This window comes from Streptococcus sp. NLN76 (assembly GCF_015686645.1).
GTDB lineage: Bacteria > Bacillota > Bacilli > Lactobacillales > Streptococcaceae > Streptococcus.
This window is the reverse complement of record NZ_JADPMS010000001.1, coordinates 1-104392: the sequence shown is the minus strand read 5'-3', so window position 1 is coordinate 104392 and position 104392 is coordinate 1. Positions and strand designations below refer to the sequence as shown.

Annotated in this window: 97 protein-coding genes, 1 tRNA gene, 1 other RNA gene and 2 pseudogenes; 12 read left to right on the top strand and 89 right to left on the bottom strand. The window is 42.4% G+C overall.

Annotated features, from left to right (window positions below):
- Nucleotides 1-413: 413 nt before the first annotated feature.
- Nucleotides 414-1550: an L-lactate oxidase gene (gene lctO / locus I1A59_RS00500; RefSeq protein ID WP_196090872.1), complete on the bottom strand. Its 1137-nt coding sequence runs from the start codon at nucleotides 1548-1550 to the stop codon at nucleotides 414-416.
- 238 nt (nucleotides 1551-1788) lie between these two features.
- On the opposite strand from lctO, the gene I1A59_RS00495 reads away from it, so the two are divergent.
- Nucleotides 1789-2769 carry an L-lactate dehydrogenase gene (locus I1A59_RS00495; RefSeq protein WP_196090871.1) on the top strand — a complete coding sequence of 327 codons (981 nt, stop codon included), beginning with the start codon at nucleotides 1789-1791 and terminating at the stop codon, nucleotides 2767-2769.
- Between the two features lie 162 nt (nucleotides 2770-2931).
- Here the strand turns inward: I1A59_RS00495 and I1A59_RS00490 are convergent, their stop codons facing one another.
- From I1A59_RS00490 to I1A59_RS00415, 16 genes are all read right to left on the bottom strand, one after another.
- Nucleotides 2932-4002, bottom strand: coding sequence for an ABC transporter substrate-binding protein (locus I1A59_RS00490; RefSeq protein WP_196090870.1), 1071 nt, complete (start codon nucleotides 4000-4002; stop codon nucleotides 2932-2934).
- The gene (locus I1A59_RS00485) at nucleotides 3999-4772 is read right to left on the bottom strand and encodes an ABC transporter permease (protein WP_196090869.1); all 774 of its coding nucleotides are present in this window, start codon (nucleotides 4770-4772) and stop codon (nucleotides 3999-4001) included. The genes I1A59_RS00490 and I1A59_RS00485 overlap by 4 nt, the downstream gene beginning before the upstream one ends.
- Entirely contained in the window at nucleotides 4769-5575 is an 807-nt protein-coding gene (locus I1A59_RS00480; protein WP_196090868.1) for an ABC transporter permease, read from the bottom strand. Before I1A59_RS00480 ends, I1A59_RS00485 begins: the two co-directional genes overlap by 4 nt.
- A complete protein-coding gene (locus I1A59_RS00475; protein ID WP_196090867.1) occupies nucleotides 5556-6713 on the bottom strand; it encodes an ABC transporter ATP-binding protein in 1158 nt (385 codons plus the stop codon). Before I1A59_RS00475 ends, I1A59_RS00480 begins: the two co-directional genes overlap by 20 nt.
- Entirely contained in the window at nucleotides 6710-7615 is a 906-nt protein-coding gene (gene murB, locus I1A59_RS00470; protein ID WP_196090866.1) for a UDP-N-acetylmuramate dehydrogenase, read from the bottom strand. The genes I1A59_RS00475 and murB overlap by 4 nt, the downstream gene beginning before the upstream one ends.
- A gap of 455 nt (nucleotides 7616-8070) precedes the next feature.
- Entirely contained in the window at nucleotides 8071-8658 is a 588-nt protein-coding gene (yihA, locus tag I1A59_RS00465) for a ribosome biogenesis GTP-binding protein YihA/YsxC (protein ID WP_196090865.1), read from the bottom strand.
- 423 nt (nucleotides 8659-9081) lie between these two features.
- Nucleotides 9082-10314, bottom strand: a complete 1233-nt coding sequence (gene clpX, locus I1A59_RS00460; RefSeq protein ID WP_196090864.1) for an ATP-dependent Clp protease ATP-binding subunit ClpX — start codon at nucleotides 10312-10314, stop codon at nucleotides 9082-9084.
- 20 nt (nucleotides 10315-10334) lie between these two features.
- Nucleotides 10335-10505 carry a hypothetical protein gene (locus I1A59_RS00455; RefSeq protein WP_196090863.1) on the bottom strand — a complete coding sequence of 57 codons (171 nt, stop codon included), beginning with the start codon at nucleotides 10503-10505 and terminating at the stop codon, nucleotides 10335-10337.
- 3 nt (nucleotides 10506-10508) lie between these two features.
- A complete protein-coding gene (locus tag I1A59_RS00450; protein ID WP_196090862.1) occupies nucleotides 10509-11009 on the bottom strand; it encodes a dihydrofolate reductase in 501 nt (166 codons plus the stop codon).
- A 65-nt stretch (nucleotides 11010-11074) separates the two neighbouring features.
- Nucleotides 11075-11680, bottom strand: coding sequence for a lysozyme family protein (locus I1A59_RS00445; protein ID WP_196090861.1), 606 nt, complete (start codon nucleotides 11678-11680; stop codon nucleotides 11075-11077).
- Nucleotides 11680-12651 carry a nucleoid-associated protein gene (locus tag I1A59_RS00440; RefSeq protein ID WP_196090860.1) on the bottom strand — a complete coding sequence of 324 codons (972 nt, stop codon included), beginning with the start codon at nucleotides 12649-12651 and terminating at the stop codon, nucleotides 11680-11682. Before I1A59_RS00440 ends, I1A59_RS00445 begins: the two co-directional genes overlap by 1 nt.
- 1 nt (nucleotide 12652) lies before the next feature.
- Complete coding sequence (gene glyA, locus I1A59_RS00435; RefSeq protein ID WP_196090859.1) at nucleotides 12653-13909, bottom strand: serine hydroxymethyltransferase; 1257 nt, start codon at nucleotides 13907-13909, stop codon at nucleotides 12653-12655.
- Nucleotides 13906-14505 (bottom strand): L-threonylcarbamoyladenylate synthase, encoded by a 600-nt coding sequence (locus tag I1A59_RS00430; protein ID WP_196090858.1) that lies wholly within the window; start codon nucleotides 14503-14505, stop codon nucleotides 13906-13908. Before I1A59_RS00430 ends, glyA begins: the two co-directional genes overlap by 4 nt.
- Entirely contained in the window at nucleotides 14486-15331 is an 846-nt protein-coding gene (gene prmC, locus I1A59_RS00425; RefSeq protein WP_196090857.1) for a peptide chain release factor N(5)-glutamine methyltransferase, read from the bottom strand. Before prmC ends, I1A59_RS00430 begins: the two co-directional genes overlap by 20 nt.
- A complete protein-coding gene (gene prfA, locus I1A59_RS00420; protein ID WP_196090856.1) occupies nucleotides 15332-16411 on the bottom strand; it encodes a peptide chain release factor 1 in 1080 nt (359 codons plus the stop codon).
- A gap of 2 nt (nucleotides 16412-16413) precedes the next feature.
- Complete coding sequence (locus tag I1A59_RS00415) at nucleotides 16414-17001, bottom strand: thymidine kinase (protein ID WP_196090873.1); 588 nt, start codon at nucleotides 16999-17001, stop codon at nucleotides 16414-16416.
- 112 nt (nucleotides 17002-17113) lie between these two features.
- Between I1A59_RS00415 and I1A59_RS00410 the strand changes: the two genes are divergently transcribed.
- Nucleotides 17114-17299 carry a 4-oxalocrotonate tautomerase gene (locus I1A59_RS00410; protein ID WP_196090855.1) on the top strand — a complete coding sequence of 62 codons (186 nt, stop codon included), beginning with the start codon at nucleotides 17114-17116 and terminating at the stop codon, nucleotides 17297-17299.
- A gap of 51 nt (nucleotides 17300-17350) precedes the next feature.
- Here the strand turns inward: I1A59_RS00410 and I1A59_RS00405 are convergent, their stop codons facing one another.
- The 18 genes from I1A59_RS00405 to miaA all read right to left on the bottom strand — a co-directional run bounded on the left by I1A59_RS00405 (nucleotide 17351) and on the right by miaA (nucleotide 38854).
- Nucleotides 17351-18706, bottom strand: coding sequence for an MATE family efflux transporter (locus I1A59_RS00405; RefSeq protein WP_196090854.1), 1356 nt, complete (start codon nucleotides 18704-18706; stop codon nucleotides 17351-17353).
- Nucleotides 18707-19096: 390 nt separating this feature from the next.
- On the bottom strand, nucleotides 19097-20080 hold the full coding sequence (gene guaC, locus I1A59_RS00400; RefSeq protein WP_196090853.1) for a GMP reductase: 984 nt from the start codon (nucleotides 20078-20080) through the stop codon (nucleotides 19097-19099).
- A 364-nt stretch (nucleotides 20081-20444) separates the two neighbouring features.
- Nucleotides 20445-21812 (bottom strand): FAD-dependent oxidoreductase, encoded by a 1368-nt coding sequence (locus I1A59_RS00395; RefSeq protein ID WP_196090852.1) that lies wholly within the window; start codon nucleotides 21810-21812, stop codon nucleotides 20445-20447.
- Nucleotides 21813-21922: 110 nt separating this feature from the next.
- Nucleotides 21923-25027, bottom strand: a complete 3105-nt coding sequence (locus I1A59_RS00390) for an SMC family ATPase (protein ID WP_196090851.1) — start codon at nucleotides 25025-25027, stop codon at nucleotides 21923-21925.
- Nucleotides 25024-26184: an exonuclease SbcCD subunit D gene (locus I1A59_RS00385; RefSeq protein ID WP_196090850.1), complete on the bottom strand. Its 1161-nt coding sequence runs from the start codon at nucleotides 26182-26184 to the stop codon at nucleotides 25024-25026. Before I1A59_RS00385 ends, I1A59_RS00390 begins: the two co-directional genes overlap by 4 nt.
- An 85-nt stretch (nucleotides 26185-26269) precedes the next feature.
- Nucleotides 26270-27604, bottom strand: a complete 1335-nt coding sequence (gene brnQ, locus I1A59_RS00380; RefSeq protein ID WP_196090849.1) for a branched-chain amino acid transport system II carrier protein — start codon at nucleotides 27602-27604, stop codon at nucleotides 26270-26272.
- Between the two features lie 88 nt (nucleotides 27605-27692).
- Nucleotides 27693-28589 (bottom strand): alpha/beta fold hydrolase, encoded by an 897-nt coding sequence (locus tag I1A59_RS00375; protein WP_196090848.1) that lies wholly within the window; start codon nucleotides 28587-28589, stop codon nucleotides 27693-27695.
- 18 nt (nucleotides 28590-28607) lie between these two features.
- Nucleotides 28608-29417 carry a ZIP family metal transporter gene (locus I1A59_RS00370; protein ID WP_196090847.1) on the bottom strand — a complete coding sequence of 270 codons (810 nt, stop codon included), beginning with the start codon at nucleotides 29415-29417 and terminating at the stop codon, nucleotides 28608-28610.
- A 10-nt stretch (nucleotides 29418-29427) separates the two neighbouring features.
- Nucleotides 29428-30222 (bottom strand): Nif3-like dinuclear metal center hexameric protein, encoded by a 795-nt coding sequence (locus tag I1A59_RS00365; protein ID WP_196090846.1) that lies wholly within the window; start codon nucleotides 30220-30222, stop codon nucleotides 29428-29430.
- Complete coding sequence (locus I1A59_RS00360; RefSeq protein ID WP_196090845.1) at nucleotides 30212-30889, bottom strand: tRNA (adenine(22)-N(1))-methyltransferase TrmK; 678 nt, start codon at nucleotides 30887-30889, stop codon at nucleotides 30212-30214. The genes I1A59_RS00365 and I1A59_RS00360 overlap by 11 nt, the downstream gene beginning before the upstream one ends.
- Nucleotides 30890-31531 carry an endonuclease III gene (gene nth / locus I1A59_RS00355; protein ID WP_196090844.1) on the bottom strand — a complete coding sequence of 214 codons (642 nt, stop codon included), beginning with the start codon at nucleotides 31529-31531 and terminating at the stop codon, nucleotides 30890-30892.
- Nucleotides 31528-32208 (bottom strand): DnaD domain protein, encoded by a 681-nt coding sequence (locus I1A59_RS00350; RefSeq protein WP_196090843.1) that lies wholly within the window; start codon nucleotides 32206-32208, stop codon nucleotides 31528-31530. Before I1A59_RS00350 ends, nth begins: the two co-directional genes overlap by 4 nt.
- A 121-nt stretch (nucleotides 32209-32329) precedes the next feature.
- Entirely contained in the window at nucleotides 32330-32842 is a 513-nt protein-coding gene (locus tag I1A59_RS00345; protein ID WP_196090842.1) for an adenine phosphoribosyltransferase, read from the bottom strand.
- Between the two features lie 87 nt (nucleotides 32843-32929).
- Nucleotides 32930-35167: a single-stranded-DNA-specific exonuclease RecJ gene (gene recJ / locus I1A59_RS00340; protein WP_196090841.1), complete on the bottom strand. Its 2238-nt coding sequence runs from the start codon at nucleotides 35165-35167 to the stop codon at nucleotides 32930-32932.
- Between the two features lie 14 nt (nucleotides 35168-35181).
- Nucleotides 35182-36111 carry a ribonuclease Z gene (gene rnz, locus I1A59_RS00335; RefSeq protein ID WP_196090840.1) on the bottom strand — a complete coding sequence of 310 codons (930 nt, stop codon included), beginning with the start codon at nucleotides 36109-36111 and terminating at the stop codon, nucleotides 35182-35184.
- Entirely contained in the window at nucleotides 36093-36746 is a 654-nt protein-coding gene (locus I1A59_RS00330; RefSeq protein WP_196090839.1) for a cystathionine beta-lyase, read from the bottom strand. Before I1A59_RS00330 ends, rnz begins: the two co-directional genes overlap by 19 nt.
- Entirely contained in the window at nucleotides 36739-37977 is a 1239-nt protein-coding gene (hflX, locus tag I1A59_RS00325; protein WP_196090838.1) for a GTPase HflX, read from the bottom strand. Before hflX ends, I1A59_RS00330 begins: the two co-directional genes overlap by 8 nt.
- Nucleotides 37970-38854 carry a tRNA (adenosine(37)-N6)-dimethylallyltransferase MiaA gene (gene miaA, locus I1A59_RS00320; RefSeq protein WP_196090837.1) on the bottom strand — a complete coding sequence of 295 codons (885 nt, stop codon included), beginning with the start codon at nucleotides 38852-38854 and terminating at the stop codon, nucleotides 37970-37972. The genes hflX and miaA overlap by 8 nt, the downstream gene beginning before the upstream one ends.
- Before the next feature lie 68 nt (nucleotides 38855-38922).
- Between miaA and I1A59_RS00315 the strand changes: the two genes are divergently transcribed.
- Complete coding sequence (locus tag I1A59_RS00315) at nucleotides 38923-39093, top strand: DUF3042 family protein (protein ID WP_196090836.1); 171 nt, start codon at nucleotides 38923-38925, stop codon at nucleotides 39091-39093.
- 138 nt (nucleotides 39094-39231) lie between these two features.
- The gene (locus I1A59_RS00310; RefSeq protein WP_196090835.1) at nucleotides 39232-40281 is read left to right on the top strand and encodes a zinc-dependent alcohol dehydrogenase family protein; all 1050 of its coding nucleotides are present in this window, start codon (nucleotides 39232-39234) and stop codon (nucleotides 40279-40281) included.
- Between the two features lie 345 nt (nucleotides 40282-40626).
- Here the strand turns inward: I1A59_RS00310 and ssrA are convergent.
- Nucleotides 40627-40974: a transfer-messenger RNA gene (gene ssrA / locus I1A59_RS00305) on the bottom strand.
- Nucleotides 40975-41105: 131 nt separating this feature from the next.
- On the opposite strand from ssrA, the gene I1A59_RS00300 reads away from it, so the two are divergent.
- Nucleotides 41106-41193, top strand: a tRNA-Ser gene (locus tag I1A59_RS00300).
- 70 nt (nucleotides 41194-41263) lie between these two features.
- Here I1A59_RS00300 and nrdG read toward each other — a convergent pair.
- From nrdG to dnaG, 5 genes are all read right to left on the bottom strand, one after another.
- Complete coding sequence (nrdG, locus tag I1A59_RS00295; RefSeq protein ID WP_196090834.1) at nucleotides 41264-41821, bottom strand: anaerobic ribonucleoside-triphosphate reductase activating protein; 558 nt, start codon at nucleotides 41819-41821, stop codon at nucleotides 41264-41266.
- 14 nt (nucleotides 41822-41835) lie between these two features.
- Entirely contained in the window at nucleotides 41836-44001 is a 2166-nt protein-coding gene (gene nrdD, locus I1A59_RS00290) for an anaerobic ribonucleoside-triphosphate reductase (protein WP_196090833.1), read from the bottom strand.
- Nucleotides 44002-44199: 198 nt separating this feature from the next.
- The gene (locus tag I1A59_RS00285) at nucleotides 44200-44529 is read right to left on the bottom strand and encodes a metal-sulfur cluster assembly factor (protein ID WP_196090832.1); all 330 of its coding nucleotides are present in this window, start codon (nucleotides 44527-44529) and stop codon (nucleotides 44200-44202) included.
- A 9-nt stretch (nucleotides 44530-44538) separates the two neighbouring features.
- Nucleotides 44539-45651 (bottom strand): RNA polymerase sigma factor RpoD, encoded by a 1113-nt coding sequence (gene rpoD, locus I1A59_RS00280; protein ID WP_196090831.1) that lies wholly within the window; start codon nucleotides 45649-45651, stop codon nucleotides 44539-44541.
- Between the two features lie 3 nt (nucleotides 45652-45654).
- Nucleotides 45655-47421 carry a DNA primase gene (dnaG, locus tag I1A59_RS00275; protein WP_196090830.1) on the bottom strand — a complete coding sequence of 589 codons (1767 nt, stop codon included), beginning with the start codon at nucleotides 47419-47421 and terminating at the stop codon, nucleotides 45655-45657.
- A 163-nt stretch (nucleotides 47422-47584) separates the two neighbouring features.
- On the opposite strand from dnaG, the gene mscL reads away from it, so the two are divergent.
- A complete protein-coding gene (gene mscL / locus I1A59_RS00270) occupies nucleotides 47585-47959 on the top strand; it encodes a large conductance mechanosensitive channel protein MscL (RefSeq protein WP_196090829.1) in 375 nt (124 codons plus the stop codon).
- A gap of 369 nt (nucleotides 47960-48328) precedes the next feature.
- Here mscL and rpsU read toward each other — a convergent pair whose 3' ends face one another.
- From rpsU to I1A59_RS00215, 11 genes are all read right to left on the bottom strand, one after another.
- On the bottom strand, nucleotides 48329-48505 hold the full coding sequence (gene rpsU / locus I1A59_RS00265; RefSeq protein WP_000048054.1) for a 30S ribosomal protein S21: 177 nt from the start codon (nucleotides 48503-48505) through the stop codon (nucleotides 48329-48331).
- A gap of 69 nt (nucleotides 48506-48574) precedes the next feature.
- On the bottom strand, nucleotides 48575-49315 hold the full coding sequence (gene trmD / locus I1A59_RS00260; protein WP_196090828.1) for a tRNA (guanosine(37)-N1)-methyltransferase TrmD: 741 nt from the start codon (nucleotides 49313-49315) through the stop codon (nucleotides 48575-48577).
- Entirely contained in the window at nucleotides 49305-49823 is a 519-nt protein-coding gene (gene rimM, locus I1A59_RS00255; RefSeq protein ID WP_196090827.1) for a ribosome maturation factor RimM, read from the bottom strand. The genes trmD and rimM overlap by 11 nt, the downstream gene beginning before the upstream one ends.
- An 88-nt stretch (nucleotides 49824-49911) precedes the next feature.
- Entirely contained in the window at nucleotides 49912-50154 is a 243-nt protein-coding gene (locus tag I1A59_RS00250) for a KH domain-containing protein (protein WP_196090826.1), read from the bottom strand.
- A 13-nt stretch (nucleotides 50155-50167) separates the two neighbouring features.
- Nucleotides 50168-50440 carry a 30S ribosomal protein S16 gene (gene rpsP, locus I1A59_RS00245; RefSeq protein ID WP_196090825.1) on the bottom strand — a complete coding sequence of 91 codons (273 nt, stop codon included), beginning with the start codon at nucleotides 50438-50440 and terminating at the stop codon, nucleotides 50168-50170.
- Between the two features lie 113 nt (nucleotides 50441-50553).
- Complete coding sequence (locus I1A59_RS00240; RefSeq protein WP_196090824.1) at nucleotides 50554-52293, bottom strand: hypothetical protein; 1740 nt, start codon at nucleotides 52291-52293, stop codon at nucleotides 50554-50556.
- Nucleotides 52290-53372, bottom strand: a complete 1083-nt coding sequence (locus I1A59_RS00235; protein ID WP_196090823.1) for a carbamoyl phosphate synthase small subunit — start codon at nucleotides 53370-53372, stop codon at nucleotides 52290-52292. Before I1A59_RS00235 ends, I1A59_RS00240 begins: the two co-directional genes overlap by 4 nt.
- A gap of 35 nt (nucleotides 53373-53407) precedes the next feature.
- Entirely contained in the window at nucleotides 53408-54211 is an 804-nt protein-coding gene (locus I1A59_RS00230; RefSeq protein ID WP_196090822.1) for an SDR family NAD(P)-dependent oxidoreductase, read from the bottom strand.
- Nucleotides 54212-54213: 2 nt separating this feature from the next.
- Nucleotides 54214-54735 (bottom strand): bifunctional pyr operon transcriptional regulator/uracil phosphoribosyltransferase PyrR, encoded by a 522-nt coding sequence (pyrR, locus tag I1A59_RS00225; protein ID WP_196090821.1) that lies wholly within the window; start codon nucleotides 54733-54735, stop codon nucleotides 54214-54216.
- Between the two features lie 173 nt (nucleotides 54736-54908).
- A complete protein-coding gene (locus I1A59_RS00220; RefSeq protein ID WP_196090820.1) occupies nucleotides 54909-55544 on the bottom strand; it encodes a Pr6Pr family membrane protein in 636 nt (211 codons plus the stop codon).
- Nucleotides 55544-55876, bottom strand: coding sequence for a zinc ribbon domain-containing protein YjdM (locus I1A59_RS00215; protein WP_196090819.1), 333 nt, complete (start codon nucleotides 55874-55876; stop codon nucleotides 55544-55546). Before I1A59_RS00215 ends, I1A59_RS00220 begins: the two co-directional genes overlap by 1 nt.
- Nucleotides 55877-56024: 148 nt before the next feature.
- On the opposite strand from I1A59_RS00215, the gene I1A59_RS00210 reads away from it, so the two are divergent.
- Both I1A59_RS00210 and I1A59_RS00205 read left to right on the top strand, forming a co-directional pair.
- Nucleotides 56025-56657 (top strand): MBL fold metallo-hydrolase, encoded by a 633-nt coding sequence (locus I1A59_RS00210; protein ID WP_196090818.1) that lies wholly within the window; start codon nucleotides 56025-56027, stop codon nucleotides 56655-56657.
- Between the two features lie 75 nt (nucleotides 56658-56732).
- A complete protein-coding gene (locus I1A59_RS00205) occupies nucleotides 56733-57014 on the top strand; it encodes a helix-turn-helix transcriptional regulator (protein ID WP_196090817.1) in 282 nt (93 codons plus the stop codon).
- Between the two features lie 601 nt (nucleotides 57015-57615).
- Here I1A59_RS00205 and pepV read toward each other — a convergent pair.
- From pepV to I1A59_RS00065, 28 genes and pseudogenes are all read right to left on the bottom strand, one after another.
- Entirely contained in the window at nucleotides 57616-59016 is a 1401-nt protein-coding gene (gene pepV / locus I1A59_RS00200; RefSeq protein WP_196090816.1) for a dipeptidase PepV, read from the bottom strand.
- 83 nt (nucleotides 59017-59099) lie between these two features.
- Nucleotides 59100-60896: an excinuclease ABC subunit UvrC gene (gene uvrC, locus I1A59_RS00195; protein ID WP_196090815.1), complete on the bottom strand. Its 1797-nt coding sequence runs from the start codon at nucleotides 60894-60896 to the stop codon at nucleotides 59100-59102.
- Nucleotides 60897-61028: 132 nt separating this feature from the next.
- Nucleotides 61029-61682, bottom strand: a complete 654-nt coding sequence (phoU, locus tag I1A59_RS00190; protein WP_196090814.1) for a phosphate signaling complex protein PhoU — start codon at nucleotides 61680-61682, stop codon at nucleotides 61029-61031.
- An 8-nt stretch (nucleotides 61683-61690) separates the two neighbouring features.
- Complete coding sequence (pstB, locus tag I1A59_RS00185; RefSeq protein ID WP_196090813.1) at nucleotides 61691-62449, bottom strand: phosphate ABC transporter ATP-binding protein PstB; 759 nt, start codon at nucleotides 62447-62449, stop codon at nucleotides 61691-61693.
- A gap of 9 nt (nucleotides 62450-62458) precedes the next feature.
- Nucleotides 62459-63262: a phosphate ABC transporter ATP-binding protein PstB gene (gene pstB / locus I1A59_RS00180; RefSeq protein WP_196090812.1), complete on the bottom strand. Its 804-nt coding sequence runs from the start codon at nucleotides 63260-63262 to the stop codon at nucleotides 62459-62461.
- A 16-nt stretch (nucleotides 63263-63278) separates the two neighbouring features.
- Nucleotides 63279-64166, bottom strand: a complete 888-nt coding sequence (gene pstA / locus I1A59_RS00175) for a phosphate ABC transporter permease PstA (protein WP_196090811.1) — start codon at nucleotides 64164-64166, stop codon at nucleotides 63279-63281.
- Nucleotides 64156-65091, bottom strand: coding sequence for a phosphate ABC transporter permease subunit PstC (pstC, locus tag I1A59_RS00170; RefSeq protein WP_196090810.1), 936 nt, complete (start codon nucleotides 65089-65091; stop codon nucleotides 64156-64158). Before pstC ends, pstA begins: the two co-directional genes overlap by 11 nt.
- Complete coding sequence (locus tag I1A59_RS00165; RefSeq protein ID WP_196090809.1) at nucleotides 65088-65987, bottom strand: phosphate ABC transporter substrate-binding protein PstS family protein; 900 nt, start codon at nucleotides 65985-65987, stop codon at nucleotides 65088-65090. The genes pstC and I1A59_RS00165 overlap by 4 nt, the downstream gene beginning before the upstream one ends.
- Nucleotides 65988-66118: 131 nt before the next feature.
- Nucleotides 66119-68518, bottom strand: a complete 2400-nt coding sequence (gene pheT / locus I1A59_RS00160; RefSeq protein WP_196090808.1) for a phenylalanine--tRNA ligase subunit beta — start codon at nucleotides 68516-68518, stop codon at nucleotides 66119-66121.
- Between the two features lie 10 nt (nucleotides 68519-68528).
- Nucleotides 68529-69575 carry a phenylalanine--tRNA ligase subunit alpha gene (gene pheS, locus I1A59_RS00155; RefSeq protein ID WP_196090807.1) on the bottom strand — a complete coding sequence of 349 codons (1047 nt, stop codon included), beginning with the start codon at nucleotides 69573-69575 and terminating at the stop codon, nucleotides 68529-68531.
- A gap of 285 nt (nucleotides 69576-69860) precedes the next feature.
- A complete protein-coding gene (locus tag I1A59_RS00150; protein WP_196090806.1) occupies nucleotides 69861-70685 on the bottom strand; it encodes a DNA/RNA non-specific endonuclease in 825 nt (274 codons plus the stop codon).
- A gap of 9 nt (nucleotides 70686-70694) precedes the next feature.
- The gene (locus tag I1A59_RS00145; protein WP_196090805.1) at nucleotides 70695-70877 is read right to left on the bottom strand and encodes a DNA-directed RNA polymerase subunit beta; all 183 of its coding nucleotides are present in this window, start codon (nucleotides 70875-70877) and stop codon (nucleotides 70695-70697) included.
- Nucleotides 70867-72147 (bottom strand): UDP-N-acetylglucosamine 1-carboxyvinyltransferase, encoded by a 1281-nt coding sequence (gene murA / locus I1A59_RS00140; RefSeq protein ID WP_196090804.1) that lies wholly within the window; start codon nucleotides 72145-72147, stop codon nucleotides 70867-70869. The genes I1A59_RS00145 and murA overlap by 11 nt, the downstream gene beginning before the upstream one ends.
- A gap of 65 nt (nucleotides 72148-72212) precedes the next feature.
- The gene (locus I1A59_RS00135; protein ID WP_196090803.1) at nucleotides 72213-72443 is read right to left on the bottom strand and encodes a DUF1146 family protein; all 231 of its coding nucleotides are present in this window, start codon (nucleotides 72441-72443) and stop codon (nucleotides 72213-72215) included.
- A gap of 226 nt (nucleotides 72444-72669) precedes the next feature.
- Nucleotides 72670-73086 carry a F0F1 ATP synthase subunit epsilon gene (locus tag I1A59_RS00130; RefSeq protein ID WP_196090802.1) on the bottom strand — a complete coding sequence of 139 codons (417 nt, stop codon included), beginning with the start codon at nucleotides 73084-73086 and terminating at the stop codon, nucleotides 72670-72672.
- 9 nt (nucleotides 73087-73095) lie between these two features.
- The gene (gene atpD / locus I1A59_RS00125) at nucleotides 73096-74502 is read right to left on the bottom strand and encodes a F0F1 ATP synthase subunit beta (protein ID WP_196090801.1); all 1407 of its coding nucleotides are present in this window, start codon (nucleotides 74500-74502) and stop codon (nucleotides 73096-73098) included.
- A 23-nt stretch (nucleotides 74503-74525) separates the two neighbouring features.
- Entirely contained in the window at nucleotides 74526-75404 is an 879-nt protein-coding gene (locus I1A59_RS00120; RefSeq protein ID WP_196090800.1) for a F0F1 ATP synthase subunit gamma, read from the bottom strand.
- Between the two features lie 14 nt (nucleotides 75405-75418).
- Entirely contained in the window at nucleotides 75419-76924 is a 1506-nt protein-coding gene (gene atpA / locus I1A59_RS00115) for a F0F1 ATP synthase subunit alpha (protein WP_196090799.1), read from the bottom strand.
- Nucleotides 76925-76939: 15 nt separating this feature from the next.
- Entirely contained in the window at nucleotides 76940-77476 is a 537-nt protein-coding gene (locus tag I1A59_RS00110) for a F0F1 ATP synthase subunit delta (protein ID WP_196090798.1), read from the bottom strand.
- Complete coding sequence (gene atpF / locus I1A59_RS00105) at nucleotides 77476-77970, bottom strand: F0F1 ATP synthase subunit B (protein WP_196090797.1); 495 nt, start codon at nucleotides 77968-77970, stop codon at nucleotides 77476-77478. Before atpF ends, I1A59_RS00110 begins: the two co-directional genes overlap by 1 nt.
- Before the next feature lie 15 nt (nucleotides 77971-77985).
- Nucleotides 77986-78705, bottom strand: a complete 720-nt coding sequence (gene atpB, locus I1A59_RS00100) for a F0F1 ATP synthase subunit A (protein ID WP_196090796.1) — start codon at nucleotides 78703-78705, stop codon at nucleotides 77986-77988.
- A gap of 32 nt (nucleotides 78706-78737) precedes the next feature.
- A complete protein-coding gene (locus I1A59_RS00095) occupies nucleotides 78738-78935 on the bottom strand; it encodes a F0F1 ATP synthase subunit C (RefSeq protein ID WP_160332693.1) in 198 nt (65 codons plus the stop codon).
- A gap of 141 nt (nucleotides 78936-79076) precedes the next feature.
- Nucleotides 79077-80504: a glycogen synthase GlgA gene (gene glgA, locus I1A59_RS00090; protein ID WP_196090795.1), complete on the bottom strand. Its 1428-nt coding sequence runs from the start codon at nucleotides 80502-80504 to the stop codon at nucleotides 79077-79079.
- A complete protein-coding gene (gene glgD / locus I1A59_RS00085; RefSeq protein WP_196090794.1) occupies nucleotides 80501-81640 on the bottom strand; it encodes a glucose-1-phosphate adenylyltransferase subunit GlgD in 1140 nt (379 codons plus the stop codon). The genes glgA and glgD overlap by 4 nt, the downstream gene beginning before the upstream one ends.
- The gene (locus I1A59_RS00080; protein WP_196090793.1) at nucleotides 81630-82772 is read right to left on the bottom strand and encodes a glucose-1-phosphate adenylyltransferase; all 1143 of its coding nucleotides are present in this window, start codon (nucleotides 82770-82772) and stop codon (nucleotides 81630-81632) included. The genes glgD and I1A59_RS00080 overlap by 11 nt, the downstream gene beginning before the upstream one ends.
- A gap of 142 nt (nucleotides 82773-82914) precedes the next feature.
- Nucleotides 82915-84774 (bottom strand): annotated as a pseudogene (gene glgB / locus I1A59_RS00075) (1,4-alpha-glucan branching protein GlgB); the annotation flags it as partial.
- Nucleotides 84775-84985: 211 nt separating this feature from the next.
- Entirely contained in the window at nucleotides 84986-86719 is a 1734-nt protein-coding gene (ptsP, locus tag I1A59_RS00070) for a phosphoenolpyruvate--protein phosphotransferase (protein WP_196090791.1), read from the bottom strand.
- 4 nt (nucleotides 86720-86723) lie between these two features.
- Nucleotides 86724-86987 carry a phosphocarrier protein HPr gene (locus I1A59_RS00065; protein ID WP_135035680.1) on the bottom strand — a complete coding sequence of 88 codons (264 nt, stop codon included), beginning with the start codon at nucleotides 86985-86987 and terminating at the stop codon, nucleotides 86724-86726.
- Nucleotides 86988-87294: 307 nt separating this feature from the next.
- Here I1A59_RS00065 and nrdH point away from each other — a divergent pair, with 307 nt between their 5' ends.
- The 3 genes from nrdH to nrdF all read left to right on the top strand — a co-directional run bounded on the left by nrdH (nucleotide 87295) and on the right by nrdF (nucleotide 90969).
- On the top strand, nucleotides 87295-87513 hold the full coding sequence (gene nrdH, locus I1A59_RS00060; protein ID WP_196090790.1) for a glutaredoxin-like protein NrdH: 219 nt from the start codon (nucleotides 87295-87297) through the stop codon (nucleotides 87511-87513).
- A gap of 94 nt (nucleotides 87514-87607) precedes the next feature.
- Nucleotides 87608-89767: a class 1b ribonucleoside-diphosphate reductase subunit alpha gene (gene nrdE, locus I1A59_RS00055; protein WP_196090789.1), complete on the top strand. Its 2160-nt coding sequence runs from the start codon at nucleotides 87608-87610 to the stop codon at nucleotides 89765-89767.
- 242 nt (nucleotides 89768-90009) lie between these two features.
- Nucleotides 90010-90969 (top strand): class 1b ribonucleoside-diphosphate reductase subunit beta, encoded by a 960-nt coding sequence (nrdF, locus tag I1A59_RS00050; protein ID WP_196090788.1) that lies wholly within the window; start codon nucleotides 90010-90012, stop codon nucleotides 90967-90969.
- A gap of 66 nt (nucleotides 90970-91035) precedes the next feature.
- Here nrdF and I1A59_RS00045 read toward each other — a convergent pair whose 3' ends face one another.
- The 8 genes from I1A59_RS00045 to I1A59_RS00010 form a co-directional block, all read right to left on the bottom strand.
- Entirely contained in the window at nucleotides 91036-91749 is a 714-nt protein-coding gene (locus I1A59_RS00045) for a type II CAAX endopeptidase family protein (protein ID WP_196090787.1), read from the bottom strand.
- Between the two features lie 676 nt (nucleotides 91750-92425).
- Nucleotides 92426-95044 (bottom strand): alanine--tRNA ligase, encoded by a 2619-nt coding sequence (gene alaS / locus I1A59_RS00040; RefSeq protein ID WP_196090786.1) that lies wholly within the window; start codon nucleotides 95042-95044, stop codon nucleotides 92426-92428.
- A gap of 236 nt (nucleotides 95045-95280) precedes the next feature.
- Entirely contained in the window at nucleotides 95281-96222 is a 942-nt protein-coding gene (locus tag I1A59_RS00035; protein ID WP_196090785.1) for a peptidylprolyl isomerase, read from the bottom strand.
- A gap of 66 nt (nucleotides 96223-96288) precedes the next feature.
- Nucleotides 96289-97008 (bottom strand): O-methyltransferase, encoded by a 720-nt coding sequence (locus tag I1A59_RS00030; RefSeq protein ID WP_196090784.1) that lies wholly within the window; start codon nucleotides 97006-97008, stop codon nucleotides 96289-96291.
- Nucleotides 97008-98810, bottom strand: coding sequence for an oligoendopeptidase F (pepF, locus tag I1A59_RS00025; protein ID WP_196090783.1), 1803 nt, complete (start codon nucleotides 98808-98810; stop codon nucleotides 97008-97010). The genes I1A59_RS00030 and pepF overlap by 1 nt, the downstream gene beginning before the upstream one ends.
- Nucleotides 98807-99781: a competence protein CoiA family protein gene (locus I1A59_RS00020; RefSeq protein ID WP_196090782.1), complete on the bottom strand. Its 975-nt coding sequence runs from the start codon at nucleotides 99779-99781 to the stop codon at nucleotides 98807-98809. The genes pepF and I1A59_RS00020 overlap by 4 nt, the downstream gene beginning before the upstream one ends.
- 30 nt (nucleotides 99782-99811) lie before the next feature.
- A complete protein-coding gene (locus I1A59_RS00015) occupies nucleotides 99812-100978 on the bottom strand; it encodes an MFS transporter (protein WP_196090781.1) in 1167 nt (388 codons plus the stop codon).
- An 823-nt stretch (nucleotides 100979-101801) separates the two neighbouring features.
- Nucleotides 101802-103166 carry a DUF1958 domain-containing protein gene (locus I1A59_RS00010; RefSeq protein ID WP_196090780.1) on the bottom strand — a complete coding sequence of 455 codons (1365 nt, stop codon included), beginning with the start codon at nucleotides 103164-103166 and terminating at the stop codon, nucleotides 101802-101804.
- A gap of 206 nt (nucleotides 103167-103372) precedes the next feature.
- On the opposite strand from I1A59_RS00010, the gene I1A59_RS00005 reads away from it, so the two are divergent.
- Entirely contained in the window at nucleotides 103373-104002 is a 630-nt protein-coding gene (locus tag I1A59_RS00005) for a TetR/AcrR family transcriptional regulator (RefSeq protein WP_196090779.1), read from the top strand.
- Nucleotides 104003-104126: 124 nt separating this feature from the next.
- On the opposite strand, the pseudogene I1A59_RS09500 reads toward I1A59_RS00005, so the two are convergent.
- Nucleotides 104127-104392, bottom strand: a pseudogene (locus I1A59_RS09500) (hypothetical protein); the annotation flags it as partial.

The window sequence follows — 104392 nt, the reverse complement described above, 5'->3', positions numbered from 1 at the left end:
TAAGAGGCTGTTTTGTAATTTTATTTTCACGCTCAAGGCGTATTCGAGTTATCTCATGACTCTTATTCATCCAGTTTTAGTTACAGGCTCGGCAAAGCCCTAATAAACTTACGGATTTGTATTGCTCATCTTTATTATATACCTAAACTAATTTTCCGTCATGAGTTAGCAGGCGAAGCCTGCTTGGAGTTTTAGTTAGTAAAATCACTAGGACGCAGTGGTTGATTGGTCAAACAGCTAAAAGGCTGTTTGAGGTAGCAGATAGGATTTGCGAAGCAAATTACAATTGTTCGCTTTTATTGAGAGAACATTTCATGTTCTCTTATCCAGATACTCAAAGAGTCAATTCCTGACTCTTTGACCTCCGAAAGTAACCTAATCAACTGTGCGGAGGTGGAACTACGAACTAAATGTTAATACAATTTCAAATCACGGGAATCCACTGGGAAACTTGGGTTGTATGGATTGTGGCGAAGTTTTGTGTTTTTCACATCTTCAATAGTTTGAGCACCTGCTAACTGCATAACTGTTTTTAATTCGTTATTGATATGCTCAAAGACTTGACGAACCCCAACGCTTCCTCCTAGACTAAGTCCATAGATAACTGGACGACCAATTGCTACTAGATCAGCACCTGAAGCTAAAGCTTTAAACACGTGTTGACCACGACGCACACCAGAGTCGAAGACAATTGGCACACGTTTATCAACTGCTTCTGCCACTTCTTGTAGAGAATCAAAGGAAGCTGGACCACCGTCAATTTGTCGACCACCGTGGTTGGTTACCCAAATACCAGATGCACCTGCACCTAGAGAACGTTCTACATCCTCTTTACATTGTGGGCCTTTTACATAAACAGGTAGGCCTGAATATTCCGCAATAAACTCTACATCTCTTGGAGATAGTTTTTGTTTAGCAGACTCATAAACAAAATCCATTGTTTTACCAGCTCCATCTGGTAAATACTCCTCAACGATTGGCATGCCCACTGGGAAAACAAAACCATTTCGCTTGTCTACTTCACGGTTTCCACCAACAGTCGCATCGGCCGTCAAGACAATGGCTTTATACCCTTCGGCTTTCACTCGATCCATGATGTGACGGTTAATGCCATCATCTTTGCTAAAGTAGAATTGGAACCAGTGAGGACTACCATTCAAGGCTTGTGTAATTTCTGGCAAGTCTGTTGTTGAGTAAGAACTGGTTGTAAAGAGAGAACCAAATTCATGCACACCTTTAGCGGTTGCAACTTCACCTTGCTCGTTAGCCAATTTATGAGCTGCAACAGGCGCCATGATAATTGGAGAAGTCAGCTTATCTCCATAGATTTCCACTTCAGTTGAAGGATTCTCAACGTTCATCAAAGTTTGTGGAACAATTAGTTTATGGTTGAATGCACGGATGTTTTCCCTTAAAGTAAAGGTATCCTCAGCACCACTGGCAATATAGCCAAAAGCTGCTTTCGGAATAACCTTTTGAGCCATTGGCTCTAAGTCATAGGTATTAATAAAATCAACAGGTCCTTCTGCATTACTAGTTTTGAAAACCATAGCAAATCCTCCTTGGTTTGAATGAGTATTTATCCTGTTAACCATTCCAACTTGGCTAACCAATAGTATTATACCACCAACTGAATCCGCTTCCAATTTATATGCTCAAATTTCACAAAAAATTATAGTCTAAAGCGTTTACATTTTGTCACCCTATCGACAAAAAGCATTTTAGGTGGTAGAATGAACATTGTGAGAGAGGCAACTCTCTTTAAAAAGAAAAGGAGATGTTTAGATCATGACTGCTACTAAACAACACAAAAAGGTTATCCTTGTTGGTGACGGAGCCGTAGGTTCTTCATACGCATTCGCACTTGTAACACAAGGAATTGCACAAGAATTGGGTATTGTAGATATCTTTAAAGAAAAAACTCAAGGGGATGCAGAAGACTTGAGCCACGCTTTGGCCTTCACTTCACCTAAAAAAATCTACGCCGCTGATTATGCAGATGCACACGATGCTGACCTTGTTGTTTTGACTGCTGGTGCTCCACAAAAACCAGGTGAAACTCGTTTGGACTTGGTTGAGAAAAACTTGCGTATCAACAAAGAAGTTGTTACTCAAATCGTTGACTCAGGATTTAACGGTATTTTCTTGGTTGCTGCTAACCCAGTAGATATCCTTACTTATTCAACTTGGAAATTCTCAGGTTTCCCTAAAGAGCGCGTAATCGGTTCAGGTACTTCTTTGGACTCTGCTCGTTTCCGTCAAGCACTAGCTGAAAAAATCGGTATCGATGCTCGTTCTGTCCATGCCTACATCATGGGTGAGCACGGAGATTCTGAGTTTGCTGTTTGGTCACACGCTAACGTTGCCGGTGTGAAATTGGAACAATGGTTGCAAGATAACCGTGACATCGATGAGCAAGGTCTTGTTGATCTCTTTGTATCTGTTCGTGATGCAGCTTACTCAATCATCGAGAAAAAAGGTGCTACCTTCTACGGTATCGCGGTTGCCCTAGCTCGTATTACTAAGGCTATCTTGGATGATGAAAATGCAGTACTTCCACTTTCAACTTACCAAGATGGTCAATATGGAATTGATGACGTCTTCATCGGTCAACCTGCTATCGTTGGTGCACATGGTATTGTTCGTCCAGTCAACATCCCATTGAACGACCGTGAATTGCAACAAATGCAAGCATCTGCTAAACAATTGAAAGCTATCATTGATGAAGCATTTGCTAAAGAAGAATTTGCGTCAGCAGTTCGTAACTAATCATCAGAACGATCATACCTAGTATGGTCGTTTTTTGACATCTCTTACCTTTCTATTCGAAAACGCCTCAAGAAGAAGAACACAATCCGTCTTCTTGAGGCGTTTCAGCTTGTCTATTAAAAATCCAGTCAAGAATCCCTAACATGATGAGAGTTTCAAAACTCATTTTGGATACATTTTAAATTGTAGAAAGAGATCATTGTAGATTCCCAACCATTTAGGTCCTAGGTTTTGATAGACCTCAAGATTTTGTTTGGCTTCTTCTGATGGATAAAAGGATTGGTCTAATCGCAGTTCATCAGGTAACTCAGCCTGTGCCGTTAGGTTAGGGGTTGAATAGCCGATATATTCGGCATTTTGAAGGGCTACATCTGGCCGTAGCATAAAGTTGATAAATGCGTAAGCAGCCTCACGGTTCTTGACAGTATGCGGAATGACGATATTATCAAACCAGAGATTCGATCCCTCAGGTGGGACAACGTAATGGAGATGCTCGTTTGCATCTAACATTTGACGAGCCTCCCCAGAAAAAGTTACTCCTAGGCCCGCATTGTTCTGAATCATATACGTTTTCATCTCATCTGCCACAATAGCCTTAATATTTGGTGTTAAGCGATAGAGATGTTCTGTCGCCTGCTCCAACTCAGACATTTTTTGACTATTAATCGAAAATCCAAGAGAATTGAGACTTAAGCCCATAACCTCACGCGCACCATCAATTAACATAATTTGATTCCTGTACTCATGTTTCCATAAATCAGTCCAATGCTGAGGCGCATCCTTAATCAGTTGATCATTGTAAACAATACCAAGAGTTCCCCAAAAATATGGAATAGAATAAGTATTTTGAGGGTCAAAGCTCTGATCCAGGAAAGATGGGTCAATGTGTTCAAGTCCCTTAATCTTACTGTGATCTAATTTCTCCAGTAATCCTTCCTGAGTCATTTTCTGAATCATGTACTCACTTGGAATGGCGATATCATAGGTTGTTCCTCCTTGTTTGACCTTGGTATACATAGCTTCGTTGGAATCAAAGGTCTCATACTGAACACGGATTCCCGTTTCTGCTGTGAATTGCTCAATGAGCTCTGGGTCAATGTAATCGCCCCAATTGTAAATCACCAAAGGCCGTTTTTGATCTTGGCTATCTTTGGGTTGAAGTTGCAGAATCATCATTCCTAGGGTTAGAAGAATTAAGCCGATTCCTGCTAAAAAGCTGATTAGCTGCTTCATTGCCCCTCCTCCTTTTGCCTAGAAATAAAATAAAAACCAATGACCAGTAAGATACTGAAAAGAAAGACCAAAGTGGATAGAGCGTTAATCTCTAGGGAAACACCTCGTCTAGCTCGAGAATAGATTTCAACAGCCAATGTCGTAAAGCCATTTCCTGTGACAAAAAAGGTGACCGCAAAGTCATCTAAAGAATAAGTGAAGGCCATGAAATAAGCTGCAATAATAGCTGGAGTTAGATAGGGAAAAAGAATTTCCCGTAATACTTGTCCTTCCGATGCCCCCAAATCATAAGCAGCGTTAATCATATCATCATTCATTTCTTGCAAGCGTGGCAAAACCATCAAAACAACAATGGGAATGGAAAAGGCTATGTGACTAAGGAGAACAGAGATAAACCCCAGTTGAAATCCAATCAACGTAAACAAAATCAAGAAACTAGCACCTGTCATTACATCCGGAGCCACCATTAAGATATTGTTAAATCCAAGGAGGCTACCTTGTAATGGCTTTTTCATTCGATGCAGAAGGATCGCCCCAAAAGTACCGATTGTCGTCGCAATACTAGATGACAAAAAGGCTAAGAAAAAGGTCTGAGCTAAAATGAGGATCAAGCGTTGATCAGAGAACAAAGTTCGAAAATGCTCCCAAGTGAACCCAGTAAAGGCATTCATATCTCCACCCTTATTGAAAGCATATAGAATGAGATAGAAAATAGGAAGATAGAGGAGGGCAAATACAAGAAATAGATAGAGATTTGCTAATTTTTTCATGCGTCTGTCCTCTCTCTCGTCAACCACATCGTCAGTAACATAGCCAAAATCAGAACAACTCCGATGGTCGATCCCATCCCCCAGTTTTCAGTGATGAGGAAATGTTGCTCAATGGCAGTCCCTAGGGTAATAACACGGTTTCCTCCAATCAAACGAGTCAGCATAAAGAGGCTAAGGCTAGGAATAAAGACCGCTTGAACGCCCGAACGAACGCCCTTCATAGACATGGGGAAAATCACCCACCAAAAGGTTTGCCAGCGACTGCCACCAAGGTCATAGGAGGCAGTGATAACAGCCTTATCCAATTCATCCAAAGCATGAAAAATCGGTAAAATCATAAAAGGCAATTCGATGTAGGAACTGACCATCAAAAAAGAAAAATCCGTAAAGAGCAACTGCTGCGGACCAATCCCTACAAAGGTTAAAAATTGATTAACCGCACCATCTTGGCTAAAAATCCCTAGAAAAGCATAGGCTTTTAAGAGAAGATTGATCCAAGTTGGAAGAATAATCAGTAATAACCAAAGCTCCTTGTGCTTAAGCTGGGTTAAAAAATAAGCCATGGGATAGCTGATGGCTAGCGTTAATAAGGTAATCAAACTCGCATACAAAATGGAGTTAAAACCCATCCTCAGATAGGTAGCATTATCAGCTTGAAAAAACGTTCTGAAATTATCCAGTGAAAAGGAACCATCTATTGTAAAGAAAGATTGAAAGACAATCAAGGCTAAGGGAGCTAATACAAAGAGCAAAATCCACAGAATATAGGGGATGGAAAAGAGATTAGTGATTCTTGTCTTCATCTCGCTCCTCCTCAATCGCTTGGATTAGACCAGCCTCTTGTTCATCCATATCAACGTACTCTTCAATACGGGCATCAAACTCTTCCTCAGTTTCATTTAAACGCATGATATGAATATCTTCGGGTTCAAAATCCAATCCGATTACTTCCCCTACGATGGCTTTTCGAGTTGAATGAATCATCCACTCATTCCCAAGCTCATCATAGGCAATAATTTCATAATGAACTCCCCGGAACAATTGAGTATCTACTGTAACCTGTAATTTTCCTTCTTCTGGTAAGGTAATTCGCAAATCTTCAGGTCGGATAACAACTTCAACGGATTCACGAGGACGCATTCCTCCATCAACCGCTTCAAATCGTTGTCCATTAAACTCAACCAGGTAATCTTCAATCATCGTACCTGGAAGAATATTGGATTCGCCAATAAAACTAGCAACAAAATGGTTGATAGGCTCATCATAGATATCTACGGGTGTCCCAGACTGAACAATCTCACCTTCATTCATCACAAAAATCCAGTCACTCATGGCCAAAGCTTCTTCCTGATCATGGGTTACAAACACAAAGGTAATCCCCAAACGCTGTTGCAATTCACGCAGCTCGTACTGCATGTCAGTTCTCAGTTTTAAATCAAGGGCCGATAGAGGTTCGTCCAACAAAACAACTCGAGGTTGATTGATAATGGCGCGTGCAATAGCTACCCGCTGTCGCTGTCCACCGGACAATTTTCGAATTGACCGTTTTTCATAGCCAGACAACTGCACCATTTTTAAAACCTGGCTAACACGTGTAGCGATTTCTTCCTTACCCACCTTGCGAACTTTAAGAGGAAAAGCCACATTGTCAAACACATTCATATGTGGGAATAAGGCGTAAGACTGAAATACCGTATGAACGTCCCGCTGGTTAATGGGAACATCATTCAAACGATGGCCATCCAAAAAAATGTCTCCTGATGAGGGATCTAAGAGTCCGGCAATCATATTCAAAATCGTTGATTTTCCAGAACCAGATGCTCCAAGAAGAGTGTAAAATTTCCCCTCTTCCAGTTCAAAATTAATGTCTTTTAAGACCTGGGTTCCAGTATCCTCATAGACTTTGGATACATGCCGAAATTCAATAATTGGTTGTTTCACTCGTAGTCTCCAATAATTCTAACTTCAGGCTCTAAACGTACACCTGCATGCTTTTCTACCCGTTCAATAACATCCTGGATCAGTTGCTCATAATCCGCAGCCGTCCCATCATACCGATTCACCATAAACCCAGAATGCTTGGTCGATACTTCCACACCACCGATTCGATGTCCCTTCAAATTAGCCTCTGAGATTAATTGACCAGCAAAATATCCAGGAGGGCGTTTAAAAACAGAACCACAACTTGGGTATTCCAAGGGTTGTTTCAATTCCCTTAAATGTGTCAACCGCTTCATTTCCTGTTCAATCAACTGATGGTCCCCAGGCTTCAGAGAAAACTTAGCTGATATCACAATATCTCCAGTCCCTTGAATTGCTGAATGGCGGTACCCAAAGCGCATATCCCGATTTTCTAATGTTTTTAGCTCTCCTTCTTTGGTCAAAATCGTACAAGACTCTAAAACATGACCAATTTCACCGCCATAGGCTCCCGCATTCATGAAAACCGCTCCACCAACGCTTCCTGGAATCCCACAAGCAAATTCAAAACCTGACAGGCTATGGTGCAGGGCAACATGCGTTGTCTGTATCAGATTGGCTCCAGCCTCCGCTTCAATCATGTATCCATCCACTGTAATATGATTCAGATGGTTAAACATAATCACAAAACCACGAACTCCACCATCGCGAATAATGATGTTACTAGAGTTCCCTAACACCATCCAAGGTATCTCTTCTCGATTAGCTAATTTCACAATCCGCAACAATTCATACTTATTACGCGGAAACACCAGATAATCGACAGGTCCACCTACTTTTGTATAGGTAAATTCCTTTAAGGGATAATCAAAGCGAATATCGACTCCCTCAAGTTCTCGTTGAATCATCTCTCTACTTATCATCTTCTCATCCTTTGTTTTAGTCACCTTTCATTATACCATCTTTTCGTCTAAAAATTGACCCCATTGACAAATAGACCAGTAATTTCAAGACATCTAATACTCAATGAAAATAAAAAATTAATCTAGGAAGTGAGCCGCAGACAGCTCGAATTCTCTGGGGGAGGTTTTGAGCTTAAAGATATACTCTTTTAGTTTATCTTTTATTACTGTGTTAGCTCGCCTTGCCATACTTCAGTACTGTCTACGACTCGCTGCCTTGTACTAAAAGTAAACTAAAAGACTATAAAACTTTCGAAGAAAATTTCAAATAAGTACGGCAAAGTTGGCAAAAACTTCGTTTTTTCAACTAGAATCTCAGACAGTCTACTAGACTGTCTGACCTGACAACGGTTAAATTTGATTTTCAAAGCGTATAAAAAGGTAGGGCACTGTACCCCACCTGATCACAAATGATTCTAAATTTTTGCTAGAATGGCATCCCAGGCCTGATCAATGCCATACTTTGTTTCAGATGAAAAAAGAACAAAATCATCATTTGAATCAAAGTCTAGTTTATCTTTAATCATCTTTTCATGTTTATTCCAGCGGCTTTTAGGAATTTTGTCAACCTTGGTAGCCACTAAAATAACCGGAATTTCATAATACTTAAGGAAATCATACATTTGGACATCATCTTGTGAAGGAGCGTGCCTAAAATCAACAAGGCTTACAACGGCTCGAAGATTATCGCGACTTGTTAGGTACTCTTCAATCATTTTTCCCCATTTTTCCCGCTCCTTCTTCGAAACCTTGGCATATCCATAACCAGGGACATCTACAAAACGCAACTGATCGTCGATATTGAAGAAATTTAATAACTGAGTTTTTCCAGGTTTGCTAGAGGTTCGAGCTAGATTTTTACGATTGAGTATCCTATTAATAAAACTGGATTTTCCAACATTGGAGCGACCAGCCATAGCAATTTCAGGGATGTCATCCTGAGGATAGTGACTTTTATTGGTGGCACTCAATAAAAGTTCCGCATTGTGGGTATTTAGTTCCATTAACTTCTCCTTAAAAAAGAGGTTGCGACCAAAGTCTCAACCTTCCTATTTTAGTTAGTATACTCTTTTAGTTTATCTTTCATTACTGTGTTAGCTCGTCTTGCCGTACTTCAGTACTGTCTACGACTCGCTGCCTTGTACTAAAAGTAAACTAAAAGACTATAAAAATATTTTGACCCAGTGGTTGATTGGTGTTTTCGATCTCTTTATTGAGAGAACATTTCATGTTCTCCTATCCAGAAACTCAAAGAGTCAATTTCTGACTCTTTGATCTCTGAAAACAACCTAATCAACAGTGCGAAGGTGGGAGTGAGACGGTTTTTGGGGGAAACCGTTTCAGCTTACAACTTGAAATAAAGACTTGTATCGAACAGTTTTTGTAGAAAACTGTTCTGTCCCACTCTCCCCTCCCTGCTTCCTTTGTTAAGCTGTTTCCAGAATTGGTTTTTCCAAGCCAAGAACAGCTTCTTTGGTAATCCGTACCGTCTTGACATTCTCTTCACTTGGAACTTCAAACATAACATCCATCATGGTTTCTTCAATGATAGAGCGAAGTCCACGAGCTCCTGTCTTACGGTCAATGGCTAAGCGGGCAATTTCTTCCAAGGCTCCATCTTCAAATTCCAAGTCAACATCATCATACGAGAGAAGTGTCTGGTACTGTTTAACCAAGGCATTTCTTGGCTCCTTAAGAATACGGACCAAATCTTGCACCTCAAGTGGCTCTAAAGCCGCAAAGACAGGCAAACGTCCAATCAATTCTGGAATAATACCGAATTTTTGGATATCCTCTGAAACGATTTCTTGCATATAAGAACCATTTTCATCAATTGCCTTGTTGTTGTGACCAAAGCCAATAATCTTTTCTCCTAGACGTTGTTTAACAATCTCTTCAATACCGTCAAAGGCACCTCCAACGATAAAGAGAATATTCTTGGTATCCACTTGAATCATTTCCTGTTGTGGGTGTTTGCGTCCACCTTGAGGTGGTACACTTGCAACAGTTCCCTCAATAATTTTGAGAAGGGCTTGTTGAACGCCTTCTCCGGATACATCACGGGTAATAGAGACATTCTCGCTCTTTTTAGCAATTTTATCAATCTCATCCACATAAATGATTCCCCGCTCAGCGCGTTCAATATTGAAATCAGCTGCTTGGAGTAATTTTAGCAGAATGTTTTCGACGTCTTCTCCGACATATCCAGCTTCAGTCAAGGCAGTCGCATCAGCGATGGCAAAAGGAACATTCAAGCTTTTTGCCAAAGTTTGAGCCAGGAAAGTCTTTCCGGATCCTGTTGGACCAATCATGAGGATATTGGATTTTTGCAACTCAACATCCGTCTCATCATCCCGATTATCGTGGAAATTGATCCGTTTGTAATGGTTATAAACAGCAACTGCTAGAGCGCGCTTGGCCCGATCTTGTCCGATAACATAATGGTTCAAAATAGCTAACAGCTCTTGTGGTTTTGGCACTTCAGAAAGGTCGGCCAACACTTCCTCGGCTAACTCTTCTCGAATAATTTCCTGAGCTAATTCGACACATTCATTACAGATGAATGCATTATTTCCAGCAATGATTTTCTTAACTTCATCTTGATTCTTACCACAAAACGAACAATAAATCATGACTTCATTTGATCTCGATTTCGACATATGTAAATCTAACTCCTAGATTAAAATAAGGTATTATAAATGGCGTGAATCGTGTTCACTAAATTGGTGAAGGCATTCAACATAAAAAATGCAGTTAAGCCATAGCGCCGCTTTTGAAAAGATTGCAAGGCACACAAAACACAAATAACTCCAAGCAAGGCCGTAAAAAGGCCGAATAGATTGCGTTCCATCCTTTATGTGATCCTCCTGTATTTATAGATGGTGAAGGGAAAAGTAGCCGTTTCCTGCTCAATCTGCTCAAACAGCTCAAAGGACTTCCAAGGAAATTCTGCAGGAAAATAAACATCTCCTTCAAAGACCCCCTGAATTTCAGAACAAATCAGCTCATCCAGATACTCTTCAAAGGCACAGAAAATCTCACGGCCACCGATGACATAGAGCTCTAGCTCTTGATGCTGGTACCAGTTCAAAACCTCTTCCACAGATTGAAGGACCAGAACATCCGGATGATCCACCTGATAATTCGGATCTCTCGTCAAAATGAGACTTTTCCGTCCTGGTAACACGCGCTTGCCCATACCTTCAAAGGTGACACGCCCCATGAGCATAGCTTGACCCATTGTAGTCGCTTTAAAATGAGCCAATTCTTCTGGAATTCGCCAGGGGAGATGTCCATCCTGCCCAATCAGTCCCTTCTGGTCTTGAGCCCAAATTGCCTTTATTCTTCTGGTCACAGTTCCACTCCCTTACTCTCCTGTTTTTATTTTATCAAAAGCTAGCTAAAAATGGGGAAATCAAGCTAGCTAAAGCGCTCAAAAAAGCGAATCAAATCCAGATTCAAACGAACTTGATTGGCATAAAAGTAATTTCCACCATTTCGGTAGAGTTCATGTCCATGAAAGATGGAAATTGGGGTCCAGTAAGCGTAGGTCTCGCCACTCATATTTCCAAGACTAGGAGCAACTACATCCCGTGAGTAAGTCTGGGCTAATTCGAGACTCGTTTTCTGTCCATTCTTAGCCACATAATCGATATAGGCTTTCCCAAAATTATAAGCCTGCACAGAGGTCCACTCATCAACTCCCAATTCTTGACCATGTAGGTAATAGCTATTTAGAGTTTTTACCCCATGTTCAATACTTTCTTGGGGGGTTGCCAGTGAGTCAACCTGGCCAGTCAGGCTCTCACTGGCCTGCATAACATCTTGCCCCTGCCCCTTGGTTTCAGTGTAAATAACGGCAAGAACCAGATCAGAATCCAAGGTCGAATTTTCTTTCCTCAAAGCCTCTTCAACTAGCGGCTGGTAAGAACGTACATGGGCAACCGTCTGTGCCGTTTGCCAGCCTTTCCACATTCCCAAAAATACAAGCAAAATCAATAGGAAACTAAATATTCGTTTGATCATTAGAGACTCTCAATCGCATCCACATTTTTGATAAGAATCGAATAGGTTCCATCCTCATTCATGATAAACTCTACTGATTCAGCATCTTCATAAACCGGATTGGGCACAATTAACTGAATTCCATTTGATAGGGAAAGCTTTTGGTTTTCCAATCGTTTAAGTTGTCGCTGGCTATCAATTTCTTGGAATTGAATGGCTTCCGGAACTTCTTCCTTCATCTGGTCAATAAAAGTTAGACGCGCGGTTAAATTATCCTCAAATAAATCATTCGCAATGTCTTCTGGCCGTAATTCCTGTTTGGCCTCCAAGTTTTTATGCAGGGATGACTTTAGTTTTGACTGGAACTGAAAATCATCTGCCTGAAAACTCTCCGCAATTTTTTGCGCAGCTTTTTCCATGGTTTGAATGGATTTTTTAGGTGATGGAGCCAACTCAACTTCTAATAATTTTTCTGAAAAATAGTGAAGGAAACTCCCCTGAGCTTTGATTCGTTTTTCCAGCAAAAAGTACTGGCCAGTCACCCGATTGACAACTAAGCCCTCATCTGGACTGGCTCCAAATCCCGGAAGGTGGTTTTGGGTCAGCTGGATCCGATTCTCTTCTTGCCCCAGATCGGTTAGAGAATCTCTAAGCACTAGACGCAAAAAGGCAAAGTGATTTTGTCCTTCTTTATCAAAATTGACAAACACTAAGTCATTCATTTTCTGATTTTCAGCCTCCTTAAAGGCTTCTAACCAGAGCTGGCTAATGGCAATAGAGCTTTCCCTCAAATCATCTTGGATGTGACTGAAAAAGGTGTTTTCAGATTCGAAAGCACCTTTTTTAGCATCATCTGAGTAAACTTTTTCAATTTTTTTCCTAAGATATTCATCAATACGGGGAGACAATTCTAGGGATTCTTGGGAAAATTGAAGGTCTAAACTTTGAGGAGAAAATTGATGAATAATCGCTTCTTTAATGTAAATATCCATACTAGTCCTTGTATAGTGGGAAGGCGCTTGTTAATTCAGCCACCCCTGCTTTTACTTCTTCTAATTCTTCTGGATTTCCGTTTGCTTTAAGAGTTTTAAGGATTAAGTGGGCAACTTTCCGTGCTTCTTCTTCCTTGAATCCACGAGCTGTAATAGCTGGCGTACCAATTCGAATACCGGATGTTTTAAATGGGGATAACTGCTCATAAGGAATGGAATTCTTATTCAAGGTAATATGAACATCATCCAAGAGTTGCTGAGCAACTTTTCCATTCTCCACAACTTTTGTGACATCTACCAGGAAAAGGTGATTATCAGATCCCCCTGAAATGACACGGAAATCCTCATCTTGAAGAAAGACTTCCACCATGGCTTGCGTATTCTTCAAAACTTGCTGCATGTATTCTTTAAAAGCAGGATCTAGAACTTCTTTAAAAGCAACAGCCTTAGCCGCAATGACATGCTCCAAAGGTCCACCTTGAAGCCCAGGGAATATGGCTGAATTGATTTTCTTAGCCAGCTCTTCATCATTGGTCAAGATGAGACCGCCACGAGGACCACGAAGGGTTTTATGAGTTGTAGAAGTTACAACATGAGCAAACGGAATAGGATTGGGATGGAGACCAGCTGCTACCAATCCTGCAATATGAGCCATGTCCACCATGAGATAGGCATCCACTGCATCCGCAATTTGACGCAGACGTTCAAAATCAAGAATCCGTGAGTAGGCTGAAGCTCCTGCTACAATCAGTTTTGGCTGGTGTTCTTTGGCCAACGCTTCTAACTCATCATAGGAAAGCAATTCTGTTACTGGATCCACATTATAGGCAACAAAATGGTAGGTTTTCCCTGAAAAGCTAACCGGAGAACCATGGGTCAAATGGCCACCAGCAGATAAATCCATTCCAAGAATGGTATCTCCTGGCTGCACTAAAGCCATGTAAGCTGCGGCATTGGCTTGGGAACCAGAATGAGGTTGCACATTGGCATAACCGGCTCCAAAGATTTCTTTAGCCCGTTCAATCGCTAAATTCTCAACCACATCCACGGCTTCGGTCCCACCGTAATAGCGGCGACCTGGATAGCCCTCGGCATATTTATTTGTTAAAAGGGAACCTTGAGCGGCCATCACAGCTTTCGAAACAACATTTTCAGAGGCAATCAATTCAATATTGTCTTCTTGACGCTTTGCTTCTGCATCCATAGCTGCCCAGAGTTCTGGGTCATAGTTCCGGTAATCATTATTTTCAAAAATCATTTTTCCACCTCTTTAAATTCTAACTGGGGAACAACTGCTTTCAAATCTTCCTTAGTAATCACACCTTGCCGTAAGATACAGGCCTGATCTTGGGATAAATCAAGAATAGTGGAATCCACTCCTGTCAGAAACGGATCATCTGCATAACCTGGAACGGGGATCTCCTCTTGAATCTGCTCAAACACTTGACCACTCTCTTGACCACTCAGATTTGCAGAGGGGCCAATCAAAGGCCCTTCTTTTTGGATTAGTTCTAGGGTTAAGGGATGTGCGGGCATCCGAAATCCGACGCTTGGTAAGCCCGAATTAATCCAAAATGGCACAGCATCACTAGCCTTGAGCAAGATAGTCAGTGGCCCAGGCCAAAAATGTTTTGCCAATTCCTCAAAATAAGGGGGAATCTCCCTTGCATAGAGTTTTACTGGATCGATAGTTGCAATATTGAGATTCATGGCTTTATCCCTTGGTCTTTGCTTAAGAGCATAAACCAAATCCACAGCCTCTTGATTTAGAGCCTTTGCAAAAAGCCCATAAACGGTCTCGGTTGGAAGAATGACAGCTCGTCCTGCTTCCAACTCATCCTTTAAGATTTCCATCAACTACCACCATCCGATCCTGTCCAAATTGATCTGCGAGGACTCGTACACGCGCTTGGGGAAAAGCTTCTTGAAAGAGATGTCGCACAACTTCCCCTTGTTTATAGCCAATCTCCAGATAAATTTTTCCATTTGGTTGTAAATAAGCGCCTGATTCTACAGCCAATTTTCTGTATAGGGCTAAGCCACCTTCATCCGCAAAAAGGGCTAAATGTGGTTCCGAGTGAAGAACATTTTGACCAACCTCAGCTTGATCTTCCCAAGCGATATAAGGAGGATTCGAAACTAGGATATCAAAAGATCCTGTCACTTGTTCCAAAAGATTGCTTTCTACCAAGTTTACCTGTTTTTCCAATTCGAGTCTTTGCCGGTTCAACCTTGTGACTTCCAGGGCTTCCTTTGAAATATCCGTTGCCCATACATTCCATGATGGTCGATTCTTTGCTAAGGATAAGGCGATGGCTCCACTACCCGTTCCGATATCTATGACATTTAGACCGTGATCCGGATTTTCATCTAAAATCAAGTCAACCAATTCTTCCGTTTCAGGTCTAGGGATTAGGACCCGCTCATCTACGAGAAATTCATAGCCACAAAAGTCCGTTGAACCAAGTATATACTGGACCGGTTCATGGTCCATCAAGCGCTTATGATAAGACCTCAACTGGGTAAGCACCTCAGCTTCTTCTTCTTTTTGCAAAAAGAAAACAAAATCCGTAAAGGTCAAGTCAAACAGTTTCCGAACCATAAGGTCAAAGGCTTCTGGCTCCTCACCAACATGGGAAAGTTGGTCGTGAAATTCTTGGAATCGTTGGCTATATCTCATCTAATTGTTTAAGGCCTCTAACTTCTGAGTTTGGTCATACAAAACAAGGGCATCCACCACTTCATCCAATTTACCAGATAAAATGCTGTCTAGTTTTTGGAGGGTTAGACCAATACGATGGTCTGTCACTCGATTCTGCGGGAAGTTATAGGTACGAATCCGTTCGGAACGGTCACCTGTACCAATGGTAGACTTACGCTCTGCATCCTGCTCATCTTGCGCAATTTGAGCAAAATGGTCCGCAACGCGGGCACGAATAATTTTCATCGCTTTATCCCGGTTTTTCTGCTGAGTCCGCTCTTCTTGCATTTCCACTTTAATATTGGTTGGCAAGTGTACAATCCGAACAGCCGTCGCAACCTTGTTGACGTTCTGACCACCGGCTCCAGACGCATGGTAAATATCAATCCGCAAATCTTTTGGATCAATATCGTATTCGACCTCTTCAACCTCTGGCATCACAAGCACGGTTGCCGTCGAAGTATGAACTCGTCCTTGACTTTCCGTCACAGGAACCCGTTGAACCCGATGGGCTCCAGATTCATATTTAAGTTTGGAATAGACAGACTGGCCAGATACCATAGCCACAACTTCTTTGAAACCACCGACGCCATTCATGGACGTTTCCATAACTTCAAAACGCCATCCTTGAGTCTCTGCGTATTTCTGATACATGGTCAGGAGATCGCCTGCGAAAAGTGCCGCTTCGTCTCCACCTGCCGCACCACGGATTTCCAAGATAATGTTTTTATCATCATTCGGATCTTTTGGAAGCAACAAGATTTTTAACTTCTCTTCATATTCTTCCTTAGCCTGCTTGGATTCCTTAAGCTCCATTTTAGCCATTTCTTCCAATTCAGCATCACCCGCTGCATCTTTAATCATTTCTTCAGCATCCGTAATGGATTGCAAAATCCGCTTGTATTCCCGATAAGCGGCAACTGTTTCGCGTGTCGAGGCTTCTTCACGGGAAAGTTCCATGAAACGCTTGGTGTCACTAACAACTTGCGGATCACTTAAAAGTTCCCCCAATTCCTCGTAGCGATCCTCTACCGCCTGCAATTGATCATAAATATTCATGCTTAGCTAACTCCTTCTAATTCCGGATTAAAATAGTGCTTTCTACATACCGAGACATAGGTTTCGTTCCCACCAATTTGAATTTGTTCTCCGTCATACATGGGGGATCCATCCTGCATCCGAAGGACCATTGTTGCTTTTTTGGAACAATAGTGACAGATCGTTTTAATCTCTTCAATCTTGTCTGCGAAAAGTAAAAGGTATTTAGATCCTTCAAACAACTCATTTCGGAAATCATTTTTCAAACCAAAGGCCATAACCGGAATGTCTAATTCATCTACTACCCTGGCCAGGGCAAAAACATGATGCCGTTTTAAAAATTGAGCTTCATCAATAAGAACACAATAAAGCTCCTCTTGCTTTTGCTCCTCCTGAATAAATCCAAAAACATCAAAATCATCGTCAATCGCCAAGGCTTCCCGCCGCATCCCAATGCGACTCGAGACCATTCCAACTCCATCTCGTGTATCTACAGCTGAAGTCATAATGAGAACTCGCTTCCCCTGTTCTTCATAATTATGGGCTACTTTGAGAATTTCAATGGTCTTCCCCGAATTCATTGTCCCATACTTAAAATAAAGCTGCGCCATCATTCAACTTTCTAAAAAATTATTTCTCACCTATTATACACGAAATCAGACCAAACTTACAGTCTTTTCCCATGTTACAATATGGTACAATAGATTACGAGGAGGAATCGTTATGCCATTTGTAAAAATTGAACTCTTTGAAGGACGCTCTCTTGAGCAAAAACAAGCCCTTGCTGCGGAGGTAACCGAATCTGTTATGAAACACACAGGGGCTCCAAAGGAAGCCATCCATGTCTTTATTCGAGACCTCCCTGAAGGAACGTATTATCCTCAAGGACAAATGAAAACCAAATCCTAATGAGGATCGAATCCATTACAAAAACGACAGCATTAAACTGTCGTTTTTTTCTTACTCTTGAGAGAGCAGCTTATCCTGTTTTTGAACAGACACCATTCGCCATTGTAAGAGGAGTGCACAAGCCCATAAGCCTATATTAAGTCCAATCCAATAACCATATGGTCCGAAACCAGCAAGAATATCTAAGAGGTAACCCAAAGGAAGGGCGATGATCCAATAGCTAATAATTCCAATAACAAAAGGATAGGTCGTATCCTTATAGCCCCGCAAAATTCCCTGAATTGGTGATACCAAGGCATCAGCAAATTGGAAGAATAGGGCATAAATCAGGAAATGGCTGGTCAGCCTGATAAACTCAGGTTCTTTCCCATAGAGCGCAGCTACCTGATTCCGGAAAACATATAGGAAAATCAGAGTGGCTGCTGCGAACAGGATCGCCATGAGTCGACCAATGCGACTATAAGCTAGAACATCTTCTGATCGTTCTGCGCCTTTTTCATAAGAAATGATAATGGCCATAGACATGGAAACACTCAAAGGAAAGGCATACATCATATTCGAAAAATTCATAGCTGCCTGATGACTGGCAATCACTTCTGAAGAAAAGCGAGCCATAAAAAATCCAACCGCAGCAAAAATAGCAGACTCTGCAAAAACAGCTCCACCAATTGGCAAACCAAGTTTCCAACCTTCGATAAAACCTGGAAGATACAGACCTTGTGGTTTAAAAATACGATAGCCTTTCATCTCAGGATGCCAATACATGACACCTAGAATGACTAATAGTAAAGCCCAGTAGGCCATAGAAGTCCCCAACCCTGCTCCTGCTCCTCCCAATTCAGGGACGGGACCAACGCCATAAATTAACAAATAGTTAAAGAAGGCATTAAAAGGAAGGAGAAGCAACATCAGATACATGGACAATTTTGTTAGTCCCAAGGCATCAAAAAAAGAGCGGAATACACTAAAAAGCAAGAGGGGTAAAATCCCCAAAAGCATAAAGTGCAGATAATCTTTTCCCACCTGCAAAACTTCTGTTTGCAAGCCTAAACTCTCTAACAAAAGGGGGGCACCAAATCCAATAATCAGAAAAAGAAAGGCCGCTAAACAAAGGGACAGATAAATAAACTGCCAAACATCTCTAGCAACCTTCTCCTTTTGCCCTTGGCCTAGATGATAGCCGATAATGGGAACAATAGCCGACAGCACCCCAGTAACTAAGGTAAACATCGGGTGCCAAATACTCGTCGCCATCGCAACCCCAGCCAAATCCAAGGTGCCATACTGCCCTGTCATCATCGTATCAATAAAGGAGGCTGAAAAATTCGCGACTTGGTAAACCAAAATAGGTAAAAAGATTTGAAAAAAGACTTTCACTTTTTCAGAGTTAGAATAGGTTTGATGCATGATTCACCTCCATTCAAAATTTTTCGACTACTCGGAAGAAGTTGAAATCTGAAACACATTTTAATCCAGGAAGTGGCTTAAAATGGATCGGTTCTAAAGCAAGGATAGCTTACCATCAATAAGGCATACAAAACACGAGGTTTGGTGAAAAGGATTCAGACAGTCAGATTTTCAACTGTTAAAGTCTATTCGTTTGCTTTTAGTACAAGGCAGCGAGTCGCAGACAGTACTGAAGTACGGCAAGACGAGCTAACACAGTAATAAAAGATAAACTAAAAGAGTATAAAGGACAAATTAAAAGAGTATTTGAGTATAAGGTCATCACTAGTATACCAAAAACGCTAACCTCTATAAAGGAAAATCCAGGCCAATTCAAGACCTGGATGTTTCTTACAAACTATCTCCATTCCAGATGGAATTTTTTACAATCACATAATCTACTTTTCGGAGACTTTCGAGGTCTCGTCCACCTGCATAAGAGATCGAACTTTGAAGGTCTTCCTGCATTTCTTTGAGGGTTGAAAAAATGGAACCTTTCGCTGGTAACAGGATTTTCTTCCCTTCAACGTTTTTATAATCCCCTTTTTGGAATTGAGAGGCAGAGCCATAGTACTCTTTGAAGGCTTGTCCATTTTCCTCAATCAATTTACCAGGACTCTCGGTATGGCCTGCAAAGAGTGATCCAATCATCACCATGCTGGCACCAAAACGAATAGACTTAGCAATATCACCGTGGGTACGAATTCCACCATCCGCAATAATCGGTTTACGAGCTGCTTTAGCACACCACCGGAGTGCTGCTAATTGCCAGCCACCTGTACCAAATCCAGTTTTGACTTTTGTGATACAAACCTTACCAGGGCCAATTCCCACTTTCGTTGCATCTGCACCTGCATTCTCCAACTCACGCACAGCTTCTGGTGTCCCAACATTTCCAGCAATGACAAAAGTCTCAGGTAGTTCTCTTTTGATATGTTGAATCATTTTGATAACACTGTCCGCATGCCCATGGGCAATGTCAATGGTGATATAGTCTGGGACATTTTCTTTGAGCTGACTCACAAAGTCATACTCATAGTCTTTTACCCCCACAGAAATCGAGGAAATCAGACCTTGCTCTTTCATTTTTTTAATAAAAGGAATACGGGCTGCTTCATCAAAGCGATGCATGATGTAAAAATACCCCTCACGTGCTAGCTTCTCAGCCAGTTCCTCGTCTACAATGGTTTGCATATTGGCTGGTACAACCGGTAGCTTAAATGTATGCTTCCCAAATGTCACCTCTGTATCCGCTTGAGAACGGCTTGAAATAATACACTTATTGGGAATTAATTGAATATCTTCATAATCAAAAATGGGAAACTCGTTTAACATGACGGCACCTCTAACATTATTTACCTGTCAATACTAAGCATAGACAGGTATTCATACTCATTACATTTCAAAATCTGAATGTGTGAATCCTCTTCGCCGAACCCTAAGTCCTGTCTTCATCGGATTGATGGCAAGCGATGCTTGCTTCATCATCTATAAATTTAAATCCAATTCCTGAATTAAAATTCGTTTCATATTTCGAATTGTTTTGAGTATCAAAACCGACCTTTCCGGAAATATTATACAGAATTGTCCGAAAATTGTCAACGATATTGAATCCACATCATCAGAAAGTTCGTTTTTGAAAATTTCTAAAACAGTTGAAAAGACTTGAGAAAATCCCAAGTCTTTTTCAATATCTCTTTTATTCGGCAGTCAATGCAGCCATTGTGATGTAGTTGTATGGCTTGTTAAAGTGTGGCAAGAAGAAGATATCCGTCAAGGCCAACTTATCAATGGTTACATGCTCTTGGATAGCCAAAGAGAACATGTGAATTCCCATAGACATATCTTCTTTCGAAGCCATTTGTGCACCAAGAATTTGACGAGTTGTACGATCGTAAACAATCTTGATCGCCACTTCATAGTTGTTGTGTTTAATGAATTCAGGTTTTTGAAGATCGTTGAAACCTGTTTCAACAGCATCGAAACCAGCTGCTTTAGCTTTTTCAAGAGTCAAACCAGTTGAAACCATCTTAAGATCGTAGATAGAGATACCGTTTGAACCTTGAACACCAATTCCTTCAAGTTCATGACCAGTTGCGTTAAAGGCACCTACGATACCAGAGCGAACTGCATTTGAAGCAAGGGCGATGTAGCTTGGTTTACCAAGAGAGTTGTCATAGATGGTTGCACAGTCACCAATTGCGTACACACCCGGAATGCTTGTTTCTTGTTTCTTATCAACAAGGAAGGCACCGTTTTGGTAAAGTTCGATTTTGCCTGCTCCAAGTTCTGTATTTGGTCGGAAACCAACAGCCAAGACAACCATATCAACATCGAAGGTTTCTTTATCGGTTACGATGCGCTCAACTTTGCCATCTCCTTCAACTGCTTGAACTTTTTGGCCATAAGCCAAACGAATTCCATGATCTTCCAAGTTCTTATTCATCATATCTGATAGTTCGCGGTCATAGTAACCATTCAAGGAAGTTTCAGCAATATCAATCAAGACAACTTCTTTACCAACACGTTCGAAGGCTTCTGCCAACTCAACACCGATATAACCTGCACCAACGACAGCAACTCGTTCAATATCTTTGTTTTCAAGACGTTCAATTACTTCTGCAGAGTTTTGGTACAGTTTTACAAATTGAAGGTTTTCAAGGGTTGCTTTGAACTCGCGAGTTCCTTCGACCAATTCTACTCCTTTAATTGGTGGAATAATTGGTTGGGAACCAGTTGCAAAAATCAATTTCTCATATGATTCAACGTGCTCTTTGTCATCAACAAGGGCCGTTACTTCTTTCTTATCATAGTCTACAGAAAGAACTGGAGATTCCATGTAGATGCGAGCACCTTTAGCTTCAAGAGTTTCTTTATCAGAATAGAAAAGACCTTCTGGACCGTCGATTTGTTTTCCAATCCAAAGTGCCATTCCACAACCGAGGAAGGAAATATTGGAGTTTTGATCAAAAACAACTACTTCGTTCTCATCACCGAAGTTATCCAACATTGTGTTAATACAAGCTGTACCAGCGTGGTTAGCACCAATGACAACAATTTTACTCATAGTTCGAGTCCTACCTTTAATTTTTTTCGATATCAGTATACCACAATCTGACAGCGTTTTCAAATTTTTACCCTTCTACTATTGAAAAAAATCGTGAAAAATTTCAGAGATTATAAGGAAACTTGCTGAACAGAACTGCGGCCAGAACCTCGCTTCTCTAAAAGTATCTGTTTGGAAATTCCCTGTTTCATAACTTCTACGTGAGAGATCAGACCAATCATGCGACCGTTACGACCTAGGCTCTCCAAAACATCCAAGGCAACCAAAAGAGTCTCCTGATCTAGACTTCCAAAACCTTCATCAATAAAGAGGGCTTCTAGTTCTATTCCACCCTTACTTTCTTGAATCACATCAGACGTAGCTAAGGCAAGAGCCATACTTGCGAGAAAACTTTCCCCGCCTGAAAGTGTGGAAACAGGTCTTAACTGACCCACTTCTTGGTCCAGAACATCTAAATCCAATCCCGCGAGACTTCGACCAGAGGATTTTTGGTTTTTGAGAACAAATTGGTAGCGTCCTTGGGAAAAATCATGATAGTAACGGTCATTTGCAACTTCCACAATCTGCTTAAAATAATGCTGCAAGACATAAGCTTTAATGTCTAAACGACTCTCTGTCTGACCACTAAGAACTTGCACCAATTGATCCAACTGGCTAAAGAGTAGATTGCTTTCAACTTGGTTCTGATTCAAATTCTCCAGTTGTTTTTCAATCTCTAGGGCATGATCAATACGGCTCTGCAGCAGAACAAGTGTTTCACTCTTCAATTCTAGTTCAGACTCTAATTGTGCAAGCAAAGCTTGCCTTTTCTGAGGATTCTCGAGTTGAACAGCGTCAGGTTCGTTTGCCTCCAATCGCGTTAGCTCCATTCGCACCTCTTGCAATTGAGCCTCAAATTGTGTCAATCGCCGCCGTAATTCACTCCGTTTAGATATTCCCTGAAGGATTTCCAGAAATTCAGTCCAATCGGCAGCCGGTAAGACCTCTGCCTGTAATTGTTTCATTGCCTTTTTATTCTGAGAACGAGTCTCTTCGTAAGCACGGACCTGTTCAACGAGTTGTTCCTGTTTGGTTTCATAGGCCTGTCTCTGAGCTGTTAATTGCAGTTCTAAGCGCGAAAGATTTTTCTTGCCTAATTGAAGGTTTTTCAATGCTCGTTTTTGCTTTTCGAGCTTCTCTTCAAGTGCTTCAAGACTCTGACTTTCAACTTGTTCCTTCAGCTCACCTAAGGATTGTTCCCATTCCTGCAATTGATGGCGGGCCTGGTCCATGCCCAGTCCAAGCTCTTGAAGTTTAAGCGAATAGGTGTTTTGAAGTGCCAATGCACCCTCTCTTTCTTCTCTTAATCCTTCTGCCCTTTTTGCCTGAATCTCGAGGGTTTCTTGGTAATTTTCAAGGACTTTCGCCAGCTCTTCTAAACTAGATGCTTCGAGTTCTAACTGAGAGGTCAGTTGTTCGAACTGAGACCGATAAGCTACTTCCTCCGTTTTTACCTCATCCATCACTATTGTCAGGTTGCTCTCCAAACTAGCCCGGGATTCTTGCAAATGAGACAGTTCAAGCTGTTTCTCGTGAGAGGCAATTTCTAATTGAAGGAAGTCTTCGTCACTCTCCATCTCCCGATCCACAGGGAGCACACTGATTCTATTCTGGCAAACTGGACACTCGTCACCGACGTGAACTTGCGAGCGGACCATATTCAAAGCCACAGTCAGTCTTTGTTTCTGAAGAGCTTCGAGATCTTGCTCTTGATTGGATCTTGTTAAATCTGAAATTTGGGTTTGAATCTTTTCCAACTGCACATTCAAACTTGCCCATTCCTGTTTTCTATCTTCCAGTTTCTGATTTTGTTGACGAAGCTGATGGTACAGCTGCTGATAGCCCATTAGCTGAGACCAAGAAGCAGACTCCTGATTCAATTCTTGTAGGTTCCTGTCAATCTGAGATAATCCTTCCTGATTCTGCTCAAGCAACTCTTGGTATTCTTTCTGGTCTGCTTGAAGATTTGCAAGTTCAGTTTGCTTATTTGCGATCCGCTGGGTTTGTTGCCGAGCTTCTAGGAGTTTCTGATGCTTCTTTTCCAGATCTATTAGTTGCTGACGAAGTTCTTCTTCATCTACCTGATCAAGTCGCGTTACTTCTGCCCTAAATTCTTTGCTTAAAGTCTCTAAATTCAACTTTTCCTGCTCTAGTTGCTCCTGGGTTCTTGCCAAGACTCCTTTTTGCTTATCCAATTGCTCCTGCCGGTCTAAGAGAATCTGCCCTTCTTCCAATTGATCCAAGAGAGTCAGTTCCTTCTTATCCTCATCATAAGTTGGATAGGAAGCCAATAAATCTCGTTGCAGAATTTGCTGCTCCTTGAGATTCTGCTCCCATTCTAGTCGGCTCTCCCAAGCCCTAAGTTCTGCAGATACTTCCTGAACCTGCGCCTCCAAGGTCTCGATCCTTTGACCTTGAACATTTTTTTCTTGGTCAAAAGATTGAAGAGCCTTTGCCATTGCCTCCTGGATTTGATCTGGTCCCAAAAGGGCTGCCTCTTCTCCCACCACGCTGCGGGCAAGTACGACCATTTCCAAGTCTCTGGCTTCAATCTTCTGGCGGTCTTGTTTCCGTTTTTCTTTTAAAGTTTCAATTAAAAGGTGATAGGAATCGACATCAAAAAGAGTTTGGAGAATTTCCTCCTTCTCCTTGGAGTTGGCTAATAAAAAGCGCTTGAAATTATGCTGAGGTAAGAGTAAAATACGCTGAAACTGGTCCTTGTTCAAGTACAGTAGGTCCTCAATAGCTTGGGTCACCTCCGCAAGCTTGGTGTAACTAGGTCCGACCAAGTGGCCATCTTGAACCTCAGAGAAAAGATGTTGGTCCCGAAAAAGACTATTAAACGGCCTTTCGGAGTCCCAAGTAACTCGTTTGGGAGTCCAAGATCTCTCCACACGGTAGACCCGATTTCGATGGCTGAACTCCAATAGGACACTCGATGGTTCTTTGGGAGAAAAGGACGCAAATTCACTCCGCAAATCGATAAAGCGCTTATCTCCAATCTTAAATTGGGCATTGTTGTAGTAAAGTGCTGTGACCAACAAATCAAAGATGGTTGTTTTCCCAGACCCCGTATCACCTGAGATTAGAAAGAGGCTATCCGCATAATCACGGAAGTCTAGATCTAGATGGGCGTGAGGGCCAATATTTTTGGCTTCTAGGCGAATCGGCTTCATACTTCCTCCTTCCTTTCTAAAAGACTGGCTTCAACCCAGTCTACTTGTTGCTGACTTAATTCATGCCCCGTCTGCTCCTGAAAAAATTGATGGATGATCTCCATGGGAGATTCTAAACGTTCCTGAATCCAGACCTTATTTCTGACTTCCTTCGCTTCTTCTTGGATGCGAATATCTAGAATATCTGGATAAAAGATGGCCAAGGAATCCCTTAAATTGCGAATTCCTTGAGGTTTTTCAGTAAGTCGAATACTGTAGTAGGCAGGCCCTTCAGCCTGAATCTTGGCCACAAAGTTTTTTGCGGTGATATCCTCATAGGTTCCACGAATCAGACGGATGTCCTTGGAACTTGGAAGAGCTTTAAACGTAACCTCCAGCTCTTCAGGCTGCCAATCTAAAATCAGCACTCCTTTTTCTTGCCAATGTTCATCAACTGCAAATTTCAACAAGGAACCCGAGTAACGAATCTTCTCACTTGGACTGGAGAGGTGGGAATGCAGATGCCCTAGAGCAACATAGCTAAAATTGGAAAAAAGACTAGCTGGTAGATGGTTGAGCCCCCCAATCTCAGACTTCCCTTCACTGATTAGCTGATAGTCCTCGTTTCCTTTACCAGCAACATAAAAATGACTAATGAGAATTGGGTTTTTATCCGGCTTGATCAGCGCCTCCATGTCCTTAACCAGTCGTTCCATAGCCTGACTGATAGTCTCCATTTGGCTTTTATTCTCCTCAGAAATCCCATAAAAACGACGGGCATCACTGGGGTGAAAAAAAGGAAGGAGAAAAATTTGAAGGTCCCCAAAATCAATAGGTTCTAAGGCTTGTTCAATTTGGGTGGCCAGATAAAGTTGGCCTTGTTTCATCCAACGAGTTCCAAATTGAAGACGATTGGCACCGTCATGATTGCCGGAAACAATAAAGAGAGGGAGGCCTAATTCCACATTCAATTCATAGAGCATTTGATCCAAGGCCTTGGTTGCAGATACAGGTGGCGTAGACACATCAAACAGATCCCCCGCCAAGAAAATAGCATCGACCTTTTCACTCAGAGCCATATTTTTGAGCTTGTGAAAAACGGACCACTGCTCCTCTAACAAGGAATAGCCATGAAGTTTGCGACCAATATGCCAATCAGCTGTGTGTAAAAATTTCATTCAAAAAACTCCTTCCCGTCCAAACCTCCTTCAAGAATAGCAAAAAAAATCACGGTAAACAAATACTTACCGTGATAATCTAAATTTATAGGTTTTCCATGTCAAAGACTTCGGCTTCCTGCTTATCTGGGAGCACCAAGGCTAGCAGTAAACCAGCAAGGGCAGGTGTTGTCCATGCCATTGAAGCCGCTGCGAATGGCAGACTACTTACAAGATTACTTAAAGCTGTAATACCTAGACTAGATCCGAGAACCTCCGCTACGGAAACCAAGGTCACCAATCCAACTGTCACTTGCATCCCACGTTTTGAAAGTGGTAGGAATTTGTTCACAATCACAATCAAAACTAGGGCAATCGTGATTGGGTAAAGAATCATCAATACAGGTAGTGAGAAAGTAATGATGGTGTTCAAGCCTAGGTTTGCAATCGCAAAACCAATGAAGGTAAAGGCAGTCGCAAAAGTTTTATAAGAATATTGTGGGAAGCGAGAATTAAAGAATTCACCCGTAGCCACAATCAAACCAACTGTTGTTGTGAAGCAGGTCATAGTGATCATGAAGGCCAAGAAAAACTGACCTACAGAACCAAAGACTTGTTGAGTTGCATTCGTTAGAACATAAACCCCTTTATTCACTTCGGCATTGGCCACTACATCTGCTGGAACAGGGAAGGAATTCCCCAACCTTGCAAGTCCGATATAGAGACCACTGAAGGCCAAGGCTACAACCAAACCAACAATCCAGATTGTTGAGATATATTCTTTTTTACTAGAAAACCCTAATTGTTTCAAGGTTTGTACGGCGATTACACTGAAGGCTACAGAAGCCAAAGCATCAAGTGTGTTATAACCCTCCAGGAAACCAGTTCCAAATGCTGCGCTTGCGTAGCCATCAACCGCTGATTGAGGTGCTTGGCTAAAGTTAGCCAGCCCAAGAACAATCAAGAGAACAATGGAGAGGGCAAAAATCGGTGTCAAAATACGACCAACTGAGTCTAAAATTTTGGAAGGATTCAAAGCAATCAGGTACGCAGCTCCAAAGTACAGGACTGTAAAAATAAAGAGTGCTAGACTTGGATTAAACCCATTTAATAAAGGCTCAATTCCAACACTGAAAGCTGTCGTCGCAGTCCGTGGAATCGCGAAGAAAGGACCAATTGCCAGATATAGGGCTACCAAATAAATCGTCGCGAAGACTGGTGAAATTTTCTTGGAAATTTCATAAACATAACCCTTGGGATTTAGAGTTCCAATAATCAGCGTCAGCACAGCTAAACCAACTCCCGAGACAACAAAACCAAAAATTGCGGGCCAAAAATTTTGTCCAGACAAGACTCCAAGAGCCGGTGGGAAAATCAAGTTACCAGCTCCGAAGAAGATCCCGAACAAAAGAAGCCCCGTTAAGGCACCTTTTTTTACCATAAACATCTCCTTTTTCTAAATATGTGCCTTATTATATAGGACTTTAAAAGCTTTGACAATAGTTTACAGAAAATTAAAGTGGTTTTTCTTACTCTGTTTGATTGTCTTGCAAGAATTTAAGAATCGGATAGCTTACAGTCGGAAAATAGTCTCCTGAAAAATCATGACCTGCCCCATCAATAATCTGAACTTGACCATTTTTCAGATAAGGGCGAGCTTTTTCGCTATAGGAAAATGGGACAATCTCATCCTGATTCCCGTGGAGAATTAAAACCGGACCAGGGTACTTGGCCAACTCCTGATAAATGTTGACGGACCAAACATCTAAAAGATAATTGGGGCTAATCTCAATCGAAAACTGATCAAAAATCTTGGTATCCTCTGGAATTTCCTCAAAAGAATCATAGATCTGATGCGGTAACTCACTAATAATAAAGGCTGGATACATCAGAAGTAAACTCTGGATACGCTTGGGTTCCTGACTAGCAACCAGACTGGCAATCAGACCGCCTTGGCTAATACCAAGGATGCTAGTTTGATCCGGTATGATTTCCGACCAATTTTCACTGGCATCTAGTACACTCTTCAGGTCCTCAACTTGACTAGTCACCGTTAACTCCTTGGCATTGCTACTGCTTTGACTTTTGGGGCCACCATGCACAAAGTCAAAGGTATAGACAGCGTAACCACGAGCTGCCAGCAATTCGGCATAAACCCGCCCTTGTCGATAAGAACCATTGAAACCATGGGCAAAAATAACTAAGGGAACCTTTGACTTACTGTCCGGAATATAGAGGCGTCCCTTTAACTTGCGCGCTCCATCCCGGATATCCCGTTCCTCCATTCGATAATTGGTTTTGGGAAGAGTAATGGCAACTTTTTCTTCCTGGACCTGGTTATCTAGCTCTGGTGCTTGAGTTCCCCCTGCCCAAATAAGACTGATGCCAATGACGATTAGGCACAGTAGGAAACCAATTTTTTTCATCTTAGCCTCCTTTTTCTTTTAGCCTAAAGCCACATCTAAAATCATCATTAAAACAAAACCAATCATGAGTCCTAAGGTTGCTTGGTCTGTATGGCCGTTATTTTGAGAATCAGGGATTAACTCTTCGACGACGACAAAGATCATGGCACCCGCTGCAAAAGAAAGAGCATAGGGAAGCAGGGAGGTCATGGCTAAAACAGCTATAGCTCCCAGAAGGGCTCCAATCGGTTCTACGATAGCAGAATTAGCTCCCCAAACAAAAGCCGACCAACGGGAACGTCCTTCTGTCCGAATAGGGACTGCGAGGGCAGCACCTTCGGGAATATTTTGCAGGCCAATCCCTAGAGCTAGACCAATGGCTGAGACTAGAGCTGCTGTATTTCCATCTTGAATGGCTCCAAAGGCAACACCAACGGCTAATCCTTCAGGAAAATTATGAATGGTGATGGCTGAAAAAAGTAGGGCTGTCCGGGATAAACGCTTCTTAGGCTGCAAACCTTCGACTTCTTTTTGACTCAGATGAATATGGGGAATGATCATATCCACTAACCGGAGAAAGAAACCACCTGCTAAAAATCCAATCGCTACGGGTAACCAACTCAGTTTGCCATAAGTCGGCTCCGCAAATTCCAAAGCTGGTGATAAAAGAGACCAAAAAGAAGCGGCAATCATGACCCCAGCGGCAAATCCCATAGTTGTATCTAAGGCCTTACGATTAACATCTTTAAAAAAGAAAACAACAGAGGCACCAAGGGCCGTACAAAACCAGGTAAAGAGACCTGCTCCAAAAGCTAACCAGACTACAGGTTGTTGGGCTAACCATTCCATAAATTACCTCCTAGAGATGGTAAAAAGGGTTGGTGGAAACCCGACTTCCAAGAATGTCCAATTCCCATCCTTCCTCCTGGGACCAACGCTCAAAGAGTGCTGAAACACCGTGTACAAAAAGGATTTCGATATAGTGACCAGGATCGATAGCCCGTAAACCTTGGGATAAGAAGTCTTGAGCATTATGGTAATAGATATCTCCCGTTATCAAAACATCTGCCCCTTTTTCCAAAGCATCCTTGGCAAAAGATTGACCGCTTCCTCCACAGATGGCCACACGGGTAACGGGAGTATCTATGTACCCTGGGTATTCAACTAAACGGACACTGTCCAAATGGAAAGTTTCTTTGACCTTGAGAGCCAAATCTTGAAATTCCATCGACTCAATATCCCCGATCCGTCCAATACCCTGGCCAGGAAGAGTTTCATGCAGAGGTTCTACATGTGTAATTCCAAGCAAGTCACAGAACCAGTCATTCAACCCTCCTTCGACAACATCAATATTGGTATGGGACACATAGACTGCAATATCTGCCTTAATTAAATCCACATAAATCCCATTCATTCCCTGATCATAAACCAAGTTCTTAATGGGACGAAAAATAGGCGCGTGTTTGACAATCAACAGATCCACTTGGTTGGCAATGGCTTCTTGGACAGTTTGCTCACGAATATCCAAGGTGACCATCACCCGTTTCACATCCTTATCTAACGATCCAATCTGCAATCCAACCTGGTCACCTTCCAGTGACAATTCTGGCGGACAAAAGGCCTCATATCGTTTAAGTACATCTCTAACTTTCATCTAACACCTCGTTTATTGCTGCTAATTTTTGAGCTAATTCCAATCTCTCTTCTTCATGCTCGTCAGGAATTTTAACCAGAAGTCCTTCAATTTTTTCAGCCTCTTTCAACCATTTTTTATAAAACACTTCTGATTTATTTTTTAAGAGATAGGGACCAAAGGTTTGATCTTTCCAACTCAATGCCATCTTCCCCGGCTTTGCTACTAGAATCTCATAAATTTTTCCTGCTTCTTCCAAAATCTCTTCGGCTGTAATATGATAGCCATGCTTTTCTAACCAGATTCTTAATTCATTTTCTCGGTTATTAGGTTGAAGGATAAGAGACTGGATTCCCTGTAACTTGGCTTGACCTTGATCCAAAATGGTAGATATCAGTCTACCTCCCATTCCGGCAATAACAATCTCCTCAATTTCATCCTCTGCATTCATGGCATCTAAGCCTGACGCTAGTCGAACCTGGATCTGCTGACTCAAGCCTTCCTTTTGAACATTTTGACAAGCCGACTGGTAAGGGCCTTCCACGACTTCGCCTGCAATGGCAGCGGAGATTTTCCCCCTTTTGATCAAGGCAATGGGCAAATAGGCGTGGTCACTCCCCACATCTAAAATTTTTGCTCCAGAACTAACAAAACTAGACACGAGGTCTAAACGTTTCGATAAGGACATTTATTCCTCCAAATTTTTATAATAATAACAGAGAGACTGAACAGGGCAGGTCTCACATTTAGGTTTTCTGGCAGTACAATGGTAACGACCAAAGAAAATCAAACGGTGATGGGTCGCAATCCAATCTTTTTTAGGGATTTTAGCCATGAGATCTTGTTCAATCTGCTCGACGCTGGCATCCTGGGCCGAGATATTCAGCCGCTTAGCAATCCGACCGACATGGGTATCGACCGCAATAGCTGGAATATGATAAATTTCCCCCAGAACGACATTGGCCGTCTTTCGCCCAACCCCCGGTAAGGATTCTAATTCTTTATGAGTTTTGGGGACTTGGCCATCAAACCGTTCTAAGATTTCCTGCGCTGTGCGAATAATATTTTTGGCTTTGGATTTGTAAAGACCGATATGTCGAATGGTCTCTTCTACCTCCGATAAGGGGGCCTTGGCTAAGTCTTCAATTTCTGGGTACTTGGCCCACAAACCGGGTGTGATTTTATTAACGGATTTATCGGTTGCTTGAGCTGATAAAATGACCGCAATCAACAGTTGAAAGGGCGTCTCATACTCCAATTCCCCACGAGCATTTGGAAACATGTCCGCAATGATATCTAGGATACGCTTTAATTTAACCCGTCCAATCATTCCCCAAACCTCCACAAATTTACGTTGTTTTTAAATTCTTCGCTAGCTGAGATTTTACGTGTTTTCTGTAAATTCCATTCTTCACGACGTCGATTCACCTGTTCCACTGTTTGAATTCCTTCATTCACCCAATTGCGGAGAATTGTTTGCCAATAACGCCAACTGGTCTTTCCATTCAAGACTGATTCTCGAACAGCTTCTTTGATTAACACAACCGAAAAATCTCGTGCCCATTTCTGAAGGTCTTCAATTTCAATAGGATTTAATAAGCGACCGTAAGATTCCTGTATGAAGGTCAAGAGATCTTTAAACTCCTGTGCTTCACTTTGAGGTTCTTGTCCTTTTTTTAAATCGGCCGCCATTTGATCTAGTCGTTCAAACAGAGGCGTTGCATCATAATAGAGCCCTCCTTTTCCTTCTTGGTTGCTGGTCTCTTGGAAGCGAAGAGAACCCGATTGAATCAAACTATTCAAACACCCTCGTATCGTTTCCCTCTCCAAACCTGAACGCTTAACCAATTCATCGATAGAAATACTGGCCCCTTTGGTCACATTTTCTACATAGGCCAACTGCCAAACCAGAAATTCTTCCGCAGACCCAAATAAGTTTCCTAATTGTTCAAAAAGAAAGGCCGGCAGGACTAGCTGTCCCGTCTGGTATATTTGGTAATAAGCCATAATGCTCCTTTACTAGATTTTTTACTACTGAGAATACATTCCTATTCCATACTCTCTATTATACATTTTTTCGATGCGGACGAAAAAAATCTTCTTGAAGTTTCCTTCAAGAAGATCAACATTAATAATGCATGAGAACTTTATAGTCGTAATCACCAATGGCTTCGCGACCATTCAAGTCATCCAATTCGATCAGGAATGCACAGCCTGCAACAATACCACCTAAACGCTCAATCATCTCGATGGTCGCTTTAACAGTCCCACCTGTTGCCAATAAATCATCTACAATGAGGACACGTTGACCTGGTTTAATGGAGTCTGCATGCATGGTAAGAGTGTCAAGTCCATATTCCTTTTCATAATCTGCAGAAATCACTTCGCGTGGAAGTTTTCCAGGCTTACGGACAGGTGCAAAACCAATTCCAAGTTCATAGGCAACTGGACAGCCCACAATAAATCCACGAGCTTCAGGTCCTACAATCATATCAATCTTCTTATCAGTCGCGTATTGAACAATTTCCCGGACGGCGTAAGAATAAGCATTTCCATTCGCCATCAAAGGACTGATGTCACGGAAGGTTACCCCTTCCTGCGGATAATTTTCAATTGTAGCAATATAATCTTTTAAGTTCATAATCGACTTTCTATCAAAATGTTTTACAAACCATTCTACCATACTTCAAGTAGAATAGCTAGAAGTCAGTCACAAATAAATCCAGGCTTATAGAGTCTCCAGCGGAAAATGAAGCAAATAATCATAGATATCTTCTACTGAATCCAAAGCCATTTTTTCTTGGAAATGAGCCAACTCTTTCAAATTCTGATAAATCTGACTCTCCTCGATGGATCGTCTGGCAGCATTCGGATTTTCCTTCAGAATCCCATCTTCAATGGTCACAAATTCCAATTCTTGGAAAATTTGCAACATCTTAATGAGGAGGGGACGTTGGATTTTCAAATAAGTCGCCAGTTCATTTAATTTGTAACGAACATCAAATTCTGGAAACTGCTTGATCGTTTTATACAGCAAGGCAAATTGGTCCCTCGTTCCAACACCCGTAAGATAATAAGCTTCCTTGATGGTGTTTTTGAAATAAAAAACCTGTGGTTGCCGTTCTTGGACAAACCGCGCTAAGGGCTCCACTATTTCCGGAAGTTGGTCTAAGACATATGCCCTTGCTTGCGGAACATTAGCTGGAAAATCCTCCGTAAACTCCAGAACCGGAATAGAATCAGGGAGTGGCAATTTTGCTGAACGAATATTGTAGAGTTGGAGACCGTCAATCCTGGCATCCACCATCATGAGCTGAAGGCTAGTCTGTCCATTCCACTGATTTACAGCCAAGGTTACTAGAAGTTGGAGCTTTTTAGCCTGTGAGAACTCTAAGGCCAAGTTTCCATAGCCAAAACCAACAACCTCAAAGGCAGACTCCCCTTGGGAAATCTTTAGTTTAAGATGGGCATTTCCTTGCCCCATGCTTCTGCTAGCTTCCACTTGAAAATCAGAAATATAAAAAACGGGTTGCCGATTCTCCATTCCAAATGGAGCTAGTTGCTGAAATTGCTCCAGCGTTTTTAGACTTAAATGCTGTAAATCTAAGGTTTCATCCACTTGATAGGCAGGTTTATCCTTTGGATCCAAGCCAAGATTGGCAATGTAATCTTCCAAAACCGCTTTTAAGGCTGGTACCTTCTCTAATGCCAAGGTCATTCCTGCCGCACCAGCATGTCCCCCAAAAGCGACAAATAACTCTCTATGTGGATCCAAAGCTTCAAAAAGATGGATGCGTTCAGGACTGCGTGCAGAACCCTTAGCCTTTTCACCATCACTACTCAGAACAATGACAGGTTGCCCCGTCTCTTCCAACAGTCGACCAGCGACAATCCCTAACACTCCCGGGTTCCAACCTTCATGAACTAGGACTTGTGCCTTGGCCTCAGGATCTAGTTGCGCACGCGCTTCTTCATAAATCGCTTGTACCAGCTCCTTGCGTTCCGTATTTTTGGCATCAATCATCTGGGCTAGCTCATGAGCCACCTCGTCATCAAAGCCCGTTAGAAGCTCCAAGGCTGGATTTGGATCATCTAGACGTCCCAAAGCATTCAAGCGAGGAGCAATCTGAAAACCAACCGTTTCCTCGTTAGCTTCGTCCAGCTTGAGCGAAGCGACTGCAGCCAATTCCTGCAAGCCAATCCGCTGGGTTTGTTGCAAAATCTTCAGACCGTAAGACACTAGAATACGATTTTCACCGACCAAGGGAACCATATCTGCGATGGTCCCGATGGCAACTAGGTCTAAGAAATCTTGCACCACATCCCCGACCAAGGCACAAGCTAGTTTAAAAGCCACTCCAACGCCTGCCAAATGATGAAAAGGATACGGATCTCCAGGTAATTCCGGATGAATAATCGCGTAGGCAGGCGGCAAGACCTCTGGCAGCGCGTGGTGATCCGTTACAATGACATCTACCCCAACCTCATTCGCATACTCCAAGGCTTCGTGACCAGCTACCCCATTATCGACAGTGATAATCAGAGAAATCTTCTGATTTTCGATGAAGTACTTATAGACACTCTTATTGGGACCATACCCATCCGTAAATCGATTCGGGAGGTAAACTTCAACCTCCGCTCCCATTTCCTCCAGAACTTCCTTCATAATGGAAGCACTGGTCATGCCATCAGCATCGTAATCCCCATAAACCAGAATCGCTTCCCCATTCTGAATCGCCTCTTCTATTCGGGCCACAGCTTTTTCCATATCGTGAAAAAGGAAAGGATCGGCAAGATCTTCTAAATTTGGCTTTAGAAAAGCTTCAAGCGCCTCCTTGCTTTGAACCCCACGTTGGTAAAGGAGATCCGCAACGGATTCTTCCAGACCAAACGTTTTGGCTTTCGCGATAAAATCCTGATCTTCTACTTTTGGCCGAAATTGCCAATCGTATTTTGCTTCTATCATTTAGATCCCCTACTCTACAGTGGAATTTCTTCTAAATCTTTGACAACATGGACATTGGGAAAGAGGCTAGCAGCGTCATCCCGCATTTGACTAATGTCTTTTGCCAAAAAGCGTGGGCTAATGTGGTTCAATAAAAGGCGCTTCGCACCGGCTTCCTTAGCGACTTTAGCAGCGTCCATATTGGTGGAGTGGCCATGGTTGCGTGCCAATTTTTCATCCCCTTTGCCATAAGTGGCTTCATGAACCAAGATATCAGCGCCGACTCCCAGGCGGACACTCGCGTTGGTCTTGCGAGTATCACCGAGTATTGTAATCACTTTCCCAGGCCGAGGTGGTGAGAGATAGTCCTTGGCTTTTATCAGACGACCATCTTCCAAAGTAATATCTTCCCCTTTTTTGATTTTTCCAAATAGAGGACCGAAAGGAACCCCTGCTTGCTTCAAAGCTTCGGCATCCAACGTTCCTTCTAAATCCTTTTGAATAACCCGGTAGCCCACACAGAAAATACTGTGATCAAGGGCCTCCGCATAGACTTTAAACTGGTCTGTTTCCATCATCAATCCGAGCTGTTTGGCATCAAATTCATGAAAATGAATACGATAAGGGAGACGTGAGCCGGAAAGACGAAGACTATTTAAAACATAGCTTCGAATCCCCACCGGACCATAGATATCCAGATCTGTTTGTTCTTCGTTGGCTTGAAAAGCCCGACTGGACAAGAAACCAGGCAGACCAAAAATGTGATCGCCATGCAGGTGCGTAATAAAAATTTTGCTGACCTTACGTGGTCGAATGCTGGTATGAAGAATCTGGTTCTGTGTCCCTTCCCCACAATCAAAAAGCCAAACTTCATTGATTTCATCTAAAAGTTTTAGGGCCAAACTGGAAACATTTCGGGCTTTTGAGGGTTGACCCGCACTGGTCCCTAAAAATTGTAATTCCATTCTTTCTCCTCCATTACTACTGTAAGCTGACGTTCCTTGGAACCATACCAGAGGAGAGTTTCAACTTCTTGTTTCATTAATTGTTCAAGTAAATCTTCTTGGCTATAGGAAACCATTTTCTGACTGCCATCATTTAGTATCAACCGATCTGTTAATGACGTCAAGGCCTCTTCACTCCTAATATCCTGTGTCACCTGTGGACGTAAGATGATACGACCTTCAACATGTCCAACTAGGTGGTTTGGAAAAATAGTCGCAATTTCCCAAAGCAATGCAGGTGTTACAGCTGCTTCCATTTGAGGGAATACCTGTCCCAGACCACTTTCATCAAGCAGAGCCAATCCGTAGGCCTTACCAGACAAATTCAAACGAATAAACGGCTTTGTTTCCACAAATGTAGGCTCTTTTTGAAAGAGGTCAAAGGCCCGACTCATTTCTAACAGGTAATCCATAGCCTCTTTAGGACCCTTCTTCTGATATAACTCTGCAAAGTAAGCATTCAAAACACTTGGGGGAGGAGTAATCCAGGCTAGGATCTCGCTATCTGTCTTCCCTTGTAAAACGTGTTCTAGATAGTTGCGATCCAGAGACGTATAGCCTCCCAAACTAATCGCACGTTCAATCCATTTATTCATAAAAGGCTTCTAATTTCCATTTATTTTTTTCCGCAATCCAACCTGAGACAGTTAATCCCTCTTGATCATATTCGCGTTTACCAATCAAGGCTAGTTCTTCTAATTCATGTAACTTGTACTGTTTTGACAGCGGCAAACGAATTTCAAAGGGCTGCCATAAAACCTTCAATTTATTGAGAATGATTTCTTTAAGTTCCTCTTTGGCGGAAGGGGAATAGGCTGAAATGCTGCTAGAAGGGTTGAGGGTCGGTACAAAATCGTCAATTCGATCCAACTTATTATAAAGAGTAATCCGTGGAATCTGATCCATCTCTAATTCCTGCATCAAAGAAAGCACAGTCTCCTCTTCCTGCTCATGATAAGGGTCACTTGCATCAATGACATGGATAAGTAAGTCCACATGTTTGCTTTCTTCCAAGGTTGACTTAAAACTGGCCACTAACTCAGTTGGCAAATCTTGAATAAAGCCAACTGTATCTGTCAGGGTTGCCAGTAAGTTCTGATCAAGATGAATTTTTTTGGTTGTCGCATCCAAGGTCGCAAAAAGCTCATCAGCCTCATACTGGGGACTCTCTCCAAGAATATTCATAATGGTGGACTTGCCCGCATTAGTGTAACCGATCAAACCAATCTGTAAATCCGGACTTTCCAAACGCTTTTGGCGAATTCGGCTCCGATTTTTTTCAACGGCCTTTAACTGGTGTTCAATATCCGTAATTTGGTTCCGTACAGCCCGACGATTTAGTTCTAGTTGACTTTCACCAGGACCTCGGGAGCCAATCCCTCCCCCCTGTCGACTGAGCATAATCCCCTGTCCCACTAAGCGTGGCAATAGGTATTGAAGTTGGGCTAGATGAACCTGCAATTTGCCCTCATAAGATCTGGCTCTTAGGGCAAAAATATCTAGGATCAACTGCATTCGATCAATGACCTTCACTCCCCATTGGGTTTCCAGATAGCTGTTTTGACGAGGAGTCAAACGATTATTTACAATCACACTATCTATTTCTTCTGCTTCAATCCAGTTCTTAATCTCCTCTACCTTACCACTACCAATCAGACTCCTGGCATCAATCCGCTCCCGTTTTTGAACAATTTCTCGTACAACCTTGGCACCAGCCGTTTGGGCAAGGCGAGCCAACTCTTCCATGGACATTAGAAAATGGTCCATTTTAGGTAATTCTACACCGATTAAGAGAACCCGTTCTTGTTCTTTTTCCGTATTAATCATTTAAAAAATCCTCGACCAATTTCTGAATCTCATCTTTAAAGTCTGGTGTCGAAACCAGAAAGAAATTCGGTTTCATGCGATTGCGAAACCAAGTCAACTGCCGCTTGGCAAAATGACGGGTATTCTTCTTCACAGTATCAAGGGCAGATTCTAAGCTGGTTTCTCCTTCAAAATAAGGAAAAAGCTCTTTGTAGCCAATTCCACGAGCTGCTTGAGTTTGCGGATGGTTGTTATAAAGCCAACGAGCTTCCTCTAATAGACCATCCTCAACCATTTCATCAACCCGCTGGTTAATCCGCTGGTACAGGACCTCTCGATCATCATCCAAGGCAATCAAAAGGGCTTCAAAATCCTGTTCCTGATTGACCAAGTCTTGACCAAACTTATCTAACTCCAGCGCTCGGGTGGCACGACGCCGATTGATTTCGCGAATCGAAATCCCCTTCTGATTTACCAGCTCGTACAAAGCTTCCGTTTCTAAAGCTTCAAGTTCTTGTCGATAGGCCAAGAGGGCCGCTTGATCCAACTGTCCTCCTAGATGGTACCCTTCCAGAAGACTTTGTAAATAGAGACCTGTCCCACCTACAATCATCGGTAGGGCACCTCTTTGGGCAATTTCTTCAATCTTGATTGTAGCTTCTTGAACAAAATCAAAAGCCGAATACCCCTGATCGACTTCTCTCACATCCAACAAATGATGGGGAACCAATTCCTGTTCAGCCCGAGTAACCTTGGCAGTTCCGATATCCAGACTACGATAAACCTGTTGACTATCCCCTGAGATAATCTCCCCATTAAATTTCTGAGCCAACTCAATCCCCAGAGCAGACTTTCCGACCGCAGTTGGCCCCATGATAACAATTAACTTGGTTTTCATTTTTTTCCTTGAAAAATTCTTCCATTTTCTGTACCATATATTATAACACAGAAAAAGGAGATAGACTTATGGCAAACAATTTTGGTAAAGGTCTTTTGACTGGAATCCTTGGAACTGCAGCTGCTGTTGCAGGAGCTGTTTACGCAGTCCACAAAACCATCATTGAACCTGAGGAACAAAAAGCAGCTTTCATCGAAGAAAACCGTAAAAAAGCTGCCCGCAAACGCGTATCCCACTAATCCAAAAGAGGCTGGTATTCACAGCCTCTTTTTCTATATTTGCTCACTATACAAATTACAAGTCAGAGCCTCATATCTTTTGAAAAATGATAGCGTTTGCAATATAATGGTACTAAGAATATCAATTGGAGGTTCCCTATGAAAGCAATGGTTTATCAAGGAGAAGGCAACAACGTTCTCATCGAAAAAGATGTACCACAAGTCCAAAAGGCTACGGATGCAGTTATTAAAATCCTTCAGACTACAATTTGTGGAACTGATTTACATATTATCGGAGGAGATGTTCCTGAAGTTCCTTTAGGTACGACTTTGGGACATGAAGGAATCGGTATTGTAGAGGAAATTGGTTCAGCAGTCTCTAATTTTAAAGTAGGTGATAAAGTCCTCATTTCCTGTATCACCTCTTGCGGTAAATGTTATTACTGCAAACAAAACATTCAAGCTCACTGTGAAGATGGCGGCTGGATTCTAGGGCATCTCATTGATGGAACACAGGCAGAGTATGTTCGAATCCCTCACGCCGATAACAGCCTTTACCATGCACCAGAAACAGTTTCCGATGATGCTTTAGTTATGTTAAGTGACATTCTACCAACAGGTTTTGAAATTGGAGTCTTAGATGGCCACATCAAACCTGGCCAGTCAGTTGCAATTGTCGGTGCTGGCCCAGTGGGACTAGCTGCTCTAATCACTGCCCAATTTTATTCACCTGCTCAATTGATTATGATTGACTTAGATACCAATCGGCTAGAACAAGCTCAGAAAATGGGTGCCACTACTACGATTCAATCCAGTAACATCACAGAGATACAAGAACAGATTCTGGAGATAACCGATGGACGTGGGGTCGATGTTGCCATCGAATGTGTTGGCTATCCTCAAACATTTGATATTTGTCAAAAAATTATAGCCATCGGTGGTCATATTGCGAATGCTGGTGTCCATGGCAAACCCGTCAATTTTGAACTGGAGAAACTCTGGATTAAAAATATTACGCTTTCAACTGGCTTAGTTAGTGCAAACACTACTGACATGCTCTTGAAAGTCATTCAATCCGGGAAAATGGATCCTCAATTACTAGTAACACATCACTACAACCTATCAGACTTTGACCAAGCCTATGATACCTTTAAAAACGCTAGCCGAGAAAACGCCTTAAAAGTCATCGTGAAAAACAACCTCTCCTAACATACAGCACACATGAAAAGCAGGGACAAAAGAAAATCCCTGCTTTTCATTTCCGATATCCTAAAAGTAAAGAATGAACAACTACTTTTGAACCCTAAAGTAAATCCAGCACCTTTGGGACACTTTGATATGAAACCAATAGGAACCTCTTTACCCATATCAGCATACAGGCAAAAGATGATCTCGGAGAGAGGTTTTCTTCCAACGTAGATTTTTAGTTTCTGGGTTTGACTTTTTTTAAACTTACAAAAACAAATAAGAAGGTTTTATGAAAGAAAAACAAAAACCTTGATAAATCAAGATTTCTAGTAATATATAAAAAGTTTTAAAAATTTATAAAACCTATAATGGAGCCGGTGGGAGTCGAACCCACGTCCAAACACCTGCCAACATATTTGTCTACAACCATAGGCTATGTTTTGATTTAACAGTTCCCCCACACATAGCTCAAGTGAAGCCACTGCGAGCCTATCAATCTCTTATGAAAGTACTAGGCTGACTTCCATCGTAGCTTGCTAATAATAAGACCGTAGTTCAACACAAGCAATCAAACCTTGGTCACGCCTGCTGGTTATTAAGCAGCTAGAGCGTAAGAAGTGTTATTTTTTGCAGTTATATTTAACTGGCATTTTTACATCTGCCGATGAGTCGCAAAATATGCCTCATAATGCCTGTCGAATCCGTAACGACCCCTAACATTACTTGATAAGTATATCACTCTTTTATCTGAAAAGCTAGAAAAAACTTTAATCTCATCCAGCATTTTTTTGAAAAAAAGCTTGCACCTGTTTGAAAATGTGGTATACTTATTAAGTCAGTGATTTGGAAGATTACTCAAGAGGCTTAAGAGGCCGTGTTGGAAACGCGGTAGGCGTGTAACAGCGTGCGTGGGTTCGAATCCCATGTCTTCCGTCAGTTTTAGAGGGGTGCCCTCTTTTTTTGTTTGTAAAAGAAGGCCCACAGTTTACCCGTGGGCCTTCTTTTACTGTTTCAAATTTTCCCAAAGAATAACCGTGTTTGCCTTTAACGATTTGGGTACATCAATAATTCGCTGATTTGAGGATCCTCTAAATTGGAGAGTCAAATCACGTTTACTGGCATCATAGCGACCATCCACTAAAATATCGATAGACTCCAAGAGTTCTAACTTGTCAGGTGTTTCAAGGGCTAGCTCTTCCCATGTATAGCCTGTCCAAGACCAGATATCCTTAGTCGGAAGTTCTTTTCGAATTCGTTTGACTAAAGGTAAAAGGATTCCTGTGTTGAGGAAGGGTTCCCCTCCTAAAAGGGTTAGTCCTTGAACATAGGATTGGGAAAGGTCCTGCATTATTTGTTCTTCCAATTCCTGGGTATAAGGAACTCCAGCGGAGAAAGACCAGGTTGCTACATTGTAGCAACCTGGACAATGAAAGAGACAGCCACTCACATAAAGGGAACAGCGAACACCTTCTCCATCTACAAAATTAAAAGCCTTGTAATCCATGATACGACCTTGACTAAGTTCCTCACTTTTCCACTCCTGAGGTTTTGGATTGTTCATATAATTCCCCCCTCTTACAGACTGGAGCTGTTCATATGCTTCACCCGGGCCGCTATTTCCTTGTGTCGTCCTCTGACCATTGGTCTAGCCTGGGGATTCCCTAAATATCCGCAGGTTCGCTTCACAACGTCTACCATTTTTGGATCGGTCATCCCACAGGCGGGACAACGGAAGCCCTTCTCAGTTGGCTCAAAATCCCCAGCAAAACCACAGGCATAACACCGGTCAATGGGGGTATTGGTTCCCAAATACCCAACACGATCATAGGCGTAATCCCAAACAGCTTCTAGTGCTTTAGGATTTTGTTGAAGAACGGGATATTCACAATAATGAATGAAACCGCCTGTCGCCCCAGCTGCTGGATAATCTTTTTCAAACTCTAATTTTTCAAAGGGAGTTGGGTTCTTTCGCACATCGTAATGGAAACTATTGGTGTAGTATTCTTTATCGGTCACATTCTCAATGAGACCGAATTTTTCAGTATCCAAACGGCAAAAGCGATCGGTTAAGCTTTCAGATGGGGTTGAATAAACTGAAAAATGATAACCGTACTCGTCTGACCAGGTTTCGGTCAATGACTTCATCTTTCGAATAATGTCCAGTGTGAACGATTTGGCTTCCTCATTCCCCTCCCAGTTCCCACCATAAAAGACACTAGCTACTTCGTAGAGGCCAATATAGCCAAGAGAGACAGTAGCACGACGATTTCGAAAGACCTGATCTACCGAGTCTTCTGGTCTTAAGCGTTGACCGAAAGCACCATATTGATAAAGGATGGGAGCATTTGCCGGCTTCGCCTCTTTAACCCTCTCTATTCGATAAATGAGGGCATCTTTAGCAAGTTCCATTCGCTCATCGAAGAGCTTCCAGAAGGCCTCCTTGTCTCCTCGGGTCTCTAAAGCAATTCTCGGAAAATTAACAGTCACAACTCCCAAGTTCATCCGTCCAGCATTCACTTCTCTCCCCTGTTCATCTTTCCAACCTTGGAGAAAGGACCGACATCCCATAGGAACTTTGAAGGAACCGGTTAGGTCCACAATCTTATCGTAGGAGAGGATGTCGGGATACATACGCTTTGTAGCACATTCAAGAGCCAACCCTTTGATATCATAGTTGGGGCTTCCTGGCTCAAGATTCAAGCCTCTCTTTAAGGTAAAAATTAACTTCGGAAAAATAGCGGTGCGGCCCTCACGTCCCAAACCTTGTATGCGAATGTGCAAAATAGCTTTTTGAATTTCTCGCTCAAACCAAGATGTCCCCAAGCCAAATCCAAGCGAGGTAAAAGGAGTCTGGCCATTAGAAGTAAAGAGGGTATTGATCTCATATTCCAGGGACTGCATGGCATCGTAAATGTCCTTTTTCGTTTTTTTCAGGGCATAAGCCTCTGCCTTTCCTTCTTTGACCCATTTCTCGGCTTCTTTCAGATGCTTCTGATAATTCAGTTCCGCATAGGGGGCCAGAATTTGATCTATCCGATCAGCAGAACAGCCACCATATTGACTAGAAGAAACATTGGCAATGATTTGGGAAATTTGTGCCGTCGCCGTTTGAATCGATTTCGGACTCTCAACTTCTGCATTTCCGATTTTAAACCCTTGTGCCAACATTCCTTCAAAATCAATTAAACAACAATTGGTCATAGGTGTATAAGGGTTATAATCCAAGTCATGAAAGTGGATGTCCCCTTTTTGGTGGGCATTTGCCACATGTGAGGGTAAGAGCTTGAGTCCAATTGCTTTTCCGACAATCCCCGCAGTCAAATCCCGTTGAGTATTAAAAACATCCGCATCTTTGTTGGCATTCTCATTCACCAAACGACTATCTTTTACTAAGAGTTTCTGAATCGCCTGATTGATATCAAGGGCTGCTAAACGCCCCTGCTCTTTTTTCTCAGCATAAGCTTGGTAAAAAGCAACAAGTTCTTCTTGTTTTTCCCTTAAGAGCAATTCTACTACCAATTGTCGTAGCTCTCCTACAGAAATAAAATCCAACTTCAACTGTGAAATCTGCTCTTCCAAAGCTTGCTGGACTTTCGTTAAACCCTTCTGTGATAGAGCGTCCTCTAAGTCATGATTACTCCGTTCGAGGCTTAGAGTTAACTTTTGAAAGTCAAAAGGAACCGATCGACCATCACGTTTTTTCACCATTAAGTTTTGCAATTTGTCTCCACGATTCTTCATCTAAAGGTCCTCCTTTTTATGACTGGAACTAGTGTATCACTCCATAAAACAAAAATCAATATCTAGTGAAATATATGAACAACGTACTATATATTGTGTTTTGAGTCATAGAAAGCAAGGTTCCAATTACAAGCTAGCATCACACCCCCCAACATCTAGCGACAAAAAAAGCCGGAAAACTCCGACTTTCTTATTTTTTTATTTAATTCCCAAAGCAATTCGCGCGTAGCGACTCATTTTTTCGACGGTCCAGGCTGGATACCAAACAAGTTTAACATCCACCTTCTTAACTTCCTCCACTGGTTTGAGGGCATCATAAATTTGTGAAGTTAACAAGTCAGCTAAGGGGCAGCCCATGGTCGTGAGGGTCATATCAATTTCTGTATGGCCAGATTCCCCATCAAAACGGATTTCATAAACCAAACCAAGATTAACAATATCAATTCCTAATTCCGGATCCATGACGTCTTCCAAGGCATGGAGGATCTTGGTTTTAATTGCTTCTACTTCTACTTCTGTATAAGACATAGTTACTCCCTAATCCTCAATGAAATCACGTAAAGGCTTCGAACGACTAGGTTGACGAAGTTTACGCAAGGCTTTTGCTTCAATCTGACGAATCCGTTCACGCGTCACATTGAAAACTTTTCCAACATCTTCGAGCGTCCGCATTTTTCCATCATCTAAACCGAAACGAAGGCGAAGCACGTTTTCTTCGCGGTCAGTCAGTGTGTCTAAGACTTCATCCAATTGTTCACGAAGAACAACTCGAGTTGTATAATCAACTGGGTTCTCAATGACCTCATCCTCAATGAAATCTCCCAAGTGACTATCATCTTCTTCACCAATTGGGGTTTCAAGAGATACAGGTTCTTGAGCAATTTTCAAGATTTCACGGACCTTATCAGGGGTCATATCCATCCGTTCAGCAATTTGTTCTGGAGTTGGGTCCTGTCCCAATTCTTGAAGCAAGGTCCGTTGCTCCCGAACCAATTTGTTGATGGTTTCAACCATGTGGACTGGGATACGAATGGTCCGTGCTTGGTCAGCAATCGCCCGTGTGATAGCTTGACGGATCCACCAAGTCGCATACGTTGAGAATTTGAAACCTTTGGTATGGTCAAACTTATCAACGGCCTTCATCAAGCCCATATTTCCTTCCTGAATCAGATCCAGGAACTGCATGCCACGACCGACATAGCGTTTGGCAATAGAGACAACCAGACGTAGATTGGCTTCAGCCAAGCGTTGTTTAGCTTCTAGGTCTCCTTGCTCAACTAAGATAGCCAGTTCTTGTTCTTCTTCATTGGTCAGAAGAGGTACTACCCCAATTTCTTTCAAATACATACGGACAGGATCATTGACTTTGGCAGAATTACTTCCCAGCAATTCCTCATCTGACAAATCCTTCTCCTCTTCCTCAGCTGCCAATACGCGTTGACTTGGATTTCCATCTTTGTCAGTTACGGCGATACCCGCATCCTGAATACGTTGTAAAAGATTATCAATCCCGTCTGCATCTAAACTAAACGGAATAATTAGGGAGCTATTAATTTCCTCATCGGTTGCGGTTCCGGAAAGCTTATGATTCCGAATAAACTCTGCAATTTGAACATCTAATGTTGTTACTTCTTTTTGTTTTTTAGCCATTCCTTACTCCATTTTTCTTTTTTGGGCAATCAGTTCATTTAAATCCATCGCAGCTTGGTCATGTTGACCTATTTGCACAGATGCTTGAATATTTTTGGCAATTTCTTTATTTTTTTGTTTATGCTTTTCCCATTCTTGGGTTTGCATTAATTGTTCAATTTCCTCATCCCCAATTTGAGGAGGTAAATTCATTTCTAGAATTTGGTACCACAGGCGATTCATCTCTTCTGTTGCTTCCCCCAAATCTTGGCTGGTTAGTTGCCCTTTCTCTAACAATAGCTGATAGAGCTGTTCATGATTCTTTTCAACAAAGTGAAAATTTTCTAAAAAGCGAAATTCATTTAACAAGGAGCTATGGTGGATTAAGCGATGAAGCAGTTGCCTCTCGGTTTGGGCCAACCTGCTCTGAGGGAGACGGACCTGCACCTCTACAGGAGCGATACGAACCTGATTTGCGGATCCGGCTGCTACTTGCACACGAGCCTGGGCAACCATCTGCTCCACCTGCACTTGGTCAAAAGCAGAAGCCTCTTGGGTCAGTTTCCTGATATAAACTTCCCTCAATAAATCCGAGGTTAAAGCTGCAATATAAGGAACCAATCGCTCTACATAGGCCAATTGAGCCTGAACTCCCTGAAGATTGGACGGACGGTAATAGTCCATCAGAAACTCAAGGGCATCCATACGCGTTTCCTCAAGACAGGTTCGTAACTCTTCTGAAGAATGGGCTTGGAGAAATTCATCTGGATCCATACCTTGAGAAAAGCGTACAACTTCAACTGGAAAGCCTTTTAATTCCTGAATTGCTTTCTCAATAGCTGCCTGTCCAGCATTATCTCCATCGTAGGCCAGAATCACAGAAGGATTATAGGCCCGTAAGCGTTGGACATGTTCAGATGTCAGGGCTGTCCCCATGGTTGCGATGACATTTCGAACACCGGAACGGTAGGCAGCGATGACATCCATAAAGCCTTCCATCAGGTAAACTTCTTTGCTTTTTTTAATATGAGGGAGAGCCTGATCCAAGTGGTAGAATTCAAAACTCTTATTAAAAATCTTGGTCCGTCTGCTATTTTTGTACTTTGCCTGTTGATCAGATTGGTTTCCAAAAATGCGGCCTGAAAAACCAATAACTTGTCCCTTAATATTGGTCAAGGGAAACATAATTCGGTCATGGAAGGAATCAACTAAGCGGTTCTGCTCAATATGAAAGAGACCAGAATCTAAGTAGCGGTCTTCCGGAAAATCAAACTTTTGAACCACCCGGTCATAAAGAAACCCTCCTCTAGCAGGCGCTAATCCAATTCCAAAATATTCAATATCCTTGCGGCTTAATCCCCGCGATTCCAAATAAGCTAGAGCTTCTTTCCCCATCGTAGATGTCAGTAAAATGGCTTGATAAAAAGTCGCAGCTTCTTGGTGTAAGGCTATCAAGTCTCCTTCAACTGAAGGTTTCTTAGCTGGAACCTGTCTAGAGGGAGCAATGTCCATGGTTTCGCCATTAAACTGAGCTACTTTGGCCACTGCCTCCATAAAGGGAATTCCATCAATCTCTTCAATAAACCGATAGACATCTCCTGACTTGCCGCAACCAAAACAATGGTAAAATTGTTTTTCCTGGTTCACGTTAAAGGAAGGTGTTTTTTCTCCATGAAAAGGACAAAGTCCTAGATAATTACGACCAGCCTTGGTCAAAGGAAGGTAGTCTCCGATGACATCCACAATGTTCACACGACTCTTTAAATCTTGAATATCTTGCGTTGAAACCATGTCCCCTCCTTCCGGTTATTATTCCTTCATTTTATCCTAAATAACCACTTTTGTAAAACAAGCCGTTTCTAGTTTCCCCTAAAAAAAATCAAGCAAATCCATTGTCTTTTTAATCTTACTTAGCTATAATGTATTCGTATCAAATAAAAGAATGGAGATTCTTATGTTAAAAGAATTGAAAGATTTCCTCCTACGTGGAAATATTGTTGACCTTGCTGTGGCTGTGATTATCGGGGCTGCTTTCGGACAGATCATTACTTCTTTGGTAGAAGATGTCTTGACACCAATCTTCTTGAACCCTGCTTTGAAAGCTGCTCAAGTTGAGAAAATCGCTGAACTTACTTGGAACGGCGTTGCATATGGTAGCTTCCTAAGTGCTATCATTAACTTCTTAATTATCGGTACTGTTCTCTTCTTCGTTGTTAAAGCTGTTGAGAAAGCTCAATCTATCGGAGCTAAAGAAGAGGAAGCTGAAGTTGCTGGTCCAACAGAAGTTGAATTGCTTCAAGATATCAAAGCGCTACTTGAGAAAAAATAATCATCATAGAGGGCTGAGACAGACGTCTCAGCCTTTTTCTACTCAGATTTTATAAAGCACAAAATCTAAATCTCCATGTTTGATTTCAGTGAATCCAGGGAATTTATCAGCATGCAAAGTAGGTTTTGAAATGTATTTTATACTCATTACATTTCAAAATCTGACTATGTTAATCCTGTTCGCCGAACCCTCAGTTCTGTCCTCATCGGATTGCCTTTTCAGATTTCGAGCTGTTTCGAGTAATAATTTTGGTGTAAACGTCCTTTAGACATCCAACTATGTTGAATAATCTCTTTTGAACGAATAGGTCTTCCTTCAAGGATATCTAAAATAGTAGAAAAAAGCAATCCGACTGGACTGCTTTCACTATTAGAATTTCTTACGTTTACGAGCTGCTTCTGATTTACGTTTACGTTTTACAGAAGGTTTTTCATAGAATTCACGTTTACGTGTTTCTTGAAGAGTACCAGCTTTAGTAACCGCACGCTTGAATCGACGAAGTGCATCATCTAATGATTCATTCTTACGTACCACTGTTTTTGACATTCCATCTCACTCCCTTCAAGTTAAAATCTATTATATTATACAGGAGTCTGCTACTGCTGTCAAGCTTTTTTACTTAAAGAATTCATCAATATCACGATTTTCTTCAATTAACTGTAAAAATCGCTCCTCCTCTTTGGTTAGCGTATAGTCTTGAAGTAAATCCGGCCGCCTTTCTTTTGTTTTTTTCAAACTTTGAAAAAGACGCCATTGCCGTATACGCTCATGGTGACCACTCATTAAAACGTCTGGAACTGTCATCCCTCGGAAATCGTAAGGACGTGTGTACTGGGGATATTCCAAAAGACCTGAAGAAAAACTATCATCTGTATGACTACATTCCTTCCCAATAACTTGTGGAACCAGACGAACTGTCGCGTCAATAATCGTCATGGCCGCTAGTTCTCCCCCTGTTAAGACATAATCCCCCAAAGAGATTTCATCTGTCACTAACGGTTTAATCCGCTCATCATAACCTTCATAGTGACCACAAATAAAAATCAGTTGTTTTTCTTTGGATAACTCTTCCGCATAAACTTGATCAAAAGAACGACCTGCAGGATCTAAAAGGATGACTCGTGCTTGTTCACGACCTTGGATACCTTCAATGGCATCATAAATTGGTTGGGCTCGGAGTAACATTCCTTGTCCTCCCCCATAAGGTTCGTCATCTACATGACGAGCTTTTTCTGCCGCTTCCCGGAAATTATGATAATTCATGTCTAGCAAGCCTTTTTCTCGTGCCTTACCGACTATAGAGTGCTCCAAAGGCGAAAACATTTCTGGAAAAAGGGTTAAAATATCAATTCTCATCGTCCAATCCTTCCGGAACTTCAACGACTATTTTTCCAGCTTCTAAATCCACTTCTAGGACTACTGGTGGAATGTAAGGTAATAGCAAATCATTCTTCCCTTTTCTTTTTACGACCCAAACATCATTGGCACCCGGCTGAAGGATTTCCTTGATGGTTCCAAGCAGTTGATTTCCTTCATAGACAGGGAGACCAATAATTTCATGGTAGTAGAAGGCACCTTCTTCCAAATCACTCAGGACTTCTATCGCAATTTTCAACTGATAAGTCTTGTACTTTTCAATATCATTAATATGATACATGCCTTTAAATTTGATAATATCAAACTGCTTAGCCTTACGGTGACTGTGAATCTCTACCATTTGAACGAACTGATCCTGAGGATCAAACAAGGCCAATTGGCTTCCCTTTTTAAACCGCTCTTCTGCAAAATCCGTAACAGATAGCACCCGCATCTCCCCTTGTAAACCTTGGGTATTGACAATGGTACCTACGTTTAAATACTCCATCTAACTCTCCAATTAAAATAAAAAACTGGGACCAGGGCCCCAGTAGTCTTAGCTTCTTCAAAAGTTCGAACGACTCCAAGTAACAAGATCACTCTTGTTCATCAATCACAATCCGAACTTTTTTTGAATCGATTGGGACCGAATAAACAATCGTCCTTATCGCTGAAATCGTCCGCCCTTTCCGACCGATTACCCGACCAACATCCGACGGATGTAAATCCAAATGGTACTCCAGAAATTCAGGCGTATCCTCGATACGAATGGTTAAGTGGTCTGGATGTGAAATCAGTGGCTTCACAATCGCAATAATGAGATTTTCAATCGTGTCCATAAGCTAACCTTTATTATTTAGAGAGTTTTGACTCGTGGAATTTCTTCATGATTCCAGCTTTTGAAAGAATGTTACGCACTGTATCAGATGGTTGTGCTCCATCAGCCAACCATGCCAAAACGCGCTCTTCTTTAAGAGTCACTTGGTTTTCTTCAACAAGTGGGTTGTAAGTTCCAACTGTTTCGATGAACCGTCCATCACGTGGAGCACGTGAATCTGCAACATTGATACGGTAAAAAGGTTTCTTTTTAGAACCCATACGAGTCAAACGAATTTTAACTGCCATTTTATAAATTCTCTTTTCTAAACTTTTTCTTTGTGTTAAGGAAACTCAACAATAGCTATTCTAACACCTTCTCAAAAAGCTGTCAAGTTTTTTTCTTGACAGCTTTTAATTTTTTAATCGAATCCTGTACGGGTGTAGAAATTACGTAGATTCAGGCTGCGAATTTCAGGACTTCCATAGAGTTTGTCTGGATCCTCCAGTAATAGAACCTGGTCAATGAGCTCAGGAATCAGTGGTTCTAGATACTGTTTCATTCCCGCTTCCAAAGGACTATTGCTACCGACTAAGATGGATTCCTTCCATAATTCCTGTCCCAACCAAGGGTTCTGATCGGAATACAGGAAGACTGTGCTTGGATGCACATTTTGTTGGGCTTCGTTCTCCATTTCATAGCTCGAATAATAGGCTACAGCAAACCCAATCCAACCTTCAATTTCCTTATAGGTAGGAAGAATGCCCTCTGAAACCCGCAACTGCCAAATAGCCTCTTCTGATTCATTCCATAATTTAGCAATGCGGAGATCCGATAGACCTGCTGCCTTTGCTTGTCGAAGCAATTCTAAATCTCTTGACTTTTGAACCAGTTCTTTTTCCAACTCAACGACAGATTGTAAGGCCTCTAAAAAAAGAGGATCTATATGCGTCAAGCCTTGGATATAGGAAACCGAAAGGCCACGTCTAAGCCCCTCAAGAAGATACAGCAAGCGGTCTGACTGCTGTCGAACCAAATGATCAATTAAATCCTCTTCACTCAATCGCTCCAGTGGAAAATCCATCCGTGCTTCTAAAACAGCCAATCCTTTGAGCAAGCTGGCTTCCAAATTTCGAGCATAGGCATAAAACTGTCCAGTTGATTGTCGTCGGAGTGCTCCATCAGCTAAATGGTCTTGGCTAAAATCCAAGGGGAACCGAGCCACCAAATAGTCCATGACCGGTTCTCCAGCCTTCCAACCTGGCATACTTTGAACAGGATTCCCTTCCAAAATGTGCAGCATCAATTCTGCCATGGGTAAGCGTAAAATTTGGCTCATCATCAAAGCACTATCATTTAATCCCAGTCCAACTTGTAGAAGAAAAGCCTGCTGCTTCTGTGGATTCCAAGCAAAGCGTAAAGAGATCAGCCCTTGTAAACGCAAGCCTCGGGCCAAACGAATCGAATAATTCCGTAAAAACTGAATATCTGAATCTGACAAGGTTTGAGCTGGAAATACAATGGTCGCATCTTCCCTGTGCAGACCAACAGGTTCAATATGCTCCGCGGTCCCCAAGATAAAGCTGGAATCATAAGAATCACGAACCAGTACTAACTCGACTTCTCTCAAACCTTTCATTGGACTCTCCAGATAATAGGGGAGGGGTAATACCAAATCCTGGAAATATTCGTAAGCAGTTTGAAGCTCTTCTATATTTCCAACCGTTATCGGTTCCTGGCCATGCATTTGTAAGGAATCCCGAAGCAAGACGGGAAAAGTCAATTCCTGCATCCGATCCTGTATATCTTCCCAGCCATAAACCAATTGACTATTGGTCATATTCAGTCCTAATTGTTTCAATTGAGACTGGAAGAGCTCTGCATGCAAAAGATATTCTAAGGAAGCAGCAGGATAACTATGCCATCTTGATCTCATTTGCATCCAAGCTTCTTGTTTTTGAACTTCAATTAGGAGATCGATAAGTTCACGATCCAAAAACAGCGGGAAAATAGTGTACTCAGGATTTTCCACCAATGTAGCCAAAAGGGATTCTAAATCCCTAAAAGCATGGTGAATCCAGTTTTTATTTTTTTGTAGGAGACGATTGAGGGTCCGCTCCTGATTCTGATTTAATTCACTAGGTGTCAAAACAAGTTTCATTCTGAACGACCTCCTTGATCCAGTAGTGTGAAGAATTCATCCAGCAAATAGATAAAATCATGAGGACCCGGAGAACCTTCTGGTGAAAACTGAACCGATAAGACTGGTCTTCGACGATGGCGATATCCGATCACATATTTTTGATCTAAGGTTACATGTGTCGCGAAGAGCTGCTCGGGAAAATTCTCTCTTTTAATAGGATACTGATGATGGTAGTCCGCAATCAACACTTGATTTGTAAGAGATTCATACAGAGCATGCCTGCCCGTAATTCCATGAGCCAATTCTTCAAGCTCTGCTTGGTTGGCTAATGAGAGGAGCAGGTGACCTAAACCTACAGCTAGAATCGGATATTGGTCCTGAAGGGTTCTCAATGTAGCCAATAATTCATTCGTAGCCAAATAACGGGGGTCACCTGGTCCACTGGAAAGAACAATCGCATCTGGTTGGTAGTTGTGAATTCTATCCAATGGGGTATCAAATGGTAGGACAATGATGTTACTATCACGTTTGGAAAACTCCCGAAGTAGGGCATGTTTAACCCCAAAATCCAAGAGAATGATGTTTTTCCCTACTCCTGGTACGGGAAAGGGGGCCCGAGTTGAAGCTTGTCTAGCATCATCTTTGGGGAGAACAGTCGCAACCAACTGGTCCAACAGATGGTGCAGGCTATCACCTTCATCTGCGATGGTAGCTTTTAAAGGACCTTCCTTTTGTAAGATGCGAGCCAAAGCCCGAGTGTCAATTCCTTGAATTCCGGTAATGCCCTTTCCTTTAAGGTAGGCATCTAAATCTTGTTTTTGTTTCCAAAATGAGCTCTTGTGTCGATAATCCGATACAATCACAGCCCGGCAGGAAGGTTGGAGGGATTCATCTAACTCCCGATAAAAGCCTGAATTACCCACTCGTGGATAAGTGAAAGCTAAAAGCTGACCACTATAGGTTTGATTCGAAATAATTTCCTGATGGCCACTTGTATGATTAGACAGAACAATCCTGCCGGTGACATCCTGTTCAGCCCCTAAAGGTCGCCCTTCAAAGACTTGACCATTTTCTAAAATCAACAATCTTTTTGTCATCACTTACCTCCTCCCATTTAATTCATTCGTAGTTTTTATTTAAAATTAGCAAAACGCATGGTCAACCAGCGAGCTAAGTTTGGAAAAAAGCGATGTCCCCAATATGCCAATCGCATGGTAAACGGCATATTTACCTCTCTTGGCATGGAACCAGTTTTTAAAACCAAATTCGCTAACTTCTGAGCCACCTGATTGACATCCATTGCAAAGCGATCTACATGTTGAATGTAGTCCTGCATCGTTGAACTATGATCAAAAAAGGGTGTCCGAACAGGTCCGGGATTCACAACCGTTACTGCGACTCCAGAAGACTCTAACTCCATCCCCAAGGCTGCAGCATAGGTATTTATTGCACTCTTACTAGCAGCATAGACTGAGGACTGAGGAGTTGGTAATTTACCGGACATGGAGGCCACAATGAGAAGCTTACCATTGCCCTGCTTTACCATCTGTTGACCAGCAGCTTTGGACAAGATAATCCCTGATAGGGTATTCAGTTGAAACTGATTCACTACTTCTTCCAGATTTATGTCTATAGCTGGTTTGAAATCTCCTGCGCCCGCAACCTGTAAAACCACATCCAAGCGCCCCAATCGATTCAATACCGCTTCAACCATTGCTGGGATCAATTCCAGTTTGGTCAAATCTAAAGGATAAACCATAACATCCACAGAACTGTGAGTTCTTAATTCTTCAGCAAGCGTTTCTAATTTTTGCTGGTTCCTTGCTACTAGGACCAAGGAAAAATTGGATTGCTGGGCTAATTTTCTAGCAGTAGCCTCCCCAATTCCACTCGAAGCACCTGTAATCAAGACAACTGTTTTTGAAAGCTGGGACACTCTTACTCACCTTCGCTCAACAAGACACAGTCTTGTCCATCTAGCTCTGTTAATTGAACAGAAATCTTTTCTTTGGAACTGGTTGGAATATTTTTGCCAACATAGTCCGGTCGAATCGGAAGTTCACGATGTCCGCGGTCCACTAAAACAGCTAATGAGACTTTGTTTGGCCGACCACGACTAATGAGGGCATCGATAGCCGCTCGAATGGTTCGCCCTGTGTACAGAACATCATCCACTAAAATAATATTCCGTTTATCAACATCAAATGGAATATGAGAGGTGTCTTCTCCTCCCTTTTGATCATCTCGAAAAGGATTGGTATCCAGTTCACCTAGAGGAATTTGAATCCCTTCCAACTGTTCCAAGCGTTCTTGAATCCGCTTAGCCAAATAAACGCCCCTGCGTTTGATGCCTACCAAGGCAACTTGGTCTAAATCCTTATTGCGTTCCATAATTTCATAGATGATTCGTGTGATCGCACGTTTTAGCGTCACATCATCGACCACTTCCTTGACCCGCATATCTCCATTCTCCTTTTTTTCTAAAACTAAAAACCTCCTTATTCAAGGAGGTTCTACAAAATAAACTGCACCCAGTTTCTTCCATTCGACTCTCCTTGCCTGCCTCACAGGACAGAATTAAAGGAAATTTTTCTTAAACTAGAGTAGCATCTTTTAATCCTTTTTGCAAGAAGTTAGCCAATCTTGCCGGATTTTTGCCAAATTTTATTTTTAACAGCAAATAAGAGATAACCTACGAGGAGGTAGGCTACAAAAATAATCGCTGCATACTGAAGCACATAGGTCCAGCCATACTCCGTAACATCCAAAAAGAAATAAGCAAACGGACTATGATCAGCGCCAGGAATCGGCCATTTCAAGATCAAACCATTCAGTAAGGCAAAAGCTAGATAGAAAATTGGAAACGAGGTCCAAATCCAAGGATCCACCAAGCGATATTGGCGACCTCGATCCCAAACCAAGGTATCCACAACAAATGCTAGGGGAACCAGATAGTGAACCAAGAGATTTTTAAGAGTATAGAAATCCTCTGGGTCAACCGATGGTGATAAAAGTACATGGTAAACCACAAAAGTGATTAAAATAGCCATGGTCACACCAGCTTTAACCCGGTAAAATTCTTGTGTCCGACTATTACGCCAGGTCCAAAGTGTATAATACAGAAAGACCCAAACTAGGATATTGGACAGAACTGTATAGTAAAGCAACATGCCCCAGCCATCTTCAAAGAGTTCCAGACTAATTCCAATTGATGAAAGAATTAATAAGAGCAATCGATAACCAAGGATGAATTTTGTTCGAGCAGCCATTAAACTTTTTTCACAAACTCAGATTTCAACTTCATAGCGCCAAAACCATCAATTTTACAGTCAATATTGTGGTCGCCCTCAACCAAGCGAATATTCTTAACCTTGGTTCCTTGTTTTAAATCTTTCGGAGCCCCTTTAACTTTTAAGTCTTTGATTAGCGTTACGGTATCACCATCAGCCAACTTCACTCCGTTAGCATCAAGAGCAACAATTCCTTCCTCTACTTCAGCGTTTGGATCCCATTCGTAAGCACATTCAGGACAGACCAACAGAATGCCATCTTCGTAGACATATTCGGAGTTACATTTTGGACAATTTGGTAGAGTGTTCATTCTCTTCCTCCATCTTTCATTTTTCTACTTAAAACATTATAGCAGTAGACACTAAATTGGTCAAAATTTTCTAAGTTGTTCGGTTTTCTATTCTTTCTTCAGTTAGAATTTTACTAAGCATGATATACTTATAGTGAAAGGAGTTCCTATGCCAATTCATCAATCCTTTAATCCACTTGCTGGAGAAAATACCTATTATCTAGAATCGGAAACTGCGCTTATTTTGGTAGACCCTGGAAATGACTTGGAAACCATTCACGCCAAATTAAAGGCCATCGACAAATCTCTCATCGCCATCTTTCTCACCCACACTCATTATGATCACATTTTTTCATTAGAGACAATTCGGGAGGCTTATGACCGACCGCCAGTTTATGTTTCCCCTCTCGAAGCTGACTGGTTAATGGACCCTATCAAAAATTTGTCCGGTTTAGCCCGTCACCAAGACCTTCCAGATATTGTTTGCCGACCGGCTGAATGCTACTTCGAAACCGGACAGCTACTCAACTTGGAAGACTTTTCTTTTAAAATCCTAGCAACTCCTGGACATTCAGTTGGTGGAGTTTCCCTGGTATGGGAAGCGGAAAATGCTGTTTTGACTGGAGACTGTCTCTTTAAGGAGACCGTGGGACGTTGGGATCTCCCTACTGGGAATCAGCAGATCCTGCTGAGCTCCATTCGGGAGCGACTCTTTTCACTTCCCGACCACTACCAGGTCTTTCCAGGTCATGGGGATAATACTACCATCGGTCACGAAAAAAACTACAATCCTTTTTTCTAAATTATCCTAGTTTTCATTGTTTTTACTTTTAAATTTTGATATAGTAAGGGCAATTACATATGAAGGAGCCGGTCAATGTTTGATAGTAAAAAATTAAAAAAACGTCGCTTAGAATTGAACCTTCGCCAAGAAGATATCTATCAAATCCTGGCAATTCCTCGTTCTTTGTATGCCCAATGGGAATCGGGAGCACAAATCCCAACCTACCAACAAGTTTTACAGTTGTCAAAGATTTTATCAGTTGAAGATACCTATCTGATTGATCCCAAAGATATTTTTAACATCTACCTTAAACTCTCCAAGAAAAACAAAAAAAAGGTAGACGAATTCGCCTACCATCTCTATAAACAGCAATAACAGCCAGTCCGTTTGGGCTGGCTGTTATTGTATACTCTTTTATACCTATACTCATTCATACTCATTACATTTCAAAATCTGAATGTGTTACACTCTTTTAGTTTATCTTTTGTTACTGTGTTAGCTCGTCTTGCCGTACTTCAGTACTGTCTGCGACTCGCTGCCTTGTACTAAAAGCAAACTAAAAGACTATATTAAATAAAGCTGCTGTCTCTTTACGTGTATGTCCCTCTTTAACATATTCAAGGACACGTTTTCTAAAATCAATTCCGTATGCCATAAAAATAGTATGTCACATACAGTTTATAATCTAAAAAACTATAATCTTCTTCGCCGAACCCTAAGTACTGTCTTCATCGGATTGATGGCAAGCGATGCTTGCTTCATTACCTATAAATTTTAATCCAATTTCTGGATTAAAATTCGTTTCAGATTTCGAACTGTTTCGAGTATAAATTTCAAATTCTGACGTTGTCAAGCCTCTTCGGTGAACTTTAGTTCTACCATCATCGGCTTTTCGAGTTATCTCTTTGAAATTTTTCGAGTATTCCGATTTTGAAGTTGGTTAAGTATTAACTAAAAGACTATATCTCCTAAAAAATTAACGAATCAATTCATAGATAGCCTCAGCATAAATGGCTGCGGCACGGAAGAGATCTTCCACTTCAATAAATTCATTGGCTTGGTGCATGGTGTCGATATAGCCAGGGAACATAGCTCCATAGGCTACACCGCGTTTCAAGAGACGTCCAAAGGTTCCACCACCAATTACTTTTTCATGTCCTTTCAGACCAGTGTGTTTTTCATAAACTGCAAGCAGGGTCTGAACGAGTGGATCTTCAGCAGGCACATAGTGAGGTGTGTGACCATGCTGGGAAAGCGTCACCTCTACACCAGATACCTCTGCCAATTTTTCTTGGATCCTTTCTGGTGTCATCCCTTGTGGGTAACGGAAGTTTAGAGCAATTTGACTCTGGTCTGAATCTTTTTCAAACCGGAAAACACCCGCATTCATGGAAAGAGCTCCCATACGATCATCCACGAAGTCCAATCCAAGAGCACGCGCATCATGATCATCTTTCAAAATACGGCCAGCTAAATCCAAATAAGCTTGAGCAGCTCCTGTGAATGGATAGTCGGACAAGAAGGCTGCCAAATAGGTAGCTCCATTAATCCCCAGATGTGGTGAGGCACCGTGAGCAGATTTTCCAATTAGTTCCAATTCTAGGCCGGCCTCAAGCTCCCGAGTTTGCCCCTTCAAGCCGACTTCGTGTAAATAATTGTTGAATTCTTGAACCATAGACTCCGGTGCAGCTTTAATCACCGCCTTGGCAGCTTCTGGCACCATGTTCTCACGGAGTCCCCCAGTAAAGGAAAGCAGTTGGAGCCCTTCTTCCTGTTGGCCATCATAATGGAGATAGGCTGTGATATTTCCTTTTTCACCATTAATAATGGGGAATTCAGCATCCGGAGAAAATCCAAAGTCTGGTTCTGGAAGTCCGACATGTTCAAAATAATAGTCCATGTCTGCCCATCCAGATTCCTCATCTGTCCCAACTACAAAACGCACTTTTTTAGAAGTTGGAAGCCCAAGTTCCTTAATAATTTTCAAACCATAATAACAAGCCATGGTAGGTCCCTTATCATCACTAGATCCACGTGCATAAAGACGACCATCTTTGACAACGGGTTTATAAGGATCCGTTTCCCAACCACTTCCAGCTGGAACAACGTCCATATGGGCAAAAATCCCAAGAACTTCTTCACCTTCACCATACTCAAAATGACCAGCATAGTTATCAACGTTTAAGGTTGGATAACCATCTCGTTCTGCTAAAGCAAGGAAATGCTTAAGTGCTGCCACTGGACCTGGTCCAAATGGATGCTCCGCATCCGCTAGATCATCTCTGCGCTCAGAGTTAATTTCCAAGAGACTAACCAAGTCCTTGAGTAAATCTTCTTTACGCAATTCAACTTCTTTTTGAAAATCTACTGTAACCATATACTTCTCCTTTGCTTTCTATTCTACCACTTCTTTCAAAACTATGGGGATCCTTCCAGGATGAATGATGGACTTTTGAAAGTTTAGCCTTCTTTTCCCTCTTCCTTATCCGCTAATCTCTCCTTAACGCGTTGGGCAACGGCTTGAGGGATTCCAAGAGACTGAATTTCCTCCAGACTAGCTGCCTGAATTTTGGGAATACTTTTAAAATGTTTCAAAAGAGCTTGCTTCCGTTTTGGCCCCAGACCTTCTATACCATCCAGTCTAGATGAGAAAGAATTTTTACTCCGAACTTGGCGATGAAAGGTGATGGCAAAACGATGAACCTCATCCTGAATGCGGTGTAAGAGGAAAAATTCTTGTGACTGCCGTCCAAGCTCCACAATTTCTAGCGGGTCCCCAAAAAGTAGTTCATGAGTTTGATGGCGGTCATTTTTCTTTAATCCCGCAATCGGGATAGAGAGCCCCAACTCACCGTGGACCACTTCTTTTGCCACCGATACCTGACCTTGCCCTCCATCCATGATGATCAAATCCGGTTGTGGAAGGTTTTCACGAATCACCCGACTATACCGTCTCCTGAGCACTTCTCGCATACTAGCATAATCGTCCGGGCCCTTAACCGTTTTAATCTTGTATTTACGGTAATCCTTTTTACTGGCCACTCCATTGACAAAAACCACCATGGCAGAGACCGGACTTGTCCCCATAATATTGGAGTTATCAAAGGCTTCAATGCGGTAAGGGGTTGAAATCCCCAATTCGCGCCCCAGATTTTCGACAGCCCCTTGGGTTTTCTCAAAATTCTTTTCCAGTAGATCAAATTTTTGCTGGAGCGAGACTCGCGCATTTTTGCTTGCGAGACTGACCAGCTGTTTCTTTTCTCCCCTTTGAGGTTGGCGAATTTTGGTGTCGACCAAGGCTTGAGCAGATTCCAAATCCACATCGATGGGCAGCAGGATTTCATTCGGAATCAGATGATTCGCCTCCTGATAAAACTGTCCTAAATACGTCAAGAAATCCTCTTCAGCATCATTGTAATAAGGAAAAAGGCTGACATCCCTTTCAATAAGCTTGCCTTGGCGAACAAAAAAGACTTGTACACACATCCAGCCTTGGTGAACAGCATAACCAAAGACATCCCTATTTTGCAAATCTTTGGCCATCACCCGTTGTTTAGTCCGCAAGGTAGCAATCGCTTGTAAGAGATCTCGATACTCAGCAGCCCGCTCAAATTCCAAATCTTGAGCCGCAAGCTCCATTTTGTCTTTTAGCTCATTCAAAATTTTATCATCCTGCCCCTTTAAAAAGTCTGACACTTCTTGGGCCATGTCCATAAAATGCTGATGGTCATAACCTGTTACAGTATGGGCATCACACTGGTGGAGATGGTAATAAAAGCAAACCTTATCAGCTGGATTACTACATTTTTTAAAGGGAAAAATGCGATCCAGGAGTTTCTTTATTTCATTAGCCGCTCCCACATCTGGATAGGGCCCAAAATACATGGCTCCATCTTTTTTAACCTGCCGAGTGGTAATCAGGCGAGGATAATAGTCATTTGTAATTTTTATAAACGGATAGGACTTATCATCCTTGAGCATGATATTGTACTTAGGACGATTTTCTTTGATCAGATTGATTTCAAGAAGGAGGGCTTCGATATTGGATTCCGTAACAATAAATTCAAAATCAGCAATTTCAGAAATGAGGGCCTCCGTCTTCGTGTCATGACTCCCTCGAAAATAAGAACGAACACGATTTCGTAAATTCTTGGCTTTACCGACATAGATAATGGTTCCCTGTTGATTCTTATGAAGGTAACAACCAGGACTTGTCGGTAGCAGCGCCAATTTATTCTCAATTAATTCTGTACTCATACTAAAATTGTACCATTGCTCTTGCTTTTTGCAAACGAAAAAGCTAGGAATCATCACCTTCCTAGCTTTCGTCTTATACTCCTCAAAAGTCAAACACTACCTTATCAGGTTCGTTTTGATTTTCAGTGAAGATTATAATTCAACAATTTCACCTGTTTCCAAGTAAACAACCCACTCACAAACGTTTTTAGCATAGTCACCAATTCGTTCAAGGTAGCTAATCACTTGGAAATAATCCCGACCTGCCACAATGGCTTCTGGATTGTGTTTGATTTCTTCTGTTGCCAATTCTTGGATTTTTTTGAAATAATCATTTACTTCTTCATCCATCGCCGCAACCTTATAAGCGGAGTCAACATCTCCTTTGAGATAAAGGTCTAAAGTCGCTTCTACAAATTCCTTGACTTTTTTCCCCATTTTGTTGATTTCTTGCTCAACAGCTTCAATCCGAACTTCGCCTTTTACACGAATCGTTGCTTGAGCGATGGATACCGCGTGATCTCCCATACGCTCAATATCACTGGATGCTTTTAGAATCGTAATAACTGTCCGCAAATCTTGTGAAACAGGTTGTTGGAGAGCGATAATCTCCAGTGATTTTTCTTCTAACTTAATTTCATACTTATTGACGTCTGCGTCATCTTCAATGACGGCACGAGCCAATTCACGGTCGTGAGTGACGAAGGCACGCACAGTCCGGTTAATCTGAGATAGAACTTCGGTTCCCATCGCATAAAACTGATTGTGTAGTTTTTCTAATTCATTTTCAAATTGTGTACGTAACATATGAACTCCTATCCAAATTTACCTGTAATGTAATCTTCCGTCTCCTTGTGTTGCGGGTTGAGGAACATGTCTTTAGTTGAACTATATTCCAGACAATTGCCATCAAGGAAGAAGGCAGTTCGATCAGAAATCCGAGATGCCTGTTGCATAGACCGAGTAACCAAAAGCAAAGTATACTGATCCTTCAAACCAAAGAGAGTCTCTTCAATTTTTCCGGAAGAAATTGGATCCAGGGCAGATGTAGGTTCATCCAACAAAATAATTTTTGGACTGGTTGCCAAGACCCGAGCCACACAGACCCGCTGTTGTTGTCCACCAGATAAACCAAGCGCAGAATCGTGCAAACGATCTTTGACCTCGTCCCAGATAGAAGCCCCTTTCAGAGATGATTCCACAGCTTCATCCAAGACTTCTTTGTCCTTAATCCCTTTAATCCGAAGACCATAAACGACATTCTCATAAATGGTCATCGGGAAGGGATTCGGTTGTTGGAAGACCATTCCGATTTCCTTACGCAACTCTACTGTATCCCGCCGAGGACTGTAGACCTCATGTCCATCGTAAACGATAGAACCTGTCAAACTGGCTTCAGGATTTAGGTCATTCATCCGGTTGATAGACCGTAAAAGAGTCGATTTTCCAGATCCCGATGGTCCAATGAGAGCAGTAATTTCATTAGGGTAAAAGTCTAATGAAACACTGTTGAGGGCTTTCTTTTTACCATAGTAAACGGATAAGTCTTTCACACTTAAAATAGGTTCTGTCATGACTTCCTCCTAACCAAAACGTCCTGATACATAATCACTTGTAGATTGTAGCTGGGCATTTTGGAAGATTTTCCCAGTCTCATCGTACTCGATTAAATCGCCCAAATAGAAGAAGGCGGTATAATCACTAGCCCGTGCAGCTTGTTGCATATTGTGAGTGACAATGATAATAGTGTAGTTCTTCTTCAACTCCAACATCGTCTCTTCCAGCTGCATGGTCGCAATTGGATCCAAGGCAGACGCTGGCTCATCCATCAAAAGAATATCCGGCTTAACGGAGATAGCTCGAGCAATACAAAGCCGTTGTTGTTGTCCACCAGACAAGGTGAAGGCAGATTTATGAAGATCGTCCTTCACTTGATCCCACAGAGCGGCTTGTCTGAGTGAAGTCTCTACAATTTCATCTAAGACTCTCTTGTCTTTTACCCCTGCCCGCTCGTGGGCAAAGGTAATGTTTCGATAAATTGATTTGGCAAATGGATTAGGCCGTTGAAAAACCATCCCGATATGCTTGCGCATTTCATAAACATTGATATCTGGTCGATTGACGTCGACTCCCTCATAGAGAATTTCCCCAGTCACCCGAGCAATATCAATAGTATCGTTCATCCGATTCAAACTTCGCAAGTAGGTTGATTTTCCTGAGCCAGACGGTCCAATGAGAGCCGTGATTTTGTTTTTCTCAAACTGCATATCAATGCCCTTGATGGATTCATTTTGCCCATAATAGACATGAAGGTCCTTGGTCTCTAGGGCAACTTTTTCTTCTGGGAAGCGAATAATGTGTTTTTCATCCCAATTATACGTTGTCATTTTTCCTTAAACCTCCTTAGGAAGCGGATGTCATCTTCTGATGAAGTTTTTTACCGAGGTAACGCGCACCAAGGTTGAAAATCAAGATAAAGATTAAAAGGACGGCAGCACTACCAGCAGAAACTTGCATGGCATCAGGAATAGTTCCCTCGCTGTTTACCTTCCAGATGTGAACGGCCAAGGTTTCTGCTTGACGGAAAATGGAAATCGGGCTGGTAACATCTAGGATGTTCCAATTTGACCAATCAAGCGCTGGAGCTGATTGCCCGGCAGTATAAATTAGAGCTGCCGCTTCACCAAAGATACGACCTGAAGCCAAGACAATACCCGTAACAATACCTGGAAGAGCTTCTGGAATAACCACGTGAACCACCGTTTCCCATCGGGATAAACCAAGAGCCAAACCTGCTTCCCGTTGGGTGTGGTGAACCGTCCGAAGACTGTCTTCTACGTTTCGTGTCATCATAGGCAAGTTGAAAACCGTCAAGGCCAGAGCACCAGAAATGATGGAAAACCCGTATTGGAATTGGATAACAAAAATCAAATAACCAAAGAGACCGACAACCACAGATGGTAGGGAGGAAAGGATCTCAATACAGGTCCGAATAAAGTTGGTAACAGGTCCCTTCTTAGCATACTCTGACAAGTAAATGCCTGCTCCCGTAGATAGAGGAAGAGAAATGAGCAGAGTAATGACTAACAAGAAAAACGAGTTAAAAAGTTGGATCCCAATCCCACCACCCGCTTCATAAGAAGACGAGCGACCAGTTAGGAAGTGCCAGTTAACGTGTGGTAAGCCCCGAACTAAAATAAATAGAAGAAGGGAGGTGAGAATGGCAACGATTATTCCTGCAATGGTATAGAGAATAGCTGTCGCCAATTTATTCATTTTCTTAGCGTTCATAGTTTCTCTTTCCTTCCCTAGTAATTAATTTGATGACCGAGTTAAAGGCCAAACTCATCATGAGGAGCACCAAAGCCAAGGACCAAAGAACATTATTTTGAACTGTACCCATAATGGTATTTCCGATTCCCATGGTCAAGACCGAAGTCAAGGTTGAAGCTGGTGTTGTGAGTGAGGTGGGCATGACAGCAGAGTTTCCGACAACCATCTGAATCGCCAAAGCCTCACCAAAGGCCCGCGCCATTCCAAAGACAACCGCTGTAAAAATCCCTGGACGAGCTGCATTCAAAACCACCCGCCAGATTGTTTGCCAACGAGTCGCCCCCATCGCCAAGCTAGCCTCTTTATAGTGGCGTGGAACAGCCTTCAAACTATCGACAGTCATGAAGGTCACAGTTGGCAGAATCATAACGAATAGGACAAAGACCCCAGATAAAATCCCGAATCCTGTACCACCAGCAATGCTTCGAACAAATGGTACAACCACCTGCAAACCAATGAAACCATACACAACAGATGGGATTCCGACCAACAATTCAATTGCTGGCTGAAGGATTTTAGCTCCGTACTTTGGAGAAATCTCCGTCATAAAGATGGCTGCTCCGATTGCAAACGGAGTTGCAAGCAAAGCGGATAAAATCGTTACAATAAAGGAACCCGTAATCATTGGAAGAGCTCCCATGTAAGGCTGACCATTGGCATCCTTGACACTTGGCTGCCATTCAGTCCCCGTTAAGAAGGAAATGGGATTAATTCCATCCACAAAGAAGGTTGACAACCCTTTCTGAGCAACAAAAATCAAAATCATAGCCACTACCAAGACGATTAGAGATAGACACATAAAGGTAATGGTCTTCCCAAATTTTTCTAACTTGGAATTCTTGGAAGGGGATAGTAGTTTCTTTTCTAATTCAGATGATTTCACTTCTCTTCTCCCTTGCTATTTTGGCTAGTCGACTTGGCAGTGACATTACCGTCAGCATCTTTCTCGACTTCCATATCATCAATTGGGATGTAACCCATGCTCTTGACGATACCTTCTTGAACTTCTTCTGACACCATATAGTCCAAAAATTCCTGAGTCAATTCATCCTTGTCTTTCTTGGTATACATGTGTTCATAGGACCAGATTGGCCACTTATTGGTAGCAACATTCTCCGCAGTTGCTGCAGCTCCGTCCAGTTTTAATTGTTTCACGGAGTCATCCACATAAGAAAAGGCAAGATACGAAATCGCTCCTGGTGTTTGGGAAACAATGGATTTCACCATCCCATTGGAATCTTGTTCCTGACTCTTCTTAGCAGTGATCCCATCCATAACCACCTTATCAAAGGTAGAACGAGAACCAGAACCAACCGCTCGGTTGATAATCGTCACTTCCAAGTCTGGACCACCAACTTCTTTCCAGTTTTTAATCTTACCGGCAAAGACGTCTCGTAACTGATCCAGCGTTAGATTGTCAAGGCTGACTTCCTTGTTGGCAATGACAGCCAAACCCGCAACCGCAACTTGGTGATCGGTTAACTTATCCGCCTCAATTCCGTCCTTCTCTTCTGCAAACACGTCGCTATTCCCAATTTGAACAGCACCAGATTGCACCTGAGAAAGACCTGTACCAGACCCACCACCTTGAACATTGATGGTTTTTCCTAAATGTTGGGCAGAAAATTCATCGGATGCAGCTTCAACCAAGGGTTGCAAGGCTGTAGAGCCCACAGCTGTAATGGATTCGCCCTTATCAATCCATGCTGCACAGGCTGATAGGGACAGAGCTGTCACCCCTAAAATAGAGATGCTCAGTAGTTTTTTACCAAAGCTCATAGTTTTTTCCTTTAATTAAATTTGGGGGTGGCTTTCCAACCTTTTGGTTCCCCTTTCTCACTATACCATAAAGCGCGAAAGGTTCCATTAAAATTGCCCAAAAAACCACCAAATAAAACATATTTTTTCGATTAACGAATTTCAGCTCCAAGTTCTGACTCCAAGGCCTTTTGAATTTTATCCATATAGCGCACAACTTCCTCATCTTCCAAGGTAGCTTCTGAATTTTGGAAGGTTAAACTATAGGCCATGGATTTCTGATCCTCACTCAATGGAAGTCCTTGATAGACATCGAAGAGATGGATTCCTTTCAATCGTTTCAAGTTTAAAGATGAAAGGACATCGAGAATCGCTTGATGCTGAACATCTTCATGAACCAAAAGGGCAATGTCCCGTGTTACGGAAGGGAATTTACTGATATCCTGGAAGACAGCTTGTTCAGGCAATAATCCTTCAATCAACGACAAATTAACTTCTGCAACATAGACTTCTGATAAATCGTAGTCCTTGGCTAGAGCAGGATGGACTTGACCAAGGAAACCAATAGTCTGATCCCCGACCACAAGCAGGGCAGTTCGTACAGGATGACTACCTGGAAGATCACCAATGGCCTGATAGGTGACCTCTAAGCCCAAACGATCAAAGAGCACTTCTAACATACCCTTAACCGTAAAGAAATCAACTGCCTGGGCCTGTGTTTGAAAATCTTTTTCTGTTAACGAACCAGTTAAAGCCAAGGCTAAGACAGTATCTTCCTGTGGCAGTTGCTTTTCTTCAACATGTTTGAAAATCTTACCAATCTCATAAAGCGCTAGGTTTGACTGACGACGCGCCTGATTATAGTGAAGAGTTTCTAACAGACTGGAAACCATGCTTTGACGAAGAACACTGCGCTCGACACTCATGGGCCACATCAATTCAATCAGTGAAGATTGATTTTTCCTAAATAATTGGGCTTTTTCTGGTGTCGTTAAGGTATAGGTGATGACTTCTGTTAAACCAACACCTTCCATGGTATCTTGAACCTTGCGGCGCAGAGCTTGCATTTTGGTCAATTCACCTGCAGTTCCTTGACCTCCAGGGAGGGATGACGGAAGCCGGTCATAGCCATAGATTCGAGCAATTTCTTCATTCAAATCGGCAGGAATGGTAATATCCCAGCGACGTTTTGGCACCGAAACTTGAAAGGCTGTCGCATCTCCACTCAGACCAAAATCTAAGCGACGGAAAATATCCTCAATCGCTGCGAAATCCAAATCTGTTCCCAGGACACGATTCACAGAAGTTAGATCAGTCGCAACCGTTACCGGCTCAGCATCAACCTGCCCAGCTTCCACACGTCCTGCTAAGACTTCAGCTCCAGCAAGTTCGACCAAGAGACTGGCTGCATAATCCAAAGCCTCCGAAACCGTCTCAACGTTAATCCCTTTTTCAAAACGGGCAGATGCCTCACTACGTAAGTTCAAACGTCCACTTGTCTTACGGATAGAAGTTCCATCAAAAACAGCGGCTTCCAACACAACTCGAGTAGATTGATCACGAATCTCTGTAGCTTCTCCCCCCATAACGCCTGCTAGAGCAACAGGTTCGTCCGCAACTGTGATCACCAAATCAGTCGCTTCTAGGTTGCGATCCACACCATCCAAGGTACGGAATTTTTCTCCTGCACGAGCCTCACGCACCACAATTTTAGAATCCTTGAAGGTATCCAAGTCAAAAGCGTGAAGCGGTTGACCATATTCTAACAAGACCAAGTTGGTCACGTCGACAACGTTATTAATCGGTCTGATGCCAGCGTTCATTAAGCGGTTTTGCAACCATTGAGGACTAGGTCCCACTTGAACCTTCTCCAACACACGCGCTTGGTAAGTTGACGCTTTATCGGATTCAATCGCTACTTCTAACAATTCAGAGGCAGATTTAGAATTTTCTTCTAAGACAACCGGCTTTAAGGTCAAGTTGCTATCGTAAATAGCCGCAACTTCATAGGCTACTCCTCGCATGGAAAGTGCATCTGCTCGATTCGGGGTAATGGACAATTCAATGATGTGATCATCCATATCCAAATATGGAAAGACTGAATCCCCAGGCACAGCATCCTCCGGAAGGACCTGAATCCCATCCGTATATTCCTTCGGAATAATGGACTCTGGTAAGCCTAGCTCTTCAAGGGAACAAATCATCCCCAAGGATTCCATCCCACGGATTTTACCTTTTTTAATTTTATAGTTGTCAGCGATGCGAGCTCCTGGTAAGGCTACAATAACCTTTTGACCAGCAGCTATATTCGGTGCACCACAAACAATTTGACGCGGTGCTTCATCGCCCGTGTCCACTTGACAGAGATGTAGATGCGTATCTGGTACAGCCTCTTCCGTTAGAACATGACCGACAACAATTTTGGACAAGCCATCTGCTGGCGAAGCAACTCCCTCAACCTCGATACCTGTCGTAGACATTTTTTCGGCTAGCTCAGCTACCGGAGCATCCAACTCAACTAATTCTTTTAACCACTTATAACTTACTAACACTTCATACTCCTTACTTGAACTGCTCTGAGAAGCGCTGGTCGCCTAGATAGAAACCACGAATATCATTGATTCCGTATCGCAACATAGCGATACGCTCTTGTCCCAAACCAAAGGCAAAACCAGAATAGCGACTTGGGTCAATGCCACTCATTTCGAGGACGCTCGGATGCACCATACCAGCTCCAAGAATTTCAATCCAACCGGTTTGTTTGCAGACATTGCAGCCTTGTCCACCACACTTGAAGCAAGATACATCCACTTCTACTGATGGTTCAGTGAATGGGAAATAGGAAGGGCGTAGGCGGATTTTTCGATCCTGTCCAAACATTTTTTGTAGGATTAATTCCAAGGTTCCCTTCAAGTCAGCCATGGAAATCTCCTCACCAACAACCAGACCTTCGATCTGATGGAACTGGTGACTGTGGGTAGCATCATCCGTATCCCGACGGTACACACGTCCAGGAGAAATCATCTTTAACGGACCTTGACTAAAATCATGGGTTTCCATGGTTCGTGCTTGAACAGGACTAGTATGAGTTCGCAGTAAAACTTCCTCTGTAACGTAGAAAGTATCTTGCATATCTCGTGCAGGGTGATCCTTAGGAAGGTTCATTCGTTCAAAATTGTAATGGTCAGATTCTACCTCGAAGCCATCTACAATTTGGTAACCCATTCCTAGGAAGATATCTTCAATTTCTTGGCTGACTTGTGTCAAGACATGGCGGTGTCCTCGCTTGACCTGACGTCCTGGTAGGGTAACATCAATCCGTTCAGCTTCTAACTGCTTCGCGATACGATCCGCTTCTAAATCTTTTGCTGCTTGATCAAAAGCCTGATTCAAGACATCCCGCGCTTCGTTGACATGCTTTCCTATTACGGGGCGCATCTCAGCTGACAGATCTTTCATTCCTTTCAAGATCTCTGTTAATGAACCTTTTTTCCCCAATACAGAGACCCGCAGTTGTGTCAAATCCTCGTCCAAATCGGTATTAATACTTTCAAGACTAGACAGAGTTTCTGAAACTAGCTTGGACAATTTTTCTTCAATTGCTTCCATTTTTCCTCCATAAAAAAAGCGCGTGCAAGCTCTCAAAATCGGAGCGTTGACACGCGGTACCATCCGTCTTTTATCCCCAAGGGGACCTCGTTTGCGTTGTTCACAAGTGGGTGAATTCACCAAACTTCCCCCGAGCAGACTCTCAGTCACGATCTGCCTCCCTGTTCAGCTTCCATTTAGCTACTAGTCCCACGAACAAGTATTCAATTCTAAACTAAGTCTATCAAAATTCGTCGCCTTTGACAAGCCAGTCAGAGAAAGATTCTCAAATTTTAAAGACCATTTCTACTGGTCGAGAAAGACCTGACCTGTCCGGTAATCCAAACGAATCCCCTCTTGTACATTAGGAATGAAGACATTAAATTCTAGGCTTCCATCACTAGACTTTGCTTCTAGATGTGAGCCCGACGGAACCAAGTCCCACTGACTATTGTATATCACTTCTACACGATAGCGGACGCGTTTGTTCTGATCCAGGGCTTTTCGAACTTGGGTTTCATAGTAGTTCTGACCACGTCCGTCAACAGAGCTAGATTGATTGGCCCAGGCTGTTTGGACAGCAATATTTGCTGGATTACTGGTAGACGCATCGAATCCTTTTAGACCTCCTACCAGTGCGTAGGCCAATAAATGCCCCCGATCTACGGCATGGTTGTATTCTCCATTCAAGCGTAGTTGGTGCCAGCCAGCAGGAGTCCAAGAAGTCGAACCGTTTCCAGTTTCTTCGCGACTCTTGTATTGTCGCGTTGACTTGGCTAAGAGAGCGTTAGCAAGTGTTGGCACGACTTGGCCATCAACTTCTTTCGTCTGATTGGTAGCATAGGGTTGACTAGCCACGTCTGCATTCAAATCGGTCTGATTATTATTCACTTCAAAAGATCCCGCCCCCGTCCAGGTCATGTCTCCCTTAATTTGCGCACGCACAGAGTCTGTTAATACAGATTCTGCTAACTCTTGGTTAGGAGCTTGACTATTATTGACGCGAGTCTCTTGATTGGAAGGCGCTTGCCCTGTGGATTGATCTGTGACATAATAACTAGCCACCGCTAGGACCAAACTAACCAGTAGTCCTAGAGTGCTGACCGCCTGCTTTTGCTTCTTTTTAGCCATCTTTCATCCTTACTTAAATTTCTCCAATAGTTCCGACCATGTTGCTGGGTATAAAATTTCGAGGGGGTTCTTCCCTTCTCCCAAGACAGAGTAACCAAAAACTAATCCAACTGCAAATACAAGAAGAGTTAGAAGGAGAAAACCAAGAATCATCAACCATTGTTTACGGAAACGACTCCAATTACTCTCCATGAACTCCTCCAATCCGTTCGACCTGGGCACCTAGCGAGGCCAACTTACGATCAAACTGGTAATAACCACGATCTAAATGACTTAGTTTTCCAACACGGGTCTCACCTTCTGCCACCAAACCTGCTAGGATAAGAGCAGCACTAGCCCGTAAGTCTGTCGACATCACTTCTGCACCTTGCAGTTTTTGACCTCCAGTAATCAAGGCTGTATCACGAAGGATATCTGAATGCAGATTCATTCGACGCATTTCTTCTAAGTGTTGGAAACGATTTTCAAAGACCGTTTCAATCATGGTGGACTCTCCCTTTGCAACCGCCATTAGGGCTGTAAATTGCGCCTGCATATCCGTTGGAAAACCTGGGTGTGGTTGGGTTTTTACAGTCACTGGTTTTAAGTTTTCGATAGAAGAACGGATGCGAATGCCCCCTTCCTCCTCTGTAACTTCAACCCCCATCTCTTGCATTTTAGCCAGTAAAGGACGATTGTGTTCCCAAATAGCATCTTCAATCAAGACGTCACCACCAGTCATTGCTGCAGCCACCATAAAGGTTCCCGCTTCAATTCGGTCTTGGACCACAGCATGATCCACACCGTGTAAGGCCTCCACACCGTGAATGACCAAGGTCTCAGTACCAGCACCGCGTACATCTGCCCCCATTGCATTTAGGAGCAACGCTAGGTCCACAATCTCAGGCTCTCGAGCCGCATTTTCAATTGTAGTCACCCCTTCAGCCAAGGTAGCAGCCATCATAATATTTTGTGTCGCACCTACACTTGGAAAGTCCAAATAGATGTTGGCACCTTTAAGTCTGCTTGCTGTAGCCTCAATATATCCAGCTTCCTGATGGATTTGGGCTCCCATCGCTTCAAGTCCCTTCAAATGCAAGTCGATCGGCCGACTACCAATGGTACAACCACCAGGCATGGATACCTTAGCAAAACCATTGCGCGCCAAAATTGGCCCCAAAACAACAATGGAAGCCCGCATCTGGCTCACATATTCGTAGGGAGCCTCACTTAAAATTGTCCCCTCCGCATCCACAGTCACTTGATTGTGTTCCTGATCAAAGTCCACATCAATATCCAAACCTGAAATGACTTGATTCATAGTGAAGACGTCTGATAAGATTGGGACATTGGTTAGCTTTGTTTTTCCTTCTGACGCTAGAATTGTTGCAGCCAGTAGTGGTAAAACAGCATTCTTGGCTCCCTCAATCTTTACCGTTCCGGTTAAACGATTATTTCCACCTTTTATAACAATTTGATCCATTATTTCTACTCCAAAAAATCATTTTGACTTTATTCTATCACATTCTAGATGCAGATGCTAAAAGTCTACTCGACTAAAGAACGGAGAGTTTGACTAAATTGTATGAGGCTGAGAAAAAAGGTTGATACTAAAAATCCGAGGGCAATACTAAAAATAAGATGAAGCAACTGGGCTTGGCGTGTATTTTCTGGCGTAATTCTCAAAAATTTATCCCATGCCACTACATTTCCAAGTAAACGATGGACCACATAAATAAAAAGCAAATGACTGCATACAGCTAAAATTTGAATATTCATGAGTCCATTGTAACATAGTCTGGACAAGAAAAAACAAGGACTCAAAAGATCCTTGTTTCTCTGTTATCCTCTTTTAGTTTATCTTTTATTACTGTGTTAGCTTGTCTTGCCATACTTATTTGAAACTTTCTTCGAAAGTTGTATCGGCAAGCTCAAAATCTCCCCCAGAGATTTTGAGCTGTCTACGACTCGCTGCCTTGTACTAAAAGTAAACTAAAAGACTCTATTATTTATTTCCCACATTGATTCGGTTAATGGCCCGTTGCAAGGCAATTCGTGCCCGTTGTTCTTGGTCAATAGAATGTTCAGACAGTGCTTGTTCCAAAGCAGCTTCTGCCCGTTTTTTAGCTCTTTCTGCTCGACTGACATCAATATCCCGTTCACGTTCTGCAGAATCTGCAATAATCGTAATCGTATCGTCAGCTACTTCAATGACTCCTCCATTAACCGCTACCCAATCAACATGTTCTTCATCATCAACTCGGCGAACCTTTAGTTCATCCACCGCCAAAACGGCTAATAGATTGGTATGACCTGGAAGAATTCCAAGCTCCCCTTCGGTGGTTCGAGCCATGACAAATTGAGCATGGTGCTGATAGATCATTCCATGAGGAGTTACAATTTGTACAGTCATCTGGCTCATAAGTCACCTCTAAAAGTTCATTTTTTCTGCCTTAGCAATTACATCTTCAATGGAACCAACACCACGGAAGGCATCTTCTGGAAGGTGATCGTATTTTCCATTTAGGATATCTTTAAAGCCACGGACAGTTTCTGCAACTGGCACATACGATCCTGGTTGACCTGTAAATTGTTCCGCAACGTTAAAGTTTTGAGAAAGGAAGAACTGAATACGACGTGCCCGCGCAACCAGAGTCTTCTCTTCATCGGATAACTCATCCATACCAAGAATGGCAATGATATCTTGCAACTCGTTATAGCGTTGAAGTACACGTTTCACTTCAGAAGCTACTTCGTAGTGTTCTTGCCCGACAATTTCTGGTGCCAAGGCTCGTGAACTGGATGCCAATGGATCTACCGCTGGGTAAATTCCCAATTGCACCAATTTACGCTCCAAGTTGGTGGTGGAGTCCAAGTGGGCGAAGGCCGTTGCAGGGGCTGGATCGGTGTAGTCATCTGCTGGAACATAGATCGCTTGAATAGATGTTACAGAACCTTTTTGTGTTGACGTAATCCGTTCTTGCAATTGTCCCATCTCAGTCGCCAAGGTTGGTTGGTAACCTACGGCAGACGGCATCCGTCCTAGAAGGGCAGAAACCTCTGAACCGGCTTGGGTGAAGCGGAAGATATTATCAATGAAGAGCAATACGTCTTGCCCCTCTACATCCCGGAAGTATTCTGCAATTGTCAAACCTGTTAGGGCAACACGCATCCGTGCCCCAGGTGGCTCATTCATCTGACCAAATACCATGGCTGTTTTTTCAATAACGCCAGACTCCTTCATTTCCCAATAAAGGTCATTTCCTTCACGGGTCCGCTCACCAACACCTGTAAAGACGGAAATTCCTCCGTGTTCTTGAGCGATGTTGTGAATCAATTCTTGAATCAAAACAGTTTTACCAACACCGGCACCACCAAAGAGTCCAACTTTCCCTCCTTTTAGATAGGGAGCCAAGAGATCAATAACCTTGATTCCTGTTTCCAAAATCTCAGTAGAAGTGGACAATTCGTCAAAGCTTGGTGCTTTTTTATGGATAGGCTGACGATCAATCTGATCCTCGATAGGTTGGTCCAAATCAATGGTCTCTCCTAACACATTGAATACCCGTCCAAGTGTTTCTTTCCCGACTGGAACCGAAATTGGTCGACCTGTATCCAGAACTTCTTGACCACGTTTTAAACCATCTGTTGATTCCATTGCGATAGTGCGAACAACCCCATCGCCCAACTCAAGAGCAACTTCGAGGACAATTTTCCCTGCCTGTTCGCCATCCTTGTAGACTACTAAGGCATTGTTAATTTCTGGTAATGGTGCATCCGTTGGAAAGACTACGTCCACAACGGGTCCAATTACCTGAGCAATCTTACCTGTGCTCATGTCTTTCTCCTTTTCTTCTATCGTTACTCTAAGGCACTTGCCCCGGCAACGATTTCTGTAATTTCTTGTGTAATAGCTGCTTGTCGCGCGCGATTGTATTGAATGGTTAATTCAGAAATAACCTTTTTGGCATTATCTGTTGCTGTCTGCATGGCGGTCATACCCGCTGCATTTTCAGCCGTTTTCGCATCAATAATAGCTCCATAAATCATACTTTCTGCATATTGTGGCAACAGTTGATTTAAAAGTGCTTCTTTTCCAGGCTCTAAATCAAATTCCTTGGCATAACCTGTTTTAGCTTCATTTGGGTCCAAATCAACAATCGGCAACATCTGCTCAACCCGCATTTGACTGGTTAAGGAATTGACGTGATGATTGTAGCAGACGTACAATTCATCAAACAATTCAGCTTGATACATGCCCACAGCCTTGTTGATGATTTTTTGAACCTCATCAAAACTTGGCTGATCCGCCAAACCACGAAGTTCATAGATCGGTTCTATACCACGGGCTATAAAGAAGTCTGTTCCCATTCCACCAATGGAAATAATGGAATAAGAGTCCGGATCTTCGTGGTATTCCTTAATTAAATCCATCACTGCCTTAAGAACAGTTGAGTTGTAGCCTCCAACCAAACCACGGTCAGAAGTAATCACAATATAACCGGTCTTCTTAACTGGACGACTGAGGAGCATTGGGTTACTACTTCCCGACACTAATTCAGAATCCAACAAATCCGTGAGGAGCTGACGAACCCGCTTAGCATAAACTTGGAAATCCTTAGCGGCTTGCTCGGACTTTCCTAGTTTTGCAGCCGAAACCATTTGCATGGCATTGGTAATTTGACTCGTATTTTTAGTCGATGCGATTTTGGTTTTAATTTCATTTAAAGAAACGGCCATTTCTTACCCCTTTCTTATTTGAAATTCGCGTGATCCTTAAATTCTTGAATGGCTGCATCCAACACTTCTTCTTTTGGAAGGTCCTTGGTCATACGGATACCTTCAAAAATCTCAGGATGTTTAGCATCGAAATAATCATAAAGTTCGGCTTCGAATCGAATAATCTTATCCACTGGGATATCATCCAAGAATCCATGCGTCAAGGCATAGAGAATCACGACTTGTTTTTCAACAGGCAATGGCTTATGAACCGGTTGTTTTAAGACTTCGATCGTCCGACGACCACGATTCAATCGAGCCTGAGTTGCTGCATCCAAGTCACTACCAAATTTGGTAAAGGCTTCCAGCTCACGGTAGGCTGCCAAGTCAATCCGAAGCGTACCAGCAACTTTTTTCATAGCCTTAATCTGCGCGGAACCTCCGACCCGTGATACTGAGGAACCCGCATCGATAGCTGGACGAACCCCAGAGTTAAAGAGGGAATCATCCAAGAAGATTTGACCATCTGTAATCGAAATCACATTGGTCGCAATATAGGCTGAGATATCTCCTGCTTGGGTTTCGATAAATGGAAGGGCTGTAATAGATCCACCTCCAAGCTCATCTGAAACCTTAGCAGACCGTTCCAAAAGACGGCTATGGAGATAGAAGACATCTCCAGGAAAGGCCTCACGTCCAGGTGGACGACGAAGCAAGAGGGAGAGTTCACGGTAAGCCACAGCTTGTTTTGACAAGTCATCATAAACAATCAACACATGTTTGCCTTGATACATAAACTCTTCAGCCATCGCAACACCGGCATACGGTGCCAAGAAAAGCAATGGGGAAGGTTGTGAAGCCGATGCAGATACCACAATTGTATAATCCAGTGCCCCATGTTTCCGCAAGGTTTCAACTTGTGTACGAACCGTTGATTCCTTTTGTCCAATGGCTACATAGATACAGATCATATCTTGACCCTTTTGGTTCAAGATAGCATCGATGGCAATGGTTGTTTTACCCGTTTGACGGTCTCCAATGACCAATTCCCGCTGACCACGCCCGATTGGAACAAGAGCATCAATGGCCTTCAAGCCTGTTTGAAGAGGCTCAGACACGGATTTACGTTCCATAACTCCAGGTGCCGGTGCTTCTACTGGACGAGTTCCGGTCGTTTCGATTGAGCCTAATCCATCAATTGGACGTCCCAAGGGATCTACGACACGTCCAATCAAGGCTTCTCCAACTGGAACTTCCATGATTTTTCCGGTACGACGAACGGTGTCCCCTTCACGAATATCTGTAAATTCACCAAGAATGATGATTCCGACATCCTTGGTTTCCAGGTTTTGAGCCATCCCATAGGAGCCATTTTCAAAGATGAGCAACTCACCGCTCATAGCCTGATTTAGACCATGGGCGCGTGCAATTCCGTCACCGATGTAGGTTACAACTCCTGTTTCGGCCACATCAAAATCTGGTTGAAAATTGTCGATTTGTTGCTTAATTAAAGCGCTAATTTCTTGTGCTTGAATCGCCAACGCTCACACCACTTTCTATTTCATTTTTTCTTTCATTGTTTGCAATTGGCGTCGAATACTTACATCCATTTGCTTATGATTAGCCGTAATGACAAAGCCACCAATCAAATCACGATTAATGACTTGGTTTAGTTTTCGTACACCAAGTCCCATTTTTACTTGAACAAGCGGCAGCAATCTTCCGATTTGTTCTTCTGATAAAGCATAGGCCGACTCTAGGGTAACCTCAAAAGAATTGGTCTCCACTTCTAGTCGGCTTAGACTTTCTTTTAAAATAGCTTCAAGCAATTCCTCCCGTTGATTTTGCATCAAGACTCTGAGGAGGTTATCCAGTAATTCAGAACCCGTTGGCAAAATTTTATGGAAGATTTCAGCCTTCTGCACTTTGGGAACAGCGATATTTGTTAAAAAATTTGTAAGGTCTGTCTCTCGCAAGAGTTCCAAAAGTTGGTCTATAACAGGAAAAACTTCTTGACTTTGATTTTTTTCAATCACTAATTGGACAAAGGGACTTGCATAGCTGTCTACCAAGATCATTTCTTTCTTGTCCATTAGCTTTCTCCTAATTGTTTAATGTACTGATCAATCAATTCTGAATGAGCTTCTTGATTCAACTCTTTTCCTAAAATCTTAGAAGTTAGATCCACAGTTAAATCTGCTACTTCTTGTTTGATTCCAGCAAGTGCTTCTGCCCGTTCCTGAGCAATCTCCTGACCTGCATTTTCTTTCAACCGCTGTACCTGGTCCTTTGTTTCAGCCAGCAGTTGATTTTTTTGATGCTCAGCATTTTCTTTTGCAGTAGCGAGGATAGCTGCTGCTTCTTCTTTTGTACCGGATAACTGCTCCTGCCGTTCTTGCAGCAAGGCTTCCGCCTGATGTTTAGCCGCTTCCGCTTGATCAATATCCGAACTAATCTTGTCAGAGCGTTCATCTAGTACTGTTTCCACACGATTCCAAACATATTTTTTAATAAGTAGGAGGACCGCTATAAAAGAGCCAGTTACTAGAATAAAGTTACCAATTAACTGTCCTAATGTAATTTCCATAGTCTATCTCCTTTCTTATTCTTCCTCATCTACAATTTTCTTCCCTAGATAGCTTGAGGACAACATGGTAAAGACAAAGGCTTGCATCCCAGAAATAAAGAGAGAGAAGGCAGTCCATGCCATATTGAGGCCAAATGCGAATGGAAAGGCAATCAAATAGGCTCCTATTAATTGTGTCAATAATGATACAATTACCTCACCTGAAAAAATATTTCCATACAAACGAAGGCCTAAAGAAAGAAAATTTGTGATTTCTTCTAGGATATTCATCGGAGTCATTGCCACAGGTGTTACAAACCCCTTCAAATACCCCTTTAATCCACGACGTCGAATTCCTTCCACTTGAATAAAGACGGTTACCAAGAAAGACAAACACAAGTCATAAACTAGATTTGCTGTTGGTGAGGTCCACAAATTAAAGTGTTCAGGTGGAAGCGTTTCAATTTTTGTAGCCAAACCAATAGAGTTAGCGACAAACAAGAATAGGAAAAGACTAAAGAAAATGGGCAGGTAGGCCTTTACATTGGAAGCACCAAGATTATTCTGAATCACTCCAGTAACAAAATCAATCAGGGCTTCCAGGGCACTTTGCTTACGATTCGGACGAACATTTAAGTCCCGACTCAACCAATAAACAAAGCCAAATACCAACGCTACCGTCAAGAGAGACATGGCCAACAAGGTTAAATCAAAAACAATCGGTCCGATTGTAATTGATGGTGAATGTGATTCCACGGGTCTCTCACCTCAATTCTATCAGTGCAATCTTACAAGATGAAAGCCATCGCAAGAAGGACGAAGAAGGTACCCTCGATAAAGGCAATCCCCATCAACATGCTTGTTTGCAACTTGTTATAAAGCTCCGGTTGACGAGCAGCTGAACGAAGGAAGCTAGAAACCAACAAACCTTCACCGATACTTACACCCATAACGGCCAAACCTAGGGCCAAAATTGATAAATTCATTTCGAATTCTCCTTTTATTTTTTGTTACCCCATTACTCTACTCCTATTCAAGTCATTTGTCAAATTTTCAAGAAGGAAAACACTTGATTTTTCAATATTTTTCAAGAAAAAAAGAGGTCTCCTTGACCTCTTTTCAAATTCTTACATCCAATGGTATAAATCACTATAAGGATAGCTTGCGGCATCCCATGAGAAATCACGGTGCATGGCTTCTTGCATAAGGTTATACCAGACCTCTTTTTGATTCCAATAAAGGTAGATGGCCTGATCGATGGTCCAGGTCAACCAATAACCACTGAGATTGTTAAAGGAGAATCCTGTTCCAGAGCTAGTGACCGGATTGTAGGCTTGAACAGTATCTCGCAATCCACCAACCTCATGTACAATCGGCAAACTACCATACCTCATAGCCATCATTTGGGATAGGCCACATGGCTCAAAGCGACTAGGCATTAAAAAGAGATCACTAGCTGCATAGATTTCTTGCGCTAGCCCAGGATCAAAAGTCAAAGCCGCCACCATTTTTTCTGGATAGTGTTGACCAAACCAGGAGAATGATTGTTCAAAATTAGGGTCGCCTGTTCCCAAAACAACAACCTGCACATCGCGCTGAAGGATCTGATGCAATTCTTCAACCACTACATCGAAGCCTTTTTGATAGGTCAAACGAGAGACCATACCGATCAAAGGAACTTCGGGTCTTTGTGGCAATCCCAGTTTTTCTTGGAGGGCGGCCTTATTGGCAGCCTTACCCGCTAAATCATGAGCATGGAAATGATGAGGGAGATAGGGGTCTGTGGCTGGATTGTAGAGATCTGTGTCTATCCCATTGACAAAACCAAAGAGCTTCCAATTTTCAGCTCGTAGAAGTGGATCAAGGCCACAGCCAAACTCAGGCGTTTGGATTTCTTGAGCATAAGATGGAGATACTGTTGTTACCCGATCTGCAAAGGTAATCCCCGCTTTCATCCAGTTCAAATCTTGGCCCCAACGCACCGATCCATTCCAAAAATCTTCCAAGCCCATTCCAAATAGATCACTTAACATCGCTGGATTAAATTGACCCTGAAACTCCAAATTATGGATGGTCAATACAGTCTTAATTCCCCGATAAGCTTCAATCCAAGCATATTTGGTCCGTAAAAGGAAAGGCATCATGGCAGTATGGTAGTCATGGACATGAAGAATCTCTGGAATAAAATCAATCTTCTCCATCAACTCTAAGCTTGCCATTTGGAAAAAGGCGAAGCGCTCCCCGTCATCGAAGTCACCATAAACATGGCCACGGAAAAAATAATACTGATTATCAATAAAGTAGGTTGGCACACCCTCCCAAACCAAATGTTTAACACCTACATATTGACGGCGCCAACCGACCGAGATTTCAAAGAAACCAAGGTCCTCCACTTGACCACCAAATTTGGCTTCAACACTATCATAGTAAGGAAGAACGACACGGACATCATGTCCTTTTTTCACAAGGGATTTGGGAAGAGCGCCAATAACATCTCCCAAACCACCGGTTTTAGAAAAGGGTGCCCCCTCAGCTGCTGCAACTAAAATTCTCATCTAATAATATCCTCTGTAACCTCTCGACCTTTTTCAATCACGATTGGATGTTCCTTACGACCTCTAACCGTTACACCAGGTGCAATCTTAGCTTCTTTATCAACAATGGCATACTCTACCCGTGCTCCTTCTCCAACAACAACTCGTGGAAAGAGGAGACTATCCTTAACAAGAGAACCAGCTTCAATACGATTGTTCCGTGACAGAATAGAGCCTTCAACCGCTCCTTCAATAATACTTCCTGATGCAAATTGTGAAAGGGAGACTTTAGAACCTGGAGCAAAGTAGGTTGGCTCTTCGTTCTTCACTTTTGTATAGACTTTCTGATTTGGACTGAAGAGAGAATTGAATTTTTGTTGGTCAATCATGTCTAGATTTGCACGGTAATAAGACTCTACTGAATAGATATTGGACACGTGTCCGGTATATTCGTAGGCAAAAGCCCCAATCTCTTTGGCAAAATCACGAAGAAGGTAACGAATTTTACGAGGTTTTGCTTCCAATATCTCCTTCTCAATAGCTGAAATCAAAAGTTTTGTATTGACTAAGAAAATATCCGTAGACATGTTGTAAAACTCTTGAGGGAGACTGTCTTCGAACAACTCATGATCCGTGATTGCATCTTGACTTGAAATTCTCAAGATTGCATTAGTATTGGCAATATCCTTTGCAGGAAGTTTTTTGTAAATAACCGTCATGTCCCGTTTTGTGGCTTGATGCAAATGGAAAACCTGACGGAGATCCATGCTAAGAAGAACATCACTGTTCAAAACAACCGTTACATCACTACCAGATCGGCGAAGATAGGTCAACAATTGATCATAATACTCGGATTTTACATAATCGGAATCTGCATCCGTTGTATAAAGTCCCAAGTAATAGTGACTTAGAAGAGTAGACAACCCCCACTCTCGTCCAGAGCGAATGTGGTCAAACACAGACGAAATGTTTTCCTCTTGGAAAATGCCGTATACACTTCGAACACCCGCATTGGCTAGACTTGAGAGCGGAAAGTCGATCAAACGGTACTTCCCTCCAAAAGGAAGAGTAGCCAAAGGACGGTTTTCAGTCAGTTTATCCATATCATGACGGCCTACTGTATTTACTAGAATCGCTGAATACTTATCAATCTTCATCCTTTGGTACCCCCACTACTTCGTTATAACCAACAACTGCAATCTCTTCACTACCATCGATTTCTACACCCTCACTAATCACTGCGCCTTCACCAATAATGGCTTTTTTAATCACAGCACCAGCGCCGATGACAGCTCCACTCATAATAACAGAGTCTTCAACCACAGCTCCTGTTTTGACTTGAGCATTGGTTGAGAGAATCGAATGTTTAACCTGACCATCCACATGACAACCGTCCACAATCAAGGAATCTTCTACTGAACCATGTTCACCAATAAAGTTTGGTGGTGAAATGAGGTTTTTAGAGTAAATTTTCCATTGACGATTTCGGCTATCCAAGGCATTTTGTGGAGAAATGTACTCCATATTGGCCTCCCATAGAGAATCAATGGTCCCCACGTCTTTCCAATAGCCTTCAAATTCATAGGCATAGACACTTTCACCAGACTCAAGGTAGGCCGGAATCACGTTACTCCCGAAGTCGGACATTTCGACCGAACCTTTTTCCGCAGCGACTAAAATATTGCGAAGGCGTTTCCAGTTGAAAATGTAAATTCCCATAGAAGCTTTGGTACTCTTTGGATTTTCAGGTTTCTCCTCAAATTCAACAATCCGACCATTTGCATCGGTATTCATAATCCCAAAGCGGCTAGCTTCTTTCAGCGGAACATTTAAAACACCTACTGTCAAACTAGCATTGTTATCCTTGTGAGCTTGAAGCATCTTGTCATAGTCCATCTTGTAGATATGGTCCCCTGAAAGAATAAGAACATATTCTGGATCAATACTATCGATATAATCGATATTCTGATAGATAGCATGGCTGGTTCCTTCAAACCAACGATTTCCTTCACTGGCTGAATAAGGTTGGAGGATGGTCACACCTGTGTTAATACCATCCAAGCCCCAGCTTGAACCATTTCCAATATGGGTATTCAGGGCGAGGGGTTGGTACTGGGTAATGACACCCACATTTTGAATCCCCGAATTGGCACAGTTGGAAAGAGCAAAGTCAATAATCCGATACCGACCACCAAACTCGACAGCTGGTTTGGCGATATTTTTTGTCAATTTCCCCAAACGTGTTCCTTGCCCTCCGGCTAGGATTAAGGCCAACATTTCATCTCTCATTTAGGTTTCCTCCTTATTCGATTACTTCAGACGTTTCCACTACCTCTTCAGACTCAATCACGCTTTCTGATGGTAGATTGATAAACAGCTCTTCCGAAAGAAGCTCTGACTCACTTACTGCAACAATAGCCTCACTTTCTACTTCAAACTTGGCTTTCATTCGCCAGATAACAGCACCCATGGATGGCAGAGTAAAGCTCAAGGTCTGCTTATAGTCTTTCCATTGACCCGGTTGAGTAGCTGTATCCGGATTATGATCTAACCAGGAACCTCCCCAAGCTTGGAGTTCGGTATTCCAAATTTCTTGATAAAGACCTGGATTGGGAACACCGATCGTAAAGTCTCGACGTTCAACCGGTGCCATGTTGAAAACACAAATCAATTCAGACCCTTCATTATTTTTCCGACTAAAGGTCAAGACTGTTTCATCTTTGTTATCTGCGTCAATGATTTCAATACCATCATAGGAATCATCAATATCCCAGAAAACAAATTCATCCTTGTAGAGACGATTCAATTCGGATGTGAAGTGTTGCATCCGGCCATTGAGATCATCGTCCAAATCATGCCACTCCAAAGCTTCATGCGATTTCCACTCTAGGAATTGCCCCCACTCACTGCCCATGAAGAGAAGTTTTTTACCCGGATGGCAAATTTGATAGGTATAGAGATTTCGTAAGCCTGCAAACTGGTTGTAGCGATCCCCCCACATTTTATGCATGAGGCTCTTCTTCCCATGGACGACTTCGTCATGGGAGAAGGGCAGAATGTAATTTTCCTTAAAGACATACATAAAACTGAAGGTAACCAAATTAAAGTCGTACTTACGATAAATAGGATCCATTTCATAAAAGCGCAGGATATCGTTCATCCATCCCATGTTCCACTTGTAATCAAATCCTAAGGAATTTTCGCCGTCACCAGTAATCTGAGTATAGCTAGTTGCTTCCTCCGCTATCATCATGACATCTGGGTGGTATTGCTTCATAACCTTATTAAGCTTTTTAAGAAAGTGGAAACCTTGATAGTTAAGGTTACCGCCATCCTCATTTGGCGTCCAAGGTCCTTGATCATAATCCAAGTAAAGCATGTTGCTGACGGCATCAACCCGAACGCCGTCCAAGTGGAAGGTTTGTACCCAATAATGAATGCTTGAAATCAAGAAGGATTGCACATGGGGTTTACCTAAATCAAAGTTCAGTGCACCCCAGCCATAGTTGTGAGCTCGGTGGTGGTCCTGGTATTCATAGGTTGGTGTTCCATCATAATAGGCCAAGGCATCGTCATTAATCGTGAAATGGCCCGGAACCCAATCCACCAACACTCCAATATCAGCTAAATGACAGGCTTCAACAAAATCCCTAAACTCTTCCGGAGTCCCGTAAGACTGGTCCAAACCAAAGTAGCCCATTAGCTGGTAACCCCAACTCTCTGCGAGGGGGTGAGTCATGAGTGGCATAAACTCAACATGAGTGTAGTTCATAGCCTGTAAATAAGGAATCAGTTCCCGCTGCAAATCTTTAAAAGTATAGGGTTCCCCATCTGAATGTGAGCGCCAGGATCCTGCATGAACTTCATAGATCGAAATAGGACGCCCCTTGAAACCCATGGACTTCCGTTGAGCTAGCCATTCCTGGTCTTTCCACTCTTTTTCTGGAAGTGTGTAGATCACAGCACTGGTTCCAGGCCGCTTTTCAAAAATACGGGCCATCGGATCAATTTTATCCACCACTTGCCCGCCTTGTCTCTCTACTTGAAATTTATAAAGATCCCCTTCCTGAGCAAGATTGGTCCAAGCTTCCCAAACTCCTGCCTCATTCTTAACCATCGGAATTCGATTTTCTTGCCAATTTGTAAAGTCTCCAATGACATGTACCATCTGGGCGTTGGGCGCCCAAACTCGAAAGCTATAGCCATCATTTTCACGATGAACGCCAAGGTAATTCTGAAGATTGTAGTTCTCACCAATCCCAAAAGTCCACATAGCTTCGCGATAATCCATACGATCACCCTTTCCGTTTTGTAAGCGCTTTTTTATAAGAATATTTTACTATATTTCAAGTAATTTCACAAGCTATTATACAACAATTTTAGGAAAAACAAATCAATTGTCTGAAAATTATCAACTGTCATTTTCCTGTTTTTCAAAAAAAGGAAAGTAAAGAAAAACTGGACCTGGGAAAACCCAGAATCCAGTTGCAAAATGGATGCGATTAGTCAAAATCCACATATTCTTTTTGAAGTTCCAAAACTTCTTCTGCTGTAGCGCACTCAGTCAAAGCACGGTTAGCCATTTCTTGCATTTTAGCAGTATCCAATTTCTTCATCAAACTACGAGTCCGAAGAACAGATGTGGCACTCATAGAGAACTCATCCAAGCCCATACCTACAAGAAGTGGAACAGCTTGCTGATCTCCAGCCATCTCCCCACACATACCAGCCCACTTGCCTTCGGCGTGAGCAGCCTTGATAACGTTGTTAATCAAGCGAAGAATCGATGGGTTATATGGTTGATACAAGTAAGAAACTTGTTCATTCATCCGGTCTGCCGCCATTGTGTATTGAATCAAATCGTTGGTTCCGATTGAGAAGAAGTCCACTTCTTTCGCAAATTGATCGGCAATCATTGCTGCAGCAGGAATTTCAATCATAATACCTACTTGAATATCATCCGCAACCGCGACACCTTCAGCCAACAAGTTAGCTTTTTCTTTATCCAAGATTGCTTTTGCAGCACGGAATTCAGAAAGAAGGGCTACCATTGGGAACATAATCCGCAATTTACCGTGAACAGATGAGCGAAGAAGGGCCCGCAATTGTGTACGGAACATTTGATTTCCAGTTTCTGAAATAGAAATACGTAGGGCACGGAATCCAAGGAATGGGTTCATTTCTTTTGGAAGATCGAAGTAAGGAAGTTCTTTATCTCCACCAATATCCATCGTACGAACCACAACTGGTTTGCCATTCATACCTTCCAAAACAGCTTTATAAGCTTCATATTGCTCATCTTCTGTAGGGAAGTCTTGAGAATCCATGTACAAGAACTCAGTCCGATAAAGACCTACTGCTTCCGCACCGTTATCATTAACCCCTTCAACGTCTTTCGGAGTACCGATATTGGCTGCCAATTCAAAGTGTTTGCCATCAGCTGTTACAGTTTGAGCATCTTTCAAGAGAGCCCATTCTGCTTTTTGTTCTGCATAAGCACGACCCGCAGCTTCAAATTCAGCAATAACTTCTTCAGATGGATTGATCACAACCTCACCTGTGATACCATTAACGGCCAACACATCCCCATCTTTTACCATTTCAGTAATGTTGTTGGTTCCAAGTACAGCCGCAATTTCAAGGGTCCGAGCCATGATCGCAGAGTGACTTGTCCGTCCACCAATGTTGGTTACGAAAGCTTTAACAAACTCTTTGTTCAACTGTGCTGTATCAGATGGAGTCAAATCATGGGCAATCACGATTGCTTCTTCATCAATGGCAGCTGGGTTTGGTAAACGTACACCTAGGAGATGGGAAAGCACGCGCTTGGTTACATCACGAATATCTGCAGCACGCTCTTGCATATACGGATTGTCATCCATATTTTCAAAGAGTGTGATAAACATATCCGTCACTTCCTTTAGTCCTGCTTCCGCATTGACTTTTTTAGCACGAATGGTTTCTTTAATTTGACCGATCATTTCTGGATCAGCCAACACCATCAAGTGGGCATCAAAAACTTGTGCTGCTTCTTCTCCAAGGCTATCTACTGCATTTGCACGAATAAAAGAAAGCTCGTTTTGAGAAGCTTCTAAAGCCACATCTAAACGAGCCTCTTCTGCATTCGTATCTTCAACTGAAACTGTCTCGAAAGACAAGTCTGGTTGGATGAGTAGATATGCCTTAGCAACAGCAACACCATCAGACGCTGCGATTCCTTTAAGCATATTTGTCATCTCCTTATGCCAAACCTTCTTTTTCCATTGTTTCTGAGATTGCTGCGATTGCATCGTCAGCATCTGCACCTTCAGCAGAGATTGTTACGTCAGCACCTTGACCAACACCAAGGCTCATAACACCCATGATGGATTTCAAGTTAACGGATTTACCTTTATAATCCAAAGTAATGTCTGAAGCAAATTTACTTGCAGTTTGCACCAAAAGGGTTGCTGGACGTGCGTGAATTCCTGTTTCTGCTACAATGTGAAAATCTTTAGAAGCCATAATGACTCTCCTTTATATTTTTTCTAAGGTTTTTGATAACCCTTACAATTAAGAATTATAACACTTGTCTTGTTTTTTTTCAAGAAAAAATTTCCGCTTTCAGAAAAAAGGAGCTTTTTCAGACCAAAAGAGCTAGCTACACAATATTTTGTTGGGCTAGGTTCATAATTCCTTGATTTTAACCAAAGTCCACCAAAAGAGACCACAACATGTTGTGTGAAATAAAATCTTGAGCACAAAATATTGACAAAAATCTGACTTTCCCCTATACTATTCCCATACTCAAAAACGAGAAGGAGGTACCCTTGTGGTAACTGTTTATTCAAAAAACAACTGCATGCAATGCCGTATGACCAAGAAATTTCTAGAAGACAATCATATATCTTATAAAGAAATCAATCTAGACCTTGAGCCTGAATACATCAACACTGTTAAAGAGATGGGCTTTTCGGCTGCGCCAGTTATTGTATCCCCCAATGGGAGCTTCGCTGGTTTTCAACCTGACCGATTAAAAGAGCTTGCCTAACCTAGAGGGAGTGATAGAGATCAAAAGTCGGATTGTTTTCTATCACTCCCATCGTTTTGAATAAAATACCCGTCCATCTGAAAGGAGAACCCTCATGGGTCTTAAAGATTTAGAAAATGTATCTTATTTTCGTTTAAACAATGAAATTAACCGTCCAGTGAATGGACAGATTCTGCTCCACAAGGATAAAGAGGCTCTAGAGGCCTTCTTTAAAGAAAACGTACGGCCAAATACCCGTCAGTTTTCTTCTATTACTGAAAAAATTAACTATCTCATTCAAGAGAACTACCTCGAAGAACCCTTCATTAAAAAATACCAACCAGCATTTATCGAAGAGCTCTACCAATTTATTTTGGATCAACAATTTCAATTCAAATCCTTCATGGCAGCCTACAAATTTTACAATCAATATGCCCTTAAGAGTAATGATGGGAACGAATACCTTGAAGGAATGGAAGACCGGGTACTTTTTAACGCACTCTACTTTGCGGATGGCCATGAAGAGATTGCTAAAAATATCGCCAACGAAATCATCCACCAACGCTACCAACCAGCTACCCCTAGTTTCTTGAATGCCGGTCGTGCTCGCCGCGGTGAACTGGTATCCTGTTTCTTGATTCAAGTAACCGATGATATGAACTCTATCGGTCGTTCCATCAACTCAGCCCTTCAGCTCTCCCGTATTGGTGGCGGAGTCGGCATCTCTCTCACAAACCTTCGGGAAGCTGGTGCTCCAATCAAAGGCTTTGAAGGGGCTGCGTCTGGTGTTGTACCAGTTATGAAACTTTTCGAAGATAGTTTCTCTTACTCCAACCAATTAGGGCAGCGTCAAGGAGCTGGAGCGGTCTATCTCAGCATCTTCCATCCAGACATTATTCAATTTCTGTCTACCAAAAAAGAGAATGCGGATGAGAAAATCCGGGTTAAGACCCTTTCCTTAGGAATTACTGTTCCCGATAAATTCTATGAACTGGCACGGCAAAATGAAGACATGTACCTCTTCAGTCCCTATTCGGTTGAACTTGAATACGGGGTTCCTTTCAGTTACCTAGACATTACTGAAAAATATGATGAATTGGTTGCCAACCCTCGCATCCGCAAAACCAAAATTAAAGCGCGAGATCTAGAGACTGAGATTTCAAAATTGCAACAAGAATCCGGCTATCCTTATGTGGTCAACATCGATACCGCTAACAAAGCAAACCCTGTTGACGGAAAAATTGTCATGAGTAACCTCTGTTCTGAAATTCTCCAAGTGCAAGAACCAAGTCTGATTGATGATGCCCAAAACTATGTCCGTCTCGGAACAGACGTCTCCTGTAACCTCGGTTCCACCAACGTTGTCAACATGATGGCTTCTCCTGATTTTGGAAAATCTATCCGAACTATGACACGTGCTCTGACCTTTGTAACAGATTCTTCTAACATCGAAGCTGTTCCTTCAGTGGTCAACGGAAACCGCCAAGCACACACCTTTGGTCTTGGAGCGATGGGACTTCACTCCTACCTAGCTCAAAACCATATCCATTATGGATCAGAGGAATCCTTGGAATTCACCAATATCTACTTCCTCTTGATGAACTATTGGACCTTGGTTGAATCCAATAATATCGCTCGCGAACGGGGACAAGTATTCCATCATTTTGAAAAATCAACATATGCGGATGGCAGCTATTTCGACAAATACTTGGAAAAAGACTACCAACCAAAATTGGACAAGGTCAAAGAACTCTTCAAAGATATCTTAATCCCAAGCAAAGCGGATTGGCAAGCCCTCAAAGATGCTGTCATGAAAGATGGTCTCTACCATCAAAACCGTCTGGCAGTTGCGCCGAACGGCTCTATCTCTTATATCAACGATGTTTCCGCTTCCATACACCCTATCACACAACGGGTTGAAGAACGCCAAGAGAAAAAAATTGGTAAAATCTACTACCCAGCAGCGGGTCTTTCAACCGACACAATCCCATACTATACAAGCGCCTATGACATGGACATGCGCAAAGTCATCGACGTTTACGCTGCTGCTACTGATCATGTGGACCAAGGCCTCTCCTTGACCCTCTTCCTCCGCAGCGATATTCCTGAAGGGATTTACGAATGGAAAAAGGAAACTAAGCAAACAACGCGTGACCTCTCCATTCTACGGAACTATGCCTTTAACAAGGGGATCAAATCCATCTACTACATCCGCACCTTCACCGATGACGGCGCTGAAGTTGGCGCTAACCAGTGTGAAAGCTGTGTCATCTAGTTCCAAGTATTACAAGCTTAAAATCCATCCAAATGGATGGATTTTAAGCTGCCTTCATTACATTTTTCTATCATTTAAAAGCTTGCTAAATCAAGGTTTTTCACGAATTCACAACCAACTCATCCCCTTGAGATTCATTGCTAAAAATTGTATAATGGAACGAGTTAATTTTTGTGCTAAATTGGTTCAAAACGATTACTAAACCTAACACAGAAATTAAAATAACTCAAACAGGAGTCACCATGGAAACATATTACGAAGCCATAAACTGGAATAACATCGAGGATGTGATCGACAAATCCACTTGGGAAAAGTTAACCGAGCAATTCTGGCTTGATACCCGGATTCCCCTCTCAAACGACTTAGATGATTGGCGGAAATTATCAACTCAAGAAAAAGATCTAGTTGGAAAAGTTTTTGGCGGGCTAACCCTCCTCGATACCATGCAGTCTGAAGCCGGTATTGAAGCTCTCCGCCAGGACGTCCGGACTCCTCACGAGGAAGCAGTCTATAACAATATCCAATTTATGGAATCTGTTCACGCCAAATCTTACTCATCTATCTTCTCAACTTTAAATACAAAAGCAGAAATTGAAGAAATCTTCGAATGGACCAATACCAATCCCTACCTTCAAAAGAAGGCGGAAATCATTAACAAAATCTATGAAAACGGAACAGCACTTGAGAAAAAAGTTGCCAGTGTTTTCTTGGAAACTTTCCTCTTCTATTCAGGATTTTTCACTCCCCTCTACTACTTGGGAAACAACAAACTCGCCAATGTAGCCGAAATCATTAAATTGATTATTCGAGATGAATCTGTTCACGGAACCTATATCGGCTACAAATTCCAGTTAGGTTTTAAAGAGTTAACAGATGGCGAGCAAGAGAACTTCAAAAACTGGATGTATGACCTCCTCTACACCCTCTATGAGAATGAGGAAGCTTATACACGCTCTCTTTACGATACAGTAGGCTGGACCGAGGAAGTTTTAGTCTTCCTCCGTTACAACGCTAATAAAGCCCTTATGAACTTAGGGCAGGATCCCCTCTTCCCAGATACAGCGGATGATGTCAACCCTATCATTATGAATGGAATTTCTACAGGAACTTCCAACCATGACTTCTTCAGCCAAGTCGGAAACGGTTACCTTCTTGGAGAGGTTGAAGCCATGGAAGACAATGACTACCTTTATGGATTATAGACCCTAAAAAACCTTCAAGTCAATGATTGACTTGAAGGTTTTTTGATAGTCGGTCCCTCTCCTCTACTACATAAGGAACAAAATAGCTAGTGAAGCAATAGCATTATTGAGCATGTGTAACCAAACCGCATCCCAAATATTGTTACGCCGCTCCATGGCTCGATGGAAAAGGTAACCCATCCAAGAATAGAAAATCCAGTCAAGAAGTACGGCCCAGCTTGAAAAATCCGGAATGTGCATCGCGCCAAAGGCCATTGAAACAAGGATGGCACTAATCCCTGGAGACCACCCCTTAAAGACATAGCGTGTACCAAGACCTCGGAACACAAATTCTTCCAGGACTGGACCTATAAAGGCCAAGGAGATTACTGTAGCAGTTAAATAAGGACGCCCAACATCCTGCAGGGCAGAGACAGAATCAACGATTAGTTGCTGATTTTCCACGGGTTGATTCAGTCCGATTAAAGTGCGCACGAATTGAAATGCAAGATTGGAAATCAGCAAGATGCCCCAATTCTTAAAGAGATACTTCCACTCTTCTCTTCCAAAGTCTGCTTGTTGTGGAGCGGTCGGATCCACTCGAAATACCCAACGGGTGATTCCAAAAACCACAGCAAATATGAGAATCAAATAGACAAAGACCTGAATCCACTGCATACTGGTCGGATAATTCACTCCCTCAAGACCTAAGAGCATGGGCAATGCATTGAGAGCACCGACTACTTGAATCATAAAGAACCAGATCAGAATACGACCCAACCATTTTAAAATTTTTACCATCGATAACGACCTCACCTAGAAAAGTCTGTAAATAACAGGGAGAAGGAAGGGAGGAGTCCCCCAAGCTGGCTTATACTCATTCCATTTCAAAATCTGAATGCGTGAATCCTCTTCGCCGAACTTATTGATTGCGTGCTTTGCACGCCTTATCGATAAGATTCAACAGGCCTCCCCGACCTGTTGAACGATCTTCATCGGATTGAAGGAGGGTGGGACAAAAGTCTCAACCTTCCTATTTTAGTTAGTGGAATAACTTTGACGCAGTGGTTGATTTGCTCAAACAGCTAAAAGGTTGTTTGAGGTAGCAGATAGGATTTGCGAAGCAAATAACAATTGTTCGCTGTTATTGAGAGAACATTTCATGTTCTCTTATCCAGATACTCAAAGAGTCAATTCCTGACTCTTTGATCTCCGAAAATAACCTAATCAACTGTGCGGAAGTGGGACTACGAACAATTTTTTTCGAAAATTGTTCTGTCCCACTCTCATTCGTTTCAGATTTCAAACTATTTCAAGTATTATAGTCTTTTAGTTTGCTTTTAGTACAAGGCAGCGAGTCGCAGGCAGTACTAAAGTACGGCAAGACGAGCTAACACAGTAATAAAAGATAAACTAAAAGAGTATACTTATGGAGTTCCTCCCAGCTTCAATCTACTCTCGAAAGCGATCCCCAAGCTTATAGATGATCTGAAACAGCCTCTAAGAGCTTGTGAATAGCTGCTTGATCACTACCTCCAGCCATGGCCATATCTGGTTTACCACCACCACGACCAGCTACGATTGGAGCTAGTTCTTTGATCAAGTTACCTGCATGAACATCTTTTGAACGGCTAGCAACCAAGACATTAACCTTGTCTCCAATTGCAGCAGTTAGAACAAGAACATCAGAGTAGTCTCCTTGTTTCCAAGTATCGGCGAAGGTGCGGAGTGCTCCTGCATCATCAACTTCAACTTGCTTGGCAATATAACGAAGACCATGAGCTTCTGCCACATCTTGGAAAATTTGGCCAGATGCTGCTGCAGCAGCTTTTTCTTTCAATTCCCGATTTTCTTTTTGCAATTGACGGGCTTGTTCTTGAAGGGCCTCAACTTTAGCTGGGACATCACCAACTTGTGGCGCTTTCACTTGACGAGCCAACGCTTGCAGTAATTTCGCTTCTTCACGATAAGAGTTATAGGCCTCGCGACCTGTTACAGCTACAATACGACGAGTTCCTGAACCAATCCCTTCTTCTTTTAGAATTCGGAAAAGACCAATTTCGGAGGTATTGCCAACGTGAGTACCTCCACAAAGCTCAACTGAGTAATCACCGATAGAAACCACGCGCACATCTTTGCCATATTTTTCACCAAAGAGGGCCATAGCTCCCATCTCTTTAGCGGTGTCAATATCTGTCTCAACCGTTTCAACTGCCAAGGCCTCATTAATTTTAATATTGACATCTGCTTCGATTTGCGCCAATTCCTCTGGCTTCACTGCTTCAAAATGAGTAAAGTCAAAGCGGAGGAAATCTTTTTCATTTAAGGAACCAGCTTGGGTCGCGTGTTTACCTAGGACATCATGAAGAGCTGCATGAAGCAGGTGGGTTGCCGTATGGTTTTGCATCACACGACGGCGACGATCTTTATCCAGAACCAAATGATAGGTGACCTCCTTGCTCAACGGTGCCAGAACTTCAACCTTGTGAAGCGGTTGACCATTCGGAGCCTTCTGCACATCCACAACTTGAGCAAGAACTTGTCCATTCTCATCTAAAATCTGACCATGGTCTGCAACCTGACCACCCATCTCAGCATAGAAGGGGGTCTGCTCAAAAATCAGATAGGCTTCACCTGATACAACACTGTCCACTTCAGCATCTTCTTGGACCAAGGCTACCAAGCGAGCATCCGCTTCTTGAGCATCGTATAAGAATTTACTTGGAACTGTTAGGGCCTGCAAAGTCTCATTTTGACTTCCCATTGAAGTGCCTTTCACCACAGAGGCCCGTGCCCGTTCTTGTTGAGCCTTCATCTCCTGATCAAAGCCTTCTTTATCAACGGTCCAACCACGTTCCTCTGCGATTTCTTCGGTTAATTCGACTGGGAAACCATAAGTGTCGTAGAGTTTAAAGGCAGCTTGCCCAGAAATAACGGTCTCCCCTGCTTTTTCCATCTCAGCGACAATCTCATCCGCATAGGCTTGACCCGCTGTCAACGTACGAGCAAAGGATTCCTCTTCATTTTTAACAATCTTCTGGATAAAATCTTGTTTTTCAAGCACTTCAGGGTAATAGGATTCCATGATTTGACCAACCGTTGGCACCAAGCGGTACATAAATGGTTCATGGATTCCAAGTTTTTGTCCATGACGAGCAGCTCGACGAAGTAAGCGACGGAGGACATATCCACGCCCTTCATTTCCAGGCAAGGCTCCATCTCCAATCGCAAAGGCTAGAGAACGGATATGGTCTGCAATCACCTTGAAACTCATGTTATCGCCATCTGGATCATACGTCTTACCGGACAAAGCTTCAACTTCATTGATGATTGGCATAAACAAATCTGTCTCAAAGTTGGTTTTAGCTCCTTGCATCACAGCAACCAAGCGTTCAAGACCAGCTCCCGTATCAATGTTCTTGTGAGGCAATTCCTTGTACTCACTCCGTGGGACACTTGGATCTGCATTAAATTGGGAGAGAACAATATTCCAAATTTCAATATAACGGTCATTTTCAATATCTTCCGCCAAAAGACGAAGTCCGACCTTATCTGGATCAAAATCTTCTCCACGGTCGAAGAAAATCTCTGTATCTGGACCAGAAGGCCCTGCACCAATTTCCCAGAAATTATCCTCAATTGGGACCAAATGATCTGGCTCAACCCCTACTTCAATCCACCGGTTGTAGGAATCTTTGTCATCTGGATAATAAGTCATATAAAGTTTGTCCTTAGGAAAGGCAAACCATTCTGGACTGGTCAAGAGTTCCCAAGCCCATGTAATGGCTTCATCACGGAAATAGTCTCCAATGGAGAAATTTCCTAACATTTCAAACATGGTGTGGTGACGAGCCGTTTTCCCTACATTTTCAATATCATTGGTCCGAATCGATTTTTGAGCATTGGTGATCCGTGGATTATCAGGAATCACAGATCCATCAAAATATTTTTTCAAGGTTGCAACACCTGAGTTAATCCATAAAAGTGTTGGGTCATTTACCGGAACCAGATTCGCTGATGGCTCGATAGCGTGACCTTTTGAAGCCCAAAAATCCAACCACATCTTGCGAATTTCAGCACTGGTCATATATCTCATTAATATTCTCCTTCTATTTTCAATGAAAAAGACAAGCTCAATCGACGAAGGGCGTCTCAACGCGGTACCACCTTCCTTCGATGAACTTGTCATCCTCATTGCTTTATTCCAAAAATCTCTCAAGTAGCAAGATAAGACCCAACTAGTAGCTTACACCAACCGCTACTTCTCTGCAAAGTTGCCTGTTTTATCTATTCTTGATACATTCATTATACTCCAAGTAGCCTGTTTGTCAACTACTTATCTTCAGAACTGGAACTTGCAGCTGCCTCACCAGTCGCATTCATGTATTGAGAGAAGGCATTTTGGAAGGCTGGGTCTTTAACCTTGATATTGGCTTCTTCCATCTCCTTACCAACTACACTTTGGATAAAGGCACGATCCGAACGTTTTTCAGCTAAGATGATGCTCTCCAATTGTTTCTGGTAATCTTTCCAATTGTCCTTCTTCTGGGTCTTGTTGGTAACTTTGATGACGTAGTAGCTTGTCGTTAAGGTGCTATTGTTAGTCACCTTAATCACGTCTGAAACACCATTGTTATCCAAAGCAAAGGCAGCCGTTTTGACTTCATTCGGTAGGGCAGTAGAGGCTGAGTCAAATTTCATCTCGCCTCCTTTGTCCTTGGTTTCCTCGTCATTGGAATTATCTTTAGCCAACTGGGCAAAGTCATCTCCATTTTTAGCCTTTTCCGCAACTTCTTTGGCTTTGTTTTCATCCGTCATACGAATCACTTGGGCCGTTACCTCAGGGGTGTATTTTTCGTAAGCAGCCTGATAGTTTTCGTCAGTTAGCTCACTTTTTGCCGCTTCATTAACCGCGTACTCTACCAATTTATTGGTTCGAATCTGCTCACGGTAGGTATCAGGCGTCATCCCTTCCTGAGCCAAGACTTGTTGAAAACGGTCACCATAGGCTTGAAGACTCTTATTATACTCTTCTGTCACCTCTTCGTCTGTCACTTTATCCCCGTATTTTTCGTCAAGGATCTCATTGATAGTCATGGTCAAGAGGACTTGTTGAGCTTGGGTGTCATTCTTCACCTTATCATAATATTCAGCAACCGTAATGGTATTGCCTCTCATGGTAATGACATCTGTGTTGTTATCGGTCTCACGCGCACAGGCAGCTAGAGCCACTACAGATAGAAGCGTCACTACTCCAATCTTGATTTTTTTCATGCTTGAATCACTCCTTTATACAATAACTTTCTTAGTATATCATAACTTGGCTTAAAAACAGCTAAATTAGGTGGATTCTTGTGGAAAAACCACCTGTTCTGCTTCTTTTTTTACTAGAAGTAGACCGTCCCCAAGAGGCAAATAGGAAACCGTCAAATCAGGATGGCTGTCTACTGCATCAAATAGTTTGTGGAGACCTCGATAAATCGCCCGTTGGCCACGTCGAATATCTGCTAAATCCTTGGTGATATCGCCCCCTTGGAAAACATCGTCAAAGATTAAGATACCGCCTTTGGGTAGCAAATTGAGTAGATCAGGTAGAAAGACAACGTATTTGGACTTAGCAGAATCGACGAAAATCAAATCAAACTGCTCACCCGTCAAGTTTTGTAGCCACTCCTGAGCTTCTCCTTCTAGGAGGCGAATACGTTTCCCTTCCTCATAGCGGGCAAAATTTTCTTTTGCAAGGCCAATCATCTCAGGGTTGCGGTCAATGGTGGTAATTTGACTTTTCGGCAGAGTCTCAGCCATCATGAGAGCAGAAAAACCAATGGCTGTCCCAACCTCTAGAATGGAACGAGGAGCGATACTCTGTAAAAATAATCGGAAAAAGGCAACAGTTTCCTTGGGAATAATAGGAATGTTCTCGCGTTCAGCAAAATCCTGCAATTCCCGAAGGAAATCCGGTAAGCCTTGATTCTGACTCCGCATGAAGTCCACGATTCCCTCTTGAACCACCGGTCGGCGCATATTGGGATTGGAATGTTTGGAATAGGTCTCAACCATTACAGCATCCCCAATTCTTTGGCCAAGCTTTCCAACTCATCCAAGCGACGTTCAAAGACCGCAAAAGCATCATTGAGGTAATCTTCCGCTTCCATATCCACACCTGCTTTCGCGATAACAGCCAAAGGATAGTCCGAATTGCCGGCCTTCAAGTAATGAATGTAAGCTTCCCGGTCCGCATCGGTGCCATGTACAATCTTATCCGCCAATGCAGACGCCGCCGCAAAACCAGTTGCATATTGGAAGACATAATAGTTGTAGTAAAAATGTGGAATCCGTCCCCACTCATATTGAATCTGTGGATTTTCTTCAGCAGCGAGACCATAATACTTGGCATTCAATTCCGCATACAAATTATTAAGGAAGTCGCTAGTTAGAACCTGCCCTTCTTGATCTGCTTGGTGGATTTTTTGTTCAAACTCCGCAAACTGCGTTTGACGGAAGACCGTACCACGGAAGCCATCCAAGTAATGATTCAGAATGGCAAAACGACTTTGCTTGTCTTCCACGGAAGCCAGTAATTTCTCAGTCAAGATATTCTCATTGGTGGTGGAGGCAATCTCTGCCAAGAAAATTGAATAATCCCCATAAACATAAGGTTGACTTTCGCGACTGTAACTAGAATGCATGGAATGTCCAGTCTCGTGTACCAAAGTAAAGAGATTATCCAGATTATCTTGCCAGTTCAAAAGCATATAAGCTTTGGTATCATAGGATCCACCAGAATAGGCTCCAGACCGTTTCCCCTTATTTTCGTAGACATCAATCCAACGATCGGAAAAGGCTGCTTCTACTTTAGCCAGATAGTCGTCACCGAGCACTGCTAATACCTCTTTCGATTTTTCCAAAGCTTCTTCATAAGTGAAAGTCAAGGTGTTGCGGCTCAGCGGGGTATACAGATCATACATCTTTAGATCTTGAATGCCGAGAATGCGCGCTTTCAAATCTACATAGCGGTGAAGCAATGGTAGATGGCGATTCACGGCCGCAAGTAGGGTATCATAAACCGATTCTGGAATAAAGTTTGCGGCCAAGGCAGCTTGACGCGCAGAATCAAATTTCCGAACTTGTGCCTGGTAATTATGAACCTTGACAGTGGTTTGCAAGGTTTTAGCATAGGTGTGTTGGAACTGCTCGTAGACGGCGTACATCGCCTCATAGGCATCTTTTCGTACGCGTCTATTATCAGATTCCATAAAATGAATAAAGTTACCGTGGGTTAACTGCACCGCTTCCCCATTTTCACCTTCAATAAACGGCAGTTCTAAGTCCGCATTGTCCAAGATAGAGAAGGTTTCGCTCGCAGCCCCAAAGATTTCAGAAGCCCCAGCCAAAAGCGCTTCTTCCTTAGGGCTAAGAACATGCTCCTTTTGAACCAATAAGCGCTCAAAGTAATGACGATACAGTTCGAGCCCCAGCTCTTCTTTCATAAAATGTTCGAGTTGCTCCTCAGTAATAACCAAAAATTCAGGCTCATAAAAGGCGAAGGTCTGACCATACCGTGCATAGAGGCCATTAATTTGAGAGTATAACTCCTGATAGGCTGCTTGGCGGGTATCCTCATCCTGCTTCATGGATGCATACACATAAAGTTTTTCCAAGCGACGCATCAGTCCCAACTGTACCTCTGTAATCTCCAATAAGCTCTGCGCAGAGTCTAAGAGGTGACCTTCATAATTGGCTGCAGCCGAAATATCCGCATCCAAGGCAGCAAACTCTTCCCGCCAAGCCATATCATCTGCAAAAACGCTGGTCAAATCCCAGGTGTATTTTTCATTTATATCTTTTCGTTCGTTACTCATATAAAATCCTCCAACGTCCCTATTTTATCACAATCTTGCCGGTAATAAAAAGGAGAATAGACAACTTGCTTCTGCCTTTGCTGACACTGATCATAAAAAGCTGCAAACAAATCCCCATAGGACCTCTCCAATTCTGTTATCCCTGGCAATTCCCAGCCCCTTTTTACCGGAATCACTTGTGGATACCAAGCTTCTACAGGAAGAGTAAGCAGATTCTGTCCTACTTGATAGGCCTCAACTTGCTTCTTCATCCAAAAAGGATTGCGGTAACGTAATTGCTTGGCCAAATAGCTAGGGAAGGACATGTCTAGACGTCCCTTAAAAGAGAACAGACAGCGTTGCTGATAGGGCCAACGCAGCACCTCTCGTAAACTTCCCTGAAAAAATGGAAAAACCCTCACCAATCCCTGACAGCTCCCATGCAAATCCTGGTGGAGCAAGTAATGCAGGACCAACTCTCGCTTCTCCTTGTCCACATTCCAGAAAAAATAGCCACAAGCGGGACTAAACTGCAGACAATCTGCTTGGAGACCTGTCAATCGCCCCCTTATAAAATGTCGCGACCCCAAAAGCCAGACCAAAGAAATCCCCTGCTTCCGATAGGTCAACGTCCGACGAATACACTCTTCCTGACTCAGTGGGCTACACTGAATTTCCAAGCCTAGATTCCCTGACAAAAGCAGGTCAGTCACTATTCCTGCTTGTGGATGCCCTACTTCTACTTGAACGGACTCCGTCTTCTGAGCCCATTCAAATAAAAGGGCCTTGAGCTCGAGGTGTTCAGCCCCCTCGTTCAATCCTTGGTAAAAACAGGATTGGCCAGCAGGGTGGGCAAAATGCCGCCGCAGGCGTCCGCCACCCTTTAAGACCAATTTTTGCTGGCATTCAGGACAAAAAAATTCCTCTCCATTGGGGAGAGGATTAATCAGTAAATGATGGAAGTTTCCCTTGCTATCTATGGCTTGAAACATGCTCTTTCCTCCTTACATTCTTATTCGAAATTAGGAGAATAAATGTTCACTTTTAGATTCATCCACATGAAGAAAGGGAACCATGAGCAAGACGATCAGTAGGAGGCCAACCATGAACCAGGACATACTTTCATAACCAGAGGTATCAATCAACCAACCGGCCCAGGTCTGAACCAAAATCGAGAGCAAGCTTTTGGCGGTTTGTATCAAGGCCATTCCTGTCATTACAAACCGTGGGCCAACCAGATTGTTGACCAATTTTAGAGTCAGCATAATCAAGGTCATATTGGCCGCATGTTTAGCTAGCAGTGTTCCAAAGATTTTGAGAGGGATTGGAGCGGCGAGCCCAAAGAAAACAAATTGCAAGGTCATGAAAAAAATGGGAAATAGAATCAAAATCTTGCTAGGATAGCGATCCATGAAAAGATAAGAATAAAAAATAAGGGGGGCTTCGCAGATTACCGCTAGTGAGACCACTGTTGAAGCTTGACTGACACTAAGTCCACTCGCTTCTAACATAGCGGGAATGTAGGTGTGTCCGACATTGGCCACTCCTGAAAAAAGAGCAATGATCATCAAGGCAAGAAGATAGGGGCGATTTTTAAGGATATCGTTCATAAAAGATTCTTCTTGCTTTTCCTTAACAGGGGCTGTTTCCTCACTAAAGGGCAGACCCAAAACTCCAATAATGGACAAGACTAAGGTTCCTAGAAAAGTCACATAGATGGCCTGGGGATGAATCATTTGGTAGAGAATCCCCGCCATCTGAGTACCTGTCGCATAGCCAATGGTTCCCCAGACGCGAATAGATCCATACTTATAAGGTGAACGGGCAGCTAGGAGATCCATTACCGGATTAATTCCATTAATCATCATTATAGCCAGACTATACCCTAAAACCAATCCCCAAAGATGCTTAGATAAGAGAAAAATAATACCACCGGCTAAAGCCAATCCTAAACCAGCTAGCGTCACAGGTTTGATCCCCAGACGGTCATTGAGATAGCCCAGGACAGGTTGAGAAAGGACCGATGTCAGGAAGGATACCGAAACGACCAAAGAAACCTGACTAGCCGAATAACCTAAGTCCAACATGTAGATCGATAAGATAGCTGAAAAAAGAGCCCAGGACAGGTAAAAAAAAGTGTACATCAAAAAATAACGAAAATATAAAGAGGCAGAACGTTCCACCAGCAACTCCTTTCAATCACACAAAAGTCGAGGAAGCGATTACTCCCCCTTTGTTTCCTATACCAATTGGATTTCAAATTCTGCATAGTCATACAATCCAAAGCCTGAATCGAAGGGTTTAAACTATCTGCAAATTTTGAATGGTACAGTGATACTCGAAACAGTTCGAAATCTGAAACGAATGAGAGTGGGACAGTACTAATTTTATTCGAATTAGTTCGTAGTTCCACCTCCGCACAGTTAATGAGGTTGTTTTCGGAGGTCAAAGAGTCAGGAATTGACTCTTTGAGTATCTGGATTAGAGAACATGAAATGTTCTCTTAATAAAGGCGAACAATTGTTATTTGCTACCTCAAACAGCCTTTTAGCTGTTTGAGCGAATCAACCACTACGCAAAAGTTATTCCACTAACTAAAATAGGAAGGTTGGGACTTGTCTCACAGCCTCATTTATAGGTAATAAAGCAAGCATCACTTGCCTTCAATCCGATGAAGATAGATTCAACAGGTCTGGGAGACCTGTTGAATCTTATCAATTAGGCGTGCAAAGCACGCAATCAATAAGTTCGGCTAAGAAGATTAACACATTCAGATATTGAAATGTCATGAATACAAATCAGTCAACGCCAAGACCCAGGGCCTGGGCAAGAGTATACACTCAACGAAAGAAAGAGGTCAGGTATCTGGGACCCGCCTCTTTGTTCCTGCAACCATTTGGTATAGTCTTTTAGTTTATCTTTTATTACTGTGTTAGCTCGTCTTGCCGTACTTCAGTACTGTCTACGACTCGCTGCCTTGTACTAAAAGTAAACTAAAAGACTATAAAATACCTATTTGATTGTTTTTTTATCTCTTTTCTTGGATTTTTTCTTTTCCTTTGTACCCGTATTGGTGAAGAAGAGACGAATCAAGAGTAGAATCAATGCCAAGAGCAAGAAGATCGGAATCAGAAGTAACCATTGATAGTTGTCTAGAAGTGATACGAGCAAACTATTCTCCCGATTGCTTTTAGTTTGGCCGTCGGCCTTTTGAGCTGAGGCAAAGAAGGAATTATCTTTTGTTACCTTATAGGTCACATCTAATTGTTCATTGATAGGGCTTAAACCATTTTCTACTGTCAAGACATCATTCTTGACTTGAACACTTGGAGTTGAACCCTTCTTAACCGTCGCATATACGTCCTGGTCAACCTTGTATTTCTGGCCATCTACTTCAACCAAGCCCTTATCGAAAATTTTCTTATATTCGTAATCTGCGAAGGCTTTTTCTAAGAGGGCATTTCCAAATGGGTGTCGATAATATTCTCCGTCTTGATCTGCCCAGTCCCCAACTCCCATAATCAATTCAACAAAGCGCTCTCCTTTACGCTCACCAGTCGCAATATAGTTAAAGGCCCCTTTAGGACTAGAACCTGTCTTCAACCCGTCAACACCTTCCATCCCATAAAGGGCCCCTTCAACTGAATAGTTGTAAGTTTCGAAGGTTTCTTCATAAGGCGTCCCTTCTTTAACAGTAACCACTGGAGCTTTGGTATAGTTTAAGATATCTGGGTACTTGTTCACAAAATTGACACCAAGAATAGCCATATCCCGTGCGGTGGTCTGATTGGCCTGCGTGTTATCATACTTTTGCGGAGTATAATAGCCACTAAAGCTGACTGCCGCTGCTCCACTGGCATTGTACCATCGGGTATTGGTCATGCCCAGTTTTTGTGAGGTTTCATTCATTTTATCCAGGAAAACATCTGGATCGCCATTCGAGAGAAGGTCTGCCAACATAACGGTTGTTACGTTGGAGGAAGGGATGGCGGTCATGGTAATCAGCTCATCAACGGTATAGTCTACTCCGGCAACAATCTTATTATTAGAGATCGCATAGAGACCTGCTATCGCTTGTTCCCGTGGGGTTGCGGTCACCACATCCTCTTTGGAAATTTCTCCTTTGTCCAGGGCTTCGAAAACCAGGTATAGAGTCATCAGTTTACTCATACTAGCTGGATCTCGAACCAGGTCAGCATTATCTTCCCATACCACATCCCCAGTTTTTGAATCCACAATGATGGACGATTTTGGACGATGAATATCCAGAACTTCCGGATACATTTCGCGCGTGATGTCCATAAGCTCGTCAGCGGAGGCTGCAAGTGGAGTTGTAGCCAATAAGGCTGCCATTAAGAGGACTCCAAGTTTTTTCATCTGTCATCTCCTTTGTTTCAATCTCTTTTATTCTATCATACTTTTGAGTCGCTTCCTAGGAAGTCATTTTATGAAAACGTCTAACAAGTTGATTTTTAGGCATTTCCTATTTTTTATTTCCCAATAAAACCAAAAGTCTTCAAAAGGGCTTACATTTTTGCTAAAGTATGGTAAACTTAAGTAAAAGAAGTTAGAAAGATACCACTATGACACAGAAACGTGCCCGATCACAAGAAGCCATTGAGCAACGCTATAAAGACATACTCAGTGCTGCACGCAAGCTCTTTCTGGTCAAATCCTATGACCAGATTTCCTTGGTCAGTCTAGCTAAACAATTGGATATTTCACGTCCCTCCTTCTACACCTACTTTCCATCGAAGGATGCCCTTTTTCTACAATTGCTAAAGGAAGAAGGCTTGAAATTTGCGGATGCTTCTCTCCATCACTTTAAGGAAGCAAAAGAGCTCCCATTATTTTGCCAGGAGCTCATTGCACTGGTAGTAGAACACCCTCTCTTCATAAAGCTCTTATCCATCCCTTTCACAAGTATTCAGTGTCATCAAACGGATGAAGAAGCCATGCAGCTACAGATAGAGGTCGTTCCTTTCTTTGAATCATTGGCTTTTATTTTCCAACAGCAGTTTCCCTCGGCCAATCAGGTCGATATTTTAAAGGCTGTGCACCAGTTCTATCTCTTAATCACCACAATCTCCAATTTTGGTTTTTTCGCCCAAATCTATCAAGAAAAAAACTTGGATTTCTTTGGTCCTATCTCATCCGCCGACACCGTTTCTTTTTATTCGGACATGCTCTATAAAATGGTTCGTGATCTATAAACTCATACTCATTACATTTCAAAATCTGAATGTGTTATAGTCTTTTATTTGAAAATAACACAGTAAAAAAGCGCAAAAAAACACTATCTGTGTTATACTTAAGGTGAACATATTTAAAAATGTCTTAAGGATGTTGCCGCATCCCTAATGCTCTTGCTGCTTCATAAGTTTGATGTGTTTTCAAAAGTTTGTAGACAATTCTTAGTATCTTATGAGCACAAGCGATAACAGCCTTCATCTTACTTCCTCTTTGGGAAACTCTATTGTATAAAGATGAGAAAGCTGGATCTTTGGAGTGTCCTGCTATCATACCCGAGATCGTTAAGGCATGTTTTAAGTATTTATTTCCTTGCGTTATTCGCGAGGATTTTTTAATACCAGCACTTTCAT

Coding starts and splice junctions, on each gene's coding strand:
- glgA (WP_196090795.1), bottom strand. CDS start 80,504: ATGAGAATTTTAGTTGCAGCAGCTGAGGGGGCACCCTTTTCTAAAACC.
- glgD (WP_196090794.1), bottom strand. CDS start 81,640: ATGAAGATTGATAAGTATTCAGCGATTCTAGTAAATACAGTAGGCCGT.
- I1A59_RS00485 (WP_196090869.1), bottom strand. CDS start 4,772: ATGAAAAAATTAGCAAATCTCTATCTATTTCTTGTATTTGCCCTCCTC.
- nrdG (WP_196090834.1), bottom strand. CDS start 41,821: ATGAACAATCCAAAACCTCAGGAGTGGAAAAGTGAGGAACTTAGTCAA.
- I1A59_RS00220 (WP_196090820.1), bottom strand. CDS start 55,544: ATGGCTGCTCGAACAAAATTCATCCTTGGTTATCGATTGCTCTTATTA.
- nth (WP_196090844.1), bottom strand. CDS start 31,531: ATGATTGGACGGGTTAAATTAAAGCGTATCCTAGATATCATTGCGGAC.
- nrdD (WP_196090833.1), bottom strand. CDS start 44,001: ATGAAGAATCGTGGAGACAAATTGCAAAACTTAATGGTGAAAAAACGT.
- pyrR (WP_196090821.1), bottom strand. CDS start 54,735: ATGCGGGTCAAGGAAGTGGTCGATGATGTGACGCTAAAACGTGCGATC.
- murA (WP_196090804.1), bottom strand. CDS start 72,147: ATGGATCAAATTGTTATAAAAGGTGGAAATAATCGTTTAACCGGAACG.
- prmC (WP_196090857.1), bottom strand. CDS start 15,331: ATGAGATATAGCCAACGATTCCAAGAATTTCACGACCAACTTTCCCAT.
- prfA (WP_196090856.1), bottom strand. CDS start 16,411: ATGAATATTTATGATCAATTGCAGGCGGTAGAGGATCGCTACGAGGAA.
- I1A59_RS00205 (WP_196090817.1), top strand. CDS start 56,733: ATGTTTGATAGTAAAAAATTAAAAAAACGTCGCTTAGAATTGAACCTT.
- I1A59_RS00365 (WP_196090846.1), bottom strand. CDS start 30,222: ATGAAAGTTAGAGATGTACTTAAACGATATGAGGCCTTTTGTCCGCCA.
- I1A59_RS00020 (WP_196090782.1), bottom strand. CDS start 99,781: ATGTTTCAAGCCATAGATAGCAAGGGAAACTTCCATCATTTACTGATT.
- I1A59_RS00130 (WP_196090802.1), bottom strand. CDS start 73,086: ATGAGCCAGATGACTGTACAAATTGTAACTCCTCATGGAATGATCTAT.
- I1A59_RS00135 (WP_196090803.1), bottom strand. CDS start 72,443: ATGAATATTCAAATTTTAGCTGTATGCAGTCATTTGCTTTTTATTTAT.
- dnaG (WP_196090830.1), bottom strand. CDS start 47,421: ATGGTTTCAACGCAAGATATTCAAGATTTAAAGAGTCGTGTGAACATT.
- I1A59_RS00430 (WP_196090858.1), bottom strand. CDS start 14,505: ATGGAAATCTTAAAGGATGAGTTGGAAGCAGGACGAGCTGTCATTCTT.
- pstB (WP_196090812.1), bottom strand. CDS start 63,262: ATGACAACGTATAATTGGGATGAAAAACACATTATTCGCTTCCCAGAA.
- I1A59_RS00480 (WP_196090868.1), bottom strand. CDS start 5,575: ATGAAGACAAGAATCACTAATCTCTTTTCCATCCCCTATATTCTGTGG.
- I1A59_RS00370 (WP_196090847.1), bottom strand. CDS start 29,417: ATGGAATGGTTAGCCCAACAACCTGTAGTCTGGTTAGCTTTTGGAGCA.
- ptsP (WP_196090791.1), bottom strand. CDS start 86,719: ATGACAAATATGCTTAAAGGAATCGCAGCGTCTGATGGTGTTGCTGTT.
- I1A59_RS00095 (WP_160332693.1), bottom strand. CDS start 78,935: ATGAATTTATCAATTTTGGCCCTAGGTTTGGCCGTTATGGGTGTAAGT.
- clpX (WP_196090864.1), bottom strand. CDS start 10,314: ATGTCGAAATCGAGATCAAATGAAGTCATGATTTATTGTTCGTTTTGT.
- I1A59_RS00415 (WP_196090873.1), bottom strand. CDS start 17,001: ATGGCGCAGCTTTATTTTAAGTATGGGACAATGAATTCGGGGAAGACC.
- atpD (WP_196090801.1), bottom strand. CDS start 74,502: ATGAGCACAGGTAAGATTGCTCAGGTAATTGGACCCGTTGTGGACGTA.
- recJ (WP_196090841.1), bottom strand. CDS start 35,167: ATGATAGAAGCAAAATACGATTGGCAATTTCGGCCAAAAGTAGAAGAT.
- lctO (WP_196090872.1), bottom strand. CDS start 1,550: ATGGTTTTCAAAACTAGTAATGCAGAAGGACCTGTTGATTTTATTAAT.
- rpoD (WP_196090831.1), bottom strand. CDS start 45,651: ATGGCTAAAAAACAAAAAGAAGTAACAACATTAGATGTTCAAATTGCA.
- I1A59_RS00375 (WP_196090848.1), bottom strand. CDS start 28,589: ATGAAAAAAATTGGTTTCCTACTGTGCCTAATCGTCATTGGCATCAGT.
- trmD (WP_196090828.1), bottom strand. CDS start 49,315: ATGAGAATTGATATTTTAACCCTTTTTCCAGAAATGTTTTCGCCTTTG.
- I1A59_RS00045 (WP_196090787.1), bottom strand. CDS start 91,749: ATGGTAAAAATTTTAAAATGGTTGGGTCGTATTCTGATCTGGTTCTTT.
- I1A59_RS00110 (WP_196090798.1), bottom strand. CDS start 77,476: ATGGACAAGAAAGAAATGATCTTGGTAGACAGCTATGCAAGTCCCTTT.
- alaS (WP_196090786.1), bottom strand. CDS start 95,044: ATGAGATATATGACCAGTGCTGAAATTCGCAAGATGTGGTTGGATTTT.
- I1A59_RS00165 (WP_196090809.1), bottom strand. CDS start 65,987: ATGAGCTTTGGTAAAAAACTACTGAGCATCTCTATTTTAGGGGTGACA.
- pepF (WP_196090783.1), bottom strand. CDS start 98,810: ATGAGTAACGAACGAAAAGATATAAATGAAAAATACACCTGGGATTTG.
- pheS (WP_196090807.1), bottom strand. CDS start 69,575: ATGGAAGCAATTGAAGAAAAATTGTCCAAGCTAGTTTCAGAAACTCTG.
- I1A59_RS00345 (WP_196090842.1), bottom strand. CDS start 32,842: ATGAACTTAAAAGATTATATTGCTACAATTGAAAATTATCCGCAGGAA.
- I1A59_RS00440 (WP_196090860.1), bottom strand. CDS start 12,651: ATGGATATTTACATTAAAGAAGCGATTATTCATCAATTTTCTCCTCAA.
- rnz (WP_196090840.1), bottom strand. CDS start 36,111: ATGGAATTACAATTTTTAGGGACCAGTGCGGGTCAACCCTCAAAAGCC.
- I1A59_RS00120 (WP_196090800.1), bottom strand. CDS start 75,404: ATGGCCGTTTCTTTAAATGAAATTAAAACCAAAATCGCATCGACTAAA.
- yihA (WP_196090865.1), bottom strand. CDS start 8,658: ATGGAACTAAATACCCACAATGCGGAACTTTTATTGAGTGCCACCAAT.
- miaA (WP_196090837.1), bottom strand. CDS start 38,854: ATGAAAACCAAGTTAATTGTTATCATGGGGCCAACTGCGGTCGGAAAG.
- hflX (WP_196090838.1), bottom strand. CDS start 37,977: ATGATTAATACGGAAAAAGAACAAGAACGGGTTCTCTTAATCGGTGTA.
- guaC (WP_196090853.1), bottom strand. CDS start 20,080: ATGTTAAACGAGTTTCCCATTTTTGATTATGAAGATATTCAATTAATT.
- I1A59_RS00005 (WP_196090779.1), top strand. CDS start 103,373: ATGACACAGAAACGTGCCCGATCACAAGAAGCCATTGAGCAACGCTAT.
- I1A59_RS00330 (WP_196090839.1), bottom strand. CDS start 36,746: ATGAATAAATGGATTGAACGTGCGATTAGTTTGGGAGGCTATACGTCT.
- pstA (WP_196090811.1), bottom strand. CDS start 64,166: ATGAACGCTAAGAAAATGAATAAATTGGCGACAGCTATTCTCTATACC.
- I1A59_RS00250 (WP_196090826.1), bottom strand. CDS start 50,154: ATGGACACGATTGAAAATCTCATTATTGCGATTGTGAAGCCACTGATT.
- I1A59_RS00490 (WP_196090870.1), bottom strand. CDS start 4,002: ATGAAGCAGCTAATCAGCTTTTTAGCAGGAATCGGCTTAATTCTTCTA.
- brnQ (WP_196090849.1), bottom strand. CDS start 27,604: ATGGTAAAAAAAGGTGCCTTAACGGGGCTTCTTTTGTTCGGGATCTTC.
- I1A59_RS00150 (WP_196090806.1), bottom strand. CDS start 70,685: ATGGCTAAAAAGAAGCAAAAGCAGGCGGTCAGCACTCTAGGACTACTG.
- I1A59_RS00035 (WP_196090785.1), bottom strand. CDS start 96,222: ATGAAAAAAATCAAGATTGGAGTAGTGACGCTTCTATCTGTAGTGGCT.
- I1A59_RS00030 (WP_196090784.1), bottom strand. CDS start 97,008: ATGGTTGAGACCTATTCCAAACATTCCAATCCCAATATGCGCCGACCG.
- murB (WP_196090866.1), bottom strand. CDS start 7,615: ATGATAAGTAGAGAGATGATTCAACGAGAACTTGAGGGAGTCGATATT.
- I1A59_RS00240 (WP_196090824.1), bottom strand. CDS start 52,293: ATGAAACTTGTTTTGACACCTAGTGAATTAAATCAGAATCAGGAGCGG.
- rimM (WP_196090827.1), bottom strand. CDS start 49,823: ATGGAGTATTTAAACGTAGGTACCATTGTCAATACCCAAGGTTTACAA.
- I1A59_RS00395 (WP_196090852.1), bottom strand. CDS start 21,812: ATGAGTAAAATTGTTGTCATTGGTGCTAACCACGCTGGTACAGCTTGT.
- rpsP (WP_196090825.1), bottom strand. CDS start 50,440: ATGGCAGTTAAAATTCGTTTGACTCGTATGGGTTCTAAAAAGAAACCT.
- I1A59_RS00010 (WP_196090780.1), bottom strand. CDS start 103,166: ATGAAAAAACTTGGAGTCCTCTTAATGGCAGCCTTATTGGCTACAACT.
- pstB (WP_196090813.1), bottom strand. CDS start 62,449: ATGACAGAACCTATTTTAAGTGTGAAAGACTTATCCGTTTACTATGGT.
- mscL (WP_196090829.1), top strand. CDS start 47,585: ATGTTAAAAGAATTGAAAGATTTCCTCCTACGTGGAAATATTGTTGAC.
- I1A59_RS00390 (WP_196090851.1), bottom strand. CDS start 25,027: ATGAAGCCGATTCGCCTAGAAGCCAAAAATATTGGCCCTCACGCCCAT.
- atpF (WP_196090797.1), bottom strand. CDS start 77,970: ATGGAAATTACATTAGGACAGTTAATTGGTAACTTTATTCTAGTAACT.
- I1A59_RS00315 (WP_196090836.1), top strand. CDS start 38,923: ATGGCAAACAATTTTGGTAAAGGTCTTTTGACTGGAATCCTTGGAACT.
- I1A59_RS00285 (WP_196090832.1), bottom strand. CDS start 44,529: ATGTCTTATACAGAAGTAGAAGTAGAAGCAATTAAAACCAAGATCCTC.
- I1A59_RS00410 (WP_196090855.1), top strand. CDS start 17,114: ATGCCATTTGTAAAAATTGAACTCTTTGAAGGACGCTCTCTTGAGCAA.
- I1A59_RS00350 (WP_196090843.1), bottom strand. CDS start 32,208: ATGGCTTATTACCAAATATACCAGACGGGACAGCTAGTCCTGCCGGCC.
- I1A59_RS00495 (WP_196090871.1), top strand. CDS start 1,789: ATGACTGCTACTAAACAACACAAAAAGGTTATCCTTGTTGGTGACGGA.
- I1A59_RS00210 (WP_196090818.1), top strand. CDS start 56,025: ATGCCAATTCATCAATCCTTTAATCCACTTGCTGGAGAAAATACCTAT.
- nrdE (WP_196090789.1), top strand. CDS start 87,608: ATGGGTCTTAAAGATTTAGAAAATGTATCTTATTTTCGTTTAAACAAT.
- I1A59_RS00065 (WP_135035680.1), bottom strand. CDS start 86,987: ATGGCTTCTAAAGATTTTCACATTGTAGCAGAAACAGGAATTCACGCA.
- I1A59_RS00360 (WP_196090845.1), bottom strand. CDS start 30,889: ATGTCCTTATCGAAACGTTTAGACCTCGTGTCTAGTTTTGTTAGTTCT.
- phoU (WP_196090814.1), bottom strand. CDS start 61,682: ATGTTACGTACACAATTTGAAAATGAATTAGAAAAACTACACAATCAG.
- uvrC (WP_196090815.1), bottom strand. CDS start 60,896: ATGAGTACAGAATTAATTGAGAATAAATTGGCGCTGCTACCGACAAGT.
- I1A59_RS00445 (WP_196090861.1), bottom strand. CDS start 11,680: ATGATCAAACGAATATTTAGTTTCCTATTGATTTTGCTTGTATTTTTG.
- I1A59_RS00405 (WP_196090854.1), bottom strand. CDS start 18,706: ATGCATCAAACCTATTCTAACTCTGAAAAAGTGAAAGTCTTTTTTCAA.
- pepV (WP_196090816.1), bottom strand. CDS start 59,016: ATGGTTACAGTAGATTTTCAAAAAGAAGTTGAATTGCGTAAAGAAGAT.
- I1A59_RS00310 (WP_196090835.1), top strand. CDS start 39,232: ATGAAAGCAATGGTTTATCAAGGAGAAGGCAACAACGTTCTCATCGAA.
- I1A59_RS00385 (WP_196090850.1), bottom strand. CDS start 26,184: ATGAAATTTTTACACACAGCTGATTGGCATATTGGTCGCAAACTTCAT.
- nrdF (WP_196090788.1), top strand. CDS start 90,010: ATGGAAACATATTACGAAGCCATAAACTGGAATAACATCGAGGATGTG.
- I1A59_RS00215 (WP_196090819.1), bottom strand. CDS start 55,876: ATGAACACTCTACCAAATTGTCCAAAATGTAACTCCGAATATGTCTAC.
- rpsU (WP_000048054.1), bottom strand. CDS start 48,505: ATGTCAAAAACAGTGGTACGTAAGAATGAATCATTAGATGATGCACTT.
- glyA (WP_196090859.1), bottom strand. CDS start 13,909: ATGATTTTTGAAAATAATGATTACCGGAACTATGACCCAGAACTCTGG.
- I1A59_RS00235 (WP_196090823.1), bottom strand. CDS start 53,372: ATGACAAAAAGATTGTTGATTTTAGAAAATGGTCAAGTCTTTGAAGGG.
- I1A59_RS00145 (WP_196090805.1), bottom strand. CDS start 70,877: ATGGAGAGTAATTGGAGTCGTTTCCGTAAACAATGGTTGATGATTCTT.
- I1A59_RS00455 (WP_196090863.1), bottom strand. CDS start 10,505: ATGGAACGCAATCTATTCGGCCTTTTTACGGCCTTGCTTGGAGTTATT.
- I1A59_RS00080 (WP_196090793.1), bottom strand. CDS start 82,772: ATGAGAGATGAAATGTTGGCCTTAATCCTAGCCGGAGGGCAAGGAACA.